A 113,943-nucleotide genomic window follows, 5' to 3' on the forward strand; every position below is an offset into this window, starting at 1 on the left:
CACGTACGGGGCGCTGGTATCACCGGACACGTAAGCCGCGACGTCCACGCTGCCGCCGGCATGATTCAACGCGTTGCCAATCAGGTTGTTCAGCAGACGCTTCATCGACACCCGACGCAGCGGGAACGGCTGGATCGGCTCCAGGCGCAGGCGCACTTTCTCTTCGGTCTGGTTATAGGGCGCCGCCACTTCACGCACCAGATCGCTGAGGTCCACCTCTTCCACCGATTCGTCCCGCCCATCGCGAATGAACGCGAGGAACTGATCGAGGATTGCGTCCATGTCTTCGATGTCGCGCACCATGTCATCGGTCAAATCGGTGCGGTCGCCCATCAACTCCAGTGATAGCCGCAAACGGGTGAGCGGTGTACGCAAGTCATGGGATACCCCGGCCAGCATCAGCTCACGCTCGCGACCGGCCTGCTCGACGTCTTCGGCCATCTGGTTGAACGCGCGATAAACTTCGGCCATCTCGCTGGGGGTGTCACTGATCGGCAGGCGCACGCTGCGGCCCTGGCCGAGTTGCCGGGCGGCGTAGACCAGACGCTTCAATGGCTGATTGAGCTGACTGACGAAAATCCAGGCAGACGCCGTGGACAGCAAGCCGATCGCCAGGAACCAGCCGAGCACGTTCCAGATCTTCTGGCCACGCAACGGGTGCGGGTACAACGGCACTTTCAGCCAGCCATCACCGAGGCTCGGGGCACGAACCCACAAGGCTGGCGGCGAGTGCATGCGCAAGCGCACTTCGGTGTCGGCACCCAGCTCCGCCTGCATCTGCCGCTGGTAGATTTCGCTGTAAGGCCAGTGCTGTTCGCCTTCCGGCACACCAGCGCCGACCACCCGGATCAGGGTCGCGGCATCGGCGATTTTCGCGCGGTTCTCTTCGTCGGCGGCCCAGTAGGCACGCAGCGTCAGGGCGACGCCGTGGCTGTATTGGCGATCCACCAGCACGTCCTCGTTCATCAACAGATAAACCAGGGTCAATGCCTTGGAAAACAATACGACGATCAGCACCAACCACAGGGTGCGCGAGAAGAAACTTTGGGGGAACCAGACGGGGGTTTTCATGGATAACCGCTACACACTTGCAGGAGCGAGCAATGCTCGCATATTGCGGATTGCGAGTCTGCGCGGACGGCGTTTCCGACCGTTTCCCGCAGACCCGCTCCTACAAATCACCCATCACTTGGTGGAGTTGCCATCCGGCACGAACACGTAGCCGACACCCCAGACAGTCTGGATGTAGCGCGGCTTGGACGGATCGGGTTCGATCATCCGGCGCAGACGGGAGATCTGCACGTCGATGGAACGCTCCAGGGCATCCCACTCACGGCCACGGGCCAGGTTCATCAGCTTGTCGCGGGTCAGCGGCTGACGGGCGTTCATCACCAGGGCCTTGAGCACCGCAAACTCGCCGGTGGTGAGCATGTGCACTTCGTCGCCGCGTTTGAGTTCGCGGGTAGCCAGGGACAGCACGTAGTCGCCGAACGTGACGTTTTCTTCTTCACTGCCCGGCGCGCCCGGCACCGGTGCAGCCTGACGGCGCAGCACGGCTTTGACGCGTGCCAGCAGCTCGTCCGGGTTGAATGGCTTGGCCAGATAGTCGTCGGCGCCCAGTTCCAGGCCCTTGATACGGCTCAGCTCGTCGCCCTTGGCGGTGAGCATGATGATCGGAATCTGATTGTTCGCGCCACGCAGGCGGCGGCAAGCGGTCAGGCCGTCTTCGCCCGGCAGCATCAGGTCGAGGACGACCAGGTTGAACACTTCACGCGACAGCAGACGATCCATCTGCTCGGTATTCGGTACGGCGCGGGCACGGTAGCCCTTGCTGACGAAAAAGCGTTCCAGCAGGCTGCTCAGCCCCGGATCGTCGTCAACGATGAGAATTTTTTCGCCTTCAGCAGTTTGTGCAGTGCTGCTCATTGGATACTCCTTTTAGCTCGGCGCGCATTATGGCGTAGCTGCCGTTATACGCACCGTGTGCATTGTTAGCAGATTTTTCCTTCACTGCCAGAAAACCGGGGCTTGAGCCTACAGACTGTGTCGCCCCCGAATGACAGAACGCTGGTTATAATGCGCGGCCTTTTGTGTCAGGCAACGTCTGAATCGTTACCGCAGGTGGCCGTCCTTTATTTTCCGGGTCACGGCAGTAATTGTTCGATTTCACGGGTCAATGGGATGCCTTTGACCCAGGCAGCGGCCAGCATCAAGCCGCCCCACCAGACTCCGGGCCTTTATTTACGCGCCTGCGAGCCTGCTTTCACAATTTGTCAGGTGGTTTTATGGACAGCATCAACAGCCGCATCGCCGAGGAACTCGGCGTACGCCCACAACAGGTCGAAGCGGCCGTCGCGCTACTCGATGAAGGCTCTACCGTTCCCTTCATCGCCCGTTACCGGAAAGAAGTGACCGGCAGCCTCGATGACACCCAACTGCGTCATCTGGAAGAGCGTCTGCGCTACCTGCGAGAACTCGACGAACGGCGCATCAGCATTCTTTCCAGCATTCAGGAGCAGGGCAAACTCACCCCTGAGCTGGAGCGCGAAATCAAACTCGCCGACACCAAGACCCGCCTCGAAGACTTGTACCTGCCGTACAAGCAGAAGCGCCGCACCAAGGGCCAGATCGCCCTGGAAGCCGGCCTCGGCGAACTGGCCGACGGTCTGTTCAACGACCCGTCGCTGGCCCCGGAAGCCGAAGCCGCGCGCTTCATCGACGCCGAAAAAGGCGTGGCCGACGTCAAGGCAGCGCTGGAAGGCGCCAAGTACATCCTCATGGAGCGCTTCGCCGAAGACGCCAACCTGCTGGAAAAACTGCGCACCTACCTGAAACAGGAAGCCACCCTCAGTGCCCGCGTGATCGCCGGCAAGGAAGAGGAAGGCGCCAAGTTCCGTGACTACTTCGAACACGACGAACCGCTGAAAAGCATGCCTTCGCACCGCGCGCTGGCGATTTTCCGTGGCCGCAACGAAGGCATTCTCAGCTCCGCGCTGAAAGTCGGCGACGAGCTGCCGGGCACCCTGCACCCGTGCGAAGGCATGATCGGCCAGCACGTCGGCATCCAGAACCAGAACCGTCCGGCCGACAAGTGGCTGAGTGAAGTGGTGCGCTGGACCTGGAAGGTCAAGCTCTACACCCACCTGGAAACCGACTTGCTCGGCGAGCTGCGCGACGGCGCCGAAACCGAAGCGATCAACGTGTTCGCCCACAACCTGCACGACCTGCTGCTGGCCGCCCCGGCCGGCCCGCGCGCGACTCTGGGCCTCGACCCGGGCCTGCGCACCGGCTGCAAGGTTGCGGTGGTCGACTCCACCGGCAAGCTGCTGGATCACGCCACGGTTTACCCGCACGTGCCGCACAACAAATGGGATCAGACCATCGCCATTCTGGCCGCCCTGTGCGCCAAACACTCGGTCGACCTGATCGCCATCGGCAACGGCACCGCCAGCCGTGAGACCGACAAGCTGGCGATCGAACTGATCAAAAAATACCCAGCGATGAAAATGACCAAGGTCATGGTCTCCGAAGCCGGCGCATCGGTGTATTCGGCATCGGAACTGGCAGCCAAGGAATTCCCGGATCTGGACGTATCGATCCGTGGCGCGGTCTCGATCGCCCGTCGTCTGCAGGATCCACTGGCCGAGCTGGTGAAGATCGATCCAAAATCCATCGGTGTCGGTCAGTACCAGCACGACGTGTCGCAGCTGAAACTGGCGCGCGGTCTGGACGCCGTGGTCGAGGACTGCGTGAACGCCGTGGGCGTGGACGTGAACACTGCCTCCGTGGCGCTGCTGGCGCGGATCTCCGGCCTCAACGCGACCCTGGCGCAAAACATCGTGGCTCACCGTGACGAGCACGGCGCGTTCAAGACTCGTGCTGCGCTGAAGAAAGTCGCGCGTCTGGGCGAGAAAACCTTCGAACAGGCCGCCGGCTTCCTGCGTGTGATGAACGGCGACAACCCACTGGATTCCTCGGCCGTTCACCCGGAAGCCTATCCGCTGGTGCAGCGCATTGCCGCTGAAACCGACCGCGACATCCGCTCGCTGATCGGCGACGCCGCGTTCCTCAAGCGTCTGGATCCGAAGAAATTCACCGACGAGACCTTCGGTCTGCCAACCGTTACCGACATCCTGCAAGAGCTGGAAAAACCGGGCCGCGACCCGCGTCCGGAGTTCAAGACCGCCGAGTTCCAGGAAGGCGTCGAGGACCTGAAGGACCTGCAACTGGGGATGATTCTCGAAGGCGTGGTGACCAACGTGACCGCGTTCGGTGCGTTCGTCGACATCGGCGTGCATCAGGACGGTCTGGTGCACATTTCGGCGCTGTCGGAGAAATTCATCAAGGATCCGCGCGAAGCGGTGAAGGCCGGTGACGTGGTGAAAGTGAAGGTCATGGAAGTCGACATCCCGCGCAAACGCGTCGGCCTGTCGATGCGCATGAGCGACACCCCGGGCGAGAAGATCGACGGCGCCCGGGGCTCGCGTCCGGGCTCGGCACCACGCCAGTCGCAGGGTTCGGCTCCGCGCAAGGAAAGCACCCCGGCGGCTCCGGTGAATAACGCGATGGCGTCGCTGTTTGCCAACGCCAAGCAGTTGAAGAAACGCTGATGGAAATGCCGGCCGGGCTCGTCGAGAGCGCGTTTTTCAAACTGTTGGGCTGCCGCCTGCACAGTCTGGAAACCGGGGTGGCGCAAGTCGCCCTGGCGCTGGAACCCGAACTGCGCAACCGCGGCGGCAAGCTGCACGGTGGCGCGCTGTTCAGTCTGGTGGATATCGCCATGGGGCTGGCCTGTTCCAGCACCCACGGCTTCGACCAGCAGAGCGCGACCATCGAGTGCAAGATCAACTACATCCGCGCCGTCTCGGAAGGCGAGGTGATGTGCACGGCGCGGGTGATCCACCCGGGCCGGCGCACGCTGGTGGTCGAAGCCGACGTGATGCAGGGCGACAAACTGGTCGCAAAAGCGCAAGGCACGTTCGCTGTCCTGTAGATGTTGTTCATCATTTTGAGTTAATTTCGGCGCTGTGATCGCAGCGTCGAGCTTTTCTGTGGGAGCGGGCTTGCCCGCGAAGAGGGAGTGTCAGGCAGCATCAGTTCGCCTGACACGACGCCTTCGCGGGCAAGCCCGCTCCCACAGGAACCGCGTAATCTTCGCGTGCATCGGCCAGATTCAGGGAGTGAAGTTGGCGTTTCAACGGGGGCTTCAGAGCCCGAAAAACCAGGCGAAAACGCCAGTTTCAACTTCACCCTTGTAGACCGTCCTGCCCACCCCCATATTGGGGCGACTGACGCGTGAAGGAATCCAAATTGAGCGAACTTCTCAACCGCCGCCTGGCTCTGCTCGGCGAGCGCGCTAACCTCTCTCTGCTTGAGCAGTGCCTTCACGGTATCGAACGTGAATGCCTGCGGGTGACCGGCGAAGGCCGCCTGGCCCAAACGCCGCACCCTGAAGCCCTGGGTTCCGCGCTGACCAACGAACAGATCACCACCGACTATTCCGAGTCGCTGCTGGAGTTCATCACGCCCGCCCTGCCAGACCCTGCCGATACCTTGGCGAGCCTGGACAAGATTCATCGCTTCGCCTACAGCAAGCTCGGCAACGAGTACCTGTGGAGTCCATCGATGCCGTGCCCGTTGCCGGCCGAGGAAGACATCCCGATCGCCTATTACGGCACCTCCAACATCGGTCAGCTCAAGTACGTCTACCGCAAGGGCCTGGCCCTGCGTTACGGCAAGACCATGCAGTGCATCGCCGGGATTCACTACAACTTCTCCCTGCCGGAAAAGCTCTGGCCACTGCTGAAAGAAGCCGAAGGCTTCGTCGGCACCGACCGGGATTTCCAGTCGTCGTCCTATATTGCGCTGATCCGCAACTTCCGGCGCTACAGCTGGCTGCTGATGTACCTGTTCGGTGCCTCGCCGGCGCTGGACGCCGGTTTCCTGCGTGGTCGTGCGCATCAGCTGGAACAGCTGGATCCGGACACCCTGTACCTGCCCTACGCCACCAGCCTGCGCATGAGCGACCTCGGTTACCAGAGCAACGCCCAGGCCGGACTGACCCCTTGCTACAACGACCTGGCGAGCTACACCGACAGCCTGCGCAAAGCGGTGGCCACGCCGTACGCGCCGTACGTCGAAGTCGGCACGCACCAGGATGGCGAGTGGGTGCAACTGAACACCAACATCCTGCAGATCGAAAACGAGTACTACTCGAACATCCGCCCGAAACGCGTGACCTATACCGGCGAGCGGCCGATCCAGGCCTTGATGGCCCGTGGCATTCAGTACGTCGAAGTGCGCTGCCTGGACATCAACCCGTTCCTGCCGATGGGCATCGACCTCACCGAGTCGCGCTTCCTCGACGCGTTCCTGCTGTACTGCGCGCTGAACGAAAGCCCGCTGCTGACCAACAACTCCTGCGGCAACGCCACCTCCAACTTCCTCAGCGTGGTCAAGGAAGGCCGCCGTCCGGGCCTGCAATTGCAGCGCGACGGCCAACCGGTCGAGCTGAAGGAATGGGCTGCCGAGCTGCTGGAAAAAATCGCTCCGCTGGCAGCGCTGCTGGATCAAAGCCATGGCGGCGATGCCCATAGCAAGGCGCTCGATGCGCAACTGGCCAAGGTCAAGGATTCGTCCCTGACGCCTTCGGCCCAGGTGTTGGCAGCCATGGCCACGCACAAGGAAAGCTTCGCGCAATTCTCCCTGCGCCAGAGTCAGGCTCACGCCGAGTTCTTCCGCAGAGAGCCGTTGGCGGCTGAAGAACAGGCGAAGTTTGAAGAACTGGCGCGGTCTTCGCTGGCCCAACAGGCGGAGCTGGAGCAGAACGAGGTGGGCGATTTCGACGTGTTTGTCGGGTCGTATCAGGCGAGCATTTTGGCGATCAGCAACTGACATCAGAAGGTTCTTTGATCGTTCCCACGCTCTGCGTGGTAACGCCTCAATGGACGCTCCGCGTCCAAGTGACGCGGAGCGTCACAAGCTGAATTCCCACGCAGAGCGTGGGAACTATCAAATACCCCCGGCTTAGATTTTTCCGCTCATAAGATCATTCTAAAAAGTTATTTATTTTTAGATTCTTAGATCATTTAGTCTCCTTTCACGCCGACGCTCGGTCGCCTGATATGGAGCTCTTCAATGAAACTGAATTTCCCGCTTCGCCTGCTGGCCGTGGCCTCTCTGGCTGCTGCAAGTTTCCTGGCTCAGGCCGCCGACCTCACCGTCGCCTACCAGACCACCGTTGACCCGGCGAAAGTCGCCCAGGCCGACGGCGCCTATGAAAAAGCCACCAAGGCCGACATCAACTGGCGCAAATTCGATAACGGTGCCGACATCATTGCCGCCATCGCTTCCGGTGACGTGCAGATCGGTTACCTCGGTTCCAGCCCGCTGACCGCTGCGATCACCCGTAAAGTCCCGGTGGAAACCTTCCTCATCGCCACTCAGATCGGCGCCGCCGAAGCACTGGTCGCCCGCGACGGCTCCGGCATCAAGACGCCGCAGGATCTGGTCGGCAAGAAAATCGCCGTGCCGTTCGTGTCCACCGGTCACTACAGCCTGCTGGCCGCGCTGAAGCACTGGAACATCGATCCATCGAAAGTCACCGTCCTCAACCTCGCCCCGCCAGCGATCATTGCTGCGTGGAAACGCGGTGACATCGACGCTACCTACGTTTGGGATCCGGCGCTGGGTGTGGCCAAGGAAAACGGCAAAGTGCTGATCACTTCCGGTGAACTGGCCAAGTTCGGCGCGCCGACCTTCGACGCCTGGATCGTGCGCAAGGACTTCGCGGAGAAGCATCCGGAAATCGTCACCGCATTCGCCAAGGTCACCCTCGACGCCTACGCCGACTACCGCAAGGATCCGAAAGCCTGGCTGGCCAACCAGAGCAACGTCGACAAGCTGGTGAAGCTTTCGGGCGCCAAGGCCAGCGACATCCCATTGCTTCTGCAAGGCAACGTCTACCCGCTGGCGGCGGATCAGGTCAGTGACCTCGGTGCACCGACCACCAAAGCCATCACCGACACCGCTGCGTTCCTCAAGGAGCAAGGCAAGGTCGAAGCGGTACTGCCGGACTACGCGCCGTACGTCAGCGCCAAGTACATCACCAACTGATCGGGAGTTAATCGCGATGGCCTTGCTACAGCTGGAGCGCATCAGCGCACAGTATCCCGGCAGCCCGGAACCGGTACTGTCCGACATTTCCCTGACCCTCGGCCCTCAGCAATTGCTGGTGGCCCTCGGCCCGTCCGGCAGTGGCAAGACTTCGCTGTTGAACCTGATTGCCGGTTTCGTCGAACCGAGCGCCGGCCGCATCACCCTCGACAACGTGCCGGTCAAAGGCCCGAGCGCCGAACGCGGCGTGGTGTTCCAGGACGACGCCCTGCTGCCCTGGCAGGACGTGCTGGCCAACGTGGCTTTCGGTCTGGAACTGGCCGGTGTGGCCAAGGACAAACGCGAACAGCGCGCCCGGGAAATGCTCGCGCTGGTCGATCTTTCCGGTTTTGAACACCGTCGCATCTGGCAGCTTTCCGGCGGCCAGAAGCAGCGTGTCGGCCTGGCCCGCGCCCTCGCGGCGGACCCGCGTGTGTTGCTGATGGACGAGCCCTTTGGCGCCCTCGATGCCTTCACCCGCGAACAGATGCAGGAGCTGTTGCTGCAAGTCTGGCAACGCACCGCCAAGCCGGTGTTCCTGATTACCCACGACATTGAAGAAGCGGTGTTCCTCGCCACTGACCTGATTCTGCTGGCGCCGAATCCGGGGCAGATCGTCGAGCGCCTGCACCTCGACTTCGGCCAGCGCTACGCCGCCGGTGAGTCGGCACGAACCATCAAATCCGACCCGCGTTTTATCGAAACCCGCGAACACGTGCTTGCCAAAGTGTTCTCGCAACGCAGCGCCGTTCAGCGGCAGGAGCGCGCATGAGCAGTTACGACGTTTCCGCCACCGCCGTGAAACCCGCCGCCACGTCGGTGGTGATTCCCGTGCGCCGCAGCCTCAGCACCCGCTGGATCAGCCTGCTGACCCTGTTCGCGTTGCTGGTGATCTGGTGGGCCGTGACGGCCACTGGCCTGATCGAGCCGCTGTTCCTGCCGCCACCGTCCGCCGTACTGCAAAAAGGCTGGTTGCTGGCGACCACGGGCTACATGGATTCGACGTTGTGGCAGCACTTGGGCGCGAGCCTGAGCCGCATCGGTCTGGGCCTTGGTTTTGCGATTTTGACCGCAGTGCCGGTGGGCATTGCCATCGGCGCCAACCGCATCGCCCGTGGCGTGCTCGATCCGCTGATCGAGTTCTACCGGCCGATTCCGCCACTGGCTTATCTACCGCTGATCGTGATCTGGTGCGGCATCGGCGAGTTGTCGAAAGTGCTGCTGATCTATCTGGCGATTTTCGCCCCGATCGCGATTGCCACCGCCACCGGCGTGCGCACCGTCGACCCGGCCAAATTGCGCGCCGCACAGTCGCTGGGCGCCACCCGCGCGCAACTGATCCGCCATGTGATTTTGCCAAGCGCCCTGCCGGACATTCTGACCGGTGTGCGCATTGGCCTCGGTGTCGGCTGGTCGACCCTGGTCGCCGCCGAACTGATCGCGGCCACCAGCGGCCTGGGCTTCATGGTGCAGTCGGCTGCGCAGTTCCTGGTCACCGATGTGGTGGTGCTGGGGATTCTGGTCATCGCCCTGATCGCCTTCGCGATGGAGATGGGCCTGCGCGCCCTGCAACGCAAACTGGTGCCGTGGCACGGCCAGGCCCACTGATTTTTCAGCACTGACTACCCCGACAGTTTCGGGGCCCCGGAATTGAAGAGAACCACCATGAGCAGCCTGAACATCACCCCGTTAAGCTCGGCCCTCGGCGCACAGATCAGCGGCGTCGACATCAGCCAGCCGCTGAACCTGGAACAGCGCGACGCCATCGAGCAGGCGCTGCTCAAGTATCAAGTGCTGTTCTTTCGCAATCAGCCGATCGAACCTTCGCAACAGGCGCGCTTCGCCCACTATTTCGGCGACTTGCACATTCACCCGATCTACCCGAACGTGCCGGAACAACCGGAAGTGCTGATCCTCGACACCGCCGTCACCGACGTGCGCGACAACGCGATCTGGCACACCGACGTGACCTTCCTGCCGACCCCGGCCATGGGTGCGGTGCTCAGCGCCAAGCTGTTGCCGGAGTTTGGTGGCGACACGTTGTGGGCCAGCGGAATTGCTGCGTATGAAGCGCTCTCGGCGCCGATGAAAGCGCTGCTCGAAGGGCTGACCGCGACTCACGACTTCACCCGCTCGTTTCCGCTGGAGCGCTATGGCAACACGCCGCAGGCACTGGCGCAGTGGGAAGAGGCGCGGCGCAAGAATCCACCGCTGTCGCATCCGGTGATTCGCACGCACCCGGTGAGCGGACGGCGTTCGCTGTTCGTCAACGAAGGGTTCACGTCGAAGATCAATGAGCTGTCGGAGACCGAGAGCGAAGCGGTGTTGAAGTTCTTGTTCGCGCATGCGACGCGGCCGGAGTTCACCATTCGCTGGCGCTGGCAGAAAGATGACATCGCGTTCTGGGACAACCGCGTGACGCAACATTACGCGGTGGATGACTACCGGCCGGCGCGGCGGGTGATGCAGCGGGCTACGGTGTTGGGGGATGTGCCGTTTTTTCGCTGAGCCTTTACGTTGATCGTTCCCACGCTCTGCGTGGGAACGCCTCTACGGACGCTCCGCGTTCGGCTTGGCAGGGGACGCGGAGCGTCCCGGGCTTAATTCCCACGCGGAGCGTGGGAACGATCTGTGTGTCGTTATTCAGCTGTCGAAGGCTTCTCCCAAAGATTGATCCCGCCCTCCTGGGCAAACCGGTCAATCTCCGCCAGCTCCTCAGCACTGAAGCTCAGATTCTTCAACGCCCCGACGTTCTCGACAATCTGCTCCGGCCGGCTCGCGCCAATCAGCGCCGAGGTCACCCGCGGATCCCGCAGTGTCCACGCCAATGCCAATTGCGCCAGGCTCTGCCCGCGACGCTTGGCGATCTCGTTCAGCGCCCGAACGTGAGCGATGTTGGCCTCGGACAAGTGCGAAGCCTGCAACGAACCACCGCCCGGACGATTGACCCGCGCATCCGCCGGCACGCCGTTGAGGTACTTGTCGGTCAGCAGGCCTTGCGCCAGCGGGGTGAAGGCAATCACGCCAGTGCCGAGTTCGTCAGTGGTGTCGAGCAGGTCCTTTTCCACCCAGCGGTTGAGCAGGTTGTACGCTGGCTGGTGAATCAGCAGCGGTACTTTCCACTCTTTGAGCAATGCGGCGATTTCGCGGGTTTTCACTCCGGAGTACGACGAGATGCCGATGTACAACGCCTTGCCCTGCTGCACCGCCGTGGCGAGGGCGCTGGCGGTTTCTTCCAGCGGGGTGTCCGGGTCGAAGCGGTGCGAATAGAAGATATCCACATAGTCCAGGCCCAGGCGTTGCAGGCTCTGGTCGAGGCTCGCCAGCACGTATTTGCGCGAACCGCCGCCCTGGCCGTAAGGGCCGGGCCACATGTCCCAACCGGCCTTGCTGGAGATGATCAGTTCATCGCGGTACTGCTTGAAGTCTTCGCGCAGCAGACGGCCGAAGTTGATCTCGGCGCTGCCGTAGGGCGGGCCATAGTTGTTGGCCAGGTCGAAGTGGTTGATGCCCAGGTCGAACGCCGTGCGCAGCAACGAGCGCTGGGTGTCGATCGGCGTGCTGTCGCCGAAGTTGTGCCACAGGCCCAGGGACAGCGCCGGCAGCACCAGACCGCTGCGTCCGACGCGGCGGTAAGGGATGGAGTCATAGCGGTTTTCGGCAGCGGTGTAAGTCATCGAATCCTCTCTTGTCGGTCTTGAATCGGGTGTCGATTGCTACGCAAATCTGTTGCCGGGCCGGGCGAGGCCAAGGTTCTGGCGCAAAGTCCGGCCTTCGTATTCGGTTCTGAACAGCCCACGCCGTTGCAGTTCCGGGACCACGCCGTTGGCGAAGTCTTCGAGCCCGCCGGGCAGGTGTGGCACCAGCACGTTGAAACCGTCCGCCGCGCCCTGCTCGAACCATTCCTGCAAACGGTCGGCAATCTGCGCCGGTGTACCGACGACGCTGTAATGCCCGCGACCGCCAGCGATTCTGCGGCCCAGTTCGGCCAGGGTCAGATGCTCGCGGCCGGCCAGTTCGGTCAGCAGTTTCTGTCGGCTTTGCTGGCCGCTGTCAGTCAGCGGCAATTCCGGCAGCGGCCCGTCCAGCGGGTACTTCGACAGATCGAAGTTGCCCAGCATACGCCCAAGCAAGGCGATGCCCACCTCGGGTTCGACCAATTGCTGAAACGTTTCACATTTTTCCTGCGCTTCGGCTTCCGTCTGCCCGACCACGACAAACACGCCGGGCATGATTTTCAGCGAATCGGCACTGCGTCCGTACTTCGGCAAGCGTCCCTTGAGGTCGGCGTAAAACGCCTGAGCGCTGGCCAGTGAGGTCTGCGCGGTGAACACCACTTCGGCGGTCTGCGCCGCCAGTTCACGCCCGGTTTCCGACGAGCCGGCCTGCACGATCACCGGCTGACCCTGTGGCGAACGCGCGACATTCAGCGGGCCTTTGACCCGGAAGTGCTCGCCAACGTGATTCAGCACGTGCAGTTTTTCCGGGTCGTAATACGCACCGCTGGCTTTGTCGCGGAGGAAAGCATCGTCCTGCCAACTGTCCCAGAGACCCGTGACCACCTGATGAAATTCCCGGGCGCGGCTGTAGCGTTCGGCATGGCCGATGTGTTCGTCGCGGCCAAAATTCTGCGCTTCGGCGGCGTTGTCCGAGGTCACCAGATTCCACCCCGCTCGCCCGCCGGACAGGTGATCGAGCGAAGCGAACTTGCGCGCCACGTGGTACGGCTCGTTGTAGCTGGTGGTTGCGGTGGCGATCAGGCCGATGTGTTCGGTCACCGCGCTCAAGGCCGAGAGCAACGTCAGCGGTTCGAAGTGATCCGAACGGGCCATGCGGCTGGCGATGTCCTGGGTCGGCGCGGCGACGCTGTCGGCGACAAACAAGGTGTCAAACTTCGCTGCCTCGGCAATCTGCGCCAGGCGTTTGTAATGGGCGAAATCCAGCCCGGCGTTGGCCGGTACGTCCGGGTGACGCCACGCGGCAACGTGGTGTCCGGTGGCCATGAGGAACGCGCCGAGTTTCAGCTGTCTGCTCATCTCAGAAGTCCTTGCGCAGTTGCACGCCGAAGTAGCGCTCGTCGTCGCGAGGCACAGCGCGGTAGATGTAGTTGCCACCGCTGGCGAGCAATGGCGAATAGGACTTGTCGGTGAGGTTCTTGCCCAGCAACGCCACGCGCCAGCCATTGGTGTAATCGGCCAGGGCCACGCTGGCGTTCCAGAGTCCGTAGGCGCCCTGCTTGGTGTCGGCGTTCTGGCTGATGTCGTACTGCACTTCGCTCTGCCAGCTGTAATCGGTGCCGAGTTCGATATCCAGGCCGTTATCCAGCGGGATGGTGTAGTCGGCCCGCACGTAGCTTTTCCAGTCCGGGCTGAAAGGCAGCGGCTTACCGTTGACGTTGCACGACGCCGCCGCACCCGCCGGGCAGGCGAACTCGTCGATGCGGGCGCGGGTGTAGGCCAGCGCGCCGGAGAACTTCAGTTGCTGGGTCGCCTGCAGGGCGAGATCAAGTTCCACACCTTCGGTTCTGACGCTGCCGGCGTTGATCAGGCGCGTTACCACTTGCCCGGCGACGGTGTCGAAAAAGTTCGCCTGGTAGTTGTCGTAGTCGCTGTGGAAAACCGCGAGGTTGGTGGTCAGGCGATTGTTCCAGGACGAGGCTTTGATCCCCGCCTCCCAGGTGTTGGAGGTTTCCGGTTTCAGCGCTTCGGTATCGCGCGGCTGCATGTTGAAGAACACGTTGTAGGCCGGGCCTTTGTAGCCGCGCGAGTAAGTCAGGTAGGTGGTGACGGTATCGCTCAGGTCGTACTGCAAACCGAGCCGGCCGGACCAGCCGTCCTCGTCCACCGAACCGGAACTGCGGGTGGCCGGTTGAATGCCGCTGACCGTGGTGGCGGACGTGGAGACGCGACGGTGATCGTATTCGAGATCGTCGTGGGTGTAGCGCAGGCCGGCGATGCCACGAAAGTCCGAGGTGAAATTCAGCGTGCTCTCGCCGAACACCGCATAGCTGTCGCTGGTGGTGCTGTAATCGGCGACGCCGCGATCAGTGCGCGTGGTGGTCGTCAGGGTGCGCTGATAGGTTTCCTCGTCCTTGCCGTGCATGTAGAACAGGCCGCCGACGTATTCGAGGAACTCGCCTTTCGGCGACGCCAGCCGCAGCTCCTGCGAGTACTGATCGAAGGCCAGATCGCCCTTGTCCGCCGTGCCGGGGAACGCGGTCGTCACCGTGCCGAGGCGGTCGCCATCCTGATACTGGGTGTTGTCCCAGCCGCGCCACGCGGTAATCGAGGTCAGGGTGTAATCCCCCAGTTGCCAATCGAGCTGGCCGGACAGGCCCTTGTTAGTGTCCTCGACGTGGGAGCGGGTGTCGGTGTTGATGTCGCGGTTGTGGCTGGTGGCGCCGACCGGGCTCAACGCATTCGCGAAGGCCGGGGTCAGAGCCTTGGTCACGACGCCGTTGGGGCCGTCATCGTGGGACTGCATGTAGTCGGCGATCAGGGTGAAGGTGATGTCGTCGTTCGGGGTGAATTCCAGTTTGCCGCGCACGCCACGATGGTTATAGCCGTTGACCTCCTGACCGTTGTGCTGGTTGTCGACGTTGCCGTCGTACGTGCCGAACAAGGTGCTGATCGAGCCCTCGAGCGTGTCCGGAATCAGACTGCCGCCGATGCCGAAACGGGTGCGGCTTTCGTTGCCGCTGTAGTACGACTGATCGATGTAGCCGTGGGTCTCGGTGGTCGGCGCCTTGCTGGTGATGTTCAGCACGCCGGCCGAAGCGTTCTTGCCGAACAGCGTGCCTTGCGGGCCGCGCAGAACTTCGACGCGTTCCAGGTCCAGCAGATCGAGAGTGGACTGGCCGGGACGGGCATAGACCACGCCATCGATCACCGTGGCCACGGTCGGCTCGACGCCTGGCGAGGTGGAAATCGTCCCCACGCCACGCACGAACAACGAGGTGTCCTTGTTCGATGCGCCGGTGCGGAAATTCAGCGACGGCACTTGCTGGACGATGCTCGCCACGCTGTTGCGGTTGTCCCGTTCCAACTGCTCGCCGTCGATCACCGACACCGCCACCGGGACCTTTTGCAGCGACTCTTCGCGGCGGGTGGCGGTGACCGTGACGGACTTGAGTGTCGGCTCCTGATCGGTGCTGTCGGCGGCGAACGCGGCAGGCAGCGGCAGCGCGGCCAGCCCGGTGAGTAGCCAGCCCGCAGCGCGGATCGATTGCGCCAGTTTGTGTGTCGCCCCAGGAATGTTGTGCATGTTTGCCCGCTCGGAAAGTTGCCCTGAACCGCTGCCGTTCTGCGACGACAGCGCCTGTCTCGGTGTCTTGGGCATTCGCTCGAGCGAGTAGCAGACAACGCGCTTTGTTAGCGCTAACATCGCCAGTATTGGCAAGCCGGAGATAGACCGTCCAATACTGAAAAATTACTTTTATATGCGTTTTGGTTTTTAAGAAGGATCGAGCCTTGAGCGAAGAAAAGCCCCGCAAACGCCGTGGCGCCGGTCGCGTGACCCTCAACGCGGTGGCGCGCCAGGCCGGTATTTCGGCGATCACCGTGTCGCGCTATTTCAACCAGCCGGAACAGGTCTCGCCCGAGCGTCGCGAACGGATCGCGGCGGTGGTCGCCGAACTGGGTTATGTGCCGAATCTGGTGGCCGGCGGACTCGCCTCTGCACGGGGAAAAATCGTCGGCATGGTGATCCCGAACATCTCCGGGCCGATCTTTGCCAACACCATTCAGGGCTTCAGCGACACCCTCAGCCGTCACGGTTATCAGCTGTTGCTGGCATCGAGTTACTTCAGCACCGAGCAGGAAGAAAACGCCGTGCGGGCGTTCCTGGGCTGGTCGCCGGCGGCGCTGGTGGTCACCAGTCACTTCCACAGCATGGGCACGGAAAAGATGCTCGCCGAAGCGGATATTCCGGTGATCGAAACCTGGGATTACCAGCCGGATCGCGAGCCGATGCAGATCGGTTTTTCGCACTTTGAAGTGGGGGTCAGTGCCGCTCGTTATTTGCACGGCAAAGGCTACCGGCGAATCGCCTTCGTGCAGAACAGCGCCCCCGGCGACTTCAGCGCACTGGAGCGCCGCGACGGTTATGCGGCGACCGTGCGTGAGCTAGGACTTGAGCCCTGGGTATTCGCACCCGCCGCCGATCGCGCCCCGTTCGAGGCCGGCAAGCAAGCGATGGAAGCACTGATGAAAGCCTCACCACGCCCGGACGCCATCATCTTCGCCAACGACAACCTCGCCGCCGGCGGCCTGCTCGCCGGACAACGCGCCGGCCTCAAGATCCCCGAAGACTGCGCCGTCCTCGGCTTCGGCGACTACCCGTTCGCCGAGATGCTGCTGCCGAGCCTGAGCACGATCAAACCGCCGGCGCTGGAGATCGGCGTGCTGGCGGCAACCCGGGTGCTGGAAAGTCTGGGCGTTTTGCCGAGCGATGAGGTGCAGCGGTTGAATCTGCTGCAATGCACGGTCATTGAGCGGGAAAGTACCTGACCCAGAGACTCGCTCTAACGGCATGGGAGTCAGATCGAAAAATATGGGGTGATATCAAACTCGACTACATCCCAAACGCCTCCGGCGTATTCCGGGTTGTCGAGATGAGCACCAATATCCCGCACCTGCGGCAACGACTCGCGATCCTCGACCAGTCCCGCAAAGTGCAATGCCAGTGCTTCTTGAATGTTGCTGATAGCTTCAGCGGCTGTACCGCCTGCCGAGTAACAACCCGGAATGTCGGGGACGATCACTCCGTAGTCTGAGTCGGAATCCTTATGCAGAACGACCGGGAATTTCATTAGAGCCCCTTCCTGTACACCCGTAGATGCAGCGCACTATAGGTGTAACCACCAATCAGAAAGCTAAATTACACATCTTGAAATCGATCGTTACGTGAAGATCTGATGCAGCTCGCAGTCTGGATGACATAGACAGAGCGTCATGGTCAGCCGGCGGAGAGATACGAAAAGAATGGGCTGGTTTGGCTATGCTCTAAAAGGACACCGAGCTGGACGAATCACAGGTAAACGAACCCACCAGGCGAAACCCACCATGCACACCGCAATCATCATCTTCTTCGGCCTGATCCTGCTGGCATTGATGTTTTACATCGGCGAGCGCATCGGTTTCAGTCGGCAGACGCTGGCCTATGGTTTCGCGGCGTTGTGGCTGGCGTTGACGGTGATCAATGGTGCGGTCGGCGTGGTCCACGCCGGGCAGCCGTTGGGGTCGGAGATTGCGATCGGCAGCGCCGTGTATGGCGTGCCGCTGGCGGCGATGGTGTTGTTCATGGTGCTGAGCGCCGAGACCTGAATCGTCCCGGCGCCCTGCCCCGATCAACGCACCAGATGCAGGAACTGCATGTGCCGTTCGTACTGGTCGAGGATGTCGTTGATGATCTGCTCTTTCGTGTAACCGACCAGATCGTAGTCCTGACTGCCCTCGCTCAAGTGCACTTCAGCGCGGTAGTAGCGGCGATTGTTGAGCTGCTTGGAACCCATGCCGCCACGGGCGAACGACGGCGTGAAGTAGCCGCGCATCTGCACCTGGTAGATGAACGGGTGCTGTTCACCGTGACCGATTTCCAGGCTGACGCTGTCGTGCGCCGGATCCGGTTGGGTGACCACGTTCAGGCCTTTCTCGGCGAACACGGCCGTCACTTCTTCGATGGCCGGCTTCACCGTGGTGTCCATGAAGCGGTACACCTCGTCCCGCGACGGGAAGTGGACGGCCTGACTCAGACGCTGACGCCAGCCGCCCTTGCCACGCCGTGAACCGGACACCGGCGCCAGCGAATGCAGTTGCGCGATCTGCTTCTGCGACTCCAGATAGAACGCCTTGTGCAGGCCCCACATCATCAGCAGCAGAATCAGCGAGAACGGCAGCGAGGTCAGCACCACCGCCGACTTCAACGCATCGATGCTGCCGGAGAACAGCAGCGCACTGGTCACCAGCGCGGTCATCGCGCCCCAGAACACCCGCAGCCATTTCGGCCCGTCTTCATCCGGGTTGCCGCCCTTGGCCGACAGGGTCGAGAGCACCACGGTGCCGGAGTCGGCGGAGGTGACGAAAAACACGAAACTGATGAACACCGTCACCGCGATAACGGTCTTGCTCCACGGATAGGTTTCCAGCAGCAGATAGAGGGTCATCGACGGGTTATCGAGGGCCGACATGCCCAGCGCCGACATACCGTGGTTGAGCACTTGGTCGATGGCGCTGTTGCCGAAGATCGACATCCACGCCAGGGTGAAACCCAGCGGAATCAGCAGCACGCCGAAGACGAATTCGCGGATGGTCCGGCCACGGGAAATCCGTGCGATGAACAGGCCCACGAACGGCGACCATGCAATCCACCAGGCCCAGTAGAAGACTGTCCAGCCGCCGAGCCAGTCGCTCGGTTTGTCGTAGGCGTAGAGGTCGAAACTTTTCATCGGCAAGGCGCCGAGGTAGTCGCCGAGGTTCTGGATCAGGGTGTTGAGCAAATGCTGGGTGGGGCCGGCGAACAACACGAACAGCAGCAGCGCACAGGCCAGCAGCATGTTGATGTCGGACATGACCCGCACACCTTTATCCACGCCGGAGACGGCGACGATGATCGCTGCGCCCATCATCAGCGTGATCAGGCCGACTTGAATCCACTGGGTGTGGGCGATGCCGAACAGGTAGTCCAGACCGGAGTTGAGATGGAGCACACCGAAGCCCATGTCCGCACCGAGGCCGAACACCGTGGCGATAATGCCGAAGCCGTCCACTGCGTAGCCGATGGGGCCGTTGATGCGTTTGCCGATCAGCGGATACAGCGCCGAACGCAGGGCCAGCGGCAGGTTATGCCGGTAGGCGAAATACGCCAGCGCCATGCCGACAAAGGCGAACACGCCCCAGCCGTGCAGGCCCCAGTGCAGAAACAGAATCTGCATCGCCTGACGCGCCGCCTCCGCCGTGCCGGCCTCGCCTTGCGGCGGCTGGAGCATATGGGTCAGCGGTTCGGACACACAGAAGAAAAACAGCGTGATGCTGATCCCGGCGGCGAACAGCATGCCGGCCCAGGACAGGTAACTGAATTCGGGTTCGTCGTGGTCGGCACCGAGTTTGATCTTGCCGTAGCCCGATAACGCGGTGACCACCACGAAGACCAGATACAGGGTCATCGCGAGCATGTAGTACCAGCCGACCGTGTTGGCCGCCCAGTTTTGCGCTTCGAGAAGCCAGGCGCCGGCCTGTTCCGGCATGGCGATGACCGTCAGGCCGAAAAGCAGGATCACCGTCGCGGCGAACCAGAACACCGGCGGATTCATGCGTACCAGACCGCTGGCGGGGGTGGACGATGCACTCATGAACGGTGCACCTCAAGGGGTTGGAAAATGGCTGAAATGATCGGACTCAGCAAAGGCAAGCCTCCTGTTGTGAGCGGGCAGCGAACCGCCGGTTTAACTTGAATGAACGTTCAAGTTAAACATGGATAGTACGCTCAGGACTAATCGCAGGGCTCAGCGGTACCTTTCGTACGCTAGCTCAAGAGGGGTTATGACGCTGTGGCGAGGATGATCGTTCCCAACTGATCGTTCCCACGCTCTGCGTGGGAATGCCGCCCTTGACGCTCCGCGTCATATTGCGGGCCACTCTGTATTTCGGGGGGAGTTCGGAACGCGGAGCGTCCCTGTAGGCGTTCCCACGCAGGAGCGTGGGAACGATCAGGTGTAAGCGTTACTTCTGCGTCCCGTCATCATGCTGCAGATTGGCCTGGGTCAGGTTGCACCCGGCGGGTACGCTGCGGGTCAGCCACACGTTGCCACCGATGGTCGAGCCCTTGCCAATGGTAATCCGTCCCAGGATTGTCGCCCCGGCGTAGATCACTACGTCGTCTTCGACGATCGGATGGCGTGGATGGCCCTTCTGCAGCTGGCCGTCCTCATCCGCCGGGAAGCGTTTGGCGCCAAGGGTCACCGCCTGATAAATCCTGACGCGCTCGCCGATGATCGCGGTCTCGCCGATCACCACGCCCGTCCCGTGGTCGATGAAGAAACTGCGGCCGATCTGCGCACCGGGGTGAATATCGATGCCGGTCGCCGAGTGGGCGATTTCCGAACTGATCCGAGCCAGCAGCGGCAGACCCGCGCGATACAAATGGTGGGCCAGACGATGGTGAATCACCGCCAGAATCCCCGGATAGCACAGCAGCACTTCATCGACGCTGCGCGCCGCCGGGTCGCCGTGGTAGGCGGCCAGCACATCGGTGTCGAGCAGGCTGCGCAGGCCCGGCAGTGCGAGGGCGAAATCCTGGATGATCCGGATGGCTTCGGCCTCGACTTCAGTGTCGGCCTGGGCGCTGTGACGGGCGACGTAACGCAGTTCGAGTCGTGCCTGAGCCAGCAATGCATTCAACGCAACGTCGAGGGTGTGACCGACATAGAAATCCTCGCTCTCTTCACGCAGATCCACCGGCCCCAGCCGCATCGGAAACAGTGCGCCGCACAGGGCTTCAAGGATCTGCGCCATCGCATCACGGGACGGCAATTCACGCCCGCCCTGCTCGCCGGACGCGCGCCCGTTTTGCGCACGCCACTGATCCCGCGCAGTACGCAGCTGGCTGACGATGGTCTGCAATTGCCAATGGCTGGAACGCTCGCTCACGGTAAAGACTCCTCACGGGCGGCCGGACTGTCTGGCCGCGTCAACGGCGACTACTTTACGGCAACCCCACCGGGGCGAATTAAGAACCGATAGTGCTGGGTTAAGCACATTTGGCTATAAGCGATTGGCGGTTGCCCCGGTAAATCGGCGTGCCTATAGTCCTGACATCTCCTTGCATCAGTACGGAACCATGTCCACACAACCGATCAATCAACAGCTGCAACGCTTCAACCGCCTCGACCTGCTCGGCCAACCGACCCCACTGGAAAAACTCGAGCGCCTGTCCACCTGGCTCGGCCGCGATGTCTACATCAAACGCGATGACCTGACGCCTTTGGCCATGGGCGGCAACAAGCTGCGCAAGCTCGAATACCTCGCCGCCGATGCCATCGCCCAAGGCGCGGATACCCTGATCACCGCCGGTGCACTGCAATCGAACCACGTTCGCCAGACTGCCGCGCTGGCCGCCAAACTGGGCCTGGGTTGCGTAGCGCTGCTGGAAAACCCGCTGGGCACCGACGACAGCAACTACACCGGCAACGGCAACCGCCTGCTGCTGGACCTGTTCGACACCAAGGTCGAGCTGGTCGACAACCTCGACAACGCCGACGAACAACTGGCCGCCCTCGCCGTGCGCCTGCGCAGCAACGGCAAGAAGCCGTACCTGGTGCCGATCGGTGGCTCCAACGCCCTCGGCGCGCTGGGTTACGTGCGCGCCGGTCTGGAGCTGGCAGAACAGATCAAGGACACCGGCCTGCAATTCTCCGCCGTCGTTTTGGCCTCTGGCAGCGCCGGTACTCACAGCGGTCTGGCGCTGGCCCTGAGCGAAGCCCTGCCACAACTGCCGGTGATTGGCGTGACGGTGTCGCGCAGCGAAGAAGATCAGCGCCCGAAAGTCCAGGGCCTCGCCGAACGCACCGCCGACCTGCTGGGTGTGGCGCTGCCGGACAGCTTCAAGGTCGAGTTGTGGGACGAATACTTCGGCCCGCGCTATGGTGAGCCGAATGCCGGGACGCTGTCGGCGGTGAAGCTGCTGGCCAGCCAGGACGCCGTGTTGCTCGATCCGGTCTACACCGGCAAGGCCATGGCCGGACTGCTCGACGGCATCGGTCGCGGGCGTTTCGACGACGGCCCGATCATCTTCCTGCACACCGGCGGCGCCCCGGCGTTGTTTGCGTACAAGGATTTTCTCTGACGCGCTCGCTCCCACGCTCTGCGTGGGAACACAGCCCGGAATACGAAAAACGCATATTCCGCAGATGAATAACAAATGGAAAATTCATTATTTTCCATTCTAAAAGAACCACCCTATAGTCTCGCCGCAGGCGAATTTCGCGAGAGACGCATAAGCTGCTTTAAGGCAGGATAGCGCTGTCGTCCAATTCCCGGATTCGCCAACTTTCCTTAAGCGTCTTCCATAAGAAAACACAGGGGCTTGTCATGATTCTTTCCGCACTACGTCGAAATCTGCTGGTAGGTTCGCTGGGCCTGGCACTGAGCGCCGGTCTGCTGGGGCAGGCGGTTGCCGGTGAGCAACTGCAACAGATCAAGGACAAAGGCGTTATCAACGTCGGCCTGGAAGGCACTTACCCACCGTTCAGCTTCGTCGATGCCGACGGCAAGCTGTCGGGTTTCGAAGTCGAGCTGTCCGAAGCCCTGGCCAAGAAGCTGGGCGTGAAGGCCAAGATTCAGCCGACCAAATGGGACGGCATCCTCGCGGCCCTGGAATCCAAGCGTCTGGACGTGGTGGTCAATCAGGTGACCATCTCCGAAGAGCGTAAGAAGAAGTACGACTTCTCCGAGCCGTACACCGTTTCAGGGATTCAGGCACTGGTACTGAAAGACAAGGCAGCCGCGCTGAACATCAAATCCGCCGCCGACCTGTCCGGCAAGAAAGTCGGCGTCGGTCTGGGCACCAACTATGAACAGTGGGTCCGCGCCAACGTGCCGGGTGCCGACGTTCGCACCTACGACGATGATCCGACCAAGTTCGCCGACCTGAACAACGGACGTACCGACGCGATCCTGATCGACCGACTGGCTGCACTGGAATACGCCCAGAAAGCGCCAAAAACCGTCGCTGCCGGTGAAGCCTTCTCCCGTCAGGAAGCGGGTATTGCCCTGCGCAAAGGCGAACCTGAACTGCTGGCCGCCGTGAACAAGGCCCTCGACGAACTGCGTGCCGACGGCACCCTTGAGAAGCTGTCCAAGAAATACTTCAACGCTGACGTCACCCAATAATGGAAGAAGCTTTCCAACTCGCTCTGGACTCCGCGCCCTTCCTGTTGAAGGGCGCGTACTACACGGTAATCCTCAGCCTCGGCGGCATGTTTTTCGGCCTGCTGCTGGGCTTTGGCCTGGCGTTGATGCGCCTGTCGCGTTTCAAGTCGGTCAGCTGGCTGGCCCGCATCTATGTGTCGTTCTTTCGCGGCACGCCGTTGCTGGTGCAACTGTTCGTGATCTATTACGGCTTGCCGCAATTGGGCATGGAACTCGACCCGCTGCCGGCGGCGCTGATCGGCTTCTCGCTGAACATGGCCGCCTACGCCTGTGAAATCCTGCGTGCCGCGATCGGTTCGATCGAGCGCGGCCAGTGGGAAGCCGCTGCGAGCATCGGCATGACCCGCGCGCAGACCCTGCGCCGGGCCATCCTGCCGCAGGCGATGCGCACGGCGTTGCCGCCGCTGGGCAACAGCTTCATTTCGCTGGTCAAGGACACCGCACTGGCCGCCACCATTCAGGTGCCGGAGCTGTTCCGTCAGGCACAGCTGATTACCGCCCGGACTTTCGAAGTCTTCACCATGTATCTTGCCGCCGCGCTGATCTACTGGATTCTGGCCACGGTGCTGTCGCACTTCCAGAACAAGTTGGAAGAGCGGGTCAATCGGCACGACCAGGAGTCCTGACCCCATGATTGTCGTGGAAAAACTGACAAAGCAGTTCAAGGGTCAAGTCGTGCTCAACGGCATTGATCTGGAGGTGAAGGAAGGCGAGGTCGTGGCAATCATCGGCCCCAGCGGCTCGGGCAAGACCACGTTCCTGCGCTGCCTGAACTTCCTCGAGGAACCCACCAGCGGCCGGATCAAGGTCGGCGAGATCGAGATCGATACCAGTCGCCCGCTGAACCAGCAGCAGAGCCTGGTGCGCAACCTGCGCCAGCATGTGGGCTTCGTGTTCCAGAACTTCAACCTGTTCCCCCACCGCACCGCCCTGGAAAACGTCATCGAAGGCCCGATCGTGGTCAAGAAGACGCCTCGCGATGCAGCCATTGCCCTGGGCAAGAAGCTGCTGGCCAAGGTCGGCCTGGCGGGCAAGGAAGACGCCTACCCACGGCGCCTGTCCGGTGGCCAGCAACAGCGCGTGGCGATTGCCCGGGCGCTGGCGATGGAGCCGGAAGTGATCCTGTTCGACGAGCCGACCTCGGCCCTCGATCCGGAGCTGGTAGGTGAAGTGCTGGCGACCATCCGCGGCCTCGCCGAGGAGAAACGCACCATGGTGATCGTCACCCACGAAATGGCGTTCGCCCGTGACGTGGCCAACCGCGTGGTGTTTTTCGATAAAGGCGTGATCGTCGAACAAGGTGAAGCGAAAGCGTTGTTTGCCAATCCGAAAGAAGAACGCACTCGACAGTTCCTCAGCAAGTTCAGAAACAACGGCTGATCCGCAAACTTTCCTGAATACAAACTTCCATGGATGGAAGTTATGTTTAAACATTCCACAACACCAACTCAATCAAACAATTGCGCTACTTATCCATGTCCTGCAACACACTGGGCATGATTGAATTGCGCCCTCTCACTCGTCTTCCTTTGCGCAGTTCAATAGCCGCCACAGCCGGTAAAGCCTGGAAAAAACGTGGCTTAATTCGCCGTTCCAGATAGGTAGAGTGCCTTATCGACGTAGGAGCATTCTGATAAGTCCGTAATTCTGCAATTAACTAACGCCATCCATTGACATGCCTTTCAGTGAACTTTTATCTAGTCACTCATCGCAAGCCGCTACATCACAAAGACCCTATAACGATTGGCCGAAAGTACTGGTTTTTATTACCGGGCAATTCTGGCCATTTGAACTTTCAGAAACGGATTTCGCTGCAAGGCTTCAAGGAGAGGATTTCATGACCCGCACTTCGCTTATCCCCGAACTGACCGCGCCGAGCGTGGCGCCCTCGCAAAACAACGGCATCAATCTCGCAGCAGCGGCGCATCTGCTGGTCGATGTGCCGCCCTACCCGGACATGGACACCGGCGACCTGATCGAACTGTTCTGGAACAACTGCTATGTCGCCTCTCACCTGCTGACAGCGCAAGACCTCGCAGCCCCGGTGAGTCTGCGGGTGCCCGAGAGCTTTATCGTCAGCGGCTCATCACGTATTCACTACCGGGTCATGCGGGTGGGTCACGGGCCATCACTGTCGGCGGCGGCGCGCGTCACGGTGAAACTCGACTGCCCCGGCGGGCAGCCCCCCGCGGTGTGTGGTGACGAAAACCAGCAACTGGCCCCTGTGACCCTGCCCGAGACCATTCGCCGTCAGGGGGTCAACGCGAACCAGATCAAGCGTGGCGTACCACTGACCATCGAGCCGTACCTGAACATGGCTGAAGGCGATGCCATCACCCTGCGCTGGGGCGATGTGCGGATGGACCTGGCGCGCATCACCCCGGCCGATGTCGGCCAGCCGATTCAGGTCTGGGTGCCGCCGGCGATCATCACCGAGGCCGGCGAAGACCTGCGGCTGGATGTGACCTACTGCATCCTCGACCGGGTCGGCAACAACTCGCGTTGGGCGCCGCCGCGAACGCTGAAGATCGGTTGCGTGAATCCCTACCTCAAGGTGCCGCTCAAGGAAACGCCGAAGGCAGCAGAGCCGCAAAAAAAATGAGCATCGACGGCCGGTGAGGGACGACTTCCCTCGCCGCCGCACGCTTAACCAGACGGACCACGCCCCCTTCTATACATATTCCTAAAAGTTAGTTTATTTAAATTTTATACGCGCTTAGGGTATATGAACCGGACCACCGGACATTCTTTCGTTCGCCGCACTTTTGCGGCGTTTTTCATGAGATGTGAGGTAGGTAACATGGTCCGGAACACAATCACCCCAGTGCAGATCGCCAGGGCATTGCGTGCAGCCAGGGAGCGGCACTGATGTCCAGTCTGGCAGACGCAAACGTCCAGAGTGACCTGGACATCGCCCCGTTGTTGTTGCCCGCGCAAGTGCTGCGCAACGACGCTCAAGCCATCAAGGCCGCCCACGAGCTGGCGCAAGTCGCTCGCGTGCAGGCCGCCAGACGCGATCGCCAGCGCAAGCTGCCGTGGTCGGAAATCGAACAGTTCACCCGCAGCGGCCTCGGCAGCATCGCGATTCCGCGCGAGTACGGTGGCCCGCAGGTTTCCTTCGTGACCCTGGCCGAAGTGTTCGCGATCATTTCCGCAGCCGACCCGGCATTGGGGCAGATCCCGCAGAACCAGTTCGGCATCATCAACCTGATCCTCGGCAGCGCCACCGAACAGCAGAAAAAACTGCTGTTGCAGAGCGTTCTGGAAGGCTGGCGCATCGGAAACGCCGGGCCCGAACGCGGCACCAAGGACACCCTGGAATTGAAAGCGCGCATCACCGCCGACGGCGATGACTACGTGATCAATGGCCAGAAGTTCTACTCCACCGGCGCCCTGTTCGCCCACTGGGTCGCGGTCAAGGCGCTGAACGATGACGGTAAACAGGTTTTGGCCTTCGTCCGTCGGGGCACGCCGGGCCTGCGCATCGTCGATGACTGGTCCGGTTTCGGCCAGCGCACCACCGCCAGTGGCACGATCCTGTTGAACAACGTGCGGGTCGATGCCGGCCTCGTGGTGGACAACTGGAAGATCAACGAAAAGCCCAACACCCAGGGCGCGGTTTCGCAGCTGATTCAGGCAGCGATCGACGCCGGTATCGCCCGTGGCGCCATCGATGACGCCATCGAATTCGTCAAGACCCGCGCCCGGCCGTGGATCGACGCTAACGTCGAACGGGCCAGCGATGACCTCTACGTGATCGCCGACATCGGCAAACTGAAAATCGAACTGCACGCTGCCGAAGCGCTGTTGCGCAAGGCCGGGCAGGTGCTGGATCAGGTGCACGCCGCGCCACTGACCGCCGAATCCGCCGCCCGCGCATCGATTGCCGTAGCCGAAGCCAAAGTGCTGACCACCGAGATCTCGCTGCTGGCCAGCGAAAAACTCTTCGAACTGGCCGGCAGCCGCGCGACCCTCGCCGAATTCAACCTCGACCGTCACTGGCGCAACGCCCGGGTGCACACCCTGCACGACCCGGTGCGCTGGAAGTACCACGCAGTTGGCGCCTGGCGCCTCAACGGCAAGTTGCCGGCTCGCCATTCCTGGATCTGACGACCCGAACACTTTTGACCAGATCTCTGGAGAAATACATGACTTTTTCCCATCCCGTCGCGCTCATCACCAGCGACGAGCAAGCCCTGATCGTCGCCAGCGACCTGGCCGAAGATTTCCAGCGCGACAGCAACCTGCGCGACCGCGAACGCCGGCTGCCGCTGCCGGAGCTCGACGTGTTTTCCCGCTCCGGCCTGTGGGGCATCAGCGTGCCCAAGGAGTACGGTGGCGCCGGCGTATCCAACGTGACCCTGGCCAAAGTCATCGCGCTGATTGCCCGGGCTGACGGCTCGCTGGGGCAGATTCCACAGAACCATTTCTATGCCTTGGAAGTGCTTCGGGTGAACGGCAGCCACGAGCAGAAACAACGCCTGTACGCCGAAGTCCTCGCCGGCCAGCGCTTCGGCAATGCCCTGGCAGAGCTGGGCACCAGGACCGCCCATGACCGTGTCACCAGCCTCAAGCGCGACGGCAGCGGTTATCGCATCAACGGCCGCAAGTTCTATGCGACCGGCGCCATTTACGCCCAACGCATTCCAACGTCCGTGGTCGATGAAAACGGTGTGCAGCAACTGGCGTTCGTCCCGCGCGACAGCAAAGGCCTGACCGTGATCGACGACTGGAGCGGCTTCGGTCAGCGCACCACTGGCAGCGGTTCGGTGGTGTTCGAAGACGTGTACGTCACTGCCGAAGATGTCATTCCGTTCCAGAGCGCTTTCGAACGCCCGACCCCGGTAGGCCCGTTGGCGCAGATCCTTCACGCCGCCATCGACACCGGCATAGCCCGCGCCGCCTACGAAGACGCGCTGCACTTTGTACGCAGCAAGACCCGGCCATGGATCGATTCGGGTAACGACAAGGCCACCGAAGACCCGCTGACCCTCAAGAGCTTCGGCCACCTGAGTATCCGCCTGCACGCCACCGAAGCGCTGCTCGAACGTGCCGGCGAATTCCTCGACGCCGCCCAGGCCGAGACTAACGCCGAGACCGTTGCGGCAGCCTCGATTGCCGTCGCCGAAGCACGGGCAATCAGCACCGAAATCTCCCTGGCCGCCGGCAGCACCCTGTTCGAACTGGCCGGCAGCCAGGCCACCCTGATCGAACACGGCCTAGACCGTCACTGGCGCAACGCCCGGGTTCACACCCTGCACGACCCGGTGCGCTGGAAGTACCACGCGGTGGGCAATTACTACCTCAACGATGAAAACCCGCCGCTGCGAGGGACCATCTGATGAGCAAGAAAAAGATCCTGCTCAATGCGTTCAACATGAACTGCATCGGCCACATCAACCACGGGTTGTGGACCCATCCCCGCGACACCTCAACCCAGTACAAGACAATCGAATACTGGACCGAACTGGCACAGTTGCTGGAGCGCGGGCTGTTCGACGGGCTGTTCATCGCCGACATCGTCGGCGTGTACGACGTCTATCAGAACTCGGTGGACGTCACCCTGAAAGAGTCGATTCAGCTGCCGGTCAACGATCCGTTGCTGCTGGTATCGGCGATGTCCGCGGTGACCAAAAACCTCGGTTTCGGCCTGACCGCCAACCTCACCTACGAGCCGCCGTATCTGTTCGCCCGACGCATGTCGACCCTCGATCACCTGAGCCGTGGACGGGTGGGCTGGAACATCGTCACCGGCTATCTGGACAGCGCCGCCAAGGCGATGGGCCTCAGTGAACAGGTCGAGCACGACCGGCGTTACGACCAGGCCGACGAGTACCTCGAAGTGCTCTACAAACTCTGGGAAGGCAGCTGGGAAAACGGTGCGGTGCTCAACGATCCGCAGCAGCGGATCTACGCGCAGCCGGACAAGGTGCACAAGGTCGAACACAAGGGCGAGTTCTATCAGGTCGAGGGTTATCACCTGTGCGAACCGTCGCCGCAGCGCACGCCGGTGCTGTTCCAGGCCGGCAGTTCGGATCGCGGTCTGCTGTTCGCCGGGCGGCATGCCGAGTGCGTGTTCATCAGCGGCCAGAACAAGCCGTCGACCAAGGCGCAGGTGGACAAGGTCCGGGCCAGCGCCGTCGAAGCCGGGCGCAATCCCGAGGACATCAAGGTGTTCATGGGCCTCAACGTGATCGTCGGCGAGACCGAGGAAGCGGCCTGGGCCAAGCATGCCGAATACCTGAGCTACGCCAGCGCCGAAGCGGGCGTGGCGCATTTTTCGGCCTCCACCGGGATCGATTTTTCCCAGTACGAAATCGACGAACCGATCCAGTACGTCAAAAGCAACGCGATCCAGTCCGCCACCAAGAACTTGCAGAACAACGACTGGACCCGCCGCAAATTACTCGACCAGCACGCCCTCGGCGGGCGCTACATCACCGTGGTCGGTTCGCCGCAGCAAGTGGCGGATGAACTGGAATCGTGGATCGCCGAAACCGGCCTCGACGGCTTCAACCTGACCCGCATCGTCACCCCGGAAAGCTATGTGGATTTCATCGATCTGGTGATTCCGGAACTGCAACGGCGCGGCTCGTACAAGACCGCGTACGACAGCGGCAGCCTGCGGGAAAAACTGTTTCACGGCGAAGCGCATTTGCCGCAGCAACACACGGGCGCCCACTACCGACACTAACCCTTGCACTGATCGTTCCCACGTCGAGGCGTCGAACCGTCCGCGTGGGAATGCAGCCTGGGACGCTCTGCGTCCCGACAGCGGACGCAGAGCGTCCATTGAGGCGCGCTCCCACGCGGAGCGTGGGAGCGATCAGGCTAAATTAACTGACTGGAAAACCACCATGACCAAGAAACTGCTGTCCCACCCAGTCAAAGCACTGGCCCTGGCCTTCGGCCTGTTCAGCTCGGCTGTTTTCGCCGCCGATGCCCCGTTGAAAATCGGCACTACCGCAGCCTTCGCGATTCCGCTGGAAGCCGCCGTCGAAGAGGCCTCCAAACAAGGCCTGAAAGTCGAGCTGGTGGAATTCACCGACTGGATCGCGCCGAACGTCAGCCTCGCCGCCGGTGACATCGACGTGAACTACTTCCAGCACATTCCGTTCCTGGAAAACGCCAAGGCCGCCTCCGGTTTCGACCTGGTGCCGTTCGCGCCGGGCATCATCAACAACGTCGGCCTGTACTCGAAGAAATACAAAAGCTTCGACGAGCTGCCGGAAGGCGCCAGCGTGGCCATCGCCAACGACCCGATCAACAGCGGACGCGGCCTGCAACTGCTGGCCAAGGCCGGTCTGATCACCCTCAAGCCGGGCGTCGGCTACAAGGCCACCGAAGACGATATCGTCGCCAATCCGAAGAAGATCAAGATCCTCCAGGTTGAAGCCGTGCAACTGGTGCGCGCCTACGATGACGCCGATCTGGTTCAGGGCTACCCGGCCTACATTCGTCTGGCGAAGACTTTCGATGCCGGCTCCGCGCTGCTGTTCGACGGTCTCGACCACAAGGAATACGTGATCCAATTCGTGATCCAGCCGAAGAGCAAGACCGACCCGCGCCTGATCAAGTTCGTCGACATCTACCAGCATTCGCCGGCCGTTCGCGCGGCGCTGGATAAGGCCCACGGCAAGCTGTACCAGGCCGGTTGGGAAAGCTGAGGATGACCGCGGCCATCCGACGGCGACTGGACCTTCCAGAGCCACCTGCGCTTGCGCAACGCACCGAACTGCATCCGGAACTGAACCGCGCTCATGTGCGTTTCGTCGGGCTCGGCAAAACCTACGACGGCAAACAAGGCCCGGTCGCCGCCCTGCAAGGCATCGACCTGGCGATCCAGCGCGGTGAAGTGTTCGGCATCATCGGTCGCAGCGGCGCCGGCAAGTCGTCGCTGATTCGCACCATCAACCGCCTCGAACAACCGACCTCGGGCCGGGTGCTGATCGATCAGGTGGACATCGGCGAATACGACGAGGACCGCCTCGTCGCCCTGCGACGGCGGATCGGCATGATCTTCCAGCACTTCAACCTGATGTCGGCGAAAACGGTGTGGCAGAACGTCGAACTGCCACTGAAAGTCGCCGGCGTCCCGAAGGAACAGCGGGAGAACAAGGTTCGCGAACTGCTTGAGCTGGTGGGCCTGCAAGCCAAGCACAAGGCGTATCCGGCGCAGCTGTCCGGCGGGCAGAAACAGCGGGTCGGCATCGCCCGCGCGCTGGTGCATGACCCGGATATTTTGCTGTGTGACGAAGCCACCTCGGCTCTCGATCCGGAAACCACCCAGTCAATCCTCGGCCTGCTGCGCGAGATCAACAGACGCCTGGGCCTGACCATCGTGCTGATCACCCACGAGATGGCGGTGATCCGGGAAATCTGCGACCGCGTCGTCGTGCTCGAACACGGCCGCATCGTCGAGCAGGGCCCGGTCTGGGAAGTGTTCGGCAACCCGCAGCACGAAGTCAGCCAGACCTTGCTCGCACCGTTGCAACACGCCTTGCCCGAAGAATTACAAAGCCGTTTGCAGGCACAACCGTCCTCGCCCGATGCGTCAGTTGTGCTGCGTTTGCAGTTCACTGGCAACCAACAGGACGAACCGGATCTGGCCGCGCTGTTCGCCGCGCTCGGTGGCCGGGTGAAATTGCTCCAGGGCGGCGTGGAACGGATTCAGGGCCACGCGCTTGGGCAATTGCTGCTGGCGGTGGCGGGCTCAAAGCTGAACGCCGAGCAATTGCGTGAGCGAGCCAGCCAATGGGCACAACGCACGGAGGTGCTGGGTTATGTGGTTTGATCGCTTGCTGCAGGGTTTCATCGACACGTTTCTGATGGTCGGCGTGTCCTCGCTGATCGCATTGCTGGCGGGTATTCCGATGGCGGTGATTCTGGTCACCAGCGACAAGGGCGGGATCTACGAAGCGCCGGTTCTTAACCGTGCGCTGGGTGCCTTCGTGAACCTGTTTCGTTCGATCCCGTTCCTGATTCTGATGGTCGCGCTGATCCCGTTCACCCGGCTGATCGTCGGCACCACCTACGGCGTGTGGGCGGCCGTCGTACCGCTGACCATCGCGGCCACACCGTTCTTTGCGCGAATCGCCGAGGTGAGTCTGCGTGAAGTCGACTACGGCCTGATCGAGGCCGCGCAAGCCATGGGCTGCCGGCGCTGGCACATCGTCTGGCACGTGCTGTTGCCCGAGGCCCTGCCGGGGATTGTGGGCGGGTTCACCATCACCCTGGTGACGATGATCAACTCATCGGCCATGGCCGGAGCGATTGGCGCCGGCGGTCTGGGTGACATCGCCTATCGTTACGGCTATCAGCGCTTCGACAGCCAGATCATGCTGACCGTCATCGTACTGTTGGTGGCGCTGGTAGCGCTGATTCAGCTGGGTGGAGATCGTCTGGCACGGGGGCTGAACAAGCGCTGAGATCGTCAACGGTTCAACAGGCTTTCAAGCAGCTGGCTGTCTGCGATTCTGGCCAGATGCAGAGCCTGCAGACTGGTGGCGGCGTAGATAATGCTGTCGGCATTGCTTGAGGCTAGCGATGTCCGAACGGTCGGGTGGGCATTGAACAGGTCGACAGCCGTCTGGACATCCAGCTTCTCTGCCAGTCCCAGAGCCTCTCTGACTCCGGCGGTGAAACGGCTGTGGTCGCTCGTGAACCCATCCAGGTATGCCACCGTCATGCCGCCCTGCATGATGACTTCCGAAACAACGCGCTCGGCCATGTCGTAAACCGGCAGCGGACGACTTAGGGCATTTCCCATGCGCGCGTCCAGATAAAAGAAATCCAGCGCGCCTGGCCCAACGCTCTTGAACCGGTTGACCCTGTTCGTGTGCAGCATCTCATGACCCAGAACGGCGGCAAAATCCCCGGTCTGCAGGTGATTGAGACTGATGAATAAACGGCCATGAAAATCGAACTGGTACATCCACGCCCGGCGATCCTGGTCAAATGCCACACCCACGAACTTTTCCATCCCCCATGGCCCCTGATACTCCTTTGACAGCGCCTCGCCTCGCGACAGGCAATCGGCGAACTTCGCCTTGATCAGCGCATGCTGCGTGCCGAAAAATCCCTGAAAAATACCTGCGACCTCGGCGTAGTTCGCCGCGAGCCCATTGCGAGCATCGGAAAATATCTGGTGCGTGGCGTGCAACTCGGTTCGCAGGGTGGCTGCGTGCCGGGGTTCAAACTGGCTCAGTCCACGGGCAATGATCGTCACGGTGAGAGAGGTTTGACGCTCGAACCGGTCATCCCGGCCTTCATACAGTCGACCCTGCGCAGCTGTTGCATCCCTGCCGATTGAAGGCTTGAGGCCGATAAGCTCGGAATCGTATCGGGCGCTCATGGCGTTGCCGATGTCAGCCAGAATCGACAGTTGTTCGGCTTTCCAGATCATCGTCCGCTGATCAAGAACAAGTCTCGGCCCCGAGACGGACTGTTCCGACGGGAGCGTCGCACGGTATTCACCCGTTACGACGTCCTGCCGGACCTGCACGATTTCACCCGCAGCGATATCGACAAACTCGCGGCCCTTGAAACGCCTGATGCCCTGGGTATCGGCAGCCGGGAGGCCACGCGGCAGTCTGAGGCGATACTTTTCAAGCGACATCACTACGGACCGGATAGAAGTATTTTCCGCCAGGGGCAGCCCGGTAATCGTGACCGCGGCGTCAGCAGAAACCGGCATCGCCGGATCTTTTTCCAGCGCTGGAGAGGTTCGCGCAACCTTGATTGCCGGGGCCTCGATGGAAAGGGTATCGCCTGGCCTCGTACGGGGCCGCGTGGCATCCGGTGCAAAACGGGCAGGTGATGGCGTGACGTGGGGCTTGCGACCGATGACCATAGGAAATCCTGTTTCTGAAGAGGTCGCCCGAGACGGGGCGGCATCGCGACAATCATCTGTCGCACAGGCGTTATTTCATCCGTTTCGGGATTGCTCAGTGCGGTACAGGGTTATTGCCTGCGCACCCGCCTGAACCTGTATGGCGTATATTCACCAAACCCGAATGCCACCGCAGTCCGACCATGAAACAGACCCCCACCGATCTTGAGCAGATCACTTCGACCACCCTCAGCCACTACAACGCGGTGGCCGAAGATTTTCGTGAAGGCACCCGCGATCACGATGTCAGCCAGAACATCGACGCCCTGTTGCGGCACATCCAGGGTACGGCGCCGTTTTCCATCCTCGATTTCGGCTGCGGGCCGGGGCGGGACTTACAGACATTTACCCGGATGGGACACGTCACCGTCGGCCTCGACGGTGCGGAAAAATTCGCGCAGATGGCTCGCGAGGACAGTGGTTGCGAGGTGTGGTGTCAGGACTTTCTGAAGCTGGATCTGCCGGACGAACGCTTCGACGGGATCTTCGCCAACGCAGTGCTGTTTCATGTGCCGTTGCAGGAATTGCCTCGGGTCTTGAAGCAACTGCACGGGACATTGAAACCGGGCGGCGTGCTGTTCAGTTCCAATCCGCGTGGGGATAACCGTGAGGGCTGGAACGGGCCGCGTTATGGCTCGTATCACGATCTGGAGGCCTGGCGCGGATTGTTGACCGCTGCCGGGTTCGTCGAGCTGGAACATTACTACCGGCCGGCGGGGCTGCCGCGTGAGCAGCAGCCCTGGCTGGCGAGTGTCTGGCGCAAAGCCGTGTAGTTGGCGATAAACGCAAGGCGCTCGCCTTACTGCGCCTCTTTCTTCGGCTCGCGAATCTTGTACCAGGCCACGTATAGCGCCGGCAGAAACAGCAGCGTCAGCAGGGTCGCAATCACGATCCCGCCGATCATCGCGTAGGCCATCGGCCCCCAGAACACTTCCCGGGCGATCGGGATCATGCCCATGCTCGCCGCGGCGGCGGTCAGCAGGATCGGCCGGCGCCGGTGTTCGGTGGCTTCCACCACGGCATCCCAAGGCGCGTAACCTTTGCGTTCGAACTCGTCGATCTGGGTCACGAGGATCACCGAGTTGCGGATGATGATGCCGATCAACGCCAGAATCCCGAGGATCGCCACGAAGCCCATCGGCGTACCGGTCGGCACCAGCGCCAGCACCACACCGATCAACCCCAGCGGCGCAACACTGGCCACCAGAAACAGCTTCTGCACACTGTGCAGCTGGATCATCAGGAAGGTCGCCATCAAAAACAGCATCAACGGCAGCACTTTCGCAATCGGCCCTTGGGCCTTGCCACTCTCCTCGACCGTACCGCCAGTGGCGACCTTGTAGCCAACGGGCAGTTTGTCGGCGAACGCGTCGATGGACGGCTTCAACAGTTTCACCAGATCGGTCGGCTGAATCTCGTCACGCACCGACGCCTTGATGGTGATGGTCGGCAGGCGATCACGACGCCACACCAGCGGCTGTTCCAGCTCATAACGAACGGTGGCGAAGGCCAGCAAGGGAATCGACGTGCCGTTGGGCGTGACGATCTGCAGGTTCTGCAGGGTTTCCGGCGTACCGCGTTCCGAACTCACCGCGCGACCGACCACGTTGATCAGGTAGATGTCGTCGTTGACCTGGGTCAGCGGCGCCCCGCTGACGATGCTGTTCATCAGGTTCGCCACGTCTTCGGACGACAGCCCGAGCTGGCGCGCCTTGTCCTGGGCGATGTCGATGCGCAGGACTTTGCCCGGCTCGTTCCAGTCGTAAATGATCTCGCCGATGTGCGGGTTCTTGTCCAGTTCAGTCGCCAGGTCGATGGCATGCTTGCGCACTTGGTCGATGTCCTTGCCGCTGATCCGGTACTGGATCGGGCGCCCCACCGGCGGCCCCATTTCCAGCGCCTGCACGTAACTGCCGATGCCGACGAAGTCCTTGTGCAGACGTTCGCGCAGGCGCTGACTCAGGGCCTCGCGGGCTTCGAAGTCTTTGCTGACGATCACCAGTTGCGCGTAGTACGGGTTCTGCAATTGTTGGTCGAGTGGCAGGTAAAAACGGATCGCACCCTGACCGATGTAGGTGCTCCAGCGCACGATGTCCGCATCGCCCTTGAGCGTGGCCTCGAGTTTGTCGACGGCCTTGCGGGTTTCGTCGATCGAGGCGTTTTGCGGCAGGTTGAGGTCGACCAGAATTTCCGGTCGATCCGAAGACGGGAAGAACTGATTCTGCACAAAACGCATGCAGAACACCGCCAGCACAAACAACAGGACGGTGATGCCGATGGCCCACCAGCGATTGCGCATGCACCACAGCAAACCGCCGTTGAATGCACGGCCAACGCGCCCCGGTTCGGCCTCATGGGATTTCACGTTGGTGCTCAGAATATGTACGCCGATCACCGGGGCGAAAAAAACCGCCACAATCCACGAGACGATCATCGCCACGGCAATCACCGCGAACAGCGTGTAGGTGTACTCGCCGGCAGAACTGGCGTTGAGACCGATGGGGACGAAACCGGCGACCGTCACCAGCGTACCGGTGAGCATCGGGAACGCGGTCGAGGTGTAGGCGAACGTCGCCGCCTCCTCCTTGCTCTCGCCCATTTCCAGGCGCGTGACCATCATTTCCACGGTGATCATCGCATCGTCCACCAACAGGCCGAGGGCAATGATCAGAGCGCCGAGGGAAATCCGCTGCATGGTGATGCCGCTGTATTCCATGAACACGAACACCATCGCCAGCACCAGCGGGATCGAGCACGCCACCACCAGCCCGGCGCGAACGCCGAGGCTGATGAAGCTGACCACCAGCACGATCACCACCGCTTCGAACAAGGCACTGGTGAAGCCGCCGACGGCTTCCTCCACCACCACGGCCTGATCGGACACCGTGTGCACACCCACGCCAACCGGCAGATCCGCGGTCAGTTCATCGATACGTTTGTGCAGGGCCTTGCCGAATTCCTGAACGTTGCCGCCCTTCTGCATGGCAATCGCCAGCCCGATCGCCGGTTTGCCGTCGAAACGGAATTCCGGCGTCGCCGGATCAGTGTAACCACGAGTGATGTCGGCGATATCCGCCAGACGATAGAAGCGGTCGTTGAGCTTGAGATTGACCTCGGCCAGGTCTTTCTCGGAAGCGAACTGCCCCGAAGTCCGCACGGAAATCCGCTCGGGCCCCGCCTCGATGACACCGGCCGGGGTCACGGCGTTCTGCGATTGCAGGCTCTGCACCACCTGGCGCTGATCGATGCCCAGCGCCGCCAGTTTGCGGGTCGAGAAGTTCAGGTAAATCACTTCGTCCTGCTGGCCGATCATTTCGATCTTGCCCAGCCCCGGCACATTGCGGATCTCGGCCCGCGCCTGTTCCACGTAATCGCGCAACTGGCGCATGGTCAGGCCGTCGGCGGTGAAGGCGTACACCGAGCCGAACACGTCCCCGAACTCGTCGTTGAATCCCGGCCCCTGAATCCCCTGAGGAAACTGCCCGCGAATGTCGTCGATCTTCTTGCGCACCTGGTACCAGATTTCCGGAATGTCCTTGGCGCTGGTGGTGTCGCGCAGGTACACGTACACCGTCGATTCGCCGGGGCGCGTGTAGCTTTTCACATAGTCGAGGGAATCGAGTTCTTCGAGTTTTTTCTCGATGCGATCGGTGACCTGCTTGAGGGTTTCCTCCTGGGTCGCGCCCGGCCATTTGGTCTGGATCACCATAGTCTTGATGGTGAACGACGGGTCTTCCTCGCGCCCCAGATTGAAGTAGGAGAACACCCCCATGAGCAACGCGACGAACATCAGATACCAGACGAAAGACTGATGCTTGAGGGCCCATTCGGAGAGATTGAAAGAGCCTTTCATTGACTGTCCTCGTCAAGTTTCACGGATTGTCCGGGTTTGAGACTGTTGACGCCGGCGCTGACCACGCGCTCGCCGTTCTTCACGCCACCCGCAAGTACAACGCTGCTGTCGGTGCGGCTGATCACGCTGACGTCGCGCGGGTTGACGGTTTTGCTTTGGGTGTCGATGACCCAGATCCGCTGTTTGCCATCGGCCTCCTGCAACGCCGTAGCTGGCAATTCGATACGCGGTTTGATCGCCGAGCTGAGGGTGACGCTGATCGCCGTGCCGAGGCGAAAGCCGTCAGGCGTATCGGCCAGGGTCAACCGTGCACGGCGGGTGCGCGTGGCACTCTGGGCCTGGGGTTCGATCTCGCGCAGGGTGGCCGTGGTGTTGATGCTCGGGTCGAGTTGCCCGGCCACCAGAAACACCACGTCAGGAGGTATCTCATTGACCAGGGTGTCCGGCAGATCGATCACCGCTTCCTTGATGTCCGGTTGCGCCAAAGTCACCACTTGCTGGCCCGCCGTCACCACTTGCCCGGCCTCGGCGTTCCACGCGGTGACCACGGCTTTGTGATCGGAGCGCAGTTGGGTGTAATCGAGTTGGTCCTTGCTTTGATTGACCGCCGCGCGAGCCTGATCCAGCGAGGCCTGGGTGGTTTTCAGGTCCGTCATGGCAATGTCCAGTTGCGCCTGCGCACCCACGCCCCGGTCGAACAGCGCTTGCTGACGGCGGGCGTTGGCCTGGGCGTTGATCAGTTGTGCCTGAACCCTCGCCAGATCGCCCTGGGCCGAACGCAGCTGGTTCTGCTGATCGGTCGGATCGAGCGTAGCGAGCAGCGTGCCCTTTTGCACCTCGGTACCGACATCGACGTTGCGGCTGGCAATGCGCCCGCCGACACGAAAACCGGTGTTGCTTTCATAGCGTGCCTGAATGCTGCCGGCGAAACGCCCGAGGTTTTCCTCGCTCAACGCTTCGACCTTGACCGACAACACCGGCCGTACCGGCTCCGGCGGCGGCTCGCTTTTCGAACAGGCGGCCAGCAACAGGCCAATGGATAACAGCCCCAGACGCTTCATGGCTGTGCTCCCGGCTGCAGATCCTTGTAGGTGTTTTCGGCAATTTCGACCTTCATGCCCGGATGCAGCAACTGCCCACCCGCGACAATGACTTTTTCCCCGCCCTTGAGGCCCTCGCTGATGATGACCTTGCCGATCAGGTAGCGGCTGACGGTGACGTTGTGCAACTGCGCTTCACCTTTTTCGTCGACCATCCACACCGCCGGATCGCTGACGTTCTTGGTCAGCGCCGACCACGGCAATTCAACGGCCGATTTGCCGGTACCCTTGGCCGTGGCGCTCACCACCGAGCCCAGTTGCATTCCCGGCGGCAGGCTGTCGAGGCTGACCTTGACCTGCACCGTGCCGGACTGCGCGGACACCGCCGGGGTGATTTCGCGCACGGTGCCGGTGGTCTTGATGGCGGGGTTGTCGAGCAGGCTGACGACAATCGAACGCTCCGCCGGCCGTTCGGCCAGCAGGGATTCGTAAACGGCGAACACGGCGTCGCGGTCGCCGTCCCGGGCCAGGCTGAAAATCGGTGCCGTGGCCTGAACCACCTGGCCGACTTCGGCCTGACGCTCGGTGATGACGCCCGGCGCATCGGCGATCAGCGCGGTATAGCTCAATTGATCCTTGGCATTGGCCAACTGCGCCTGCGCGGCACTCAAGGCACTCTGGCTGCTGCGCAATGCAGCCTGCGCGGAATCGTATTCGCTCTGGCTGGTGTAGCCCTTGGGCAACAGTTTCTGCTGGCGGACGAACGCGGCGGCGCTCTGTTTGACCCGCGCCTGCTCGGCCACTACCTGAGCCTGGGCGGAATCGACGTTGGTCTGCAAATCCTTCGGATCGAGCTTGGCCAGCACTTGTTTGGCCGAGACACGGTCACCGACATCGACCATGCGCTGGATGATCTTGCCGCCGACCCGGAACGACAGTTCGGTCTGCACGCGGGCCTGCACATCGCCGGTGAGGGTCACGGCGGCGGCGTAATTGGCGGGGTTCACCTCCTGCACGAAGACCCGGGGCAGGTATTGCGCAGGGGCCTTTTTCTCGCCGCAGGCGCTCAATAAAGCGAACAGACTGAGCATGACCGCTGTTTTCAATCCGGGACTCGCCATGCAGACTCCTTCCTGTGTACGAACGTGCAAGTGACGATACGACTGTGAGCTTAGAACAGGGTTCAACCTTCGTCCGGGCGATATATGCATTTCTGTGCAGCGAGTATCCTGATCCGGATTTCGGGGCACCCAGGAAGGATTTTCATGCTCAAGACCCTCGCGGTGGCCAATTACCGCTCGATCAATAAATTGGTGATTCCGCTGGGCCGTCTGAACCTGATCACCGGCCCCAACGGCAGCGGCAAGTCCAACCTGTACCGGGCGCTGCGGCTGCTGGCGGAAACCGCTCAGGGCGGCGTGGTCAATGCGCTGGCCCGTGAGGGCGGGCTCGACTCGACCTTCTGGGCCGGGCCGGAAACCATCAGCCGGCGCATGCGCAACGGTGAAGTGCCGATCCAGTCCACCGTGCGCCAGGGCGTCAAACGCCTGCGCCTGGGCTTTGCCGGGGAGGATTTCAGCTATTCGATCGCCCTGGGATTACCTGAGCCGAGCCTCTCGTACTTTTCCCTCGACCCGGAAATCAAAAAGGAATGCATCTGGGCCGGGCCGCTTTATCGTCCGGCCAGCCTGCTGGTGGATCGCGACGGGCCGATGATCCGTGCCCGTGAAGGTCGTGGTTGGGATGTTCTGGCGCAATACACGCCGAACTTCGACAGCCTGTTCGATCAGGTCGGCAGCCTGCGCACCTCGCCGGAGGTGTTCCAGATGCGCGAGTTCATCCGCCGCTGGCGCTTCTACGATCACTTTCGCAGCGACGCCGACGCACCGGTGCGCCAGCCGCAACTGGGCACGCGCACGCCGGTGCTGCATCACGACGGGCGCGATCTGGCGGCGGCGTTGCAGACCATCCGCGAGATCGGCGATCCCGAGGCGCTGCAGGCGGCGATCAGTGATGCGTTTCCCGGCGCACGGCTGAACATTGCACCGATGGCGGGCGGACGCTTCGCTATCGAGTTCTTTCAGGAAGGGTTGCTGCGGCCGTTGTCGGCGGCCGAATTGTCGGACGGCACGTTGCGCTATCTGCTGCTGGTCGCGGCGCTGCTGACGCCACGCCCGCCATCGCTGATGGTGCTGAACGAACCGGAAACCAGCCTGCATCCAGACCTGCTGCCGGCGCTGGCGCGCTTGATCATCCGGGTGTCGGAGCAGTGTCAGGTGTGGGTGGTGTCCCATGCGCGGCGGTTGATTTCGGCGTTGCAGGAGGACCCGGAATGCAATTGCATCGTGCTGGAAAAAACCCTCGGCCAGACCGGGATCGTCGGGCAGAGGGTTCTGGATGAGCCGGCGTGGAATTGGCCTGATTAACCTCACACTCTCGCTTCCACACCGTATCTGATCGTTCCCACGCTCTGCGTGGGAATGCCTCTGGGGACGCTCCGCGTCCAGTGACGCGGAGCGTCACGGGCTGCATTCCCACGCGGAGCGTGGGAACGATCATCTATCAGGGAGTTAACCCTGCCACTTTCCGCCTTCGACAATCACGCTCTCAGGCTTGGTGTCATCGCTCAGCTCTTTACGCACATATTGGTCATACAGCTTGAGCAGATATTTCTCTTCCCCCAGCTTGGCCAATTCCGCATTCACCCAATCGCGCAATTCGATATTGCCCTTCTTCACCGCCGGTGCAATCGGCGCTTCGGCGCCAAGTTTTTCGTCCAGCACGCGGTAGCCCGGGTTTTGCTTGGCCCAGCTGAACAGCACCAGATTGTCCTGCGCGTAGGCATCGCCACGGCCGTTGGCCAGGGCTTGCAGGGACTCGGAGTTTTTCTCGAACTTCAGCAGTTTCCAGTCCGGGTGGTTCTTGGTCAGCCAGATATCGGCGGTGGTGCCAGTGGTGACGATGGTGGTGCGGGTTGCCAGATCATCGAGCTTTTTCACATCACTGCTCTGCGGCACCAGCGCCTGCACCGCGACCTTGAGGTTCGGGTTGGTGAATTCCACCGCTTCCTTGCGCTCCGGGGTCACGGTCATGTTAGCGAGGATCAGGTCGACCTTGTCGCTTTGCAGGAACGGAATGCGACTCGCCGGTTCCACGGCCACGAACTCGACCTTGTTTTCATCGCCCAGCAGATCCTTGGCGAATTGACGGCCGATGTCGGTATCGAAGCCGACGTAGCGCCCCGCTTCGTTGACGAAACCGAACGGCGGCTTGTCGGTGAATACGCCGACGATCAGCTTGTCGCGGGCCTTGATCTTGTCCAGGTAACCGGCCGGTGCGGTGCTTTCGCTGGCGACTTTGGGCTTGGCCGGTTCTTCGGTCTTGTTGCAGCCGGCCAGCAGCGCGAGGCTGATCAGCGGTAAAGCAAATAGAGCTTTGGCAGTTTTCATGGCAGTTCCAGTTCCTTGGTTTGAGACGTTGTGGGCGAAGTCGTTGAAGTCAGCGCTTCGACGTAGGAGAACTTCTCCAGGAACTGCTGCGCGCGTGCGGTTTGCGGGTTCGTAAAGAAAAGCTCGGGCGGGTTCTGTTCAAGAATGCGCCCGGCATCCATGAACACGATGCGATCGGCCACCGCGCGGGCGAAGGCCATCTCGTGGGTGACGATCAACAGGGTCATGCCTTCGCGGGCCAGACCCTGAATCACTTCCAGCACCTCCTTGACCATCTCCGGGTCAAGGGCGGCGGTGACTTCGTCGAAGAGCATGACCTGCGGGTTCATGCACAGCGAGCGGACGATGGCGATGCGTTGCTGCTGGCCGCCGGAGAGCTGGCGCGGGAAAGCGTCGCGCTTGTCCGCCAGGCCCACGCGCTCAAGCAACGCTTCAGCTTGTTGCTGTGCTTCGCGGCGTTCGCGCTTCTGCACCTTGAGCGGGCCGAGCAGCAAATTGTCGAGCACGCTCATGTGCGGAAACAGGTGATAGCTCTGGAACACCATGCCGATCTGCTGACGCACTTCGCGCCAGTCGGTGGCCTTGTCCAGCAATTCGCGACCGGCGAATTTCAGAGAGCCACTGTGGGCGGTTTCCAGACCGTTCAGGCAACGCAGCAGGGTGCTTTTGCCGCAGCCGCTGGGGCCGAGGATGACGATGACTTCGCCGGACTTCACCTGCAGGTCGATGCCCTTGAGCACCTGCTGTTCACCGAAGAATTTGTTGAAACCCTGAAACTCGATCAATGCGCTCATGCTTGCGTCCAGCGCCGCTCCAGCACGCGCGAAGCGGCCGACAGCGGGTAGCAGATGAAAAAGAAAAACAGGAACAGCGCGCCGTAGATCAGCACCGATTCGTAGGTGCGTTCGATGATCTGCTGGCCGACCTTGATCACATCCACCACGCCAATCAGCACCGCCAGGGAACTGGTCTTGATGATCCGCGTGTAGACGTTGATGGTCGGCGGCGTCATGCGCTTCAGCGCCTGGGGCAGCAGCACGTAACCGTAGAGTTGCGCCGCATTCAGGCCGATCGACAATCCCGCCTCACGTTGCCCGCGCGGCAACGAATGCAGCGCACCGCGCGCCACTTCGCCCACCTCACTGGCGCCCCACAACGACAGCACCAGCACCGCGCACCAGAAGCTCGGCAGGCTCAGGCCGAAGAAAATCGGCAGGCCGAAAAACAGCAGGTATAACCAGACCAGCACCGGGATCGCCCGGAACAGCTCCAGATAGATCCGCAGCAGCGCGTTCAGCCACCGTACGTTGAGCGTGCGCAGCACGCCGTAGAGCACGCCGCCGACGGTGCTGATGGCGATACTGAGGAACGAGATCGACAGGGTTTGCCCGGCGCCTTTGGCCAATTGCGGCAACGACACCCAGAGCAGTTCAAGACCCGAACTGGCCATGCTGGAGCCTCCTTTCCAGACGGCTCAACAGCAGCGACAGCGGCAGGAACAGCAGCACGCAGATCAGCGTCAGCACGGCGAGCATTTCGTAGGTCTTGTAGTAGAGCGCGATGTAGCTCTTGGTGGTGTAGAGAATCTCCGGCACCGCCACGGCCGAGACCACGGTGGTCTCCTTGAGCAGGAAAATGAAATTGGCGAACAGCGACGGCAGGCTGAGAATCCCGGCCTGCGGCAGGATCACGTAGCGCAGCAACTGGCCGTGGGACAAACCGATGGAGCGACCGGACTCAAGCTGCGCCTGGGGCACCGCATCGACGCCGGCGCGCAGCACTTCGGTGAGGTAGGCACCGCCGAGAAACGTCATGGTGATGATCGCCGCAGTGAAACCGGAAACCTTGATCCCCAGCGCCGGCAGCGCGAAGTAGACGAAAAACAGCTGGATCAGCAGCGGCGTGTTGCGCGCCAGCTCCACATAGAGCCCGACCAGTTTTTGCAGGTAAGGCGTGCGAAACACCAGAATCGTCGCATTGAGCAACGCCACCAGCAGCGAGGTGCCGATGGCGATCAAACCGACCTGCAGCGTCACACCCACGGCTTTGAGAAACGCCGGCAGGGTGCTGAGGATAAATGCGTAATCGAAGGTCATGAAACATCCTGACGCCGCTCGGTAAGCGACGGTGGTGCAGTCCATGGACAGCGGGTAACTGTCCGGCAGGCACCGACTTTAAAGGTATAAGAAAAAGAATTTAAATACCGTTAAAGCATATTGATATCACGCAAAAAACTATCCTGCGGGTTTGCCCCGACAGAATAAGAAGGCTATTTTTCCTTTCGCTGTAGGACGGATCTTTTTTTCATGAAAGCCCTCCAAGGACGAACAGCTTTTGGCCAGACTCCCCCGGCCAACCCCATAACAAGGAAGAGAACATGGACGTAAAAGTGCCGCAGCGACCGGACCCGCAGGATTTCGTGAAATGGCTGGTGGCTTTGCGCAGGGCGCTGAAAACCAGCGCTGCCTGAGATCAAGAGCCACCCTCACCCCAGCCCTCTCCCGGAGGGAGAGGGAGCCGACCGAGTTGTCTTTCGGCAGACACCGACCTGAAAAACCTCATCGATTATGGATTCGGTGACACACGATCAGGTCGGTGCATTTCTGAAATATCCCCCAATCAGTCCCCTCTCCCTCGGGGAGAGGGTTAGGGTGAGGGGTGCTTTTGAGGCACACACAAAAACGCCGATGACCATCACTGGCCATCGGCGTTTTCATACCTTGAAGGGGTTGTGTTGCTGCGTCAGATCAGAACGCCGGCAGTACCGCGCCGTTGTATTTCTTCTCGATGAACGCTTTGACTTCAGGGCTGGTCAGGGCAGCGGCCAATTTCTTGATGGCGTCGCTGTTCTTGTTGTCTTCACGGGCAACCAGGAAGTTCACGTAAGGCGAATCCGCACCTTCGATCACCAGGGCGTCCTTGGTCGGGTTCAGTTTGGCTTCCAGCGCGTAGTTGGTGTTGATCATGTCCAGGTCGACTTCTTTCAGAACGCGCGGCAGCAGGGCCGACTCCAGTTCCTTGAACTTGAAGTTGTGCGGGTTCTTGGCGATGTCTTTTGGAGTCGCCAGGGCGTTCTTCGGATTTTTCAGCTCGATCAGGCCAGCCTTCTGCAGCAGGATCAGAGCGCGACCGCTGTTGCTGCCTTCGTTCGGAATGGCGATGGTGGCGCCGTCCGGCAGTTCGGCCAGGGTCTTGTACTTGCTCGAGTAGCCACCGAACGGTTCAACGTGAACACCTTGCACGGTCACCAGGTACTTGGCCTTGTCATCCTTGTATTTGCCGGCGTTGAAGCTGTCCAGGTAAGGCTTGGTCTGGAAGTAGTTGGCGTCCAGACGCTTCTCGCCAACCTGTACGTTCGGCTGTACGTAGTCGGTGAAGACCTTGATTTCCAGATCCACGCCTTCTTTGGCGAGGGTCGGTTTGATCAGTTCGAGGATCTCGGCGTGCGGTACCGGCGTCGCAGCAACCACCAGTTTCTCGCCGGCCTGGGCCAGGGAAGCCGTCAGAGCAGCCGCCAATGCGGTAAACAACAGAACCTTTTTCATGCAGTGTCCTTATCGAAAATCGGTCGTCATCGACGACGGCATTAATACGTGTGCCAGCGATGTGCTACTGCTGACGTGAAGCGGACAATACCGGGATTTTTTATTCCCGGACAATAACGTTTATTCAGCTTCATATTCCATTTTGTTCATGTTGAACAAAATCGTTACAACGCCTCGCTCAGGCTCAACAGCCATTCTTTCAATGCCTTACGTTCGTCGACGGTGCCGTTGAGGCTCACGCTCGCCACCTGACGCTCGATCTGAACCTGCGGCCCAGACACCTCGGGCAGGTTCAGGTGCTCCGGCAGGATTTCGTCGCCGGTGCTCACCAGCAACGCAAAATGTATGACGTTTTCCAGCTCCCGGGTGTTGCCCGGCCAGCTGTGTTGTTCCAGCACCTGCTGCGCCGCTTCGCTGATCAAAGGCACCGGCAGATCCAGACGCTGGCTGTAGATGCCGAGGAAGTACTCGGCCAACGACAGAATGTCGCCAACCCGCGCGCGCAATGCCGGCAGTTCCAGATGCCCTTCGCTGAGATAGTGATAAAGCCGCTCGTGGAATTTCCCCGCCGCCACCGCTTGCGCCAGATCGATGCTGGTCGCCGCTACCAGGCGCACGTCCACCGGGCTTGGTTGATGCGCACCGACGCGGGTGACTTCGTGGTTTTCCAGTGCGGAAAGCAACTTGATCTGGATCGGCAACGGCAGGTCGCCGATCTCGTCCAGGTACAAGGTGCCACCGTTGGCTGAACCGAACCAACCGGCGCGGCTGCTGGCCGAACCGCTGTAGCTGCCGGCGGCATAACCGAACAATTCCGCATCGGCGTAGGTCGGGCTGATCGCGCCGCAATTGACCGAGACAAACAATCCGCTGCGATCACTGGCGCGATGGATATGGCGAGCGAGTAATTCCTTGCCGGTGCCGGTCTCGCCGCGAATCAACACCGAGATCGAGCGCGGTGCGAGCTGGGCCATTTCCTCGCGCAACTGGCGCGAGCGTGGATCGACGAACACCAGCGCCTTGGCGCGAATGCTCAGGGGACTTTTTTCCGCATCGGGAAAGGTCAGCAACGGCTGACCGAAGGTTTCAAGACTCATGGCAGACTCCCGCCCCAAATCGCCGGGAGACGGGGGCGTTGAAAAAATAAAAGTGATCAGGCACGGCGCCGGGCGTGGTGTTCCATGCGGTTTTGCAGGCGATACAGATAAGCGAATCCCTGCTCCCAGCGTTGATGCCCGGACTTCACGTTGATATGGCCGGCGCCGGCGAGAATCCCCGCCTCGGCGCCCCAGTTGCGCGCCAGTTCCAGCGCACGCGGCGCACTGACGGCGGCGTCGTTGTCGGAGCTGACGACCTGGCTCGGGAACGGCAGCAGATCGGTCGGGATCGGTGCGAAATTGCGCAGTGCCGGCACGCAGGCCGGGCGTTCGACGTCCGCCGGTGCGACCAGCAGCGCCCCGCGCACTTGACGCAAATGATGCAGCGGCGCGGTGGCAGCCCAGTGCGCCACGGTGATGCAGCCCAGGCTGTGCGCGATGAGGATCACCGGCGAGCTGTCGGCGGCAATCGCCTCGGCCAGCGCCGCGACCCAGTCTTCACGACGCGGCGTCAGCCAGTCGGCCTGCTCCACCCGCGCACTGTTGGGCAGGCTGTTCTGCCAGTGGGTTTGCCAATGATCTTCTGGCGATCCTTGCCAGCCCGGCACAATCAGATAACGGATTGATTCGTTGCGCATGGGGGAGCTCTCCTGCGTCGTGTCTGTTCCTGAACGAGTATAGGGACGGGATTTATATTCGTTAAGGAATAAGAAGCTATTTATTAATACCTGAAATGCATATTAAACAGCAGACAAAAAAGGGGCCGCACCCTGCCAAGGAGACGGCCCCGGAAAAACGTGAAACCCTTATCGTGCAGTGATCACCGACAGCTTGGTGATGCCCGCCCGCTCAATCGAAGCCATGGCTCGCGCCACTTCGCCGTAATTCACCCCGTCGTCGGCCTGCAATTGCACGCGCACTTCCGGGTCCTTGGCCTTGGCCGACTTGAGGTTGAACTCCAGCAGGTCCGGCTGGATTTCGTCCTTGTTGATAAACAGTTTTCCCGCACCGTCGATGCTCACCACCAACGGGTCTTTCTGCTCGACCGGCGCCACCGCTTCGGTCTTCGGCAGGTTGATCGGTATCGCGTTGGTCAAAAGCGGCGCGGTGACGATGAACACCACCAGCAGCACCAGCATCACGTCCACCAGCGGCGTCACGTTGATCTCGCTCAGCACCTCGTCGCTGTCTTGCGTGGAGAAGGCCATATCAGGACGCCTCCTTCACTTTTGTTGCATTGCCCTGGGCCGCAGCCTTGTGCGCGGTCGGGTGAATCAGCACGCGGAACGAGCTCTTTTGCGCCAGGCTGTAGAAGTCGTGGGCAAAGTCGTCCAGGTCCGCCGCCGTCAGTTTCAGACGACGCAAAAAGTAGTTGTAAACCAGCACCGCCGGCACCGCGACCGCGATCCCCACACCGGTGGCGACCAGCGCTGCACCGATCGGTCCTGCGACCGTTTCCAGGCTCGCCGAGCCTGCCGCGCTGATGCCTTTGAGCGCTTCCATGATTCCCCACACCGTGCCGAACAGACCAATGAACGGCGAGGTGCTGCCAATACTCGCGACCACCGCCAGACCGGTTTCCAGCGAACGGCGCTCGCGGACGATCTGCTGACGCAAGGCACGTTCGAGGCGATCCTGATGGTTGATCGCCTGGCTCAGGTCATTGGCCTGCGGCGCCTCGCCCACTTGGATCGCCGCATAACCGGCCTGTGCCACCCGCGCTGCTGCGCCGGGCTGGGTTTCGCTCAACTCGGCGGCGGAGTCCAGACTCGACGCCGCCCAGAAGCGCTTGTGAAATTTGCGGTCCTGCGCCTTCAACCGGCCGAACTGCACAGCCTTGAGCAATGCCAGGCCCCAGGTGGCGACAGAGAAGACCACCAGCAGCCAGATCACCGCGCTTTCGATGGATTCCAGTGGAGATGCCAGTAACGTCATGATGTGTTCCCTCGTGTAAACATTTCGCGCGAATTTGGTTTCGGTTTAGTGAATCTTGAAATCGATGGGTACGCTGACCCAGCCGTCCCGGGCGACATCACCCTGCTTGGCCGGCACGAAGCTCCAGCGCTTCACGGCGTCCAGCGCCGCGTCGTCGAGCTGTTGCCGGCCACTGCTTTTCTGAATCTGGATTTCGCCCGGTTTACCGCTGGCCAACACGTGTACCCGGAGCAACACCGTGCCTTCCCAACCGCGACGCTGGGCCAGCGACGGATATTCCGGCGCCGGGTTCTTCAGGTACGCGGCGTTGGCCGAGGCCGGCGTCACCGGAGCAGGCGCCGGTGGCGCAGGTGGCGCGGGCGCGGCGACCGGAGCGGCCGGTTGTGGCGGCGCCGGTGGTTGCTCGACCGCTTTCGGCGCCGGTTTCGGTACGGGTTTGGCGACCGGTTTCGGTTTGGGGATCGGCTTCGGTTTCGGTGGTGGCTTGGTGGCCAGTTCGTCTTCCACCGGCGGTGGTGGCTCGACCACTGGTGCCGGTGGCGGCGGTACAACCACAGGTGGTGCCGGTGGCGCCGGGCGCGAAAACTCGATGGTCATCGGTGGAATTTCCGGCGGCACGATCGGCAGCGCTGGCGTCGGATGCTGGTTGATCCAGTAGATCACCGCGCCATGCACCACCAGCGCCAGAACGCCGAGCAGAATCGTTTCCCGGCGGCTCAGAATGCCCTTGGGCGCGCGCTGCAAACGCAGCTGCCCCAACGGCACGCGATGGGGCCGGCCGAGATCGACCAACTCGCCGCTCGGCGCCTGGCGCCACAGCACCTCCTGTGCGCTGGCGGCGGTCTGGACATTGCCCATTGATTTACTCCCTGCGGTCTCTTTGCGTTTTTTCGCGTAGCCGATTCGCCGCTTGTTGAATCCCCCACGGCGTGATCGGTGGGTCAATCATTGGGCCAGCGGCTTATCTCCGAAAGTAATCTTTCATGTTATGAATAGACGCTTTCGGAATATGTGAAACGGTCATTTCCGCCATAGCCACGGCCTGCAAGGCTTTCAGCGATTCGCCAGAATCGACATGCTTTCCTGGCATAAAAAGTATTCATCCAAGGCATCGGATCTTGGAAACAAGCAAACAAAAAAGGCCGATGCACGTTTAATGCATCGGCCTTCGATAACTAAATTTCTTATTGCTTCACAAGCTCAACGGTCCTGGTTTCGACGGTGAACAATCTTGATAACTAACGACTGGCATTGGTCTGTTGCACGCCGATGGCCGGCGCAATCACTGCTGTCTCCGAACGCGGCGTGCCCGCCGGCACCCAGTCATAACTTACAGGAAGGGCTCGATAGACCCAGTTGCTGATCGCGTCACTGCCCGGTGCCTTGCCCAGATAAGGGCTGACGTATTCCCACACGTTTTCACCACTGGCCGTCACCTGGAAAAACCGCCCGTTCATGCCTTCGTCGATCAGCGTGTTGCCGTTAGGCAAGCGCCGCGCGCTGCTGATGAATGAGCTGTAGAACGCCCACCCCGGCTGCTTTGAATTGGCCGCGCTGTACTGCCAGACGATTTCATTTTTCACCGGGTCGATCTCCAGCACCCGCGAACCGGAAATCAGCCCCAGCGTGACGTTCGGGTAACCCGCCGAACCCTGGTTGTCGAACACCAGCAGATTGCCCGCGCCGGGCAGTCCGGCCGGGATGATGTGCGCGTCATGCTGGCCGACGAACTGGTCCACCGGGCGCGGGACTTTCTGCGCGGTTTTCGGACTGGCCAACGGCAGATTCGGCCCCAGACGCCAGACCACTTTGCCGCTGTGCTTGTCGATGATCGCGATGAAGTTGGCGTTGCGCGAATCGATCAGCAGGTTGTCCGGATTGAAGCGCTTGTCGCCGGCATCGAACCATTTGTTCGGCCCGACCAGGCTGAGGTTGTTGATGTGCAGGTAATCCGGATTTTCACTGGCACGAACCAGCTTCAACTGCTCGGCGGTGAAGCCGAATTCGTTCAAGTGATCCGACGCCAGCCACTGCCATTTCACCTCGCCGGCGGGGCTGACTTCGTAGATCGCATCGTCGATCACCTCGGGCACTTTGAAGCCTTTGACCTGGTGCACCTTGTTCGCCAGCACCACGGTGTTGCCGTTGCTCAGGCGACGCTGATCGTGATGCTGTTGCGCGGCGCCACCGGGGGCCTTGTCGCCCCACTGCCAGACGACTTTGCCATTCCAGTCCAGCTCGCCGACGCTCTGATTGCCGAGGCCATTGCCGGCGGAACCGAGCTTGCCCGGATCCTTTTCGCTCAGTTGCAGCAACACATGGCCGCACTCACCACCGACCAGTTGCGGGTCGATGATCGCCGAGGGAAAACCTGATTGCGGCCAGCTCTTCACTTCGTTGCCGTTCATGTCGATCAGGTGCGTCTGCTTGTCGGCACCGCTGAAGATCACATATTGATTGAAGGCCTTGGCCGGGTCGTAACGAGTGACGCCGGTGGGGTAGACGCTGGGCGCGGCGAGCGCCCCGGCACTGAGCACTGCGCCGGACAACAACACCGGAAAAGCGGTTTTGATGCGCAACATGATGCAGCTCCTTGAAGGATCGATCAGAAGTCGTAGCGACCGGTGACGCCGAGGGTGCGCGGCGTACCGAGCAGGCCTTCATAACCGCCGTTGCCGCCGGTCCACAGGGTCGTGTAGTAGGTTTTGTCGAAGGCGTTTTTCAGCCACAGCGAGATGTCCCACTGACCCTGGTTGAAATCGCCGCGCAGGCCGGTGGAGAGATTGACCACCGCGTAACTCGGGATCTGGCCGTAGTCGGAATCCTCGACCGTGCCCACCGCTTTGGAGCGGAACGCGTAGCTGCCGGTGACGTAAGGCTGCAGGCCGTTATCCAGATTCCATTCGTATTTGCCGTTGGCGTTGCCGATCCATTTCGAGGCGCCGACCACCTGATGACCGCTGAGGTCGCACGAGGCCGGAGCACCCGGTGCCTGGCTGACTTCAGGCGGGCACGGCGCGTCCTTGTACGAGAGGTAACTGACGTCGTTGTAGGAGCCGTTGAAGTTCAGCGTCAGGCCGCGCAGCGGGATCACGGTGCTTTCGAACTCCACGCCACGTGAGCGCACTGAACCGGCGTTGGTCAGGTATTGCACGCGGTTGACGTCGTCGTAGGCGTTGGTCTGGTAAGCGTTGACCTGGGTCCAGAACACGTTGGCATTGAGCTGCAAACGCCGATCCCACAACGTGCTCTTGAAGCCGAGTTCGGCGTTGTTGGCGCGCTCGGTGCCGATCAGCAACGAGTCGGCGCCGGCGGTCGGGGCCGAGCCGACCACAAGGTTGACCCCACCGGATTTTTCACCGTGAGACAACGTGGCGTAGCCGAGCAGATCATCGGTGAAGCGATAGCTGAGGTTGAGCAATCCGGACGGGCTGGAGCTGTACTGGTTCAGGTCGCCGGAATCGTAGGCGCCCGTGCGGCCGCGTCGCGCGGTGGCAGCGGCACCCGTGACAGCGGCGCCACCGACCGGCGCATCACGATTGACCCAGGCGTTCTTCTCTTCATAGGTGCCTCGCACCCCGGCGGTGAAATCCAGACGCGGGGTCAGGTGCCAGGTGCCTTGGGCGAACAACGCGAAACTGTCGGTCTTGATATGGCCACGGCCGACGCTGTTGACGTTGGCCAGCGCACCCCGTGGCGTGCCGTTCCAGATGTCTGCCTGGGGGCCGTAATAGGCGAAGGATTTGTTGTCCAGGTCCGAGCCGAAGTAGTAGGCGCCGAGGACGTAATCGAAGAACTCGCCCTTGGGCGATGCGAGGCGAAATTCCTGGGAGTACTGCTTGTCTTCCACCGACACCCCGGCGTTGTAGGTCGCCGGCACATTGAGGCCGTCGTCGTTGCGCGGGGTGAAATTCCAGAAGCGGTAGGAGCTGACCGAGGTCAGGGTGAAGTCGCTCGGCAGGGTCCAGTTGGCCTCCACCGAGGTGCCGCCCTGATGCACGGTGACGTGCTGGTCGTTGTCCAGATTGACCTTGCGGTGCGAGCCGTTGACCAGCGTCGCGCCGGCAGCGGCGGCGCGGGCCGAGTAGAGATTGACGCCATTGATGGTCGGCCCGGTGTTGTACAGCACACGGGTGCCGGCGCTGGAATCCTCTTCGTTGTAATCACCGATCCAGCGCAGGTTGAAATTCTCGTTGGGCTTGAACAGCAGTTGCGCCCGGAAGCCGTCGCGGGAACCGCCGTTCAGATCATGGCCGTTGAATTCGTTCTTGATGTCACCGTCGCTGCGGGTGCGATAGGCAGAGATGCGTCCGGCCAACTGATCGTTGAGCGGCCCGGAAAGCGTGCCCTTGGTCTGGAAATAGCCGTCCTCGCCGACCGACGTCTCGATGCTGCGCTCCGGGGTAAAACTCGGCGCGCGGGTGCTGATGTTGATCACCCCGGCGGTGGTGTTCTTGCCGAACAACGTCCCCTGCGGCCCGCGCAGGACTTCAAGTTGTTCGATGTCCATCAGGTCAAACACCGCCATCCCCGGACGGCCCAGATACACGTTGTCGATGTACAGCCCGACGCTGCCTTCCAGACCGTCACTGGCCGGGTTGTTACCCAGGCCCCGGATCGACACGCTGGACTGACGCGCATGCATGTAGGCGACGTTGACGCTGGGCACCAGTTGCTGCAGATCCTGGATTCGGTAGACCCGTTGCGTCTCCAGAGTCGTGCCGCTCACCACGCTCATGGGCGTCGGCACGTCCTGAGAACTTTCTTCTCGACGGCGGGTGGTGACGGTCACGGTTTCCAGTTGCGAAGTGGCGGTCGCGGTCTTGCCTGCCGGTGCCGGCACAGGGGTTTCCGATTCCGCAGCGTAGCCGTGGGTCCAACTGGCACTCCCCGCCAGCAACAGGGCCAGAGGCAGGCGTTTGAGCCGTCGTGGCGGCGGCGGTGAAGCGAGGTTCAACGGACTCATGGGACTGCTCCTGGTCAAAAAACACGCAGACATCTTCCGTGCCGCATATTCTTTTAAGTTATTTATTTATGTTTTTACAAAGATTTACTGCATAAGAGATTGCCTTTATAAGGAGTCGACCTAATGCATATCCAATGCATTTCCCGGATATTTTTTATGTGAAAAATGCATATCGACTTGCGCCAGCTACGTCACTTCATTGCCCTTGCCGAACAACGCAGCTTCGTCGCCGGCGCGCAGGCGGTGAACCTGTCGCAGTCGGCGTTCAGCCGCAGCATTCAGGCGCTGGAGCACAGCGTCGGTTGCCAGTTGGTGGATCGCGGACGCAAGGAATTACCGCCGACCAAACAGGGCCAGGTGCTGCTTGAACATGCGCGGCGCCTGGTCAGCGGTGCGCAGCAGATGGCCAACGAGATCAGCCAGTTCAACGGGCTGGAGGCTGGGGAGTTGCGCTTCGGTTGTGGCCCGGCGCCGGCAGCGGGATTGATCCCGCGAGCGATCGGCAGCTTCATCGGCCGCTACCCGAAAGCGCGAGTGCATTACCAGGTCGATGACTGGCAGAGCCTGAGCAAAAGACTGCTGAGCGAGGAGTTCGAATTCTTCGTTGCCGATACACGGCACTTCGAGGCAGATCCGGATTACCTGACCCACCGCTTGCGCCCGCGCAAATGGCATTTCTGCTGCCGCGCCGGGCATCCGCTGGGCGCATCGGATCGGGTCACGGCCGAGCAATTGATGAGTTATCCGCTGGCCGTGAGCATTCGTCCGCCAAACCTCCGCAAGGTCATCGTTGACCTCAGTGGCCGGCCGGATTTCGTCCCGAATGTGGAGTGCGAGAACAGCGCTAGCCTGCTCGGCGTGGTGTTGCGCTCCGATGCGATCGGTATCGTCGGCGCCTATTCGGATGCACTGCATCAGGCCCGGGGTGAGTTGGTCTGCTTGAAGATCGAAGGATTGGCGGATGATCTGGAGGAGCTTTATACCCGTTACGGAATTGTCAGCCGCGCCGGGTATCGTCTGTCACCGTTGGCCGAGGCGATGATCGAGCAGATCAAAGCGATTGATGCGGTGGATGAGGAGGTGTGTTCACTTGAGAATCTGGCTGTCTGAGGCACAGCTATCGCTGCGATGCGGCGACCCGACAAGCCAGCTCCCACAGGACCTGCGCCTGGCAAAAATAATGCGTTCACCCGGTACTTGTGGGAGCTGGCTTGCCAGCGATGACGTCAGTACAGGCGCCGATGCATTTGCTGCATATAAAGCATTCCCCGAATGCACTTGCCGAACACCCTCGCCGAAAGCGAAAAACCTCGCCTGTCTTTCTGACTGGTGAACCCCATGTCCAACCCGCAAAACCCTGTGCGCAACGTGCTTTACATCATGTGCGATCAACTGCGCCGCGATTACCTGTCCTGCTACGGCCACCCGCACCTGCACACCCCGAACATCGACCGCCTGGCCGCCGCCGGCGTGCGCTTCAGCCGCGCCTACACACAGGGCACGATCTGCGGGCCGTCGCGGATGTCGGCCTATACCGGGCGCTATGTCAGCAGCCATCAAGTGGCGTGGAACGCCGTGCCGCTGCCGCTGGAAGAACTGACCATCGGCGATTACCTGCGCCCCCACGGCATTCGTACCGCGCTGGTCGGCAAGACCCACGCCACGGCCAACGTGGACGCCTTGCAGCGGCTGGCGATCAACCCTGAAAGCGCCCAGGCCGAAGTGCTGAACGAAGTCGGCTTCGAACCCTACTTTCGCCACGACGGCATCTTCCCCGACGACCCGCTGTTCGATGACAAACGCGAATCCGCGCCCTACACCCATTACCTGCGCGAACAGGGTTTCGAGGGACGCAACCCCTGGCATGACTGGGCTAACGCGGCCGAAGGCGACAACGGAGAAATCCTCAGTGGCTGGAAAATGCGCAATGCCCATTTGCCCGCGCGAATTCCCGAGCAACATTCAGAGACTGTCTACACTACCAATCGAGCCATCGACTTCATCGGTGAGCAAGGTGAAAAACCGTGGTTTTTACACCTGTCCTATATCAAACCCCACTGGCCCTACATCGTACCGGCTCCGTACCACACCTTGTACAGTACGAAATCGATTCTCGACCCGGTACGTAATGCCTCTCCCAGCGACCACCCGGTCTATCAGGCCTTTCGCCAGCATGAGGAAAGCCTGAACTTCTCCAAAGATCCGGTACGACTGAACGTGATCCCGACGTACATGGGCCTGGTCAAACAGGTCGATGATCAGTTGGGGCGGCTGTTCGATTTCCTGCAAAGCAACGGCCGCTGGGAAGACACGCTGATCGTGTTCACCAGCGATCACGGCGACTTTCTGGGCGATCACTGGCTGGGCGAGAAGGAGTTTTTGCTGGAGCAGGCGGTGGGCGTGCCATTGATCGTGCGCGACCCGCGTGCGGCGGCGGATGTCACCCGGGGCACGGTGGACGAACGTCTGGCGGAAACCATCGACGGCGTGCCGACCTTTCTCGAAGCGCTGGGCGTGACGGGGGCGGAGCATCGCCTGGAAGGTCGCTCGTTGATTCCGCTGCTGCACGGTGAAAACCCTGACTGGCGCCGCTATGCGATCAGCGAATACGACTACGCCTTTCAGGCCCCGGCACGGGAGCGGCTGGGCCAGCCGATCGACCGCTGCCGCATGACCATGGTGCGCAGCGAGCGCTGGAAATACCTGGCGTACGACGGCTTCCGGCCGCAGCTTTTCGATCTGCTGAATGACCCGCAGGAGCTGCAGGATCTGGGCGCGGACCCGGCGTATGCGGCGGTGCGCGAGGAGCATGCGGGGTATCTGTTCGAGTGGGTGCGCGGGTTGAAGCGGCGCACGACCATCAGTCATCAGGAGATTGATTTGCGTGGGCAGCGGTTTCGTTATGGGGAGCCGGAGACCGAGAAGATGGTGCAGATCGGGGTTTGGTGACAGTGATCGCTCACCCCGCCGAGGCACTGATCGTTCCCACGCTCCGCGTGGGAATGCCTCAATGGACGCTCTGCGTCCGCTTTGGGACGCGGAGCGTCCCGGGCTGCATTCCCACGCAGAGCGTGGGAACGATCATCTTCTGCTCTTACTCGCGCCCTTTGATGGTCTGGCTACGCTGCCCATTCGCCCCGACCGGCACTTCACCCTTGAGCGTCACCCGACGCACCACACGATCCTGAGTGCCGTAATCATCAATCGCATAATGCTGAGTCGAGCGGTTATCCCAGATCGCCACGTCACCGGCCTTCCAGCGCCAGCGCACGACGTTCTCCTGACGGATCACATGACTTTGCAGCAAGCCGAACAGGTGCGCCGAATCGGCCTGGGAATAGCCCTTGATGCGTTTGACGAAATGCCCCAGCAGCAAGCTCTTTTCGCCGCTGATCGGGTGCACGCGGACCACCGGGTGCTCGGTTTCGTAGACGGTAGAGGTGAAGATCTTGCGATAGCGCTCAAGCTTCTCCGCCGACACGTCCGGCTTCACGGCGGCGTAGTCGTATTCGTTGCTGTGCACGGCCACCAGTTTGTCTGCCAGCTCACGCAATTCAGTCGGCAATTCGTTGTACGCGGTCGCGGTGTTCGCCCACAGCGTGTCGCCACCGAACGCCGGGGCCACCACGGAGCGCAGGATCGAGGCTTTCGGGTAGGCATCGACGAAGGTCACGTCGGTGTGCCACGAGTTGGCGCGCTGCCCTTCGGCGCCGTCCAGTTCCAGCAGATAACGGGTGCCCTCGCGGGACGGCACGGTCGGATGCGCCACGGGCTCGCCGAGCAGGTGCGCAAAGGCTTCCTGACGTTGATCGTCGAGCTGGGTCTGCTCGCGGAAGAACACGACCTTGTACTGGATCAGCGCCTGTTGAATGGCTTCAACCGTCGCGGCGTCCAGCTCACCGGACAGCTGCACGCCACGGATTTCGGCGCCGATACGGCCGGCCACCGGATAAATGTCCAGTGCGTGGACAGCGGGTTTTACAGCGAGTGCGGCATTGCTCATGGGTAGACCCTCATCGACTGCTTGCGGTTGGACGGCAGCGAAACAACGCTCTATCTATATTCCATTTACATCTAATAGATATTCACATGCTTCGTTGACGGAATAAGAGCTTGCATTTAAAACCTCAAGCAACCTCGTCGCAAATGCCTTCGAGCTATTTTTAGGATGCCGGAAAAGCATATGGATCTTCGCCAGTTGCGCTACTTCATCGCCCTCAACGAACACTGCAGTTTTGTCCGCGCGGCCGACGCCATGGGCATCACTCAACCGGCGTTCAGCCGCAGCATTCAAGGGCTGGAGCAGGAGTTCGGCTGCGTGCTGGTGGATCGCGGCAACAAGGATCTACGTCCGACACCAGAAGGTCAGGTGGTGCTGCAACACGCCCTGACCCTGGTGCAGGGCGCGGCATTGCTCAGCGCCGAAGTGACCCAGATGACCAAGCTCGATGCCGGCGAACTGCACTTCGGTTGCGGCCCGGCGCCGGCGGTGAAACTGGTGCCGGACGCGGTGGCGCAATTCATCAATGCGCACCCGAAAGTGCGCACCTGTTTTCAGGTGGATAACTGGGAAAAACTCAGCCGCGCCCTGAGCCGTGAGGAGATCGAATTCTTCATCGCCGACATCCGTCATTTCGAATCCGACCCGAACTTCCAGACCCAGCCGCTGACACCCAAGCGCGGGGTGTTTTTCTGCCGGCCGGGGCATCCGCTGCTGGCCAAGGAAAGCCTGTCGACCAACGACATGTTCGACTACCCGCTGGCGACCACGCTGATCCCGCCGGGCATTCGCAAACTGCTGGCGAATCTCAGCGGCCGGATCGATTTTTCACCGTCCATCGAGACCGAGCATTTTCCCGCGCTGGTGAAAGTGGTGCTGCAATCCAACGCGATTGGCGTCGGCACTGAAGAGGCGTTTGTCGAGGACATTGCGCAAGGCTCGCTGGCGCTGCTGCACTGGCGCAATCTGCCGCAGAATCTGGAGAGCATGAATGCGCGCTGCGGGATTGTGAGCCGCACGGGATTCCGGCTGTCACCGGCGGCGCGGGCGATGATCGAGACGCTGGTGGCGGTGGATAAACAGGCGATCAGCGTCGCGGTTTGAGGGTCATTCCCACGCTCTGCGCGGGAATGACCGCATGACTCAGAGCTTCGCAGCTGCCAGTTCAGGCGCCACCCACTCGTTCACCTTGAACGGCTTGCGAATCAGCTTCTGCTGCGCCGCCAGATCCACCTTGCCCTGCAGGTTTTCGAGGAACAGCGGATCCAGTGTCGAAGGGAAGACTTCGCTCAGGTTCTGATCCTTCAGATCCTGGGTGAGGATCACTGGTGGATAGCTCGCCAGCCCCGACACAAGCTGCACATAGGCGTCCTTGTTGCTGTCCTGCGTCAACCACTCCACCGCCTGCTGCTGCGCCTTGAGCAGCTTCGCCACGGCTTCCGGATGCCCGTCGACAAACTTGCCGGTGCCCACCAGCACCGACTGCACACTGCCGGCGCCACCGAGATCCTTGGTATTCAATGGCAGCTCAGCCAGTCCTTTGGCCTGCAATGCAGTCAGCCCGGAGCTGCCCCAAGACGCATCGATCTGCTTCGCCGCCAGCGCCGCTACCGCTGCGTTGAAATCGAGGTTGATCACCTTCACGTCCTTCTCGCTCAAACCGACGCTGGCCAGCGCCGCATCGAACGACAACTGGGTCGCAGTGCCCCGGAAGATCGCCACGCGCTTGCCTTTGAGATCCTGCAGCGTCTTGATCCCCGAACCCGGCACGACGCCGAGATATTGCTTCACCCCCCGGGCGCTGGCGCTGAGCAGTCGCGTGTCCAGACCGTTGGACTTGCCGATGATGGCCGCCAGATCTCCGAGATAGGCCAGGTCCACCTGACCGTTGGCGAATGCCTCGTTGATCACAGGCCCGGCGCCCTTGAAGAAACTCCACTGAATCTTGATGCCCTGATCGGCGAAGGCCTTTTCAAAGATCTGCTGATCGCGCAGCACGTCCACGATGCCCCCGCCGCTGTGTTGAGTACCCGCGCTCAGATCAGGCACGGCAATCCTGATTTCCTTGAGCTCGTCGGCCTGGGCAGAGAACGCCAGCAGACCCGCCAGTGCCGGCGCGGCAAACAGACTGATGACACGTTTGAAGGGAAGGTTCATGGGTGCGGCTCCTGATCACGGCGGGCATTGAGGAGCCGAAAGTAGGCGCAATCCGTATCAGCACTTAAATACTTAAAAAGCACATTTTTATAGCTTTTCACGCTAAGCCAGCAAAGTCGGGACATGCAGAGCCGTATGCATGGAGAGCATCGAAAATATTCTTCGAATGCATTGGATGCGCGCAGGGCTGGAGGCCTTAAATGGCGCTGCTTATCTCCAAAATGATTATTTTCTAACTCGCTTATAACTATTGTTTTTTAGCTAATTCCGCTGACTCGATCCAACCCGACAACGGAGGTCACCATGGCCCGTGAATCCCTGCTCAGCCTGCCACTGGCCGCACCGCCGTTGAAAAGCCGGCGTACCTGGCCAAGCCTGAGCCACCGCGTTTTACCCTGGATATTGCCGCTCGGACTGTTCGCCCTGTGGTGGCTGGCGGCGCGTAATCAATGGATGAGCGAACAGATCCTGCCGGCGCCGTCACTGGTGTGGAACAGCGCGATCGAGCTGTCCCAGGGCGAGTTGTGGAGTCACTTGTGGATCAGCCTGCAACGGCTGTTCTGGGGCTTGCTGGCGGGCGTTACCGCCGGCGCAGTACTTGGTGCGGCGCTGGGTTTCAGCCGTCGTCTCGAACGCCTGATCTTCCCGACCTTCGCCGGCCTGGCCCAGGTGCCGACGCTGGCGTGGATTCCGCTGTTCATGGTGTTTTTCGGCATCGGCGAAACGCTGAAACTGGTGGTGCTGGTCAAGGCCATCGTGGTGCCGGTGACCCTGCACACGCTGGTCGGCGTGCGCGATGCGCAACCCAAATTACGTGAAGCCGCCGCTGTTTTACGTTTGCCGCCACGTCTGTTGATCCGCCGACTGGTGCTGCCCGCCGCCCTCCCCGCATTCATGGCCGGCGTACGCTTGGCGCTCGCCGCTGGCTGGACTTCATTGCTTGCCGTCGAGCTGCTGGCCTCCAGCGAAGGCATCGGTTACTTGATGGTCTGGGCGCGTCAGTTGTTCATGCTCGACATCGTCTTTGTGTGCATCGTGGTGATCGGCCTGATCGGCGTGGCGATGGATCGCGGCATCGGTCTGCTGGACAAAAAACTGGTGCACTGGCCACATCCCGCCACGGCGGAGATTCGTCGCGGCCCGCGCTACGAAGGCTGGCAGCGCGTGCAGCCGTGGCTGCTGCCGCTGGCGCTGTTAGCGCTGTGGCAACTGGCGGTCGATCAGCAATGGATCGATGCCAACATTCTGGTCAGCCCGTGGGTGGTGCTTGAGGCGACGAAAAACGGATTGCTCGACGGCACGTTGATCGCGGGCATGGCCCTGAGCCTGGGCCGCACACTCGGTGGCTTGTTGATTGGCGGCGGCCTCGGCCTCGTGCTGGGTTTGTTGCTGGGTCTGTCGCGCACCAGCGAACGCGTACTCGGCCCGACCCTCGCCGCCCTGCGCCAGATCGCGATTTTCGCCTGGGTGCCGCTGCTCACCGCCTGGTTCGGTCTGGGCGAACTGGCGAAGTGGGTGTTCGTCGCCCTCGCCGCGTTCTTTCCGTTGTTTGTCGCGACCCAACGCAGCGTCGCCAACCTCTCACCGCAACTCAACGAAGCCGCGCAAGTGCTGCGCCTGAGCCTCGCCCAACGCCTGCGTCGACTGGTATTGCCGGGCGCCGCGCCGGGGATTTTCGCCGGCCTGCGCCTGAGCCTGATCTACGCCTGGCTCGGCACCATCGGCGCCGAATATTTCATGCCGTCCAACGGCGGCATCGGCAGCCAGATGATCGGCGCCCAACAACTGCTGCGCATGGACCTGATCATGGCCGGGATGCTGCTGGTCGGCCTCACCGGCGCCCTGCTCAACCTCATTGGCCAACGCCTGGAAATCCGCGCCACCCGCTGGAGACACGCATGAACGCACCGATTGTCAGCTTCAACCATGTAGGCAAATCCTTCGACGTCGACGGTTTCGAACTGGAGGCGATTCGCGAATTCAACCTCGACATCGCCGAGGGCGAATTCGTCGCCATCGTTGGCTCCAGCGGCTGCGGCAAATCCACCTTGCTGCGCTTGCTGGTGGGCCTCGATACGCAATTTCGCGGGCAGATCACTGTCGATGGCAAAGCCGTCAGCGGCATCGGCGGCGAGCGCGGCATCGTGTTTCAGGAGCACCGTTTGTTCCCGTGGCTGACGGTGGCCGACAACATCGGCCTGGGCCTGGTCAACGAGCCGCTGGGTGCTGCTGAAAAGCAGCAACGCATCAACGACTTCATCGAACTGGTGGGCCTGCGCGACTTCACCCGCGCCTACCCGCATCAACTCTCCGGCGGCATGGCCCAGCGCGTGGCGATTGCTCGCGGGCTGGTGGCGAGCCCACGAATCTTGCTGCTCGACGAACCCTTCGGCGCCCTCGATGCGCTGACCCGCCAGCAGATGCAGGACGAACTGCTGGCGATTCGCGAACGGGCAAAAATCACCACGATTCTGGTCACCCACGATGTCGAGGAAGCGATCTTTCTCGCCGACCGCGTGGTGGTGATGGAACCGCGCCCCGGCCGGATCAAACAGGTGGTGGACATCGCCCTGCCCCATCCGCGCCAACGCAGCAGTTTCGACTTCCATCAGCTGCGCGAAGAACTGCTGCACGAGCTGACCAGTGACGATCATTACCAACCGAGCGCACCGGTACAGATCCGCGATCTGCCGCTGTCGTTCATTGCCTGCTGAACAGGAGCCTGTCGATGCCACAACGTCCCAACTTTCTGGTGATTCTGGCCGATGACCTCGGCTTCTCCGACATCGGCGGGTTCGGCGGTGAAATCGCCACGCCGAACCTCGATGCCCTGGCCAACAATGGCCTGCGCCTGACCGATTTTCACACTGCACCAACCTGCTCGCCGACCCGCTCGATGCTGCTCACCGGCACCGATCACCACATCGCCGGCATCGGCACCATGGCTGAAACCCTGACCCCGGACCTGATCGGCAAACCGGGTTACGAAGGCTATCTCAACGACCGTGTCGTAGCGTTGCCGGAGTTGCTGCGCGAGGCCGGTTACCAGACCTTGATGAGCGGCAAATGGCACTTGGGCCTGACTGCCGAACTGGCGCCCCACGCCCGTGGTTTCGAGCGCTCGTTCTCGCTGCTGCCCGGCGCGGCCAACCACTACGGATTCGAACCGACCTACGATGAACACACGCCCGGCCTGCTGAAATCCACCCCGGCGCTGTACATCGAGGACGACAGGTTCATCGACGAATTGCCGAAGGATTTCTATTCCTCCGACGCGTTCGGCGACAAGCTGTTGCAGTACCTCAAGGAGCGTGACCAGAGCCGGCCGTTCTTCGCCTATCTGCCGTTTTCCGCGCCGCACTGGCCGTTGCAGGCGCCCGCCGACATCGTCGAAAAATACCGTGGCCGCTACGACGCAGGGCCGGAAGTGCTGCGCCTCGAGCGTCTGGAGAAACTCAAGTCGCTGGGATTGATCGAGCCGGATGTCGAACCGCATCCGCTGATCCAGCTGACCGCGCAATGGGACGCGCTGAGCGATGAACAAAAACGCATTTCCGCCCGGGCGATGGAGGTCTACGCGGCGATGGTCGAGCGTATGGACTGGAACATCGGGCGCGTCGTCGATTACCTGCGCCAGCAGGGCCAGCTCGACAACACCTTCATCCTGTTCATGTCCGACAACGGTGCCGAAGGCGCGCTGCTGGAAGCCTTCCCGAAATTCGGTCCGGAGCTGGTGACCTACCTGAGCCAGCACTACGACAACAGCCTCGACAACATCGGCCGCGCCAATTCCTACGTCTGGTACGGGCCGAACTGGGCGCAGGTAGCGACCGCGCCGTCACGCCTGTTCAAGGCGTTCACCACCGAGGGCGGAATTCGCGTTCCGGCGCTGCTGCATTATCCGCAGCTGCCGCTGAAGGGGCAGATCAGCCATGGTTTCGGCACGGTGATGGACATCACACCAACCATTCTCGATCTGGCCGGCGTGCGCCATCCCGGCAAGCAGTGGCACGGCAAACCGGTGGCGCCGTTGCGTGGTAAATCGTGGCTGGGTTTCCTGTCCGGCGAGACGGCGCAGGTGCATGACGAACACACCGTTACCGGTTGGGAACTGTTCGGGCGCCGGGCGATTCGGCAGGGGCAGTGGAAGGCGGTGTGGATCCCCGGCCCGGTGGGGCCGGCAACCTGGCAACTTTACGACCTGGGGAGTGATCCGGGGGAGATTCATGACCTGGCGTCGAGTCAGCCGCAGAAGCTTGAAGCGCTGATCGAGCATTGGCAGCGGTATGTGGAGGAGACCGGGGTGATTCTCAGTGAGTCGCCGTTTCAGCCGGATTGAGGGCAAGCTCAAAAGCCCCCTCATCGGAACGCCGCCCGCCCAGCCCTCCCGAAACGTCGGACCGCCCGGAGGGAGAGGGAGCTGACCGAGGTGTCTTTCGCTATACATCGACCTGAGAAACCGAGTTGATTGTGGATTCGGTAAAGCACTTTCAAGTCGGTGTATCTCCCGAATATCCCCCAATCAGTCCCCTCTCCCCCCGGGAGAGGGTTAGGGTGAGGGCTGGATCTCCAGCCGAAAACACAAAGTCAGTTCACCTCGATCGCCTTACCCGCCAACCCTTCATTCTCCTTGCGAACAAACCTGTTCGCCCGCCCGAACGTCCCGAAATCGTTGAACCGAACCCCCATCTCCCGCATCACCTTGTGCGCCACCGGCACCGTCAGCTGGCGGATGTAAAACGGCTCCTTCACCACAAAATGATGAATCCCGTGACTGCTGCCGAAGTTGAAGCAGAACGCCTGCAACGGCCACAGCCACCAAGGATTCAGCACCTGACATTGCTGAAGCACATTGCCCGGCTCGACATCCCCGTAGTAATGCATGTTCGAACTGATGAAGTGCAGGCAAAACGTGCGTAACACGTTCGGGCCAATGATCACCACGGCGGCGATATCGATCACTTGCATCACCGACAACGTGGTCGCCGACCATTCGATCGGCGAACCCATCAGGTAGGCGATGCCATTGGCCCCATGGAACCCGAGAAACACATACCACGCCCCCCAATGCACCAGCGCCAGCGGCGCGTAGACCTTCAGCGTGCGCTTGATGATGCTGAACTTGTGCGTCCAGGTCCTGGCCCGGAGCATGCGGATGAACGCTGACATCACGTTGTCGCCGACCATCAGCAACCGCGCGAAACCCCACGGTTCGCCGTTGGTGATTGCCCGTTCTTCCATATCGGTTTCAGTGCCGGACACCTTGTGATGATTGAGGTGCAAATGGCGGCGGATCCACGGGTTGATCGTGCTCGGCCGTGCCAGCCACACCAGGCCCATCATCAGGTTGTGCGGCACCCGCTGTTTGCGGAAATACATGCTGTGGATCAGGTCGTGTTCGAGCTCATGGGTCAGCGAGGCGAAAAACGCGTTGAGCAACAGGCACGCCCACCACGCCATGTGCCCGGTGATATAGAGCGCCGCCGAACCGATCATCCCGGCCAGGGCAAACGCCAGAATCCCCGCGCCGAGGGCGTCCTGATGGTTGAGAATCGGGTAGCGCTCGCGCAGCTCGACGCCTTTGGCAAGCACCACTTCGCGAATATGCGCTGATCGCTGGGCAGCATTGTGTCGCTGGGGACTTGCAGAAGTACGGTCCATGCTTCCATCCTCTGGTTATAGATGTTCGTATCCTGCCTCGCGCGGACTCCAAACGCGGTAGCCGAGAACGCCAACCTGTTGACCGGAAGCGCCAATCAGCATGAAGGAACCGACTTCTCTCGCCAGCTGGACCCGTGCCCTGCGCAAGCAACTCGACGCGCTGGGGCTGGACAGCACTGCCCTGTGTCAGCAGGCCGGGCTCGATCCGCAATTGATGGACGACCCGAATGCCCGCTATCCGTTGTCCGCGACCACACGTCTGTGGGAAATCGCGGTGCAGGTCAGCGGTGATCCGGCGATCGGTTTGCGGGTGTCGCGCTTCGTCAGCCCCACGACCTTTCACGCGCTGGGCTACGCATTGGTGGCCAGCGGCAGCCTGCGGGAAGTGTTCGAGCGGATCGTGCGTTATCACCAGGTGGTCAGCGACGCGCTGGAACTGGAGCTGACCCGCACCGAGGACCGCTATCGATTTCGCCTGAAGATCCCGGCCGAAAACCCGGCACCCGCCTTCGAAGCCATCGACGCCTTCGCCGCGATTTACGTGCGCACTTGCCGCAATCGCCTGGGCCGCGACTACGCGCCACTGGCGGTGTACCTGCGCCGCCCGGAACCGGCCGATGCGCATCAATGGCACAAGGTGTTCCGCTCGCCGGTGCACTTTTGCGCCGAAGAAGACCGCATCGAATTCGCCCTCACCGACTTTGACAGCCACCTCGACGACGCCAACCCGGAACTGGCCGAGCACAACGAAGCGGTGCTCAAACGCACCCTCGCCCAGCTCCAACCGCTTACCTGGGAGCGCAAGGTGCGCGACGCCATCGAAGAACAACTGCCCGAAGGCGAACCCAGCGCCGAACGCATCGCCCAGGCCCTGCACTTGAGCCTGCGCAGCCTGCAACGGCATCTGGCGGACGAGGGTTGCCGCTTCGACACCCTGCTGAATGAAAGCCGCGAAAACCTCGCGCTGCTGCACCTGCGCGATCCGCAATGCTCGCTGAGCGAGGTCAGTTATCTGTTGGGATTTGCCGACACCAGCAGTTTCAGTCGCGCGTTCAAACGCTGGACCGGGATGACGCCGGGGCAGTTTCGGGATCAGTTGCGCTGAGCGCAAATGGGTCGCTCAACCCTTGGTCAGACTGCGCTCAATCCCGGATTCCCACTGCTCGATCATTGCCGTACCTACCTCGGCGAACGACTGATGGGTTCGGCAATGCTCAAGCATTTCCGCCATCGCCGTCTGCATGCCATGAACAACCTGTTGCAGTAGTTCATTGCAGCGACCTTCAGTGAGATTGCATGCCGTACGACCGAAGCGGATGAGCGCCTTGTGCTTGGGCCATGCCTTCGACCCGCCCAACAGCAAGGCCAGGCTGTCGTTCCTGATGTAAACCGATGTGGTGATGATGTCGTAAGCCGGGGCCAGCCGGATCGAGGCCTGCGCGCCGCAATGGTCATACAGCACACCGAAGTTCTTCAGATGCGCATCGCCGTTTTTCAGTCCCGCCGACAGCGCCACGATCTTGAAAAAAGCTTCCCGCGCCTGACTCAATAGCGCAGGGGAAACAAAGGCTTTGATCTGTCGGGCAGCGCCTTCGTAAGAGCCATCGTATTTGGCTCTGGAAGGCCAGCCGTTGAGTACGCAAAAGTCCTCGAAACCCAGATAGCCGTGCTCAATCAGGTCAAAACGCTCGACCACCAAAAACCTGCCCTGCTCACTCAATTCAAACTTTGGCACTTCAAGTCCGCTAAGCGCTGCGGCGCGCATACAGAAGTACTCGTTGGTCGCCAGCTCGGGAAATTCTTCGGGACGGAAGGCTTTGACCAGATGTGTGGAGCCTCGGTGAGTCAGGCGATCAACTGCTGCCGCACTGTCGCGCACCAGAACTTTGGGCTGCACACCTGAAACACCGGAGTATTGGCCGTACTTCTGTAGCAAATCATCGAACAGTCCCTGGGCACCGTCGTGCACCAGAAGCTCGGCCAGTGATGTTTCGGGCTGACGTTCGGTTGCCGACTCACTGGTAATCGCCAGCCGTCCCAACTGATGCGGTCCGACGATTGCGAGCAAGGCGAAATCATCAAAACCGCGCACGGCCTTACTGAAGCGTCGAACCAGCTCATCGCGCAGCGCGCCTTCCGGCAGATTCATTTCGAAGACGGGATGAATGCCCCGCTCCCAGCCGTAGCTCTCCAGCCGGGTCGGCATTGTCAGCGACACTGCATTCTCGTCGATGGCGTCCTCGCGATAACTGAACACACTGTCCATGCCCGGCTGCCCTCGACCGAGCGTTCCAACCGGGCTATCAGCGACGGTGATGTGCAAGCGATCTGTCGGCTCAGTCATGGAAATTGGCCTTCTGCAACGCGTCGAGTGTCGGACGTTGTGCTCTCACGGGAATCGCTGTCAGCTCGTAGCCAAAGCCGTTGAGGATCGCCTCGACTTTGCGCAGACCAATTTCAGAAATCGTATTGTTTTCGATACCCGAAATGGTGGCGCGGCTCATGCCGTAACGTTGCGCCAACGCTTGCTGCGAGAGTTTTTGCGCTTTGCGCAGAGTTCTGATCAGTTCGCCCAACTGTTCCATGACACACCAGTGCATTATATGCAGTGCAATAAAGCGTAATTGAAATTATATGCATCGTATTCGATGCAAACTCAGGGCAAGTCTAGCTCATATAAAACGGCATGTGCGGGTCGATTAGCGACGGGTTACAAATCCAAGCTCAAAAACCGTACCCGTTGCACCACTGCTGACCCGCACCCGCCCCCCATGCAACTGCATGATCGACTGCACGATCGCCAGTCCCAAGCCGCCGGAATCTCCCGGCTCCGCACGGGATGGGTCGACGCGGTAGAAGCGGTCGAACAGTTTGCCCAGATGCTCATCCGCGATGACCGGGCCGAGGTTATGGACTTGCAGCCAGCACATGCCTGGTTCATCGAGCCGGCACAGGCTGATGACCGAGCCGGCATCAGCATGGCGTACGGCGTTGGCCAACAGGTTGCCCAACGCGCGTTGCAGCAGTTGCTGATCCGCCAGCAACTTTCCACTGAACGTGTTTGCCAGGCGAATTCCCCGGTCATCGGCCAGGGCTTCGAAGTAGTCGCACAACTCATCGCCGATTTCGTGCAGTTCCAGCGTGCGCAGATCGAGCGCTCGCTCAGCTTGCTCGGCGCGGGCGAGAAACATCAGGTTCTCGGCCATGCGCTTGAGCCGTTCGAATTCTTCCATGTTCGACGCCAGCACTTCCTGATACTCGGTGCTGCTGCGCGGGTGATTCAGTGCCTGACCATTGCTGGCGAGCAGGGTGTGCAGGGGCGTGCGAATTTCGTGGGCGAGGTCGGCGGAAAACTGTGAGAGGCGCTGGAAGCCGTCGTCCAGCCGCACCAGCATGCCGTTCAGCGCGTGTACCGGCTCCAGCAATTCCGCTGGCGTGCCGTCAGTGGGAACGCGTTGGTCGAGGCTGCGCAGGTCGATGCCGCGCAGTGCTTCACTCAGCTTGCGCAGAGGCCGCAAACCACGGCGCAACAGCAACAGGCCCAGCGTGAAGGCGAGCAACGCTCCGAGGCCGACGGCCAGATACAAGCGCAGGCGATAGCTGCCGAGCATCTGTTCGCGCTCGCTCAGCACCTTGCCGGCAATCACGGTCAGCGCTTCGCCGTTCGGCCCTTGGGCCTGACCTGACAACAGGGCCAGCTCGACACCGTCCGCCGCCTGCCAGGTCAGCACATCGCTGCGTTGCGGCGGTTGATCCCGGGGGATGGCCTGCACCGCAGGCAGTGCACGTTGGCGAGGATTGATCGTGATTACGTTCGAGCCGTCCGCGCGTTGCACCAGCAGCAGACTGTCGAGGTTGCCGAGCATGTTCTGGTACAACCGTGGCCGTGCCTGCAAGGCGTCGAGGCTGTCACTGTCGGCGAGCAGCGCGCGCACCTGTTCCAGGCGACCGAGCAACGCCATGTCGTCGCGCCAGGCGAGCTCAGAGGCCAGCGAGCGATACAGGAACACGCCAATCGCGCTGAGTACCAGCGCGCAGACGGCAGCGAACGCCAGAGCCAGGCGCCAGGCAATGGATCTAGCGCGCATCGTCGGGCGCTTCGAGTTGATAGCCGACCCCGCGCACGGTGTGGATCAGTTTGGGCATGTACGGATCATCGACTTTCGAACGCAAGCGGCGCACCGCGACTTCGACCATGTTGGTGTCGCTGTCGAAATTCAGGTTCCACACCTGCGAAGCGATCAGCGTTCGCGACAGCACTTCACCCTGGCGGCTGGCGAGCAGATGCAGCAGGGCGAATTCCTTGTTGGTCAGGGCGATGCGCTGGCCGCCCCGGCTGACCCGGCGGCGCAGCACGTCGATTTCCAGATCGGCGATGCTGTACGACTCGGCTTCGCGCATCGGCCCGCGTCGTAACAACGTGCGCACCCGCGCCAGCAATTCAGCGAAGGCGAACGGCTTGAGCAAATAGTCATCGGCCCCCAGTTCGAGGCCGCGCACGCGGTCTTCGATGGCATCCTTCGCCGTCAGGAACAACACCGGCGTGGCTCCGCGCTGACGGATCAGTTGCAGCAATTGCCAGCCGTTCAGACCCGGCAGCATCACGTCGAGGATGATCAGGTCATATTCCTGCTGCTCAATAAAGTAGCGACCGTCGAGGCCATTCAGCGCCACGTCCACGGCAAAACCCGACTCTCCCAGCCCTTTGGCAATGAAGTTCGCGGTTTTGGCTTCATCTTCTACGACCAGCAAACGCATGGCACACCTCGATTGATCAGAGTCACAGGCTAGGCCCCTTCGGCGACATTGCCCATTACAAACTTGTAATCCGACTGACGAGGTTTCGACGGGGACCGGCGGATAAGGTGATGGCCTTCGCTTTTGGAGCCTGCCCATGACCGTCAAATACTTGATTGCCAGCCTGACAATCGGCCTCAGCAGCGCTGCGTTTGCTGCGCCCGACCTGCCCCGTCACGCCGATCTCGATCTGAAAACCGCGCGGCTGCTGGCCGACGCGGCGCTGGAAAACTGCACCGCCACGGTGTCGGTGCTCGACCGTGGCGGCAATCTGCTGGTGACCTTGCGTGGCGACGGTATCGGCCCGCACAACACCGCCGCCAGCCAACGCAAGGCCTACACCGCGCTATCGACGAAAACCCCGACTCGATTGTTCGCCGAGCGCGCCCGCAACAACCCGGAAACCGCCAACCTCAACACGCTGGACGAGTTGCTGTTGCTCGGCGGTGGCCTCCCTTTGTTTGCCGGGAAAGAACTGGTCGGCGCCATGGGCGTGGCCGGTTCCGGTGGCGGTGAACAGGACGAAAGCTGCGCAACCAAGGCCGCAGAAATCGTCGGCCTGTCCATCATCCGTACTTGAACCCAGGAGCATCACCATGACCCCACTGCGCATGACTTTCACCGCGCTTGGCCTGAGCGCTTTTTCGAGCCTGGCGCTGGCCGCCGGCAACCCGCTGAGCGTACACGTACTCAATCTGGAAAACGGCCTGCCGTCGCCGGGCATCAACGTGACCCTGGAGCGCCATGTCGGCCAGGACTGGCAGCCGCTGGCGCAAGGCACCACCAATGAACAGGGGCGGATCGCCGACCTGTTCCCGGCGAACAAACCGTTCGAGGCGGGTGAATATCGGGTGGTATTCAAGACCGGCGAGTACTTCGAGAAGACCAAGCACGAGACGTTTTTTCCGGAGATTCCGGTGATCTTTAAAGTGAAGCAGACGGATCAGCACTATCACATTCCGTTGCTGCTCAGCCCGTATGGTTTCTCTACCTATCGCGGTTCGTAGGCCACGTACAATTCCCCTGTGGGAGCGGGCTTGCCCGCGATGGCGTCGTGTCAGTCAACATAGAAGACAACTGACCGACCTCAATCGCGGGCAAGCCCGCTCCCACAGGGACAGTGTTGAGCACTAAAGTGTGGCGAGCGCGCGCAATCGCACAGCGTCGAGGATTTCGATCTCGCCATAACTCAGTCCGATAATCCCCTGCCCCTGCAACTCCTTGAGGATCTGGTTGGTGGTCTGCCGCGACAGCGACAGCATCGACGCCAGCTGTTCCTGGGGCAGTTGCAGCACGCGGCGTGGCGGATCGAGTTCGCCGTAGCCTTCGGCGATCATCAGCAAGCGATGAGCCAGACGCGCCGGGGCCGGCAGCAGGCTCAGCTGTTCGAGATTGATGAAGGTCAGGCGCAGTTTGTGGCTCATCAACAGAGCGAGATGCCGCCAGTAGACGGGTTGCTCGTCGAGCATTTTCAGCAGCGTGGCCTGGGGAATGTTCAGCAAGGTGCAAGGCCCGACCGCGTAGGCATCGTGGGTGCGGGGCTGGCTGTCGAACAGGCAGATTTCGCCGAACCAGTGCGGCGCTTCCACCAGGCTCAGCAACGCCTCCTTGCCCTGCTCGCTGACCGCGCCGATACGCACCGCACCATCGAGCACCGCGTACAACCCGCACGGCGCATCACCGCGCTGAAACAACCTCTGCCCCGCCGACAGCCGCCGCTCCCTGGCCGCCGCCAGCAGACTATCCTGAAAGGACGAAGGCAGATGACTGAACCATTGCCCGGTCAGGAGGCGCTCGCGCCAGACCTTATCCATGCGTTCTCCTAAAGATTGTCGCCTGCCTGACAGAGCGAGCCGTGAACCCGGGGCATGATTCGATCACCCTACAGGAGGAACAACAATGAAAAGCCTCGTCGATCATTTGAGTCAATACGCCGCTTACCACCGTGACCCGCGCAACATCGCCAGCCACTTTATCGGGATTCCGCTGATTGTGGTGGCGGTGGCCGTGCTGTTGTCGCGGCCGGAATGGTCGGTGGGTGGATTGTGGATTTCCCCGGCGGTGATTGCCGCCCTTGCGTCGGCGTGGTTTTACCTGCGCCTGGAGCTGAAGCTCGGGGTGTTGATGACCGTGTTGATGGGGTTGTCGGTCTGGGCCGGGCATGTATTGGCGCAGCTGAGCACCATGGTCTGGCTCAGCAGCGGTCTTGCGATGTTTGTGATCGGCTGGGTGATCCAGTTTGTCGGGCACCACTATGAAGGGCGCAAACCGGCGTTTGTGGATGACTTGAGCGGGTTGATTGTCGGGCCGCTGTTTGTGGTGGCCGAACTGGCGTTCCTGCTCGGGATGCGCCAGGAGCTGAAAGAGCAGATCGAGGCGCGGGCGGGTGTGGTGCGGGTCAATCCAAATCGCGCGACTGTCTGAACCACAGGCTGATTCGCTCGTTCCCACGCTCTGCGTGGGAATGCATTCCGTGACGCTCTGCGTCACAGTGGACGGGGAGCGTCCATAGCGGCGTTCCCACGCTGAGCGTGGGAACGAGCGAGATCAAACGTTGGCGACTTTCTGCCAGACCTTCGGCTTGAAGAACAACGTCTCACCCTTCGCCAACCCGGTCAGGCTGTCGTGGTCTTTCACCACTTCCGCCTCGATCAGATCAGTCTGCCCCTCTACCTTCAACGTCACCCGCGTGGTCGCGCCCAACGGTCGGATGTCACGTACTTCAGCGGCGTGGTGATCCTCCAGCTCATGCCGCGACAGCGACACTTCGTGCGGGCGGAACAGCACGTGATTGTCATCGCCCAGATGCAGGCGGTTCGAATCGCCGAGGAAGTGATAGACGAAATCGCTGGCCGGATTTTCGTAGACGTCGCCCGGTGAGCCGATCTGCTCGATCACACCCTTGTTCATCACCACGATGCGATCGGCCACTTCCATCGCCTCTTCCTGGTCGTGGGTCACGAACACCGAGGTCAGGTTGATGTCTTCGTGCAGGCGCGCCAGCCAGCGGCGCAGCTCCTTACGCACCTTGGCGTCGAGGGCGCCGAACGGCTCGTCGAGCAGCAGCACTTTCGGCTCTACCGCCAAAGCGCGGGCCAGGGCGATCCGCTGACGCTGGCCGCCGGACAGTTGCTCCGGATAACGATCCGACAGCCAGTCCAGTTGCACCATGTTCAGCAGCTCGTGAACCTTGGTCGCGATCTGGCTTTCAGTCGGGCGCTGGTTTTTCGGCTTCATGCGCAGGCCGAACGCGACGTTGTCGAACACCGTCATGTGGCGGAACAGCGCGTAGTGCTGGAACACGAAACCGACGTTGCGATCCCGCACGTCGTGGCCGGACACGTCTTCGCCGTGGAACACGATGTTGCCGTTATCCGGGGTTTCCAGGCCGGCAATGATGCGCAGCAGGGTGGTCTTGCCGCACCCGGACGGGCCGAGCAATGCCACCAGTTCACCGCTGTGGATGTCCAGGCTGATGTTGTCCAGCGCCTTGAACGCATTGAAATTCTTGCTGACGTTACGCACTTCGATCGACATGAATTATTCCTCCGCGGCGCTGGCGCGCAGGCGGTTGATACGGTTTTCGCTCCACTGCTTGAGCAGCAGGATGAAGAGCGCCAGGATCAGCAACAGGCTCGCCACGGCGAACGCGGCCACGTGGTTGTATTCGTTGTAGAGGATCTCGACGTGCAGCGGCAAGGTGTTGGTCACCCCGCGAATGTGCCCGGAGACCACCGACACCGCACCGAACTCACCCATGGCCCGCGCGGTACACAGCACCACGCCATAGATCAGACCCCATTTGATGTTGGGGACGGTCACGTGCCAGAACATCTGCCAGCCATTGGCGCCGAGCAGGCGCGCGGCTTCCTCTTCCTGAGTGCCTTGTTCCTGCATCAGCGGGATCAGCTCACGGGCCACAAATGGCACGGTGACGAAGATCGTCGCCAGCACGATGCCCGGCAGGGCGAAGACGATCTGGATGTCGTGATCCTGTAGCCACGGCCCGAACAGGCCCTGGGCGCCGAACATCAACACGTAGACCAGACCGGCGATCACCGGCGATACCGAAAACGGCAGGTCGATCAGCGTCACCAGCATGCTCTTGCCGCGGAACGAGTATTTGCTCACGCACCACGCGGCGCTGACACCGAACACCAGGTTCAGCGGCACCGACACCAGCACCGCAATCACGGTGAGTTTCAGCGCCGACAAGGCATCCGGTTCAAAGATCGCAGTGAAGAATGCGCCGAGGCCGTTCTTCAATCCCTGCGACACCACGATGAACAGCGGCAGCAGCAGAAACAGGAAGAAAATCAACCAGCCGAGGCCGATCAGGATCCGCCGCGAAGTGGCGCTGCCACGGCGGGCGGCGTTGGCCGAGGACGCGGCCGCAATAGACGATTGGGACATGGTTCGCGCCTCCTTATGGGGTTTCGATGCGCCGCTGCAGCAAGTTGATCAGCAGCAACAGGACGAAGGAAACCACCAGCATCAACACGCCGATGGAGGTAGCGCCGGTGTAATCGTACTGGTCGAGCTTGACCATGATCAGCAGCGGCAGGATCTCGGTTTTCATCGGCATGTTGCCGGCGATGAAAATCACCGAACCGTACTCGCCAACGCCCCGGGCAAACGCCAGGGCAAAACCGGTCAGCCAGGCCGGCAACAGCGCCGGCAGCAGAATGTGACGGAACACCTGCAACGGTTTGGCACCCAGGCATGCCGCCGCTTCTTCGACTTCACGCGGGATGTCGGCCAGCACCGGCTGCACCGTGCGCACCACGAACGGCAGGGTCACGAAGGTCAGTGCCAGGGTGATCCCGAGCGGGGTGTAGGCGATCTTGAAACCGAGGTCGGCGGCGAACTGCCCGACCAGCCCGGTCGGCGTATACAGCGCCGTCAGGGCAATACCGGCCACGGCGGTCGGCAAGGCGAACGGCAGATCGATCATCGCGTCGATCACCTTGCGCCCCGGGAACGTGTAGCGCACCAGCACCCAGGCCAGCAACGTGCCGATGATGCCGTTGATGATCGCGGCGCACAGCGCAGTGCCGAAGCTCAGCTTCAGTGCTGCGAGCACGCGGGGCGCGGAGATGATCGTCCAGAACTGATCCCAGGTGAGTTGGGCGGCGTGGACGAACATCGCCGCCAGCGGGATAAGCACAATCAGGCTGAGGTACACCAAGGTGTAGCCCAGCGTCAGCCCGAAGCCGGGTATGACGGGGGAGATACGACGCGACATAAAAGTCCTTGGTTTGAGAACGCGCAAAGCCCCGACGGTTAAATCGGGGCTCGTTTATGACCTATTTCAGATTACTGCGCCTGATAGATCTGGTCGAACACGCCTCCGTCGTTGAAGAATTTCGGCTGCGCGGTTTTCCAGCCGCCGAAGTCCTTGTCGATGGTCACCAGCTCCAGTTTAGGGAATTGCTGGGCGTACTTCGCCGCCACGTCCTTGTCACGCGGACGGTAGAAATTCTTCGCTGCGATTTCCTGGCCGGCCGGGCTGTACAGGTGCTTGAGGTAGGCTTCGGCGATCTGCTCGTTGCCCTTCTTCTCGGCGTTCTTGTCGACCACGGCCACCGGTGGTTCGGCAAGGATCGACAGCGAAGGCACGACGATGTCGAACTTGTCTTTGCCGCCGTCTTCTTTCAGCGCCAGGAAGGCTTCGTTTTCCCAGGCCAGCAACACGTCACCCTGACCGTTGTTGACGAAGGTGATGGTCGAGCCACGGGCGCCGGTGTCCAGAACCGGTACATGTTTGAACAGGGTTTGTACGTATTCCTTGGCTTTGGCTTCGTTGCCGCCATTGGCTTTCAGGCCGTAGGCCCACGCGGCGAGGAAGTTCCAGCGCGCACCGCCGGAGGTTTTCGGGTTCGGGGTGATCACCGAGACGTCATTCTTGATCAGATCGCCCCAGTCCTTGATGCCTTTCGGGTTGCCCTTGCGCACCAGGAACACGATGGTCGAGGTGTAAGGAGTGCTGGCGTCCGGCAGACGCTTCTGCCAGTCGGCCGGCAGGGTCTTGCCGAGTTTGGCAATTTCGTCGATGTCGCCGGCCAGGGCCAGGGTCACGACGTCGGCGCGCAGACCGTCGATCACCGCGCGGCCCTGCTTGCCCGAACCGCCGTGGGATTGCTGGATCTTCACGGTGTCGCCGGCGTGCTCCGACTGCCAGTACTTCACGAACTCGGCGTTGTAATCCTGATACAGCTCGCGCGTCGGGTCATACGACACGTTGAGCAGTTCGTAATCCTTGGCAACCGCGGAACCGGCAAACACAGCACTGGTCAGGGCGGCCAAAGCGTAACGGCGAATCGACGACATGGTGAAAGCTCCTGGAATTCTTGGTGGTGGCTTTTTCTTATGGATTGCTGGAATCGGGTTGCTCGTTCAACGACCGCAGCCTGTGGCAGCTTCTGCCAACAGCTCCCCGCAGGAGCTGCCGCAGACTACGAATCAGGCCGGTTTGTTACCCGGTTGCTGCAGACGGAATTTCTCTTTGCGTTCGATCTGGACCACTTGGGCGTTATGCACAGTGATTTCCACCGCGCCGAAACGCAGGTCGCGCAAGGCGCTCTGGATTTCGCGCAAGATGGTGCTTTCGTCCTGACCGTCAACGCTACGCAGGGATGCGCTCATGGTGCTGCTCCTTTGTATGGGATATGCCTGGCAGTGGGCGGCACTGCGTTCGGCGTGGGAGCAATATAAGAGAGGCGCGGATATTCTTAAAAAGACTATTTAAGAATGTTTATATAACTGGAAAACATTATGTGATGCAGCAAGGGTTTGCGGCGGATTTGCTCACTGACAAACCCGCCCTACGCGGCCATCAACCGATCAAGGGCGCCCGGTTCCAGTCGATTTGCGCTTCCGGAACCGGCCGCCCAAACCAGTAGCCTTGCCCCAGATCACAGGCCTGGCCCAGCAGGAACGCCGCCTGTTCCACCTGCTCGATGCCCTCGGCATGCACCTGCATGCCCATGCTGCGCGCCAGGGCGATGATCACCCGGACAATCGCCGCATCGTCCTCGTCCCACGGCAGTCCGGCAACAAAACCCTGGTCGATCTTGAGCTTCTGCACCGGCAGGCGTTTGAGCCGCAGCAGCGACGAATACCCGGTGCCGAAGTCATCGATGGCCAGACGTATCCCCAGCTCGCGCAGACGATGCATTTGTTCCAGCGCGACTTCCGGATCGTCCATCACCGCGCTTTCGGTGACCTCCAGTTCCAGATAGGCCGGATCCAGGCCGGTGTCGTGCAGCACCTGCGCCACCTGCTGATACAACTCGCGGCGGGCAAACAACCGCGAGGACACGTTGACCGCGACAAACGACAGCACCACCCCGGCTTGCTGCCATTGGCACATCTGCCGACAGGCCTGCTGCATGACCCAGGCGTCGATTTCCGAGATCAGCCCGGTGCGCTCGGCAATCGGGATGAACTCCGCCGGCGACACCAGGCCTCGCTGCGGATGCTCCCAGCGCACCAGCGCCTCGACGCCGATCAGGCGACTGGTTTGCAGGTCGTGCACCGGTTGGTAGTAGACCCGCAGTTCCTGCTGCTCCAGCGCGCGACGTAATTCGAAGGCGATTTCGACCCGCTGCTGGGCGTGGGCCGTAAGCTCTTCGGTGTACAGCGCGTAACCGTTGCGACCGCTGCTTTTGGCCTTGAACAGCGCCGCATCGGCGTTGCGCAACAGTTGTTCGGCGCTCAGCGCATCGCTGGGAAACAGACTGATGCCGAGGCTGGCGTTGATGAACAGTTCATGGCCGTCGAGGCAGAACGGCTCTTTAAGCGCATCGAGAATGCGCTGAGCCAATGCTGCCGCCTGCGCCGGTTGTGGACAACTTTCCAGCAGGACCGCGAACTCATCGCCGCCCAGCCGCGCCAGGGTGATGCCCGGCCCGAACAACGCCTGCAAACGCGCGGCGACCGCCTTGAGCAAACGGTCACCGATAGTGTGGCCAAGGCTGTCGTTGATCAGTTTGAAATGGTCCAGATCGATCATCAGCAGCGCGCAGCCGCGCTTGTGGGTCTGCGCCGATGCCAGCGCCTGTTCGGCGCGGTCGCTGAACAGCAGACGGTTGGGCAGGTCGGTCAGCGGATCGTGGTGGGCCAGGTGCTTGAGTTCGTGTTCGGAATCCTTGATTGCGCTGATGTCGGAAAACACCGCGACGTAATGGCTGAGCCGGTTGTCATCGTCACGAATGACCCGGATCGTCTGCCATTGCGGGTAGATTTCACCACTCTTGCGCCGGTTCCAGATCTCGCCGCTCCATTCGTCCCGCGCCTGTAAAGAAGCGAACATCGCCTGATAGAACCCCGGCGGATGGTGCCCGGACTTGAACAGGCTGGGCTGCTGACCTATCACTTCGTCACGCTGATAACCGGTGATTTCCATGAACGCGCGATTGACGTGCACGATCAGCCCCTGCCGGTCCGTGACCAGCACGCCTTCGCGGGTGCAATCGAATACCGCAGCGGCCTGACGCAGGCGTTCGCGATCCGCCTGGCGCTCACGCAAGCGGGCACCGATCCCCAGGCACTCAAACAACCGCGCCCGGGCCAGGAAGATCAACCCGGCGCTGAGCGCTACGAACAGGTAGCCGTTGATCAGTTGCCAGCGCAGCAACTCGTCAGAGCTATCGAAGAAACTGTTCAATAAATAACCAGTGCCTTGCAGCCAGACCACGGCAAGGACCAGGTAAAGCAGCGCTGCACGCAAAGCATCGCGGTATGTGGCAGACATTCGGCCGTCCATGTCCCTACAAAAATGTCGGGATTATAGGTCAAGAAACATCCAGCCATCTCTTATCTGAAAGGGCGACTGGTTTTATCTGTGTGCTTGGTGATAATGCAACGGCTGTTTTTTCTTTATCGAGGGCCCTATAGCCTATGTGGTACGAAGGTTTTCTTGGCTTGTCGGCCTGGTCGCTGGTCGCCGTCACCCTGGTGATGACCCACGTGACGATCGTTGCCGTCACGGTCTACTTGCACCGCTACTCGGCCCATCGCTCCCTGGAGCTGAATGCCGGCCTGAAGCATTTCTTCCGTTTCTGGCTGTGGCTGACCACGGCGCAGAACACCCGCGAGTGGACTGCCATCCACCGCAAACACCACGCCAAATGCGAAACCGAAGACGACCCGCACAGTCCGGTCGTCAAGGGTCTGTCCACCGTCCTGCGCAAAGGCGCAGAGCTGTACCGCGAAGAAGCACAGAACCCGGAAACCCTGCGCATCTACGGCAAGAACTGCCCCGAAGACTGGATCGAGCGCAACCTTTACAGCCGCTACCGGTTGCTGGGCGTGGCGATCATGGCGGTCGTCGATCTGCTGCTGTTCGGCACCATCGGCATCACCATCTGGGCGATCCAGATGATGTGGATCCCGGTCTGGGCGGCCGGTGTGGTCAACGGCCTCGGGCATGCCGTCGGCTACCGCAACTTCGAATGCCGCGACGCGGCGACCAATCTGGTGCCATGGGGCATCCTGATCGGCGGCGAAGAACTGCACAACAACCATCACACCTACCCCAACTCGGCCAAGCTGTCGGTCAAGAAGTGGGAGTTCGACCTCGGCTGGGCGTGGATCCAGATCTTCAGCTTCCTGCGTCTGGCCAAGGTCCAGCGTGTCGCCCCGATCGCCCACCGCGTCGAAGGCAAGGGCAGCCTGGACATGGACACCGCCATGGCGATCCTCAACAACCGCTTCCAGATCATGGCCCAGTACCGCAAGCTGGTGATCGGCCCGCTGGTCAAGCAGGAACTGGCCAAGGTCGATCATTCGGTACGCCACCAGTTCCACCGGGCCAAACGCCTGCTCTCGCGGGAAACCAGTCTGCTGGAAGATCGCCACCACGCGCGCATCCAGAACATGCTCGAGCACAGCCAGGCGCTGAAGGTAATCTACGAGAAACGCCTGGCCCTGCAGCAGATCTGGGTCAAGACCAGCGCGAATGGCCACGACATGCTCGCCGCCATCAAGGAATGGGTCCACGAGGCCGAGGCCAGCGGCATCCAGTCCCTGCGTGAATTCGCCAACCAGTTGAAAACCTACTCGCTGCGCCCTGTCGCCGCCTGAGTGCCGTTGATCGGTGCGCCCGGTTCCCGGGCGCACCCTTCGGAACTTCACCCTCGATCCCCTATCTCAAAGACACTTCGCCACCCCCGGCGGGTTTTCCCGTGGCCGTTGTCGATAGATCGACACGCCCTTTGAGATTCGTGTCGATGGTCAACAACAATCAAAATCAATCATCCCCTCCCCAGTGGCCCGAGGCCGCGCAAACCCTGATGGCATTGATGCATGCCCAGGGCGAAGTCGCCCGCCTGAGCGAACGCGAGCAGCTGTTCAGCTCGCTGCTGGTCAGCGTCAATGCCGTGCTTTGGGCCTTCAACTGGGAAACCCGGCAGGTGCTTTACGTCAGCCCTGCTTACGAGCGGATCTTCGGCCGCTCCGCCGCCCTGCTGTTGGCCGACTACAACCAGTGGCGCGACAGCATCTACCCGGACGATCTGGAATACGCCGAACGCAGCCTCGCCGAAGTGCTGCACAAAGGCGCTGTGGAAGACCGCGAATACCGGATCATCGCCGCCGACGGCCAGGTACGCTGGATCAGCGACAAGTGCTTCATCAACCGTCAGGACGAACCGGGGCAACCGGTGATCATCGTCGGCATCGCCGAAGACATCACCGACAAGAAGCAAATGGAAACCGAGCTGCAACGCCTGGCCACCACCGACGTGCTGACCCAGAGCAGCAATCGCCGGCACTTCTTCGAATGCGCCCACCGGGAATTTGAACAAGCCCGCCTGCAAGGCGCGCAAATGGCGTTCCTGCTGCTGGACATCGATGACTTCAAAGTGATCAACGACACCTACGGCCACCCCGAAGGCGACAACGTGCTGCAACGGATCGCCGAATGCGGTCGTGCCTCATTACGCCGGGGCGACCTGTTCGGGCGGATTGGCGGTGAAGAGTTTGCTGCGGTTTTCCCGGGCTGTGCGCCGGACATGGCCATGCAGGTGGCCGAGCGGCTGCAACGGGAAATTCAGCGGCTGAGTTTCAATTACGGTGAACAAACGTTCGGCATCACCGTCAGCCAGGGCCTGACCAGCCTCACCCCGGAAGACGAAAGCCTCGACACCCTGTTCGCCCGTGCGGACGCGGCAATGTACGAGGCCAAGCGGCAGGGCAAGAACCGGATCATTTCCGCCTGAACCCGGATTTTCGACTCGACACACAACCCTGTGGGAGCGGGCTTGGTCCGGGCGGCGATCCGACGATGAGGCCAGCAGCATTCAATAAAATTATTGGCATTGCCGACGCCATCGCGGGCAAGCCCGCTCCCACTGGTTACTTGCGCATCCGCATCAGCTCCGGCAAGCCGATCTTGAGCAACCGCGCTGTACGGCTCTTGGCCAGCTCCTCGACGCCTTCATGCTCGGTCAGACGGGCCATTTGCGCCGCCATGTTCATCACCAGCGCCTCGCGGGAGTACACCCCGCCCCCGAGCTGGTAGACCGAGGCAATCAGCTCGCGCAACTCCAGCGGCAGACGCCAGCGAGTACGCAACGCCGAACCATAGGCCGCACCGAATTCGGCCAGCGCATCGCCGACTTCCTCCAGCTCGTCCAACTCGCCGCCGGCCTGCTTCCATTCCTGCAGACAACGCAGCAACGCCAGATCGCCGAGGCGATGGAGCATGCCGGCGCAGTAGCAGCGCTCCTGATCCAGATCGAGCAGCCGCGCCAAGGTGCGGGCGTACTCGGCGGTGTGCAGTGACAGGCCCCAATAGCGCTCGGCGTAGTCGGCCAGACACGGGTCGCTGAGTCGGGCACTGCGCTTGAGTGCCAGGCCAAGAATCAGGTTCATGCTCTGCCCGGTGCCCAGTCGATGCAGCGCCTGCGCCAGAGTCTGCACTGGCGCGCCATGATGCTGAGCGGCGCTGTTGGCGGCGGCGATCAACACGGCGGTGATCTGCGGATCGGTGCGGATTTCCTCTTCCAGCAGCTTCAGGTCCAGGCCGTTGGGGTTGAGGCTGCGTTTGACCGCCACCTGCACGTCAGTCATCAGCGGTGCGCCGTCGGCCTGCTCGCGGCGACGTTCGAGGAATACCGACAGCGTCATGCCCGGCGCCAGTGCGGGTACTTCACAGAACACTTCTTCGCCGGCGTTCAGCAGCAGCCCCTGCAAACGCTCGGTCAGGCTTTCCATGTTCAGGGGTTTGGCCAGGTAGGCGGTCGGCGCCAGCGGCAAGGCTTCGCGCACGCTGGCGCTGTCGTTGCGGCTGCTCATCAGAATGAAGGGCAGCGGCGGATTGCGTTTGCGCTGGCGGACGCTGCGCAACACGCTCAAGCCATCGACGCCCGGCAACTCCCAGTCGACGATCGCCAGGTCATAGGGCACTTCGCTGAGCAGCGTCATTGCCTCCTGGCCATCGGCGCACAAGTCCAGCCGCGCATCGCAGCGCACATTCAGCAACACTTGTTTGAGCAGGTCACGAGACCACGGGTCGGCCTCGGCAATCAGGACTCTCGGTACAGCGGGTAAATCGACGGCCGTCATGCTCGCCCTCCCTTGCAATGCTTGAACCTTAGCCAATGCTGGCGTTTCGGTACAACCTGAAAACCGCGCAGGTGTTTCCCGGGCATGAAAAAACCCGCCGAAGCGGGTTTTTTGTCGATCCGATCACACGGTGCTACGGATTACAGCTCCGAGAAGCACTCTTCGATGATCGCCAGACCTTTGTCCAGTTGCTCGTCCGGCGAGGTCAGCGGTACCAGGACGCGCAGCACGTTGCCGTAGGTGCCGCAGGACAGCAGGATCAGGCCCTTGTCACGCGCCTTGGCCACGACAGCCGCGACGGCGGTCGGGTTTGGCTTGTGGCTGTCGCCGTTTTCGAACAGCTCGACGGCAATCATCGCGCCCAGGGCACGGACTTCACCGATCACCGGGTACTTGGCCTGGATGGCTTTCAGGCCGGTGACCAGACGCTCGCCGACAGCCTTGCAGCGGTCCAGCAGTTTTTCTTCTTCGAACACTTCCATCACGGCCAGGGCCGCGGCGCAAGCGATCGGGCTACCGGCGTAGGTGCCGCCCAGGCCGCCTGGCGCGATGGCGTCCATGTATTCGGCCTTGCCGCACACACCGGCCAGCGGGAAGCCGCCAGCGATGGATTTGGCGAAGGTGGTCAGGTCGGCAGCAACGCCCATCTGTTCCATGGCGAAGAAGGTGCCGGTACGGCCAGCGCCGGTCTGCACTTCGTCAGCGATCAGCAGAATGCCGTGCTGGTCGCAAAGAGCGCGCAGGCGCTTCATGAATTCTTTCGGTGCGACGTAGAAACCACCTTCACCCTGCACAGGCTCGATGATGATCGCGGCGATGTCTTTCGGCTCTGCGTCGTTCTTGAAGATGCGTTCGATGGAAGCGATCGAGTCGTCGATGCTCACGCCGTGCAGTTCGTTCGGGTACAGCGCGCGGAAGATGCCGCCTGGCATCAGGCCCATGCCGGCCGAGTAAGGCACGACTTTACCGGTCAGGCCCAGGGTCATCATGGTGCGACCGTGGTAAGCGCCGGTGAAGGCGATCACGCCAGCGCGGCCAGTGGCAGCACGAGCGATCTTCACGGCGTTTTCAACGGCTTCGGAACCGGTGGTCACCAGCAGGGTTTTCTTGGCGAAGTCGCCCGGTACGCGAGCGTTGATTTTCTCGCACAGCTCAACGTACGGCTCATAAGCCAGAACCTGGAAGCAGGTGTGAGTCAGCTTGTTCAGCTGCTCGGTCACGGCGGCGATGATTTTCGGGTGCACGTGGCCGGTGTTCAGTACAGCGATACCGCCAGCGAAGTCGATGAATTCACGCCCTTCAACGTCGGTTACGGTCGCGTTCTTCGCGGACTCGGCGAAGATCGGGTGAATCTGGCCAACACCCCGTGGAACAGCTGCGGTACGACGGGCCATCAGTTCAGCGTTAGTCTTGCTCATTACAGTCCTCATTCGCCGCTCATCGGGCGGCGCGGTTCAAGGATAAAGCGGGAGGAATCGGCGGTGGCAGCATGCGATGATCGACTGCCACGGCGTTCCCGGCCGCAGAGAAAATTCCGGTTTGAAACGACGCAAAGGGACAGCGCTCTCGTGCCCTTTGCGTTTACAGCGATCTTCTACCGAGGCTTAGATGCCCAGGCAGAGGTATTTGATTTCCAGGTAATCTTCGATGCCGTACTTGGAGCCTTCACGGCCCAGGCCCGAGGCCTTGATGCCGCCGAACGGCGCGACTTCGTTGGAGATCAGCCCGGTGTTGACGCCGACCATGCCGTACTCCAGGGCTTCCGCCACACGGAACACACGGCCCAGGTCGCGAGCGTAGAAGTACGAGGCCAGACCGAACTCGGTGTCGTTCGACATCGCGATCACGTCGGCTTCGTCTTTGAAGCGGAACAGCGGCGCCAACGGACCGAAAGTTTCTTCCTTGGCCACCGCCGCGTCTTTCGGCACGTTGGTCAGGATGGTCGGTTCGAAGAAGTTGCCTTCCATCGGCTTGCCACCGGCCAGAACGGTCGCGCCTTTGCTCACCGCGTCAGCGATATGCTCTTGCACCTTGGCCACGGCTTTCTCGTCGATCAGCGGACCCGTGGTGGTGCCTTCTTCCAGACCGTTGCCGATCTTCAGCTTGGCGACTGCCACTTTCAGCTTCTCGGCGAACGCATCGTAGACCGAATCCTGAATGTACAGACGGTTGGCGCAGACGCAGGTCTGGCCGTTGTTGCGGTACTTGGAAATGATCGCGCCTTCGACGGCCTTATCCAGGTCCGCGTCGTCGAACACGATGAATGGCGCGTTGCCGCCCAGTTCCAGGGAGACTTTCTTGATGTCCTTGGCGCATTCCGACATCAGCTGACGGCCGATTTCGGTCGAGCCGGTGAAGGACAGTTTGCGCACGATCGGGTTGCTGGTCAGCTCGCTGCCGATGTCGCCGGCGCTGCCGGACACCACGCTGAACACGCCTTTAGGGATGCCGGCGCGCTGGGCCAGTTCGGCCAAGGCAAATGCAGAGAACGGGGTTTGCGAAGCAGGCTTGAGCACCATGGTGCAACCGGCGGCCAGCGCCGGACCTGCTTTACGAGTGATCATCGCCGCCGGGAAGTTCCACGGGGTGATGGCAGCGGTAACGCCGATCGGTTGCTTGATCACGATCAGGCGCTTGTCCGGCTGGTGGCCCGGAATCACGTCGCCGTAGATGCGCTTGGCTTCTTCGGCGAACCACTCGATGAACGAAGCGGCGTAAACGATTTCGCCCTTGGCTTCGGCCAGTGGCTTGCCCTGCTCGAGGGTCATCAGGCGAGCGAGGTCGTCCTGGTGCTCGATCATCAGTTCGAACCAGCGACGCAGCTTGCCTGCACGCTCCTTGGCGGTCAGTGCACGCCAGGCCGGCAGCGCCTTGTCGGCGGCTTCGATGGCACGGCGGGTTTCGGCAGCGCCCATCTTCGGTACGGTGCCCAGAATCTCGCCGGTGGCCGGGTTGTTGACCTTGATCGTCTGACCGTTGTCCGCGTCGACCCATGCGCCATCGATGAAGGCTTGCTGGCGGAACAACTGGGTGTCTTTAAGCTGCATGTCGGCTTTCCTTAACAGCACCGCGCAAGGCGCGGAGCAAAATTATGATTGTAGAAAGGCGCCTCGCAAGGCTGCCGTCAGGGAAATCATTCACCGGGCTGGCACATCAATAGCGCACGACTCAAAACGCGTGCGGCTCAGCACCTGGATAAGGAGCGTTTGAAATCTCAAACGAATCCTAGGTTCAAAGGGGTTGAAGGACAATAGGGCGTTCGAAAAAAAGAACAAAAACGCCGCAATTGCTGAACATTTCAGATCAACGTACCAACAGCTCGGGTCGCAGGGAAACCATAGAACAGCCTCTCAAAAGCGCCAAGCGAGCCTTTTGCAGGACGTTACAGCTTTATGGAATGCAGTGCTTTTCAACCGACACGCGAACTGACAATACGCACCAAAACCCGGCATGGACGCCCCGAGCCGACCTAGGTATGATGTCGCCCGCTGCACCAGTAGCTCAGCTGGATAGAGTACTGCCCTCCGAAGGCAGGGGTCGTGGGTTCGAATCCCGCCTGGTGCGCCATTGATTTAAACGAGAAAGCCCCGGACTGTGATGGTCCGGGGCTTTTTTGTGGCTGCCGACTGGCGACTCACTCCGTCGTCCAGTCAAACTCGTCATATTCATCATCGTCTTCTTCGTCCTCGATCAACTCATCATCGAGAACGCCTTCCTCCAGATCCTCTTCGGCCTGCTTGGCCAGAAGAAACTCCTTACGACTCTCCGTCACTGCCCGCCGCAGTTCCTCCCCCTTCACCGGGCAGTTGAGCATTTGGGCGATGCGGTCGATTTTTTGGGCCACGGCATCCTCCAGCGCATCGGCAATGACCCGATAGTGCGCGTTTTTGCGGGTCAATGCCAAATGGCGGATGGCTGATACGGTCAGTTCTTGCGGATTTTTTCCAGTCGCAGATCGAGATTCACGTTCGGATAGCGCTTGTGCAAGTTGTTGAACAGGCTGTCGGCCGCTTGCGACTGGCCGGACTCGCGCAGGCGCAGGACTTCACGCAGTTGCGCGTCAAGACCGTTGACCGGGGCGGCGGCGCGCTTGCTGACCTTGGCGTCGTCCGCCGTGTCGGCGCTGATCGATTCGCTCTGCATCGGTGCAGCCATTTCCGCCATTGGCGCGGGAGCCATTGCGGGTGCAGGCGCGGAAAGCGCGCCGGCGGGCGCCGACAATGATCGGGCCTCCTGACGGACCACAGGCGCGGCCGGTTTGGCAGCAGGGGCGAAATCGTATTGAGCAACGGGCTCCGGCACGCGTTGCACCAGCGACAGCATCAGCGCGATGCCGACCAGACTGGCAAAAGCCACCTGATAGCGCGGTTGCTGGCAGGCCTTGAGCCAGCGTTGCCACAGGCTCTGCCGTGGTGCCGGGGTTTCATGACGGGCGGCGTTGAGGATCAGCGCATCGAGATGCGCCGGCGGCTCGGCGTTGTGCTGTTCGCGCACGTGCTTGAGCAATTGCTCTTCGGGTGTCGGGCGGGCGTCCGTCATGTCAGTACCTCCTCGGCCAGCAGCCGACGCAGTTTTTGCTGGGCGTAGCGCAAGCGGCTCTTGACGGTATCCAGCGGTGTTCCGGTGAGGCTGGCGATTTGCGCCAGGTCGAGGTCGCCGTGGGCGCGCAGCAGGAACACTTCGCGCTGGTCGGCGGGCAAGGATTGCAGGGCGCTCTCCAGGCGCTGGCTGTCGCGGCTGAGGTTGAGCAGTTGTTCGGGATCGGAGGCGTCGTCGCTGACGGCGTGGAATTGCTCGTCGTAGCTGTCATGCAGCGGTTGTCGGGCTCCGTGCTTGCGCCAGTGGTCAATCAGGCGATTGCGGGCAATCTGGAACAACCACGTACGAAAGGTCGCCCGGCCTTGTGGCTGACTGCTACTGCGGATCAGGCTCAGCCAGGTCTCCTGGAAAACCTCGTCGGCCAGTTCCGGTTTGCCGCTCAAACCGAGCAGAAACCGGTAAAGACTCTGCCGATGGCGGGCGTACAGGATCTCGAACGCCTTGCCGTCACCCTCGCGATAACGGGCCAGCAGCGATTCGTCGCTGCTGGCCTCAAGGCTGTCGGCGGAAGCAAACAGCTGTGTGATAAAGCCTTTGAGGCGGCTCACTATTCAATCCGTCGCTCAGTGGACATTCCGTTGGAGGCAGTGGAGGTACGCAGGCTCTGCGCAAGTTCCACCAGCTGCACGAACTCGTTGCGCAGGCCGAAGCGGTCATCGCCACGGGCACCGCGGGCCAGGGCTTCGGTGTCCTTGAGGCTGAAATCGCCGGTGTAGCGACCGTCCTTGAGTTGCTGGGAAAACGCGGCGACGGCGGCAGCAAAGCGCAGGTCTTCACTGGCCGGTGCAACCTGACTGGCAATCGGCCGCTCGATCAGCAGACTTTTCCCACCCTCAGGCCTTTGATATCGCACACGCAGCATGGCCAATTCTCCTTTCTTCTCGGAAACCACTGCATCGGTTTTTCCGTAACGCAGCGGTTCCAGCCAGCCCTTCTCGCCTGTCGGGACAATTTCATACAACGCCGTCACCGTATGGCCTGCACCGATTTCACCGGCATCGACCTTGTCATTGCTGAAATCCTCACGCTTCAACGCGCGGTTCTCGTAACCGAGCAGCCGGTACTCGCTGACCTGCGCCGGGTTGAACTCGACCTGCAACTTGACGTTTTTCGCCACCACGGCGAGGGTCGAACCGAGTTGATCCACCAGCACCTTGCGCGCTTCGCGCAGGTTGTCGATGTAGGCGTAGTTGCCGTCACCGGCATCGGCCAGTTGTTCCATCAGGTGTTCATTGTAGTTATCCACACCGAAACCCAGGGTGGTCAGGGAAATCCCGGTCTTGCGTTTATCCACAGCCATTTGTTGCAGACTGTCGAAGTCGCTGATGCCGACATTGAAGTCACCGTCGGTGGCCAACAGGATGCGGTTGATGCCTTTGGGGATGAACGCCTGTTGCGCCATCTGATAAGCCAGTTCGATGCCTGAAGCGCCCGCAGTCGAGCCGCCGGCGGTCAATCGCTCGATGGCTGTGCGAATTTTCGCCTTTTCCCGTCCGGAAGTCGGCTCCAACACCACTCTGGATTCGCCGGCATACACCACCAGCGATACCCGATCCTGCTCGCGCAATTGATCGACCAGTAATTTCAGGGTGCTTTTGACCAGTGGCAAGCCTTCGCGGCGGTCCATCGAGCCGGACACATCCACCAGAAACACCAGATTGGCCGGGGCCAGTTCCGCCACCGCGCGGTCGGACGCCTTGATGCCGATACGCAGCAAGCGGGTGTGCGGGTTCCACGGTGAGGCAGCCAGTTCGGTCGTCACGCCGAAGGGCGAGCCATCGCTCGGCAGCGCATAATCGTAGGGAAAGTAATTGACCATCTCTTCCAGCCGCACCGCGCCTTCCGGCGGCAGTCGACCCTGATTGAGCAGGCGCCGCACATTGGCGTAGGCGCCGGTGTCGACGTCGGCACTGAAGGTCGAGACAGGAGTTTCGGCGACGCTGTGGATCGGGTTGTCGGCCAGGTTGGCGTACTGCTCGCGCTGCTCGTCGCGATAGCCTTGTGGATAACTTTCAGCGGCCGGCAGCGGTGCAAAACTGGCGATCGGCGCTGCCCGTACACTGCGTTTGGCCATCGCGCTATCGGCCATGATCGCTTCGGACTGCACGGAGGATTTCAGCTCGGTCTGCGCCGGAGGCGGCGCGACGGTGGTTTCCGGGCTGGAAGAAACACCGCAACCGGCAACCACCAGCAACACACTGGCAGCAAGGGGGCGCAGAAGCGTGGAAGGAAGGGACATGGGGGCTGACCTCGGGGAAGAATTGATCCATTCATCCCCTGAGACGGGCAGCCCTGTCAGTTCGGGTTAAACCTCGCCGAAATTTTTTTTCAGCGGTGATAACGCCGCACCGCACTGCTGTTGCGCAGCACGTGGCCTTTGATCTTTTCCATCAGCTGGGCGCGGGTCAGGCCGGCGGGCAAGGCGTCCGGGGCCAGATCCAGAGCGTAGATCTGGATGATGTAGTGGTGCGCGCTGTCGCCCACCGGTGGGCAGGGGCCGATGTAGCTGGTGGTGCCTTTGCTGTTGGTGCCACCGACGCCTTCGAGGGCCGATTTGGCGCCGACACCGGCCGCAATCTGCCGGGTCGTGGCCTTGATCCCGTAGTGAATCCAGTGATCGACACCCGAACCTTTCTGGCCGTCCGGATCGTGCATGACGATGGCGTAGCTCAGGGTTCCGGCCGGGCCGGCATTCCAGCTCAGGGCCGGCGACTGGTTCTTGCCGCCGCAACCGGCCGCATCGCTGGCCGCCGCCGAGGTGAACAGACGGTTATCCGACACACCGGGAATGCTGAGGGTGAAACGCTCCTGGGCCTGCGCCGGAAACTGCACGCAAAGGGCGACGGCAACGGCCGCCAGCCAAGGGTTGAGAGAGGTCAATCGGGTCATTCCGGGAGCACCTTGTGCAGTTGGGCCTTCGTCGGCCTGCAAACTATAGCCGTACCGTTCGTGCCGTGGCAGTGGCAAATGGCTGAACCTCGCAATGCGGCCCAAACTCGTAAGAGAAATGCCTGTGAGGAGCACGACCATGACCCTGCACCGTGTCGCCCGTTTCGCCGATGTGCCTGAAGACCGTGGCCTGGAGGTAAAGATCGGCGACTGCAAGATTGTTCTGCTACGCGTTGCCGGCCAATTGCGCGCCTTTCAGGGGCAATGCCCGCACGCCGGCGCGCCGTTGGCGGAAGGTGCGTTGTGCCACGGCCGGCTGATCTGCCCGTGGCACAAGGCAGCTTTTCGTGCCGAAGATGGCGCGCTGTGCGAGCCTCCGGCACTGGACAGCCTCAAGCGCTATCCGCTGGAACTGCGCGGCGACGAGGTGTGGGTCGATGACCAGCCGCTGCCGGATCCGCACACCCCGCCGCAGGACGATCCGCGCACCTTTGTCATCGTCGGCGCCGGTGCCGGGGGAACGGCCTGCGCTGCCGCCCTGCGGGAAAAAGGCTTCGGCGGGCGGATCGTGCTGATCGACCGCGAGCCGGACGCCGGCTACGACCGAACGGTGCTGAGCAAATTCGTGCTGTCCGGGGAAATGCCGGCGGCGGAAACCCCGCCGCTGCGCGATGAGGTCTTTTACCGCGAGCAGCACATCAACCGTGTTTCAGGCGAGGTCAGCGGGCTCGATACCGAAGCCAAGACTCTTCACCTGAGCGATGGCCGCACACTGCATTACGACGCGGCGGTGCTGGCCACCGGCGCAACGCCCAACGCGCTGGAACTACCCGGCGCCGACCTGCCCCAGGTGTTTGTCCTGCGCTCAAAAGCCCAGGCGCAATCCATCATGGACGCTGCTCAACCGGGACAGCGCGCGGTGATCATCGGTGACAGCTTCATTGCCCTTGAATGCGCTTCGGCCCTGCGCCAGCAAGGTCTCGAGGTGACGGTGCTGGCGCGTCACGCAACTCCGTTCGCGGCGCAATTCGGTGAAGCCGTCGGCAAGGCGATCCGGGCACTCCATGAAGAAAACGGCGTGAAATTCATCACTGATCACGAAGCCAGGGAGATCACCGGCGACGGCAAGGTCGAGGCGGTGTTGCTCGACAATGGCCTGCGCCTGTCGGCGGATCTGGTGTTGGCGGGAATCGGCGTGCACCCGGCCACCGAAGTGTTCGGCGATCTGCCGCGCGAGGACGATCAATCACTGTTGGTCGATGCCAGCCTGCGCGTCACCGAGAGCCTGTGGGCGATTGGCGATATCGCCACCTTCCCGTTGAACGGCAAACCTCAACGTATCGAACACTGGCGCCTGGCCCAGCAGCACGCGCGGATCGCCGCCGCCAACCTGCTCGGTGGCGATGAGCATTACCTCGATGTGCCGTATTTCTGGACCTGGCATTTCGGCCGTAACTACGACTACCTCGGTCACGCCGAGCGGTGGGACGAAGTCGAATTTATCGGCGAACCCGAACAGCCGCCGTTTATCGGGCTGTTCGGGAGCAAGGGCGTGGTGGTGGCGGCGATCGCCTGTGAGCAGGAGCGGGCGATGGCGCTGCTGGCCGAACGCATGAAACAACCACTGCCGATGGATGAAGCCTGGCGGCTGATTCGCGCCGTCAGGTGATCCGGTTCAACGGCTCGCGGTTGTCGTCGTCCTCGGCGCCCAGGAAGATCACCCGAGGACGCTCCAGCGGCGCCAGCGGTGGCGGCAGCTCTTGCGGCTGAGCCGGCCACAGATGCGGCACCACATGACTGACATCGCCGTCCTGATCGTTGTGGATGGTCATCACGCCCGGCCCGCGCAGCTTCTGAAAGCGGTCGTCATTCAGTTTGAAGCTGCGGCTCAGTCCCTCATCGTCGACCACCGGGGAGGGCAACCGGCGCTGGGCGAAGCTTCGGCTCTTGCGTTGCTGATAGCGCGCCCAGCCGATCAGGATCACCGCGTTGACCACCGCCACCCACAGATAAATCTGCAAGGTGCCGAGGGCTTCGAACGCCGAGTTGTCGAGGCGTGGCCCGCCTTCGTGAGTATCAATCAGCGGCCACAGACCGCGTACCAGCAGATACAGCAGGCCGATCCACGCCAGCACGGTGAAGAACGCATCGAGCAGCACCAGAAACGGTCGTTGCCGGGTCCGGATGATTTTCATTTGATAACCTCCTCTTCATCGTCCCCGAGCGGCTTGATTCCCCGGTCGGGACTGATCCAGCGCGCACGTTTCTGGTGTTGGCCGAACAAGACTTTGGGGAAACTGACCAGCGTGGTCAGCAGGCTGACGAGCCAGAACGCGATCGGATACCACACCACCCAGAACATGGTCCTGCCCAGGCCCGGCTCATAACGCCGGTCGATGACGATGCTGACCGCGAACTGCACCAGGCAGACAAAGGCCAGCAGCAAACCGGTGAAGGCTGGCGGCATCAGGTGATCGACCGCAATCGCCTCAGGCATGACCACGAACTTGCCGACGGCCCAGAAGATCACCGACAACAGGAAGGTGAACGCCCAGCCGGTCGACAGGCAGTATTCGAACAGCAGCGGCCACAGGTAACGGTGACGGTACTGCCAGATCCCGCGAATGTTCTTGAACAGCACCTCGGCACCGCCCTGGGCCCAGCGCAGGCGCTGCTTCCACAGACCGCGCAGGGTTTCCGGCATCAGGATCCAGCACAGGGCACGGGGCTCGTAGAAGATGCTCCAGTGATCCAGTTGCAGCTTCCAGCTGATGTCGATGTCTTCGGTGATCATGTCCGGGCTCCAGTAGCCGACCCGGTTCAGCGCCGTGCGGCGGAACGCGACGATCACCCCCGACACGGTGAAGATCCGCCCGAACACCCGCTGGGTGCGCTTGATCAGCCCGATGATCGACGAGAACTCACCGACCTGCACCCGCCCGACCAAGGTTGAACGCGTGCGGATCCGTGGGTTGCCGGTCACCGCACCCAGTCGTGCGTTGTCGAGCATCGGCGCGACGAGGTAAGCGGCGGTATTCGGCGCCAGCAGCGCATCACCGTCGATGCACACCAGATATTCGCTGCGCGCCGCGATGGCGCCCATGCGCAGGGCCACGGCCTTGCCCTGGTTTTCCGCCAGGTGCAGCACGCGCAGCCGCGGGTCTTCCTTGGCCAGCGCATCCAGCACTTCGGCGGTGTTGTCCTTGGAGCCGTCGTTGATCGCGATGACTTCGATGTTCGGGTAGTGCTGCGCCAGCGCCGCGTGGATGGTGTCGGCGGCGTTGTCGCCCTCGTTGTAGCAAGGGATCAGGATCGAAATCAGCGGTTCGCCTTCCAGCGGTGGCGGCAGGGTGTCGTCCTTCCACGGCCAGTGCCGTTCCCAGTGCAGCCAGAAATACAGACCACCGGAAATCCACAACCCGGACATGAACAGCGGGTAGAAGAACACGAAGTCCATCAGAAATTGCCCGGTGACCAGGAAGATCAGCCCCAGCGGAACGCCGAGGACGAGCGCCAGAACAAGCAGGGCCAGCAATCTATCCAGCATGTCATGGGTTCCATTTGTTTGAGAGCGCAGGCCGCACCGTTTTCAGGTCAGGCATGTTCTCGAGAAAGTTGTCCGGGTAGTAGCCAAAGCTGGTGGCGCCCTGACGTTTGAGGCGGCTCATCCAGTCGGCCAGTTGCGCGCCGTCGATGTCGGCCTGGTCCTTTTTCGTCCAGTCCCGGGCCTGCAGTTCGAACACCGTGCGATCCAGCGCCCCGGGGCGCTGTTTGATCTTCGCCACCAGTTCTTCGAGCCACAGGCCGGACTGCGCATAGGTCTGTTTTTCCATGAGCGGCATGGCCATCGGCGCCGTCCAGTCGTAAGTCCCGAGGAAGTCGTCGAGGTTCTGCGCAAACCACGCTTCGCTGTGCGGATTGAGCACCGGCTCGGCGAAGATGTTGCGTGCGGTGAGCACTTGCGGGCCACGAATCGCGCGTACCTTGGCGGTCAGCTCGTTGGTGAAGTCGATCAGGTAGCGGCTCTTGAAGCGCGTCCAGCGCTGCATCGCCGCTGGATCGTCACGCAGAGCGGCGATCGAGCCCGGCAGGCCGTTGGCGACATAGGTCTTCAGCGCCTGAGGGCCGGCGTCTTCGAAGTCCGAAAGCACCGCATCATCGTGGTAGAGGACACCGTCGACCGAAGTCAGGCGTGCCACGTCTTCGTAGATCTCGCCGATGATCCGCCGCACTTCGGGATCGAACGGCGACAGGCGTTTGTATTGATCCGGGTCGACAGCGCTCGTACCCGTCTTCGGATCCCAGCGCGTCACCCGTGGCAACTTCGAATCCAGCTCGAAACTCAGCACCGGCATCCAGGCAAAGACCTTTACGTGAGCCCGGGTGCGCAATTGCCAGGCGACACGGTCGAACAGGTCGGCGCGCATCGGCAGATGACGGTTGGGGAAGTACAGCGAATGCACCAGGCCATCGCCCTTCGGATCGGCGAAGGCTTGCAGGAACACGGTATTGGCGCCCATGTCGGCCATGCGCTGGATCAGTTTGCCGAGGTTGATTTCCTGCTGCGCCGGGTCCGGGTCGTAGACGTTGTCCAGATCCACGTGCACCACGCGCATGGTGAAATCCGATTGCACGCCGACCACGCTGTTGGCGAAGTGCTCGCCGTCAGGGTCGGAGGCGACCAGGAAACGCGGCCCGCTCATCAGGTTGTCGAGAGCATCGAGGCCGTCATCGAGGGTCAGGGCCATTTCATAGCCCTCCTCACTCACCACCGTCAGCGACGTGCCGTCCGCCGTGCCGTAAGGCCAGACCCAGACGCGCGGTTTCTTCCCGGTGTTCTTGCGGATCTTCTCCGAGATCGCCTGCACGTCGGCGCGGATCCGCGCCTGGAAATCGGCTTCGGATTCGTAGCGTTTGCTCACTGGATCGTAGCGTCGGGTCGCGGCCGCCGGCTGCAGGTTGCCTTGCGGGTTGGCGAGGATGCCTTTGTGACTGGCGTCGGTGTGGGCGGCGATTTCCACCAGGCCCGATTGCGAGATTTCCCGCACCTGAGCCCAGGTCAGGAAGTCCGAGCGCGGACGCGGCGTGCCAGCGAAGTCCACCGGCTGGTTCAGCGGCGTATCGATCCAGGTGCCGACCGGCGCCAGCAGCGCATGCCAGTTGTAGGCGCGCAACACCGGCAGCACACGTGTGTAGAAGCTTGAGTAACCGTCGTCGAAACTGAGCAGGATCGCCTTGGGCGGCAGCTCCGGCCCACCTTTGCGTGCGGCCATGATCTGATCGACCGTCACCGGTTTGTAGTTGTTCTCGCGCAGCCAGGCGAGCTGTTCGAGCAGCCGCTCGGTGCGCACCGCCACCACCGCCTGATCGGGATCACGGTCTTCGACGTCGTGGTAGGCAATGCCCAGCACGTGGTTTTTCGGCCAGGGCTTTTCATTGGCTGCCACCGGTCGCTCGGACGGCGGCACGAAGGCCGGGGCTTGCTGGGCGCAGGCGCTGACCAGCAGCACTCCCAGCAGAAGGATGAAACGCGAAATCAAAGGCATCTTCAAACTCTTCTAGAAGCGGAAAGTGAGGTCGACGAGCAGACGCAGATCGGTTTCCCGGTCACCGTCGTAGGGCCGGTTGATCACGCTGAACAAACCGCCCACCTCGAACACATCGTTCCAGGCGTAGCGCTGGCCGTAACCGAGCAAGGCCATGCCGCCGGTGCCGTGGTCACGCTGGCTGTAAGTCCCCGCGCCGGCCTGGAATTGCTGGCTCCAGACCGTTTCGTAGCGGTGGTACAGCACGTGATTGACGTTGAGCAGCGGCATGACGCTGAAGTCCGACTTCGGGTTGAAGTACGGCACGTCATCGGACTTGGAGTTGTGGCTGGTGCCCACTTCCAGGCCCGCATCGACTTGCAGGTTCGGCGCGCTGTAGACGCCCTCTTTTCCGGTCAGCAAGGCTTCGACGCGATTGTTGCCGTCGCTGAAGTGCGACGGGCTGACCGCCAGCCGCCACTCGCGGCTCTCGTTGGCACGCCAGCGAATGAAACCGCTGCCGCCGTTGGCCTTGATGTCGCTGTTCAGTGCCCGCAGCGGGGTTTCGGCCGAGAGGTATTCAAGGCTGCCGCCGTATTGCCAGTGATCGTTGATATCCCGGGCAATCGCCAGACGTGCCCCCTGCTTATCGCCGAAACCATAGGAATGGTTCGACACTTCGGCTTCGAGGGTCATGTCGCGGGTGCGACGCTCCAGACCGACACGCTGGAAACGGTGGTGGCCGGTGCCTTCGGCGAAATCGCCAGTGGCGTATCCGGCTCCGGCGAACACTCGCCAGTCTTCATCGATCGGCGGGCTGTAAAGGGTGGTCTGGATGCCGAAATCGCGGCTGCCGGAGACCGCACCGGCATCGCCACCGTTGCCGCCGTTGGCCTTGCCGCCATAGGCTTCGACGCGCAGCTCGGACATGTCGTGCACTTCGCGCTCGCGGGCCAGACGCTGGACCTGACGGTTGTCGGGGAAGCGCGCCACCACATCATCGGTCAGCGCATCCATTTGCCGCCATTCCTGCAAGTCCATGGCGGTACGGGCCTGCGCCACTTCCAGGCCCATGTCGCGCGGCGCGATGCTCTCGGTTTCCTTGAGCTGGCTTTCCGCGCGGCGCGGCCAGTTGCGGGCCAGGTACAGATCGGCCTGGGCCAGGCGCAGGCCGGTGTTGCCCGGTGCCTGATCCACCAGAGTCTGCAAGCGTTCTTCGCCGTGAGGCAGGTCGGAGCCATAGGTGCCGGCCTGTGCCGCCAGTTGCTGGGCGTCCATCCATTCGTCGTTGGGGTTGCCGATCGGCAAGCCCTTGAGTTCGACACGCGGCTTCTGCGCCCTGGCCTGATCTTCGGCGACCTTGCGTGCCTCTTCGGCACGGTCACTTTCCAGCAGCGAGTAATACAGCGCCGTGGTGTCCTCGAGTCGGTCGCCGACATCGGCGTCCGGTGCCGCCAGTACCTGACGGTAAAGATCGGTGGCAATTTCCGGCTGGCGCTGATCCAGATAGGACGCCGCCACCCAGCGCTGGGCGTAGGTCGGGATCTTTACGCCTTCACCTTGCAGCTTCTGGTATTCGCTTATCACTTCGGCGGTACGCGCCCGGGCCTTGAGTGCGCCCATGCGGTCGATGCGCCAGCGGGTCACGTCGTCGTGGGCGCTGGCGTCCGGGGTCCAGGTGGCGAGCAACTGGTCGTAGTCGGCCAGGGCGCGGTCGGCGATCACGTAGCGTTCTTTTTCACTGCGGGTGGCCAGTTCAGCGAGTCGCACGCGTTCGGCGGCCAGATCGCCTTCCAGACGCCGCAAGGTGACGGGATCGATCAACCCCGGACGCTGTCTGGCAAGACGCAGCGCCGGCTCCGGCAGACGCGCCTTTTGCAGGGCGACCACGTATTCGCGGGCCACTTCCGGTTTGTTGCCGGCGCGAATAAAGGCCTGGTCGTATTCGAACAGCGCGTCGTAGGGCTTGCCGGCGCGATTCAGGGCGTAGCCCAGCGCCAGTCGGCGGGAAGGGTCATCGGGTTTGGCGGCGACCAGGGAGCGGGCGCGGATCACCCCTTCGTCGGGCTTGCTGGAGTCGGCCTGGGTCAGCGCCAGACCGAGTTGCAGGTCGGCGTTGTCCGGCTCCAGCGCCAGAGCCTTGTTGTAGACCTGGATCGCCTGATCCCAGCGCTTGAGGTTGCGATAGGCCCGGGCGGTGGCGGTCAGCGCCTGAACGGGTAGCACCCGGTTGCGGCCCTGAGCTTCGTAGACCTGAACCACTTCGGCGTCGAGCCCGGCCCAACCGGCGATTTGCAGGTGATCGCTGACCTGCCCGGTGGTGGCCTGGGCCGCAGGCACCTGACGCAGCACCGTCAAAGCAGGGGTGTAATGCCCGGCCCGGGCGTCGAGCACCATTTGATCGTAGGCTGTGTCGCCGAACGCGAGCACGGGCCAGAGCAACTGGCTGCACAACGCGACTCGAAACAATGGGCGTAAACCACGATGTAATACAGGACCATCAATACGCGGCATTCGTCAGCATCCTTACATGGCCAGCCGGGTAGCAGTGCCCCCTTTGCCAAATTCGTAACGAAGGCCAGATCGACTCACCTGGCCAAGCTATCCAAGCAGTCTTGCACGCATGTGCAGATCAATATTCAGAACACAATAATTGTTCAGATTCGTGACGATGATGGGCCCCGGCTAACCGTTCAGCCGGATGCCAGGCAGCAAAACGCCCGGCGTCTGCGGGTGCAGAGGCCGGGCGTTTCGGTGAAGCGCGGGGCGTTTACTGAGGCTGTTCGATACTGCCGAACTTGCTCATCAGGAAGCCCACGAACTGCTCGACGGTCATCTTCTGGCCGTTGAATTCCACCTGATTGGCGGCGTAATGCAGCTTGGTGACAACGTTGGTGCCATCCAGGGTCGCCAGCTGCGAACCGACAGCCATGCCGGCGAACATGTCGGCACCCGCGCTGGCCTGGTCAACGATGGCCTTGGCATCGGTCTGACCATCGATTTGCGCCTGCACACTGAGCAGATCGACCAGCATCGGCTTGGACACCAGCACATTGATGTCCAGCAGCGCGATCAACTGTTTGCCCAATTGATCCGGTGGCAGGTCCATCGACGCAGGTTTGGTCAGGTCGAGCACCAGATTCGCCCTGCTTTCGCCGTTGGCGGTTTTCAGCGACAAGTCTTCCAGCGCCAATTGCGGCCCGGCCGCCAGCAGTTTCTGCAGGTCGGCCTTGACCTGGGTGGACTCGGCCTCGGTCAGGTTCAGCTCCGGTGCCGGCTGGCCGGCGGCGGCAGCTTCGGCGGCGGCTTTCTCGTAAGGCTGCAGCTTGGTCTGGTAGATCTGCATCAGCGACATGGCCGACGGAATGTCGAGGTTTTTCAGGCTCATGGCCAGATTGGCCGATCCGATCTTCTTGTCGTTGAGGGTCACTTCAGCGACCTTGTAGTCGGCACGGCCGGAGGCGTTGCTGCCGTTCTCTTCGGTACGGTTCTTCATTTCGAAGTTCTTCACACCCAGCACCGACTGCTTGGCGCCGAAGGTGGTCTTGCTGCTGGTCAGTTCCAGGGTGTTTTCGCCGGTGTAGTAGCCGTAAGTGCTCTTGGCGAGATTGCTGGCCAGGGTCAGGCCATTGAGTTCGATCTGCACCGGCGTCTGGTCTTCGGCGACCGTGGTCAGGTGCAGGCTGTCCATGTAGCCGTCGGCCTTGACCTTCTGGGCCTGGGCGCTGGCGGAAATATCCATGTTCAGGCCGGAAAACTTCAGGTTCGACTTGTCATCCAGCGCAGTTTCCAGTGGCAGCAGTTCGAGGTTGCCGGTGGTGGACTGGTCGTAGCCGATGTTGACCACGCCTTTGAGCGGCGCGGCGCCCTTGGTGGCGGCAAACCATTTTTCGGTGATCGGGGTCTTTTCCAGTTCGAAGTGACTGGTGGCCATGACCGGCAGCCATTTCAGCGACACCAGACGCGAGAACGGCAGCGGGCCGTGTTCGATGTGGTCGACGAACAGCAGCTCGACCGGTGCTTCGCCGAACATTTCACCCTCGCCCTTGAGGCGATAGTGCGCGGTGCTGCTGAAGGTGTTGCGCTCCAGCGACACCAGCTCCAGCGATGCACTGCCGTTGGAGCCGGCCATGGCGGTCTGCAACTCGCTGTTGGCACTGGCGACGGCATTGTTCAGCACGCCTTCGATTTTGGTGCCGGTGTACCAGGCCCCGCCTACGCTGATGGCGCCAATGGCCACAACAATTCCGAGAAGCACGCCTGCTGATTTATTCATGAATGACCTGATCGATTTCCGTGGCTGAAAGTGTGGTCGTCTTCCCTGAACCCGTGACCGGGCCGTGGCGCGACTCCGCTGAATTTAGCGGTGGAGATTAGCACTGGCAGTGCAACGCGGCCCAATGTTTAAAGGTTAAAGAGTGTCGACATGACATGGACAAACAAAAAGATCGCCGGGTTCGGCGATCTTTTCGGGCTCAGGAGTATTGAACCTCGATCTCGTCCAGCTGATGGTCGAAGCTTTTCAGCCGTGCGGTCCAGGTGTACACCAGCACTTCGAAATCCCGGTCGATCACCGCCCCGCCCGGCCCGTCGCTGCGCGGGTCGCAGAAGTCCAGTTGATAACGCTCGCGGGCCATGGCCGTGGCGACGTCCGAGAGTTCACGGGCATTGTTGAGCCAGTGCCAGCCGTCGTCGGCGACTTGCCGGTCGAGAGCCAGGCATTGTTTTTTCAGGGCTTCGAGGCTTTTTTCCAGCGGCGTGCCGGTGAGTTCGCCCATGACTTCGGCGAAAGTGCGCCCCGGCTGCCAGTAGCCGCCCCAGAAATAGCGGTCGAACACGGTTTCGACTTTGCGCAGCGCAACTTTGGTGTCCCAGATCAGCAGCAGTGTCTTGCTTTGCTCGAGCTGGCGTTTCTTGAGTCGTTGGGTCTGCACCAGGGCCGACGCCACGACCACGATCGCCATGACCGCGATCAACGCCACGGTGCTGTCGAGGAAGACCATTGCCTTGTCAATCTGATGAGCCAGCATGATGCCGTAGAAATAGGTGGCCGACAGCAGCACCAAGGCTACCAGGGCGCACCAGAAGCCGAGAGCGTAAGGGTTTTTCATTATTGGTTTCCCCTAGACCTGCGCTAGCGATGTGCACTGAAAAGGCGCCTGGTTCGGGGCGCCCTTTCAATACTTCAAAGCATAGCAACGGCCTCAGGGTTTGCTGGCGCTCGAGGCTTGCGTTCGTCCGCTTTCCCAACCGCCGCCCAGGGCGAGGAACAAATCGATCTGGCTCATGGCAACCTGGGTGTTGGCGGCGGCCAGTTGCGCGGTGACGTCGGTGTAGGTGCGGGTGGCTTGCAGATCGGCGAGGAACGACTCGCGGCCGGCCTGGAAGAAGCGATGCGTCTGGTCCGCCGCCAGTTTCGCCGACTGCTCGGCATCGGCCAGCGCATCGCGGCGTTGCAGCAGTGCGGAATACTGGGACAGGCCGGTCTGGGTTTCGCGGATGGCATTCAGCACTACACCGTCGAAATGCGCCAGTGCGCCCTGGGTCGTGGCTTCGGCTTCGCGGATGCGGGCCCGGGCGCCGTTGGTCGGCACACTCCAGCTCAGCGACGGGCCGAAGCCCCAGCGGTTGGTGGACGGTTTGCCAAGGTTGTCGAGAATGCCGACGGTGCCGATGGTCGCGCCGAAACTGATGTCCGGGTACAGCTCGCCGGTGGCGATGCCGATCCCGGCAGTCGCGGCCGCCAGACGCCGCTCGGCCTGGCGGATGTCCGGCCGACGCTTGAGCAGCGCGGCGCCGTCACCGACTGGCACCAGTTGGGCGATTTTCGGCAGCTCCGCGCAGGTCGCGGTGCCGGCCGGCAGTTGATCGACAGGCTTGGCCAGCAGCATCGACAGCCGGAACAACCCGGCCTGACGCGCCGCCTCATAACGCGGCATGTCGGCGCGCAAGGATTTGAACTGGGTCTGCGAACGGGTGACCTGGGTTTCGTCGCCACGGCCAGCATCGCGCAGGCGCTGGATCAGGGTGGTGCTCTGGGATTGCAGGTCGAGAGAATGCTGGGCGATTTCCCGTTCCTCGTTCGCCGCGCAGACCTGGGTGTAGGCCCGCACCACGTCGGCGACCAGGGTGATGCGCGCCGTGTCGGCAGCGGCCTGAGTCGCATCGGCGTTGGCTTTGGCCGCTTCGATCCCACGTTGCAGCGTGCCCCACAGGTCGAACTGGTAGGACGCGCTGATACCGATATCGCCGATGTTGGCCACCGGCACTTTCTCCGGCAGCAGGAACGCTTCGCCGGATTCCTGCAAGCGTTGCGCACCCATCTTCACGCCGCCGCTCCAGCCACCGGCCGCTTCGGCTTCATCGACCTGCGCACGGGCCCGCGACAGGTTCGCCGCCGCCACCCTCAGATCGGTGTTGGAGGCCATGGCCTGCTGCACCAGTTGATCCAGACGCGGATCCTGATACAGCCGCCACCAGTCCGCCGGCACCGGGGCCGACACCACCGGTTTGCCGGCCACCGCCAGGTCGCCCTGGAAATCCTTGCGCTGGATCGCCGCGTCTTCGGGCACGTGATAATCCGGCCCGACCATCGAGCAGGCCGACAGCATCATGCCCAAACCGGCGATCATCAGGGCCCTGCTCATTTCGCGGGCTCCTGCGGTTGATCGTCGATGATCGACACGGTCGCGGTACGCCCGGCGATCATGCGGAAGTCATCCGGCACGTCGTCGAAGGCAATGCGCACCGGAATCCGTTGCGCCAGGCGCACCCAGCTGAACGCCGGGTTGACGTTGGGCAGCAGGTTGCTGCCGCTCGAACGGTCACGGTCTTCGATACCGGCGACGATGCTTTCGACATGCCCGCGCAGGCGGGCGCGGTCGCCGATCACGCGGATATCCACCGACTGCCCGACATGGATGCCGTCGAGTTTGGTCTCTTCGAAATAGCCGTCGATGTGGAACGAATTGCTGTCGACCACCGACAACACCGGACGCCCGGCGGTGACGAACTCCTGCGAACGCGGCGCACGGTCGTTGACGTAGCCGTCCACCGGACTGCGGATCACCGAGCGGTCGAGGTTGAGCTGAGCGCTGTCCACCGCCACCAGCGCTTCGGCCAGGGCCGATTGCGCTCGGGCCACTTTCGACAGGCTTTCTTCCAACTGTTCTGTCGGCACCAGATTGCCCAGACCACGGTTACGCTTGGCTTCACGCTGCGCCTGAGCCAGGGTTTCTTCGCGATCGGCTACCGCGGCCTTAGCCTGGCGCAGCGCCAGTTTGAAACGGTCCTGGTCGATGCTGAACAGCACCTGGCCGCGTTTCACCAACTGGTTGTCCTTCACTTCGACCTGCTGGATCAGCCCGGACACGTCCGGGGCGATCTGCACGATGTCGGCGCGAATGTGGCCGTCGCGGGTCCAGGGCGCGAACATGTAATACATCACCATGCGCCAGACCACGACGACGGCGAAAGTCACGATCAGCAGCGTCAGGACAACGCGACCGAGGGTCAGAAACGGTTTTTTCATGTCATCAGGTATCGACTGAGTGAATCCACGCCGTACAGCATCACGGCGTAGAGAGCCACGTTGAACAATGCCCGGTGCCAGACCAGACGGTAGAAATGCAGGCGTGTGAGCACGCCGTGTACCAACACAAACAGCACATAAGTGATGCCCATCAACACCAGCAGGGTCGGCAGGAAAATGCCGCTGATATCCAGATCACCGATCATAGGGGCGCTCCTTCGGGCAGCGGTTCTTCGGGCTCTGCGTTGGAAACGAATTCCACACCGGGCAACAGCGCCAGGCGCAAACCGCTCAAGGCATGCAACAGGTTGAGCCGGGTTTCTTCATCGCCGTGGCCGTTGAGCGCGCGGCGGGTGCGATCCATGGTCATCAGCAGGGCGCTCGGCGCCGGCAGGCGTTCGCCGGCCTTGAGGCAGGCCCGGAAATACTCGCCGACCTCTGCCACCACTTGCTTGAGCAACGCGTTGGGCGCGCCTGTCACTCGCGGTGTGTAGGCGAGCAGGTCGAGCAGGTTCAGCCCCACGCGCACTTCGCGCATGGCGATGCCGGTGTCTTGGCCGGTCAGGGCCAGACGCGGCAGGTGCTGCATCAGGCGGTCGAGCAGTTGCACGCCAAGCTGTCGGTGTTCGGCGAGGTTGGCCGGTTCGGTCATGCTGACGATGTCTTTCCAGCTGAAACGGGTCAGGCGCTTGGCCGCCAGCTCGGCGCCGAACGGCCGGGCGATCAGGGTCCAGATAAACGCGAACAACAACCCGATCGGGCCCGCCAGGTTGGAATTGACGAAGGCAAAGAAGTCCGCGTCGTAAGCACCGGAAATGCTGATGAACGACGAGGTGTTGACCAGCGTCAGCAGCATGCCGAGGTAGAAGCGTGGCTGCACCGTCAGGGTGCCGACACAGATGAACGGCACCGCGAACGCCAGCACCAGCATCGGAAAGTCATGCAGGTTCGGCAGCACCAGAAACAGGTACAGACTGGCAAACAGCACCGACATCCCGGTCCAGAAAAAGAACCGGTAGATCTGCGGCGCCGGGTCGTCCATCGAGGCGAAGAAGCTGCACGAGACCGCCGCCAGAATCACCGCGCTGCCGCCGTCGGTCCAGCCGAGCAGGATCCACAACACCGAGGCAACGATGATCGCCAGAATGGTCGAGGCCACCGAATACAGCATCAGCCCACGGTCGATGAATGGCGTCAGGCGACCGAGGCGCCAGTGGCGATAGACCGCGCGCCAGCTGTCCTGGCGCTCGCACAGGATTGCGTCCTGCAGACTGCGGCAGTCCTGCCACAGATCAATGAATTCACCGAGGCGGTACAGCGCGTTGGAAAACAGCAACTGTTTGCGATCTTCCAGGGCTTCGGCGCTCGGTTGCAGCGCTTCGAGCTGATCCCGCAGGGCTTGCCAGCGCTCCAGATCGGCGTCTTTGTGGCCGAGCCATTCGCGAGTCGCGGTGAGCAGCGGGGCGAATTTTTCCACCAGCTCCGGCGTGCGCCGTTCGAGGGCGTAAAGTGAATCTTCAAGGGCATCGATCACCGGCAACAGGTGGATCATCCGGCCGCGCAGTTCCTTGGTGTTGCGTACGGTTTGCGGCCGCGCACCTTCGTGCGGCAACTGACCGATCATCAATTCCAGGCTGTTGAAACTGCCGACCATCGCCATGCGCAGGGCTGCGACCTCTTCGGGCTGCACGTCGCGGCTGAGGAATTTCAGACTGTAAGTTGTGGCGTCGGCGAACCACTTGCCCACGGCATCGTTGAACACCGGTGCCAGACGTCGTGGCCAGAACATCGCGCCGACCACCGCCGCCACGGCGATGCCGAGAAAGATTTCCTCGGTCCGCGACTCGGCCACGTCCCACACCGCCAGCGGGTTATCCACCACCGGCAGGGCGATCAGCGGCAAGGTGTAGCCTGCCAGCATCAGCGCGTAGTTGTTGGCGGTGCGCAGGTGCAGGGACAGGAACAACAAAATCCCCGTCCACAAGGCGATGACCACCACCAGCACATAAGGGCTCTGGACGAACATCGGCACGAACAGCACCGCCGCCGCTGCACCGAGAAACGTGCCGATCGCGCGATACAGCGCCTTGGAACTGGTCGGGCCAAGGAACGGACTGGAAACGATGTACACCGTGGCCATCGCCCAGTACGGACGAGGCATCTGCATGAGCAAGGCGATGTACAGCGCGGTCATCGAGGCCGCGAACGTGCGGACCCCGTAGAACCAGTCCCGCGCGGGGGGCATGCCGGAAAAGAACCCGTTCACGGATTGATCACCGTTGGCGGAGTGGCCGCCTCGAAAGCTCTGAGTACTCGAAGCGTAGCCTCCAGATCGCGCTGGTCGATGCCTTCGAGCACTTCATGACGCAGACGCACCAGTTGCGCCTCCACCGCTTGCACCAGCTCACGGCCGGTGTCGGTCAGGCTCAGGCATTTGGCGCGACGATCCTGGGCATCTTCGGTGCGGCAGACAAACCCGGCGTGACACAACTGATCGAGCAGGCGCACCAGCGACGGCGACTCCATCCCTGCTGCCTGCGCCACCTGCACCTGGCGCACACCCTCGCCCAGCCGCCCGATCATCAACAACGGGACGGCGCAGGCTTCGGAAATTCCATAGTTGACCAGCGTGGTCTGGCAGATCTTCCGCCAATGCCTGGCGGCCACCACCATGGCACTGCTGATATTCATCTGGAGAGCGTCGAGGTTATTCGGCACGAGGGAATGCACACACTGTTAGTTTGCTAACTATCAATATCGCATTGGTGGGGAAATTCAGTCAAGTTTTGAAACAAATTGGGTTGCGTGCTTCAACTCAGCGTCTTTTCGCTTTTTCGTAGACGTCGCTTCGCTCGCGCTTACCCACGGCGACTACCGAGACAACCACCCGCTCTTCGATCACTTGGTAAACCAGTCGATAACCGGACGCTTTGAGTTTGATCTTGTAGCAATCAGGCATGCCGTGGAGCGAGTCAGCCGGAATACGCGGACGCTCAAGACGCTCAGCCAGCTTCTTTTTAAATTGATCACGCAGCGTATGACCCAGTTTGTTCCACTCTTTGTGAGCGGAAGGCAGAAATTCGAGCTTATAGGTCATCCAGGCTTACCGGTATGGGAGTCTCGTGACTGCGAGAACGAACGATTTCTGCCAACTCGAGATCATCGAGCCGCTCCATCATGGCTTCGTAAACGTCAGCCGGCACCATGTAGCCCATGACCCGGTTGTGATTCAGGACAGCAACTGCTCCTCCGTGCGCGCCGTTTAGCACTGCGGAGGGGTTTTTCTTCAGTTCAGAAACACTGACAGCCATATCGGCCAGAACACTTTGCATAATAAAAGACCTCAATTGAGGTCGTAATTCTGGTCTAAGGAAGCATTACTGGCAACCGGATGAGTCGATTCAGCTTACGAACGGCAAGCTGATAATCACCCCCGCCCCTTCCTCAACATCACATCCAACTGATCCACCACCTCCGCCCAATCCGCATCATCGAGAATTTCGTCCCGCAGGAAATCCGCCTGGCTCTTGCTCCAGAAAAACGCGTCGCACAGGTGCAGTTCCGGTTTGAGCGGGGAATGGGTGGCGATGAACTGGTCGATGCTGACCGGGTCGTTGTCCAGGCCGAGTTGCTTGAACAAGGATGGGAGGCTGTGCGTCGGGTTTTCCATGTCGGAACTCCTGCGAGATTTATAGGGTGTGAAAGATTTTTCGCGAGCAGGCCCGCTCCCCCAGGTCTAGCGCAGAACCTGTGGGAGCGAGCTTGCTCGCGATTGGCGTCGGCACAGACGCTAAAAAACCTACTGACTCAACTCCCGCACCTGCGCATGCGGCACCATTTTCAGGAACTCGGGCATGCTCATGTGCAGCAGGTTGTTGTGGTTGCCGGCTTCCAGGTAGATGTCTTTCTGCCGGGTCAGCAGCGGGTCGATGACCATGTCCAGGCCGTAGGAATCGCCCAGTGGCGGTACGGCACCGCGTTCGCAGTCGTCGAAAATGTGCGCCAGATTGCTTTCGGGGGTGATCTGCCATTCGCCGCTGCTGCGCACCTTGCTCAAGTCCAGGTGGCGGCTGGCGGGCAGCACCGCCATCAGGTAGTGCCCGTGACGGTCGTCCAGGATCACCGATTTGGCCACCCGCTCTGCGGCAATCCCGGAGACCCGCGCCGTTTCCAGGCTGCTGGACGAGTGCGGGTGGGTGACGATGTCATATTCGCATTGCGCCCGGTTGAGGCTGCTCTGCACTTTCTTGGCCATACGCATGATGCACCTCGGTGCCCGCCGACGCTGCGCGGCGGACGGTAATGAAACGCTGTGGCTGTCCTTGAAAGTCTAGTCCGGCAAGCCACGAGCACCGGGAAATCCGCCCACTGGCCGGGCGGGAGAATTGATCAAAATTCATCCAGCCACAGCCTCAACTAGACTGTAAGAACAAGTCCTGACTCTCGCGGAGGGTCACGTGAACATTCGTTGCTGTGCGCTTGCCCTGTTGCTGCTGAGTGGATCGGTGATTGCGGCGGACAACCCGTTTACCGCCGCCAGCCCGGTCGGTCTGTGGCTGATCACCTTGGGCATCACGTTTCTGATCGCCGAAGCCGCGCTGCCCAACTACGGGGTAATCGGCCTCGGCGGCATCGTCATGTTCGTGATTGGCGCGCTGATCCTGAGCAACGCCGAACTGCCGGTACCGATGATGATCGGCCTCGGGCTGGTCAGTGCACTGTTGCTGATCGCACTGTTGATCCGCGCCCTGAAAACCCGACCGCGCCACCCGGTCAGCGGCGATGCCGGCCTGCTCGGCAGTGTCACGGCGGTGACCGTGGTGCAACCGGAAGACAGCCGCAACGGCTGGGTGCAGTTGCAGGGAGAACGCTGGCAGGTGCTGAGCGCCACGCCGCTGCACACCGGGCAACAGGTGCGGGTGGTCGGGCGCAAGGGTCTGTTGCTGCAAGTGGCCGCGACTGACGCGGCACCGCTCGGAGAGTGATCATGGGTCTGCAAATCGGTTTTGTCGCGCTGCTTCTGTTGCTGATCGCCCTGGCCGGCTCGACGTTCCGCATCCTGCGCGAATACGAACGCGGGGTGGTGTTCCAGCTCGGACGCTTCTGGCAGGTCAAGGGGCCGGGGCTGATCCTGCTGATCCCGGTGGTGCAGCAAATGGTCCGGGTCGATCTGCGCACCATCGTCCTCGACGTGCCGCCGCAGGATGTGATCACCCGCGACAACGTTTCGGTCAAGGTCAACGCGGTGCTGTACTTTCGCGTGCTCGACCCGCAGAAAGCGATCATCCAGGTCGAGGACTTCCTCATGGCCACCAGCCAACTGGCCCAGACCACCCTGCGCGCGGTGCTCGGCAAACATGAGCTGGACGAACTGCTGGCCGAACGCGAACGCCTGAACATCGACATCCAGCAAGTGCTCGACGCCCAGACCGACGCCTGGGGAATCAAGGTCGCCAACGTCGAAATCAAGCACGTCGATCTCAACGAATCGATGGTGCGCGCCATCGCCAAGCAGGCCGAAGCCGAGCGGGAGCGGCGAGCCAAAGTGATCCACGCCGAAGGCGAATTGCAGGCCTCGGAAAAACTCATGCAGGCCGCCGAAATGCTCGGTCGCCAGCCCGGCGCCATGCAGCTGCGCTACATGCAGACCTTGAGTTCGATCGCCGGCGACAAGAGCTCGACCATCGTCTTTCCGTTGCCGATCGAACTGCTCAAGGGGATGGCGGATCTGTCGGCGAAATCGTAAGCGCGCGCAAGCGTTCCAGCGCGGCATAGGGCGCACGGGCGCAATCTTCGATCCGTGCCTGCAACAGCGCCGATGCCTCACGGCGTTTGTGTTCGCCATCGACGACAAAGGGTTGTGACGGCTGCTTCGCGTGCTGCGCCGTCGCTGTCAGCGCCTGTTCACACTGCGTGGCGCTGAGCCCGAAAAACCGCGCCAGCCGCCCGCTCATCGCGTCGGGCAATTCGCTGTAATTGACCGCCAGCCCGGCAGACTCACGACAATGCACGCACCCGGCCTCCAGCAGACGCCCCAGGCGCCGGGCGATGAAATCCTCGCGGCCCTCGAACGGCAAATCGTCGTCCAGCACACAATCGCCGAGCGCCCCCGGCACCATGTGCAGGCCGGGGCGACGCAGGTGCGAGACGGCGATTTCCAGTGGATCGCGATAGACAAACAGCCACGGCGTATCGGCAAAACACTCGCGCAGCAGCGGCCATTCGCCGATGTTCCAGGCGTCGAGTTTGATCACCAGTCGCTGCTCCGTGCCGCGCCGACGCTGACCGTACGCCGAGAGCAGTCCGACGATGGCCGCGCGGCGCTCTTCGTCCGGCAGATCGCTGCGCAACAAGGCATCAAGGGGCGGCGGCTCCGAGACCACGATGTGATCATCGAACCGGGCGAGCATCTGACTGATCAGCGTCGAGCCACACCGCGAGGCGTGCAGGATGAACGCGCTCGGCAGCAGCCCCGGACTGAGCGTTTGCCAATCCATGAGCGCCGACAAAGGTGTTTGCCGGCGAAACGCCTGATTGAACGGCAGGTGCAACGCGTCTTCGACAGCCTCACGAAAAAACGGCTGATGCAGCGGCGTGTCGCCAAACCAGCACCAGTCGACCTGCCATTGCCCGGCGGTTTTCCAGACGCGGATCGGCAACCAGCCGTCGAAATTCACAGGCGCCATTGTTCGTTCCATGACCGACGACCGTTGCGCATCGCCGCCAGCAGTTCTTCCCGGGAAAAATGCAGACCGCGTTCAGCAGCCAGCGTCAGTGTCTGGTCGGTGAATGCTTCGCGGTCCTGCAATGCCTGCAACGCGGCGGACAACAGCGGTTCTGTGACAAGCAATCGTTGAAAGCGCTGAAGCGCTGTTTCCGTGGCATCAGGCAGCGGAGTGCTCGGCAAACCGTTGGCAATCATCTGCTCCAGCCAGGGCGAGGGGCGGCAATCGAGCACCAGATGAATCCGTGCCGTGCGGTCGCGATTGTCGACCCGATGCGGCCGGGCAAGATCAAGAAACCAGCATTCCCCGGCCCTCATCGGCATCCGCTGGCCGTCGAGCCAGAAGTCCACGGCAGGCGGACTGAGCAGCGGAATGTGCAGGCGCAAATCGGCGTCCACGCCCTCAAGGTCGTAGTCGCGATGTTCATGAATCTGCCCGCCCGGCCCCAGTCGCAACAGCCGCGCACTGACGATGTCCAGTGGCAGATCCCGCAGGGCCTGCTGCCAGCGACGGTCATTCAGCCAAGGATTGCGCTTTACGGGTTCGGCGCTGCCGGGGGACAGTTCGGTCAGCGCATCGGCGGCAGAAATCAGCGCCACGCCGCTCCAGTCGCCGGCGAAATAAGCGGTGTTGAAATGACCGCGCCAGGCAGCGTCGTCAATCGCCGCCAGCGCCTGCAACAGCAATGGCAGATCCGCGGTCAGCGGCAATCGCGAGAACGCCGGCCGGCTCATGCCTTGGGCAACACCGCGGATTCGCCGAGCCAGGTCAGCAACCGGTCGAGACAGGCTTCGACCGTCAGCGTGCCGGTGTCGAGCACCAGCGAAGCCTGGGCCGGCGCCTCGTAAGGCGCCGACACGCCGGTGAACCCGGCGAGTTCGCCACGCCGGGCCCGGGCGTAATGCCCTTTCGGATCGCGCTGCTCGCACACCGCCAGCGCGGCACTGCACCAGACCTCGCGATAGTCCTCGCCCAAACGACGGGCAAACACCTCGCGTAGATCCGCCAGCGGCGCGATCATCGCCAGAATCACGATCTGCCCGTTCTCCACCAGCAACGCCGCCAGCTCACTGGCGCGGCGGATGTTTTCCAGGCGGTCGGCATCAGTAAAACCCAAGTCACGGTTGAGCCCGACGCGCAGGCCATCGCCATCGAGCACCACACTTTGCAGACCACGACTGAACAACTCGGCATGCAACGCCTGGGCAAGGGTCGATTTGCCCGCCGCCGGCAAGCCGGTCAGCAGCATTGCCGTGCCGCGATGGCCGTTGCGGGCCTCGCGTTGGGCACGGCTGATGCTGGCGGTCGGCGCCAATACGTCACTGCGCGGAGGCATGGGCCACCGGCAGCGAAATATCCCCTGACGCCCACGCGGCTTCGCGGTTGGCCAGCGCGGTGGCGATCGACTGCACTTCGGTCGACTGCACCTGATCCGGCAGCGGATCGAGGCCGGCGCTGGCGAAGATCTGGCCGTAAGCATTGCGCAGATCGGCGTAGGACAGGTCGCGACGCAGATCGGCCTGCAAGGTGTTGAGTTCGCCCTGAATCAGGTCCAGCTCACCAATGCCGTCGGCCTGACGACGGTTGCGCAACTGACCGACGATTTGCCCGTCGATGTCCGACAGTTGCTGGTTGGTCTTGAACTGGCGCAGCGCCTCCTGATAGTTGGCGTTGGCCACGTAGAGCTGCGCCAGCACTGCAATCGACATCGCCTGACGCCGCGCGGTTGCCACTTCTTCACCGGCCTTCGCCACATCGATAGCCGCCGGGGCAGAGATCACGTTGAACAGGTTCCAGGTGACTTTGACGCCGTAGTCGGCCCAGCCCTGCTCGACCAGGAACGAGTTGCTGTCGTAATGCCCGCCGGCGGAGAACTCCAGACCCGGCAGCAGACGCAGCATGGCCTTGCGGGTTTCGGCGGCGCTGATCCGGGTCTGGTAATCCTGCTCGCGCAGTTCCGGACGGCTGGTCAGGGCTTCCTGCTCGAGTTTGCTCAGATCGACCTTGAGTTCCGGGATCCGGTAACCGTCATCGGTGGCCAGGGTCAGGTTGGTGCCCAGCGGCAGGTTGATCAGGGTCGCCAGTTCGGTTTTCGCCAGCGACAGCGCGCGGCGTTGTTCTTCCAGTTGCCGGGTCGCTTCGATCAGCGAACGCTGATAACCGAGCGACTGCACCGGATCACCGATGCGCTGTTCGCTCATGCTTTCGCTGTTACGACGGGCGGTGTCGACTCGCGCCATCAGGCTGTCGATCTGCTTGAGCAGGCGTTCAGCGGCCATCGCCCGCCAATAGGCCGAGCGCACGTCCTGAACGATGGTGTTGATCACCTTGCGCCGGCGCTCCTGAACGATCAGACGCTGGTCGCCCTGCTGCTTGGCGCTGATGTAGCTGACGCCGAAATCGAGGACGTTCCAGACCATGGTCAGGTCGGCGACGTCGCGGTCGCGGTCCTGGGAGGTCGACGGTTCCAGGGACTGGGTGCCGGTACGCACACTCTGGCTGCTGGAGGCGCTGACGTTGTTGCGTCCGACGTAACCGGCGTCCAGCGCCATGCGCGGCAGCATGTCGAAACTGGCGAGGTCGAGCTGCCGCTTGGCCAGCGCTTCCTCCATGATTTTCAAGCGGCCTTCGAGGTTGTATTTCACCGCGCGGGCCATCGCCTGGTGCAGGGTCAGCGGACCGCTCAGCGGTTCCTGGCCCTTGTACATGCTCTGCAGATCAGCTCTGGCCCGTTGCTCGCTGACGCTGCGTTCGATCGGTTCACTGGTCACTGCACATCCGCTGATCGCCAGCGCCAGCAGGCTGGCGCCGAACAACTTCTGACTTTTCTTCATCCCTGGATCGCCCCTAGGTCCCGCACATATGTGAGTTGTTGTGTGTTGTCAGGCCGGCATTTCGCTGATGCCGACCTGTTGCAGTGCGGCGGCCAGGTTGTCGACCCGGTGCTGCTCGCTGTCCTTGATCTGTTGCAGTTGCTGGCCAAGGGTCGGCGCGCCGAACACACCGCGCAGGCCCTGGGAAATATCGCCGCCCTTGATCGACTGACTGCCGAAGGCATTCAGCGAGTCACGCTCGGCGCTGCTGTCCTGATTGAACAGACTCGACAGCGTGCTGCTGCCAAACACCCCGCCATCGCCACCGCCAAACCCGAGGAAGCCATGGCCGGAACCGTCACTCTGGTTGTCGCTGCTGAAGACCTGGGCAATGAAGCTCGGGCTCAGCGCACCGCGATTGATGAAAATATCCCCCAGTGGACGGATGCCGTTGCCGATCACCCGTTGCTCGAACAACGGCGCGAAAGTCAGCGGTGAACCGAGGTCGCCGGTGGGCGCGGTGAAGACGATCGGCTGCAGCGGAACGTTCGGCAGTGGTGGCGGCGCGACCGGATCGCTGCTGCGGAACTCCGGATCCGGTGTCACCACGATCAACGGAGTAGTCGGTGTCACAGGAGGCACAGGCACCGTGTTGATCACGTAATTGCCGGAACTGCTGACGCTGCTGCCGCTGTTGCCCGACAGGTCGCTGACCCCGGCCGTGTTGATGCTGATCGCATTGCTGGCGCTGTTGACGTTGGCGTTCGGCGTCAGGGTCGCGGTCCAGGTCTTGCCACCGTCGCTACTGCTCAGGTTGGACAG

General features: G+C 61.7%; 102 protein-coding genes, 1 tRNA gene and 1 pseudogene (2 of these 104 running past the window's edge). 38 read left to right on the top strand and 66 right to left on the bottom strand.

Annotation, left to right across the window (positions count from 1 at the left end):
* Window positions 1-1,071, bottom strand: partial view of an ATP-binding protein gene (locus tag CAF77_RS11040; RefSeq protein ID WP_007952691.1) — the 5' portion only. 243 nt of this gene lie to the left of the window's left edge; the window shows 1,071 of its 1,314 coding nt (coding positions 1-1,071); the start codon lies at window positions 1,069-1,071; the stop codon falls past the left edge of the window.
* 114 nt (window positions 1,072-1,185) lie between these two features.
* Complete coding sequence (gene ompR, locus CAF77_RS11045) at window positions 1,186-1,926, bottom strand: two-component system response regulator OmpR (protein ID WP_064382744.1); 741 nt, start codon at window positions 1,924-1,926, stop codon at window positions 1,186-1,188.
* 359 nt (window positions 1,927-2,285) lie between these two features.
* Here ompR and CAF77_RS11050 point away from each other — a divergent pair, with 359 nt between their 5' ends.
* From CAF77_RS11050 to tauD, 7 genes are all read left to right on the top strand, one after another.
* The gene (locus CAF77_RS11050) at window positions 2,286-4,610 is read left to right on the top strand and encodes a Tex family protein (protein WP_064382743.1); all 2,325 of its coding nucleotides are present in this window, start codon (window positions 2,286-2,288) and stop codon (window positions 4,608-4,610) included.
* Window positions 4,610-4,993 carry a PaaI family thioesterase gene (locus tag CAF77_RS11055; RefSeq protein WP_064382742.1) on the top strand — a complete coding sequence of 128 codons (384 nt, stop codon included), beginning with the start codon at window positions 4,610-4,612 and terminating at the stop codon, window positions 4,991-4,993. The genes CAF77_RS11050 and CAF77_RS11055 overlap by 1 nt, the downstream gene beginning before the upstream one ends.
* A gap of 317 nt (window positions 4,994-5,310) precedes the next feature.
* Window positions 5,311-6,894 carry a glutamate--cysteine ligase gene (gene gshA / locus CAF77_RS11060; RefSeq protein WP_064382741.1) on the top strand — a complete coding sequence of 528 codons (1,584 nt, stop codon included), beginning with the start codon at window positions 5,311-5,313 and terminating at the stop codon, window positions 6,892-6,894.
* Window positions 6,895-7,137: 243 nt separating this feature from the next.
* Window positions 7,138-8,115, top strand: coding sequence for a taurine ABC transporter substrate-binding protein (tauA, locus tag CAF77_RS11065; RefSeq protein ID WP_007952702.1), 978 nt, complete (start codon window positions 7,138-7,140; stop codon window positions 8,113-8,115).
* Between the two features lie 16 nt (window positions 8,116-8,131).
* Complete coding sequence (tauB, locus tag CAF77_RS11070) at window positions 8,132-8,926, top strand: taurine ABC transporter ATP-binding subunit (protein WP_064382740.1); 795 nt, start codon at window positions 8,132-8,134, stop codon at window positions 8,924-8,926.
* Window positions 8,923-9,762, top strand: a complete 840-nt coding sequence (tauC, locus tag CAF77_RS11075; RefSeq protein WP_064382739.1) for a taurine ABC transporter permease TauC — start codon at window positions 8,923-8,925, stop codon at window positions 9,760-9,762. The genes tauB and tauC overlap by 4 nt, the downstream gene beginning before the upstream one ends.
* A gap of 57 nt (window positions 9,763-9,819) precedes the next feature.
* Window positions 9,820-10,662, top strand: coding sequence for a taurine dioxygenase (gene tauD, locus CAF77_RS11080; protein ID WP_064382738.1), 843 nt, complete (start codon window positions 9,820-9,822; stop codon window positions 10,660-10,662).
* A gap of 131 nt (window positions 10,663-10,793) precedes the next feature.
* Here tauD and mgrA read toward each other — a convergent pair whose 3' ends face one another.
* Genes mgrA through CAF77_RS11095 form a run of 3 tightly spaced genes read right to left on the bottom strand, consistent with a single transcriptional unit; the run spans window position 10,794 to window position 15,417 of the window.
* On the bottom strand, window positions 10,794-11,831 hold the full coding sequence (gene mgrA, locus CAF77_RS11085; RefSeq protein ID WP_011331956.1) for an L-glyceraldehyde 3-phosphate reductase: 1,038 nt from the start codon (window positions 11,829-11,831) through the stop codon (window positions 10,794-10,796).
* A gap of 39 nt (window positions 11,832-11,870) precedes the next feature.
* Window positions 11,871-13,190 carry an LLM class flavin-dependent oxidoreductase gene (locus CAF77_RS11090; RefSeq protein ID WP_064382737.1) on the bottom strand — a complete coding sequence of 440 codons (1,320 nt, stop codon included), beginning with the start codon at window positions 13,188-13,190 and terminating at the stop codon, window positions 11,871-11,873.
* A 1-nt stretch (window position 13,191) separates the two neighbouring features.
* Complete coding sequence (locus CAF77_RS11095; RefSeq protein ID WP_064382736.1) at window positions 13,192-15,417, bottom strand: TonB-dependent receptor; 2,226 nt, start codon at window positions 15,415-15,417, stop codon at window positions 13,192-13,194.
* A gap of 206 nt (window positions 15,418-15,623) precedes the next feature.
* Between CAF77_RS11095 and CAF77_RS11100 the strand changes: the two genes are divergently transcribed.
* Window positions 15,624-16,661, top strand: a complete 1,038-nt coding sequence (locus CAF77_RS11100; protein ID WP_064382735.1) for a LacI family DNA-binding transcriptional regulator — start codon at window positions 15,624-15,626, stop codon at window positions 16,659-16,661.
* A gap of 38 nt (window positions 16,662-16,699) precedes the next feature.
* Here the strand turns inward: CAF77_RS11100 and CAF77_RS11105 are convergent.
* Window positions 16,700-16,963: pseudogene (locus CAF77_RS11105) on the bottom strand (type II toxin-antitoxin system HicB family antitoxin); the annotation flags it as partial.
* 253 nt (window positions 16,964-17,216) lie between these two features.
* Between CAF77_RS11105 and CAF77_RS11110 the strand changes: the two are divergent.
* The gene (locus CAF77_RS11110; RefSeq protein WP_007952727.1) at window positions 17,217-17,477 is read left to right on the top strand and encodes a hypothetical protein; all 261 of its coding nucleotides are present in this window, start codon (window positions 17,217-17,219) and stop codon (window positions 17,475-17,477) included.
* A 23-nt stretch (window positions 17,478-17,500) separates the two neighbouring features.
* On the opposite strand, the gene betT is transcribed toward CAF77_RS11110, so the two are convergent.
* Together betT and epsC are read right to left on the bottom strand one after the other, a co-directional pair.
* Window positions 17,501-19,462, bottom strand: a complete 1,962-nt coding sequence (betT, locus tag CAF77_RS11115) for a choline transporter BetT (RefSeq protein WP_162831787.1) — start codon at window positions 19,460-19,462, stop codon at window positions 17,501-17,503.
* Between the two features lie 409 nt (window positions 19,463-19,871).
* Window positions 19,872-20,798, bottom strand: coding sequence for a serine O-acetyltransferase EpsC (epsC, locus tag CAF77_RS11120; RefSeq protein ID WP_064382732.1), 927 nt, complete (start codon window positions 20,796-20,798; stop codon window positions 19,872-19,874).
* A gap of 190 nt (window positions 20,799-20,988) precedes the next feature.
* Between epsC and CAF77_RS11125 the strand changes: the two genes are divergently transcribed.
* From CAF77_RS11125 to CAF77_RS11175, 11 genes are all read left to right on the top strand, one after another.
* Window positions 20,989-21,993 carry a D-cysteine desulfhydrase gene (locus CAF77_RS11125; RefSeq protein WP_064382731.1) on the top strand — a complete coding sequence of 335 codons (1,005 nt, stop codon included), beginning with the start codon at window positions 20,989-20,991 and terminating at the stop codon, window positions 21,991-21,993.
* 245 nt (window positions 21,994-22,238) lie between these two features.
* The gene (tcyJ, locus tag CAF77_RS11130) at window positions 22,239-23,039 is read left to right on the top strand and encodes a cystine ABC transporter substrate-binding protein (protein WP_011331948.1); all 801 of its coding nucleotides are present in this window, start codon (window positions 22,239-22,241) and stop codon (window positions 23,037-23,039) included.
* On the top strand, window positions 23,039-23,704 hold the full coding sequence (gene tcyL, locus CAF77_RS11135; RefSeq protein ID WP_011331947.1) for a cystine ABC transporter permease: 666 nt from the start codon (window positions 23,039-23,041) through the stop codon (window positions 23,702-23,704). Before tcyJ ends, tcyL begins: the two co-directional genes overlap by 1 nt.
* A gap of 4 nt (window positions 23,705-23,708) precedes the next feature.
* A complete protein-coding gene (gene tcyN / locus CAF77_RS11140; RefSeq protein WP_064382730.1) occupies window positions 23,709-24,458 on the top strand; it encodes an L-cystine ABC transporter ATP-binding protein TcyN in 750 nt (249 codons plus the stop codon).
* A gap of 457 nt (window positions 24,459-24,915) precedes the next feature.
* Window positions 24,916-25,680, top strand: coding sequence for a hypothetical protein (locus CAF77_RS11145; protein ID WP_064382729.1), 765 nt, complete (start codon window positions 24,916-24,918; stop codon window positions 25,678-25,680).
* Between the two features lie 266 nt (window positions 25,681-25,946).
* The gene (locus CAF77_RS11150) at window positions 25,947-27,188 is read left to right on the top strand and encodes an SfnB family sulfur acquisition oxidoreductase (RefSeq protein ID WP_064382728.1); all 1,242 of its coding nucleotides are present in this window, start codon (window positions 25,947-25,949) and stop codon (window positions 27,186-27,188) included.
* 38 nt (window positions 27,189-27,226) lie between these two features.
* A complete protein-coding gene (locus CAF77_RS11155; protein ID WP_085654486.1) occupies window positions 27,227-28,420 on the top strand; it encodes an SfnB family sulfur acquisition oxidoreductase in 1,194 nt (397 codons plus the stop codon).
* Window positions 28,420-29,772: an LLM class flavin-dependent oxidoreductase gene (locus tag CAF77_RS11160; protein WP_064382726.1), complete on the top strand. Its 1,353-nt coding sequence runs from the start codon at window positions 28,420-28,422 to the stop codon at window positions 29,770-29,772. Before CAF77_RS11155 ends, CAF77_RS11160 begins: the two co-directional genes overlap by 1 nt.
* 163 nt (window positions 29,773-29,935) lie before the next feature.
* The gene (locus CAF77_RS11165) at window positions 29,936-30,745 is read left to right on the top strand and encodes a MetQ/NlpA family ABC transporter substrate-binding protein (protein WP_007952748.1); all 810 of its coding nucleotides are present in this window, start codon (window positions 29,936-29,938) and stop codon (window positions 30,743-30,745) included.
* A 2-nt stretch (window positions 30,746-30,747) separates the two neighbouring features.
* Window positions 30,748-31,872, top strand: coding sequence for a methionine ABC transporter ATP-binding protein (locus CAF77_RS11170; RefSeq protein WP_064382725.1), 1,125 nt, complete (start codon window positions 30,748-30,750; stop codon window positions 31,870-31,872).
* Complete coding sequence (locus tag CAF77_RS11175) at window positions 31,862-32,506, top strand: methionine ABC transporter permease (protein ID WP_007952752.1); 645 nt, start codon at window positions 31,862-31,864, stop codon at window positions 32,504-32,506. Before CAF77_RS11170 ends, CAF77_RS11175 begins: the two co-directional genes overlap by 11 nt.
* 5 nt (window positions 32,507-32,511) lie before the next feature.
* On the opposite strand, the gene CAF77_RS11180 is transcribed toward CAF77_RS11175, so the two are convergent.
* The gene (locus tag CAF77_RS11180; RefSeq protein WP_139831590.1) at window positions 32,512-33,930 is read right to left on the bottom strand and encodes a hypothetical protein; all 1,419 of its coding nucleotides are present in this window, start codon (window positions 33,928-33,930) and stop codon (window positions 32,512-32,514) included.
* 182 nt (window positions 33,931-34,112) lie between these two features.
* Between CAF77_RS11180 and CAF77_RS11185 the strand changes: the two genes are divergently transcribed.
* A complete protein-coding gene (locus CAF77_RS11185) occupies window positions 34,113-34,742 on the top strand; it encodes a bifunctional 2-polyprenyl-6-hydroxyphenol methylase/3-demethylubiquinol 3-O-methyltransferase UbiG (RefSeq protein WP_064382723.1) in 630 nt (209 codons plus the stop codon).
* 26 nt (window positions 34,743-34,768) lie between these two features.
* Here CAF77_RS11185 and CAF77_RS11190 read toward each other — a convergent pair whose 3' ends face one another.
* From CAF77_RS11190 to CAF77_RS11200, 3 genes are read right to left on the bottom strand one after another with little or no spacing between them, the layout of a single operon-like run.
* The gene (locus tag CAF77_RS11190; protein ID WP_064382722.1) at window positions 34,769-37,822 is read right to left on the bottom strand and encodes an efflux RND transporter permease subunit; all 3,054 of its coding nucleotides are present in this window, start codon (window positions 37,820-37,822) and stop codon (window positions 34,769-34,771) included.
* Window positions 37,819-38,883, bottom strand: a complete 1,065-nt coding sequence (locus tag CAF77_RS11195) for an efflux RND transporter periplasmic adaptor subunit (RefSeq protein ID WP_064382721.1) — start codon at window positions 38,881-38,883, stop codon at window positions 37,819-37,821. The genes CAF77_RS11190 and CAF77_RS11195 overlap by 4 nt, the downstream gene beginning before the upstream one ends.
* A complete protein-coding gene (locus tag CAF77_RS11200; protein ID WP_064382720.1) occupies window positions 38,880-39,983 on the bottom strand; it encodes an efflux RND transporter periplasmic adaptor subunit in 1,104 nt (367 codons plus the stop codon). Before CAF77_RS11200 ends, CAF77_RS11195 begins: the two co-directional genes overlap by 4 nt.
* A 144-nt stretch (window positions 39,984-40,127) precedes the next feature.
* Between CAF77_RS11200 and CAF77_RS11205 the strand changes: the two genes are divergently transcribed.
* Entirely contained in the window at window positions 40,128-41,288 is a 1,161-nt protein-coding gene (locus CAF77_RS11205) for an AAA family ATPase (RefSeq protein WP_064382719.1), read from the top strand.
* A gap of 144 nt (window positions 41,289-41,432) precedes the next feature.
* Here CAF77_RS11205 and CAF77_RS11210 read toward each other — a convergent pair whose 3' ends face one another.
* The 12 genes from CAF77_RS11210 to CAF77_RS11265 all read right to left on the bottom strand — a co-directional run bounded on the left by CAF77_RS11210 (window position 41,433) and on the right by CAF77_RS11265 (window position 53,854).
* Window positions 41,433-42,311: a transporter substrate-binding domain-containing protein gene (locus CAF77_RS11210; protein ID WP_064382718.1), complete on the bottom strand. Its 879-nt coding sequence runs from the start codon at window positions 42,309-42,311 to the stop codon at window positions 41,433-41,435.
* Window positions 42,308-43,105, bottom strand: a complete 798-nt coding sequence (locus tag CAF77_RS11215) for an amino acid ABC transporter ATP-binding protein (protein WP_064382717.1) — start codon at window positions 43,103-43,105, stop codon at window positions 42,308-42,310. The genes CAF77_RS11210 and CAF77_RS11215 overlap by 4 nt, the downstream gene beginning before the upstream one ends.
* Entirely contained in the window at window positions 43,102-43,761 is a 660-nt protein-coding gene (locus tag CAF77_RS11220; protein WP_041475107.1) for an amino acid ABC transporter permease, read from the bottom strand. The genes CAF77_RS11215 and CAF77_RS11220 overlap by 4 nt, the downstream gene beginning before the upstream one ends.
* Window positions 43,742-44,407 (bottom strand): amino acid ABC transporter permease, encoded by a 666-nt coding sequence (locus tag CAF77_RS11225; protein ID WP_007918712.1) that lies wholly within the window; start codon window positions 44,405-44,407, stop codon window positions 43,742-43,744. Before CAF77_RS11225 ends, CAF77_RS11220 begins: the two co-directional genes overlap by 20 nt.
* Window positions 44,408-45,058: 651 nt before the next feature.
* Window positions 45,059-45,856, bottom strand: coding sequence for a MetQ/NlpA family ABC transporter substrate-binding protein (locus CAF77_RS11230; protein ID WP_064382716.1), 798 nt, complete (start codon window positions 45,854-45,856; stop codon window positions 45,059-45,061).
* A gap of 164 nt (window positions 45,857-46,020) precedes the next feature.
* A complete protein-coding gene (locus CAF77_RS11235) occupies window positions 46,021-46,953 on the bottom strand; it encodes a sigma 54-interacting transcriptional regulator (protein ID WP_011331929.1) in 933 nt (310 codons plus the stop codon).
* 56 nt (window positions 46,954-47,009) lie between these two features.
* Entirely contained in the window at window positions 47,010-47,591 is a 582-nt protein-coding gene (locus tag CAF77_RS11240) for an alpha/beta hydrolase (RefSeq protein WP_007952774.1), read from the bottom strand.
* 168 nt (window positions 47,592-47,759) lie between these two features.
* On the bottom strand, window positions 47,760-48,161 hold the full coding sequence (locus CAF77_RS11245; protein ID WP_003220570.1) for a biopolymer transporter ExbD: 402 nt from the start codon (window positions 48,159-48,161) through the stop codon (window positions 47,760-47,762).
* A gap of 1 nt (window position 48,162) precedes the next feature.
* Window positions 48,163-48,888, bottom strand: a complete 726-nt coding sequence (locus tag CAF77_RS11250) for a MotA/TolQ/ExbB proton channel family protein (RefSeq protein WP_011331927.1) — start codon at window positions 48,886-48,888, stop codon at window positions 48,163-48,165.
* A 45-nt stretch (window positions 48,889-48,933) separates the two neighbouring features.
* Window positions 48,934-49,746 (bottom strand): energy transducer TonB, encoded by an 813-nt coding sequence (locus tag CAF77_RS11255; RefSeq protein WP_064382715.1) that lies wholly within the window; start codon window positions 49,744-49,746, stop codon window positions 48,934-48,936.
* 380 nt (window positions 49,747-50,126) lie between these two features.
* Window positions 50,127-51,470: an aryl-sulfate sulfotransferase gene (locus CAF77_RS11260; protein WP_064382714.1), complete on the bottom strand. Its 1,344-nt coding sequence runs from the start codon at window positions 51,468-51,470 to the stop codon at window positions 50,127-50,129.
* Window positions 51,471-51,493: 23 nt separating this feature from the next.
* Window positions 51,494-53,854 carry a TonB-dependent receptor gene (locus CAF77_RS11265; protein WP_064382713.1) on the bottom strand — a complete coding sequence of 787 codons (2,361 nt, stop codon included), beginning with the start codon at window positions 53,852-53,854 and terminating at the stop codon, window positions 51,494-51,496.
* A gap of 165 nt (window positions 53,855-54,019) precedes the next feature.
* Here CAF77_RS11265 and CAF77_RS11270 point away from each other — a divergent pair, with 165 nt between their 5' ends.
* Both CAF77_RS11270 and CAF77_RS11275 read left to right on the top strand, forming a co-directional pair.
* Entirely contained in the window at window positions 54,020-54,964 is a 945-nt protein-coding gene (locus tag CAF77_RS11270; protein ID WP_064382712.1) for a LysR family transcriptional regulator, read from the top strand.
* Between the two features lie 228 nt (window positions 54,965-55,192).
* Window positions 55,193-56,803 carry an alkaline phosphatase family protein gene (locus CAF77_RS11275; protein WP_064382711.1) on the top strand — a complete coding sequence of 537 codons (1,611 nt, stop codon included), beginning with the start codon at window positions 55,193-55,195 and terminating at the stop codon, window positions 56,801-56,803.
* 145 nt (window positions 56,804-56,948) lie between these two features.
* Here the strand turns inward: CAF77_RS11275 and CAF77_RS11280 are convergent, their stop codons facing one another.
* The gene (locus CAF77_RS11280) at window positions 56,949-57,857 is read right to left on the bottom strand and encodes a TauD/TfdA family dioxygenase (RefSeq protein WP_064382710.1); all 909 of its coding nucleotides are present in this window, start codon (window positions 57,855-57,857) and stop codon (window positions 56,949-56,951) included.
* 180 nt (window positions 57,858-58,037) lie between these two features.
* On the opposite strand from CAF77_RS11280, the gene CAF77_RS11285 reads away from it, so the two are divergent.
* Window positions 58,038-58,958: a LysR family transcriptional regulator gene (locus CAF77_RS11285; RefSeq protein WP_085654488.1), complete on the top strand. Its 921-nt coding sequence runs from the start codon at window positions 58,038-58,040 to the stop codon at window positions 58,956-58,958.
* Between the two features lie 39 nt (window positions 58,959-58,997).
* Here the strand turns inward: CAF77_RS11285 and CAF77_RS11290 are convergent, their stop codons facing one another.
* On the bottom strand, window positions 58,998-60,011 hold the full coding sequence (locus CAF77_RS11290; protein ID WP_011331920.1) for an ABC transporter substrate-binding protein: 1,014 nt from the start codon (window positions 60,009-60,011) through the stop codon (window positions 58,998-59,000).
* A 303-nt stretch (window positions 60,012-60,314) separates the two neighbouring features.
* On the opposite strand from CAF77_RS11290, the gene CAF77_RS11295 reads away from it, so the two are divergent.
* Genes CAF77_RS11295 through CAF77_RS11305 form a run of 3 tightly spaced genes read left to right on the top strand, consistent with a single transcriptional unit; the run spans window position 60,315 to window position 64,350 of the window.
* Window positions 60,315-61,913: an ABC transporter permease gene (locus CAF77_RS11295; RefSeq protein ID WP_064382708.1), complete on the top strand. Its 1,599-nt coding sequence runs from the start codon at window positions 60,315-60,317 to the stop codon at window positions 61,911-61,913.
* The gene (locus tag CAF77_RS11300; protein WP_064382707.1) at window positions 61,910-62,725 is read left to right on the top strand and encodes an ABC transporter ATP-binding protein; all 816 of its coding nucleotides are present in this window, start codon (window positions 61,910-61,912) and stop codon (window positions 62,723-62,725) included. Before CAF77_RS11295 ends, CAF77_RS11300 begins: the two co-directional genes overlap by 4 nt.
* 14 nt (window positions 62,726-62,739) lie before the next feature.
* Entirely contained in the window at window positions 62,740-64,350 is a 1,611-nt protein-coding gene (locus CAF77_RS11305; RefSeq protein WP_064382706.1) for an arylsulfatase, read from the top strand.
* A gap of 248 nt (window positions 64,351-64,598) precedes the next feature.
* On the opposite strand, the gene CAF77_RS11310 is transcribed toward CAF77_RS11305, so the two are convergent.
* A complete protein-coding gene (locus CAF77_RS11310) occupies window positions 64,599-65,672 on the bottom strand; it encodes a fatty acid desaturase (protein ID WP_064382705.1) in 1,074 nt (357 codons plus the stop codon).
* A 100-nt stretch (window positions 65,673-65,772) separates the two neighbouring features.
* Here CAF77_RS11310 and CAF77_RS11315 point away from each other — a divergent pair, with 100 nt between their 5' ends.
* Window positions 65,773-66,777: an AraC family transcriptional regulator gene (locus tag CAF77_RS11315; RefSeq protein WP_064382704.1), complete on the top strand. Its 1,005-nt coding sequence runs from the start codon at window positions 65,773-65,775 to the stop codon at window positions 66,775-66,777.
* Between the two features lie 15 nt (window positions 66,778-66,792).
* Here CAF77_RS11315 and CAF77_RS11320 read toward each other — a convergent pair whose 3' ends face one another.
* The 4 genes from CAF77_RS11320 to CAF77_RS11335 all read right to left on the bottom strand — a co-directional run bounded on the left by CAF77_RS11320 (window position 66,793) and on the right by CAF77_RS11335 (window position 70,430).
* Window positions 66,793-68,016: a type II toxin-antitoxin system HipA family toxin gene (locus tag CAF77_RS11320; protein ID WP_064382703.1), complete on the bottom strand. Its 1,224-nt coding sequence runs from the start codon at window positions 68,014-68,016 to the stop codon at window positions 66,793-66,795.
* Entirely contained in the window at window positions 68,009-68,257 is a 249-nt protein-coding gene (locus tag CAF77_RS11325) for a helix-turn-helix domain-containing protein (protein WP_064382702.1), read from the bottom strand. Before CAF77_RS11325 ends, CAF77_RS11320 begins: the two co-directional genes overlap by 8 nt.
* Window positions 68,258-68,371: 114 nt before the next feature.
* On the bottom strand, window positions 68,372-69,760 hold the full coding sequence (locus CAF77_RS11330) for a heavy metal sensor histidine kinase (protein ID WP_085654490.1): 1,389 nt from the start codon (window positions 69,758-69,760) through the stop codon (window positions 68,372-68,374).
* A complete protein-coding gene (locus tag CAF77_RS11335; protein ID WP_039772967.1) occupies window positions 69,750-70,430 on the bottom strand; it encodes a heavy metal response regulator transcription factor in 681 nt (226 codons plus the stop codon). The genes CAF77_RS11330 and CAF77_RS11335 overlap by 11 nt, the downstream gene beginning before the upstream one ends.
* 136 nt (window positions 70,431-70,566) lie before the next feature.
* On the opposite strand from CAF77_RS11335, the gene CAF77_RS11340 reads away from it, so the two are divergent.
* Window positions 70,567-71,049 carry a heme-binding protein gene (locus CAF77_RS11340; RefSeq protein WP_064382700.1) on the top strand — a complete coding sequence of 161 codons (483 nt, stop codon included), beginning with the start codon at window positions 70,567-70,569 and terminating at the stop codon, window positions 71,047-71,049.
* A gap of 16 nt (window positions 71,050-71,065) precedes the next feature.
* Window positions 71,066-71,476, top strand: coding sequence for a hydroxyisourate hydrolase (gene uraH, locus CAF77_RS11345; protein ID WP_064382699.1), 411 nt, complete (start codon window positions 71,066-71,068; stop codon window positions 71,474-71,476).
* A 123-nt stretch (window positions 71,477-71,599) separates the two neighbouring features.
* On the opposite strand, the gene CAF77_RS11350 is transcribed toward uraH, so the two are convergent.
* Window positions 71,600-72,283, bottom strand: coding sequence for a Crp/Fnr family transcriptional regulator (locus CAF77_RS11350; protein ID WP_064382698.1), 684 nt, complete (start codon window positions 72,281-72,283; stop codon window positions 71,600-71,602).
* A gap of 85 nt (window positions 72,284-72,368) precedes the next feature.
* On the opposite strand from CAF77_RS11350, the gene CAF77_RS11355 reads away from it, so the two are divergent.
* Window positions 72,369-72,893, top strand: coding sequence for a DUF962 domain-containing protein (locus CAF77_RS11355; RefSeq protein ID WP_064382697.1), 525 nt, complete (start codon window positions 72,369-72,371; stop codon window positions 72,891-72,893).
* Window positions 72,894-73,016: 123 nt separating this feature from the next.
* Here the strand turns inward: CAF77_RS11355 and CAF77_RS11360 are convergent, their stop codons facing one another.
* From CAF77_RS11360 to dibA, 6 genes are all read right to left on the bottom strand, one after another.
* On the bottom strand, window positions 73,017-74,006 hold the full coding sequence (locus tag CAF77_RS11360) for a sulfate/molybdate ABC transporter ATP-binding protein (protein WP_064382696.1): 990 nt from the start codon (window positions 74,004-74,006) through the stop codon (window positions 73,017-73,019).
* Between the two features lie 3 nt (window positions 74,007-74,009).
* Entirely contained in the window at window positions 74,010-74,882 is an 873-nt protein-coding gene (gene cysW, locus CAF77_RS11365; protein WP_011331905.1) for a sulfate ABC transporter permease subunit CysW, read from the bottom strand.
* A 13-nt stretch (window positions 74,883-74,895) separates the two neighbouring features.
* Window positions 74,896-75,714 (bottom strand): sulfate ABC transporter permease subunit CysT, encoded by an 819-nt coding sequence (gene cysT, locus CAF77_RS11370; protein ID WP_007952818.1) that lies wholly within the window; start codon window positions 75,712-75,714, stop codon window positions 74,896-74,898.
* Window positions 75,715-75,785: 71 nt separating this feature from the next.
* Window positions 75,786-76,799, bottom strand: coding sequence for a sulfate ABC transporter substrate-binding protein (locus tag CAF77_RS11375; RefSeq protein WP_064382695.1), 1,014 nt, complete (start codon window positions 76,797-76,799; stop codon window positions 75,786-75,788).
* Between the two features lie 132 nt (window positions 76,800-76,931).
* Window positions 76,932-77,114 (bottom strand): sulfur starvation response protein OscA, encoded by a 183-nt coding sequence (oscA, locus tag CAF77_RS11380; protein WP_007952821.1) that lies wholly within the window; start codon window positions 77,112-77,114, stop codon window positions 76,932-76,934.
* A gap of 190 nt (window positions 77,115-77,304) precedes the next feature.
* Window positions 77,305-79,224 carry a phosphodiesterase DibA gene (gene dibA / locus CAF77_RS11385; protein ID WP_064382694.1) on the bottom strand — a complete coding sequence of 640 codons (1,920 nt, stop codon included), beginning with the start codon at window positions 79,222-79,224 and terminating at the stop codon, window positions 77,305-77,307.
* A 146-nt stretch (window positions 79,225-79,370) separates the two neighbouring features.
* Between dibA and desA the strand changes: the two genes are divergently transcribed.
* Together desA and CAF77_RS11395 are read left to right on the top strand one after the other, a co-directional pair.
* Complete coding sequence (gene desA, locus CAF77_RS11390; RefSeq protein ID WP_064382693.1) at window positions 79,371-80,555, top strand: delta-9 fatty acid desaturase DesA; 1,185 nt, start codon at window positions 79,371-79,373, stop codon at window positions 80,553-80,555.
* Between the two features lie 146 nt (window positions 80,556-80,701).
* Window positions 80,702-81,691 carry a sensor domain-containing diguanylate cyclase gene (locus CAF77_RS11395; RefSeq protein WP_085654492.1) on the top strand — a complete coding sequence of 330 codons (990 nt, stop codon included), beginning with the start codon at window positions 80,702-80,704 and terminating at the stop codon, window positions 81,689-81,691.
* A 136-nt stretch (window positions 81,692-81,827) separates the two neighbouring features.
* Here the strand turns inward: CAF77_RS11395 and CAF77_RS11400 are convergent, their stop codons facing one another.
* The 3 genes from CAF77_RS11400 to gabD all read right to left on the bottom strand — a co-directional run bounded on the left by CAF77_RS11400 (window position 81,828) and on the right by gabD (window position 86,086).
* Entirely contained in the window at window positions 81,828-83,039 is a 1,212-nt protein-coding gene (locus tag CAF77_RS11400; RefSeq protein WP_011331900.1) for a response regulator, read from the bottom strand.
* A 140-nt stretch (window positions 83,040-83,179) separates the two neighbouring features.
* Window positions 83,180-84,457, bottom strand: coding sequence for a 4-aminobutyrate--2-oxoglutarate transaminase (gabT, locus tag CAF77_RS11405; RefSeq protein ID WP_007957613.1), 1,278 nt, complete (start codon window positions 84,455-84,457; stop codon window positions 83,180-83,182).
* A 186-nt stretch (window positions 84,458-84,643) separates the two neighbouring features.
* A complete protein-coding gene (gabD, locus tag CAF77_RS11410; RefSeq protein WP_064382691.1) occupies window positions 84,644-86,086 on the bottom strand; it encodes an NADP-dependent succinate-semialdehyde dehydrogenase in 1,443 nt (480 codons plus the stop codon).
* 443 nt (window positions 86,087-86,529) lie between these two features.
* Between gabD and CAF77_RS11415 the strand changes: the two genes are divergently transcribed.
* Window positions 86,530-86,606 (top strand) — tRNA-Arg (locus tag CAF77_RS11415).
* A 67-nt stretch (window positions 86,607-86,673) separates the two neighbouring features.
* Here the strand turns inward: CAF77_RS11415 and CAF77_RS11420 are convergent.
* From CAF77_RS11420 to CAF77_RS11440, 5 genes are all read right to left on the bottom strand, one after another.
* A complete protein-coding gene (locus tag CAF77_RS11420) occupies window positions 86,674-86,943 on the bottom strand; it encodes a hypothetical protein (RefSeq protein ID WP_223290656.1) in 270 nt (89 codons plus the stop codon).
* A gap of 20 nt (window positions 86,944-86,963) precedes the next feature.
* The gene (locus tag CAF77_RS11425; protein WP_064382690.1) at window positions 86,964-87,578 is read right to left on the bottom strand and encodes a hypothetical protein; all 615 of its coding nucleotides are present in this window, start codon (window positions 87,576-87,578) and stop codon (window positions 86,964-86,966) included.
* Window positions 87,575-88,156 carry an RNA polymerase sigma factor gene (locus tag CAF77_RS11430; protein ID WP_223290703.1) on the bottom strand — a complete coding sequence of 194 codons (582 nt, stop codon included), beginning with the start codon at window positions 88,154-88,156 and terminating at the stop codon, window positions 87,575-87,577. Before CAF77_RS11430 ends, CAF77_RS11425 begins: the two co-directional genes overlap by 4 nt.
* 29 nt (window positions 88,157-88,185) lie before the next feature.
* On the bottom strand, window positions 88,186-89,877 hold the full coding sequence (locus CAF77_RS11435; RefSeq protein ID WP_085654494.1) for a VWA domain-containing protein: 1,692 nt from the start codon (window positions 89,875-89,877) through the stop codon (window positions 88,186-88,188).
* Window positions 89,878-89,966: 89 nt separating this feature from the next.
* Window positions 89,967-90,527 (bottom strand): YbhB/YbcL family Raf kinase inhibitor-like protein, encoded by a 561-nt coding sequence (locus CAF77_RS11440; RefSeq protein WP_064382687.1) that lies wholly within the window; start codon window positions 90,525-90,527, stop codon window positions 89,967-89,969.
* Between the two features lie 139 nt (window positions 90,528-90,666).
* Between CAF77_RS11440 and CAF77_RS11445 the strand changes: the two genes are divergently transcribed.
* A complete protein-coding gene (locus CAF77_RS11445) occupies window positions 90,667-92,196 on the top strand; it encodes an FAD-dependent oxidoreductase (RefSeq protein ID WP_064382686.1) in 1,530 nt (509 codons plus the stop codon).
* Here the strand turns inward: CAF77_RS11445 and pgaD are convergent.
* The 15 genes from pgaD to CAF77_RS11520 all read right to left on the bottom strand — a co-directional run bounded on the left by pgaD (window position 92,189) and on the right by CAF77_RS11520 (window position 107,844).
* A complete protein-coding gene (gene pgaD / locus CAF77_RS11450) occupies window positions 92,189-92,722 on the bottom strand; it encodes a poly-beta-1,6-N-acetyl-D-glucosamine biosynthesis protein PgaD (RefSeq protein WP_064382685.1) in 534 nt (177 codons plus the stop codon). The two genes, CAF77_RS11445 and pgaD, sit on opposite strands and share 8 nt — an antisense overlap.
* Window positions 92,719-94,074 carry a poly-beta-1,6-N-acetyl-D-glucosamine synthase gene (gene pgaC / locus CAF77_RS11455; RefSeq protein ID WP_064382684.1) on the bottom strand — a complete coding sequence of 452 codons (1,356 nt, stop codon included), beginning with the start codon at window positions 94,072-94,074 and terminating at the stop codon, window positions 92,719-92,721. The genes pgaD and pgaC overlap by 4 nt, the downstream gene beginning before the upstream one ends.
* Before the next feature lies 1 nt (window position 94,075).
* Entirely contained in the window at window positions 94,076-96,073 is a 1,998-nt protein-coding gene (gene pgaB / locus CAF77_RS11460) for a poly-beta-1,6-N-acetyl-D-glucosamine N-deacetylase PgaB (RefSeq protein ID WP_064382683.1), read from the bottom strand.
* A 12-nt stretch (window positions 96,074-96,085) separates the two neighbouring features.
* Complete coding sequence (gene pgaA / locus CAF77_RS11465; protein WP_064382682.1) at window positions 96,086-98,566, bottom strand: poly-beta-1,6 N-acetyl-D-glucosamine export porin PgaA; 2,481 nt, start codon at window positions 98,564-98,566, stop codon at window positions 96,086-96,088.
* A 256-nt stretch (window positions 98,567-98,822) separates the two neighbouring features.
* Entirely contained in the window at window positions 98,823-100,328 is a 1,506-nt protein-coding gene (locus CAF77_RS11470) for a YdgA family protein (protein WP_085654496.1), read from the bottom strand.
* A 199-nt stretch (window positions 100,329-100,527) separates the two neighbouring features.
* Window positions 100,528-101,163, bottom strand: coding sequence for a hypothetical protein (locus CAF77_RS11475; RefSeq protein ID WP_064382680.1), 636 nt, complete (start codon window positions 101,161-101,163; stop codon window positions 100,528-100,530).
* A 93-nt stretch (window positions 101,164-101,256) separates the two neighbouring features.
* The gene (locus CAF77_RS11480; RefSeq protein WP_064382679.1) at window positions 101,257-102,699 is read right to left on the bottom strand and encodes an efflux transporter outer membrane subunit; all 1,443 of its coding nucleotides are present in this window, start codon (window positions 102,697-102,699) and stop codon (window positions 101,257-101,259) included.
* Complete coding sequence (locus CAF77_RS11485) at window positions 102,696-103,583, bottom strand: HlyD family secretion protein (RefSeq protein ID WP_064382678.1); 888 nt, start codon at window positions 103,581-103,583, stop codon at window positions 102,696-102,698. The genes CAF77_RS11480 and CAF77_RS11485 overlap by 4 nt, the downstream gene beginning before the upstream one ends.
* Window positions 103,580-103,789: a DUF1656 domain-containing protein gene (locus CAF77_RS11490; protein ID WP_007957657.1), complete on the bottom strand. Its 210-nt coding sequence runs from the start codon at window positions 103,787-103,789 to the stop codon at window positions 103,580-103,582. The genes CAF77_RS11485 and CAF77_RS11490 overlap by 4 nt, the downstream gene beginning before the upstream one ends.
* Window positions 103,786-105,849 carry an FUSC family protein gene (locus CAF77_RS11495; RefSeq protein ID WP_064382677.1) on the bottom strand — a complete coding sequence of 688 codons (2,064 nt, stop codon included), beginning with the start codon at window positions 105,847-105,849 and terminating at the stop codon, window positions 103,786-103,788. Before CAF77_RS11495 ends, CAF77_RS11490 begins: the two co-directional genes overlap by 4 nt.
* Window positions 105,846-106,274, bottom strand: coding sequence for a MarR family winged helix-turn-helix transcriptional regulator (locus tag CAF77_RS11500; RefSeq protein WP_011331882.1), 429 nt, complete (start codon window positions 106,272-106,274; stop codon window positions 105,846-105,848). Before CAF77_RS11500 ends, CAF77_RS11495 begins: the two co-directional genes overlap by 4 nt.
* A gap of 124 nt (window positions 106,275-106,398) precedes the next feature.
* Window positions 106,399-106,680, bottom strand: a complete 282-nt coding sequence (locus tag CAF77_RS11505) for a type II toxin-antitoxin system RelE/ParE family toxin (RefSeq protein WP_064382676.1) — start codon at window positions 106,678-106,680, stop codon at window positions 106,399-106,401.
* Complete coding sequence (locus CAF77_RS11510; RefSeq protein WP_039773014.1) at window positions 106,670-106,915, bottom strand: type II toxin-antitoxin system Phd/YefM family antitoxin; 246 nt, start codon at window positions 106,913-106,915, stop codon at window positions 106,670-106,672. The genes CAF77_RS11505 and CAF77_RS11510 overlap by 11 nt, the downstream gene beginning before the upstream one ends.
* A 95-nt stretch (window positions 106,916-107,010) precedes the next feature.
* Entirely contained in the window at window positions 107,011-107,253 is a 243-nt protein-coding gene (locus CAF77_RS11515; protein ID WP_039773016.1) for a DUF2789 domain-containing protein, read from the bottom strand.
* A 129-nt stretch (window positions 107,254-107,382) separates the two neighbouring features.
* Window positions 107,383-107,844: an aminoacyl-tRNA deacylase gene (locus CAF77_RS11520; protein ID WP_064382675.1), complete on the bottom strand. Its 462-nt coding sequence runs from the start codon at window positions 107,842-107,844 to the stop codon at window positions 107,383-107,385.
* A gap of 196 nt (window positions 107,845-108,040) precedes the next feature.
* On the opposite strand from CAF77_RS11520, the gene CAF77_RS11525 reads away from it, so the two are divergent.
* Together CAF77_RS11525 and CAF77_RS11530 are read left to right on the top strand one after the other, a co-directional pair.
* Complete coding sequence (locus CAF77_RS11525; protein ID WP_064382674.1) at window positions 108,041-108,568, top strand: NfeD family protein; 528 nt, start codon at window positions 108,041-108,043, stop codon at window positions 108,566-108,568.
* Window positions 108,569-108,570: 2 nt separating this feature from the next.
* Complete coding sequence (locus tag CAF77_RS11530; RefSeq protein WP_007957673.1) at window positions 108,571-109,329, top strand: slipin family protein; 759 nt, start codon at window positions 108,571-108,573, stop codon at window positions 109,327-109,329.
* On the opposite strand, the gene CAF77_RS11535 is transcribed toward CAF77_RS11530, so the two are convergent.
* The 5 genes in view from CAF77_RS11535 to CAF77_RS11555 are tightly spaced (at most 48 nt apart) and all read right to left on the bottom strand, a layout consistent with a single transcriptional unit that may run on beyond the window.
* Window positions 109,295-110,269: an aspartyl beta-hydroxylase gene (locus tag CAF77_RS11535; protein WP_064382673.1), complete on the bottom strand. Its 975-nt coding sequence runs from the start codon at window positions 110,267-110,269 to the stop codon at window positions 109,295-109,297. The two genes, CAF77_RS11530 and CAF77_RS11535, sit on opposite strands and share 35 nt — an antisense overlap.
* Complete coding sequence (locus tag CAF77_RS11540) at window positions 110,257-111,042, bottom strand: aspartyl/asparaginyl beta-hydroxylase domain-containing protein (RefSeq protein WP_064382672.1); 786 nt, start codon at window positions 111,040-111,042, stop codon at window positions 110,257-110,259. The genes CAF77_RS11535 and CAF77_RS11540 overlap by 13 nt, the downstream gene beginning before the upstream one ends.
* Window positions 111,039-111,644: an adenylyl-sulfate kinase gene (gene cysC / locus CAF77_RS11545; protein ID WP_064382671.1), complete on the bottom strand. Its 606-nt coding sequence runs from the start codon at window positions 111,642-111,644 to the stop codon at window positions 111,039-111,041. Before cysC ends, CAF77_RS11540 begins: the two co-directional genes overlap by 4 nt.
* Window positions 111,628-113,142, bottom strand: a complete 1,515-nt coding sequence (locus CAF77_RS11550) for a TolC family protein (protein ID WP_064382670.1) — start codon at window positions 113,140-113,142, stop codon at window positions 111,628-111,630. Before CAF77_RS11550 ends, cysC begins: the two co-directional genes overlap by 17 nt.
* Before the next feature lie 48 nt (window positions 113,143-113,190).
* Window positions 113,191-113,943, bottom strand: the final stretch of a protein-coding gene (locus CAF77_RS11555; protein ID WP_064382669.1) for an Ig-like domain-containing protein. Its footprint extends 5,631 nt past the window's final position; only the last 753 of its 6,384 coding nucleotides appear in the window; its start codon lies beyond the right edge, outside the window — the gene reads right to left on this strand; the stop codon is at window positions 113,191-113,193.

The sequence above is a fragment of the Pseudomonas sp. R15(2017) genome (genome assembly GCF_002112685.1).
Lineage (GTDB): Bacteria > Pseudomonadota > Gammaproteobacteria > Pseudomonadales > Pseudomonadaceae > Aquipseudomonas > Aquipseudomonas glycinae.

Coding starts and splice junctions, on each gene's coding strand:
- ompR (WP_064382744.1), bottom strand. CDS start 1,926: ATGAGCAGCACTGCACAAACTGCTGAAGGCGAAAAAATTCTCATCGTT.
- CAF77_RS11050 (WP_064382743.1), top strand. CDS start 2,286: ATGGACAGCATCAACAGCCGCATCGCCGAGGAACTCGGCGTACGCCCA.
- CAF77_RS11055 (WP_064382742.1), top strand. CDS start 4,610: ATGGAAATGCCGGCCGGGCTCGTCGAGAGCGCGTTTTTCAAACTGTTG.
- tauA (WP_007952702.1), top strand. CDS start 7,138: ATGAAACTGAATTTCCCGCTTCGCCTGCTGGCCGTGGCCTCTCTGGCT.
- tauB (WP_064382740.1), top strand. CDS start 8,132: ATGGCCTTGCTACAGCTGGAGCGCATCAGCGCACAGTATCCCGGCAGC.
- tauC (WP_064382739.1), top strand. CDS start 8,923: ATGAGCAGTTACGACGTTTCCGCCACCGCCGTGAAACCCGCCGCCACG.
- tauD (WP_064382738.1), top strand. CDS start 9,820: ATGAGCAGCCTGAACATCACCCCGTTAAGCTCGGCCCTCGGCGCACAG.
- mgrA (WP_011331956.1), bottom strand. CDS start 11,831: ATGACTTACACCGCTGCCGAAAACCGCTATGACTCCATCCCTTACCGC.
- CAF77_RS11090 (WP_064382737.1), bottom strand. CDS start 13,190: ATGAGCAGACAGCTGAAACTCGGCGCGTTCCTCATGGCCACCGGACAC.
- CAF77_RS11095 (WP_064382736.1), bottom strand. CDS start 15,417: ATGCACAACATTCCTGGGGCGACACACAAACTGGCGCAATCGATCCGC.
- CAF77_RS11110 (WP_007952727.1), top strand. CDS start 17,217: ATGCACACCGCAATCATCATCTTCTTCGGCCTGATCCTGCTGGCATTG.
- betT (WP_162831787.1), bottom strand. CDS start 19,462: ATGAATCCGCCGGTGTTCTGGTTCGCCGCGACGGTGATCCTGCTTTTC.
- CAF77_RS11125 (WP_064382731.1), top strand. CDS start 20,989: ATGTCCACACAACCGATCAATCAACAGCTGCAACGCTTCAACCGCCTC.
- tcyJ (WP_011331948.1), top strand. CDS start 22,239: ATGATTCTTTCCGCACTACGTCGAAATCTGCTGGTAGGTTCGCTGGGC.
- tcyL (WP_011331947.1), top strand. CDS start 23,039: ATGGAAGAAGCTTTCCAACTCGCTCTGGACTCCGCGCCCTTCCTGTTG.
- tcyN (WP_064382730.1), top strand. CDS start 23,709: ATGATTGTCGTGGAAAAACTGACAAAGCAGTTCAAGGGTCAAGTCGTG.
- CAF77_RS11145 (WP_064382729.1), top strand. CDS start 24,916: ATGACCCGCACTTCGCTTATCCCCGAACTGACCGCGCCGAGCGTGGCG.
- CAF77_RS11150 (WP_064382728.1), top strand. CDS start 25,947: ATGTCCAGTCTGGCAGACGCAAACGTCCAGAGTGACCTGGACATCGCC.
- CAF77_RS11155 (WP_085654486.1), top strand. CDS start 27,227: ATGACTTTTTCCCATCCCGTCGCGCTCATCACCAGCGACGAGCAAGCC.
- CAF77_RS11160 (WP_064382726.1), top strand. CDS start 28,420: ATGAGCAAGAAAAAGATCCTGCTCAATGCGTTCAACATGAACTGCATC.
- CAF77_RS11165 (WP_007952748.1), top strand. CDS start 29,936: ATGACCAAGAAACTGCTGTCCCACCCAGTCAAAGCACTGGCCCTGGCC.
- CAF77_RS11170 (WP_064382725.1), top strand. CDS start 30,748: ATGACCGCGGCCATCCGACGGCGACTGGACCTTCCAGAGCCACCTGCG.
- CAF77_RS11175 (WP_007952752.1), top strand. CDS start 31,862: ATGTGGTTTGATCGCTTGCTGCAGGGTTTCATCGACACGTTTCTGATG.
- CAF77_RS11180 (WP_139831590.1), bottom strand. CDS start 33,930: ATGGTCATCGGTCGCAAGCCCCACGTCACGCCATCACCTGCCCGTTTT.
- CAF77_RS11185 (WP_064382723.1), top strand. CDS start 34,113: ATGAAACAGACCCCCACCGATCTTGAGCAGATCACTTCGACCACCCTC.
- CAF77_RS11190 (WP_064382722.1), bottom strand. CDS start 37,822: ATGAAAGGCTCTTTCAATCTCTCCGAATGGGCCCTCAAGCATCAGTCT.
- CAF77_RS11195 (WP_064382721.1), bottom strand. CDS start 38,883: ATGAAGCGTCTGGGGCTGTTATCCATTGGCCTGTTGCTGGCCGCCTGT.
- CAF77_RS11200 (WP_064382720.1), bottom strand. CDS start 39,983: ATGGCGAGTCCCGGATTGAAAACAGCGGTCATGCTCAGTCTGTTCGCT.
- CAF77_RS11205 (WP_064382719.1), top strand. CDS start 40,128: ATGCTCAAGACCCTCGCGGTGGCCAATTACCGCTCGATCAATAAATTG.
- CAF77_RS11210 (WP_064382718.1), bottom strand. CDS start 42,311: ATGAAAACTGCCAAAGCTCTATTTGCTTTACCGCTGATCAGCCTCGCG.
- CAF77_RS11215 (WP_064382717.1), bottom strand. CDS start 43,105: ATGAGCGCATTGATCGAGTTTCAGGGTTTCAACAAATTCTTCGGTGAA.
- CAF77_RS11220 (WP_041475107.1), bottom strand. CDS start 43,761: ATGGCCAGTTCGGGTCTTGAACTGCTCTGGGTGTCGTTGCCGCAATTG.
- CAF77_RS11225 (WP_007918712.1), bottom strand. CDS start 44,407: ATGACCTTCGATTACGCATTTATCCTCAGCACCCTGCCGGCGTTTCTC.
- CAF77_RS11230 (WP_064382716.1), bottom strand. CDS start 45,856: ATGAAAAAGGTTCTGTTGTTTACCGCATTGGCGGCTGCTCTGACGGCT.
- CAF77_RS11235 (WP_011331929.1), bottom strand. CDS start 46,953: ATGAGTCTTGAAACCTTCGGTCAGCCGTTGCTGACCTTTCCCGATGCG.
- CAF77_RS11240 (WP_007952774.1), bottom strand. CDS start 47,591: ATGCGCAACGAATCAATCCGTTATCTGATTGTGCCGGGCTGGCAAGGA.
- CAF77_RS11245 (WP_003220570.1), bottom strand. CDS start 48,161: ATGGCCTTCTCCACGCAAGACAGCGACGAGGTGCTGAGCGAGATCAAC.
- CAF77_RS11250 (WP_011331927.1), bottom strand. CDS start 48,888: ATGACGTTACTGGCATCTCCACTGGAATCCATCGAAAGCGCGGTGATC.
- CAF77_RS11255 (WP_064382715.1), bottom strand. CDS start 49,746: ATGGGCAATGTCCAGACCGCCGCCAGCGCACAGGAGGTGCTGTGGCGC.
- CAF77_RS11260 (WP_064382714.1), bottom strand. CDS start 51,470: ATGTTGCGCATCAAAACCGCTTTTCCGGTGTTGTTGTCCGGCGCAGTG.
- CAF77_RS11265 (WP_064382713.1), bottom strand. CDS start 53,854: ATGAGTCCGTTGAACCTCGCTTCACCGCCGCCGCCACGACGGCTCAAA.
- CAF77_RS11270 (WP_064382712.1), top strand. CDS start 54,020: ATGCATATCGACTTGCGCCAGCTACGTCACTTCATTGCCCTTGCCGAA.
- CAF77_RS11275 (WP_064382711.1), top strand. CDS start 55,193: ATGTCCAACCCGCAAAACCCTGTGCGCAACGTGCTTTACATCATGTGC.
- CAF77_RS11280 (WP_064382710.1), bottom strand. CDS start 57,857: ATGAGCAATGCCGCACTCGCTGTAAAACCCGCTGTCCACGCACTGGAC.
- CAF77_RS11285 (WP_085654488.1), top strand. CDS start 58,038: ATGGATCTTCGCCAGTTGCGCTACTTCATCGCCCTCAACGAACACTGC.
- CAF77_RS11290 (WP_011331920.1), bottom strand. CDS start 60,011: ATGAACCTTCCCTTCAAACGTGTCATCAGTCTGTTTGCCGCGCCGGCA.
- CAF77_RS11295 (WP_064382708.1), top strand. CDS start 60,315: ATGGCCCGTGAATCCCTGCTCAGCCTGCCACTGGCCGCACCGCCGTTG.
- CAF77_RS11300 (WP_064382707.1), top strand. CDS start 61,910: ATGAACGCACCGATTGTCAGCTTCAACCATGTAGGCAAATCCTTCGAC.
- CAF77_RS11305 (WP_064382706.1), top strand. CDS start 62,740: ATGCCACAACGTCCCAACTTTCTGGTGATTCTGGCCGATGACCTCGGC.
- CAF77_RS11310 (WP_064382705.1), bottom strand. CDS start 65,672: ATGGACCGTACTTCTGCAAGTCCCCAGCGACACAATGCTGCCCAGCGA.
- CAF77_RS11315 (WP_064382704.1), top strand. CDS start 65,773: ATGAAGGAACCGACTTCTCTCGCCAGCTGGACCCGTGCCCTGCGCAAG.
- CAF77_RS11320 (WP_064382703.1), bottom strand. CDS start 68,016: ATGACTGAGCCGACAGATCGCTTGCACATCACCGTCGCTGATAGCCCG.
- CAF77_RS11325 (WP_064382702.1), bottom strand. CDS start 68,257: ATGGAACAGTTGGGCGAACTGATCAGAACTCTGCGCAAAGCGCAAAAA.
- CAF77_RS11330 (WP_085654490.1), bottom strand. CDS start 69,760: ATGCGCGCTAGATCCATTGCCTGGCGCCTGGCTCTGGCGTTCGCTGCC.
- CAF77_RS11335 (WP_039772967.1), bottom strand. CDS start 70,430: ATGCGTTTGCTGGTCGTAGAAGATGAAGCCAAAACCGCGAACTTCATT.
- CAF77_RS11340 (WP_064382700.1), top strand. CDS start 70,567: ATGACCGTCAAATACTTGATTGCCAGCCTGACAATCGGCCTCAGCAGC.
- uraH (WP_064382699.1), top strand. CDS start 71,066: ATGACCCCACTGCGCATGACTTTCACCGCGCTTGGCCTGAGCGCTTTT.
- CAF77_RS11350 (WP_064382698.1), bottom strand. CDS start 72,283: ATGGATAAGGTCTGGCGCGAGCGCCTCCTGACCGGGCAATGGTTCAGT.
- CAF77_RS11355 (WP_064382697.1), top strand. CDS start 72,369: ATGAAAAGCCTCGTCGATCATTTGAGTCAATACGCCGCTTACCACCGT.
- CAF77_RS11360 (WP_064382696.1), bottom strand. CDS start 74,006: ATGTCGATCGAAGTGCGTAACGTCAGCAAGAATTTCAATGCGTTCAAG.
- cysW (WP_011331905.1), bottom strand. CDS start 74,882: ATGTCCCAATCGTCTATTGCGGCCGCGTCCTCGGCCAACGCCGCCCGC.
- cysT (WP_007952818.1), bottom strand. CDS start 75,714: ATGTCGCGTCGTATCTCCCCCGTCATACCCGGCTTCGGGCTGACGCTG.
- CAF77_RS11375 (WP_064382695.1), bottom strand. CDS start 76,799: ATGTCGTCGATTCGCCGTTACGCTTTGGCCGCCCTGACCAGTGCTGTG.
- oscA (WP_007952821.1), bottom strand. CDS start 77,114: ATGAGCGCATCCCTGCGTAGCGTTGACGGTCAGGACGAAAGCACCATC.
- dibA (WP_064382694.1), bottom strand. CDS start 79,224: ATGTCTGCCACATACCGCGATGCTTTGCGTGCAGCGCTGCTTTACCTG.
- desA (WP_064382693.1), top strand. CDS start 79,371: ATGTGGTACGAAGGTTTTCTTGGCTTGTCGGCCTGGTCGCTGGTCGCC.
- CAF77_RS11395 (WP_085654492.1), top strand. CDS start 80,702: ATGGTCAACAACAATCAAAATCAATCATCCCCTCCCCAGTGGCCCGAG.
- CAF77_RS11400 (WP_011331900.1), bottom strand. CDS start 83,039: ATGACGGCCGTCGATTTACCCGCTGTACCGAGAGTCCTGATTGCCGAG.
- gabT (WP_007957613.1), bottom strand. CDS start 84,457: ATGAGCAAGACTAACGCTGAACTGATGGCCCGTCGTACCGCAGCTGTT.
- gabD (WP_064382691.1), bottom strand. CDS start 86,086: ATGCAGCTTAAAGACACCCAGTTGTTCCGCCAGCAAGCCTTCATCGAT.
- CAF77_RS11425 (WP_064382690.1), bottom strand. CDS start 87,578: ATGACGGACGCCCGCCCGACACCCGAAGAGCAATTGCTCAAGCACGTG.
- CAF77_RS11435 (WP_085654494.1), bottom strand. CDS start 89,877: ATGTCCCTTCCTTCCACGCTTCTGCGCCCCCTTGCTGCCAGTGTGTTG.
- CAF77_RS11440 (WP_064382687.1), bottom strand. CDS start 90,527: ATGACCCGATTGACCTCTCTCAACCCTTGGCTGGCGGCCGTTGCCGTC.
- CAF77_RS11445 (WP_064382686.1), top strand. CDS start 90,667: ATGACCCTGCACCGTGTCGCCCGTTTCGCCGATGTGCCTGAAGACCGT.
- pgaD (WP_064382685.1), bottom strand. CDS start 92,722: ATGAAAATCATCCGGACCCGGCAACGACCGTTTCTGGTGCTGCTCGAT.
- pgaC (WP_064382684.1), bottom strand. CDS start 94,074: ATGCTGGATAGATTGCTGGCCCTGCTTGTTCTGGCGCTCGTCCTCGGC.
- pgaB (WP_064382683.1), bottom strand. CDS start 96,073: ATGCCTTTGATTTCGCGTTTCATCCTTCTGCTGGGAGTGCTGCTGGTC.
- pgaA (WP_064382682.1), bottom strand. CDS start 98,566: ATGCCGCGTATTGATGGTCCTGTATTACATCGTGGTTTACGCCCATTG.
- CAF77_RS11470 (WP_085654496.1), bottom strand. CDS start 100,328: ATGAATAAATCAGCAGGCGTGCTTCTCGGAATTGTTGTGGCCATTGGC.
- CAF77_RS11475 (WP_064382680.1), bottom strand. CDS start 101,163: ATGAAAAACCCTTACGCTCTCGGCTTCTGGTGCGCCCTGGTAGCCTTG.
- CAF77_RS11480 (WP_064382679.1), bottom strand. CDS start 102,699: ATGAGCAGGGCCCTGATGATCGCCGGTTTGGGCATGATGCTGTCGGCC.
- CAF77_RS11485 (WP_064382678.1), bottom strand. CDS start 103,583: ATGAAAAAACCGTTTCTGACCCTCGGTCGCGTTGTCCTGACGCTGCTG.
- CAF77_RS11490 (WP_007957657.1), bottom strand. CDS start 103,789: ATGATCGGTGATCTGGATATCAGCGGCATTTTCCTGCCGACCCTGCTG.
- CAF77_RS11500 (WP_011331882.1), bottom strand. CDS start 106,274: ATGAATATCAGCAGTGCCATGGTGGTGGCCGCCAGGCATTGGCGGAAG.
- CAF77_RS11505 (WP_064382676.1), bottom strand. CDS start 106,680: ATGACCTATAAGCTCGAATTTCTGCCTTCCGCTCACAAAGAGTGGAAC.
- CAF77_RS11510 (WP_039773014.1), bottom strand. CDS start 106,915: ATGCAAAGTGTTCTGGCCGATATGGCTGTCAGTGTTTCTGAACTGAAG.
- CAF77_RS11515 (WP_039773016.1), bottom strand. CDS start 107,253: ATGGAAAACCCGACGCACAGCCTCCCATCCTTGTTCAAGCAACTCGGC.
- CAF77_RS11520 (WP_064382675.1), bottom strand. CDS start 107,844: ATGCGTATGGCCAAGAAAGTGCAGAGCAGCCTCAACCGGGCGCAATGC.
- CAF77_RS11530 (WP_007957673.1), top strand. CDS start 108,571: ATGGGTCTGCAAATCGGTTTTGTCGCGCTGCTTCTGTTGCTGATCGCC.
- CAF77_RS11535 (WP_064382673.1), bottom strand. CDS start 110,269: ATGGCGCCTGTGAATTTCGACGGCTGGTTGCCGATCCGCGTCTGGAAA.
- CAF77_RS11540 (WP_064382672.1), bottom strand. CDS start 111,042: ATGAGCCGGCCGGCGTTCTCGCGATTGCCGCTGACCGCGGATCTGCCA.
- cysC (WP_064382671.1), bottom strand. CDS start 111,644: ATGCCTCCGCGCAGTGACGTATTGGCGCCGACCGCCAGCATCAGCCGT.
- CAF77_RS11550 (WP_064382670.1), bottom strand. CDS start 113,142: ATGAAGAAAAGTCAGAAGTTGTTCGGCGCCAGCCTGCTGGCGCTGGCG.